General features: G+C 65.7%; 118 protein-coding genes, 1 tRNA gene and 4 pseudogenes (2 of these 123 cut by a window edge). 59 read left to right on the forward strand and 64 right to left on the reverse strand.

The window, feature by feature from the left end; genetic code table 11:
* The 10 genes from PKB_RS30040 to PKB_RS29390 form a co-directional block, all read right to left on the reverse strand.
* Positions 1-822 carry the 5' portion of a hypothetical protein gene (locus PKB_RS30040; RefSeq protein WP_197539239.1) on the reverse strand. It extends 99 nt beyond the left edge of the window, so 822 of the gene's 921 nt are visible here — the first part of the coding sequence; it begins with the start codon at positions 820-822; its stop codon lies off the left edge, out of view.
* Entirely contained in the window at positions 822-1064 is a 243-nt protein-coding gene (locus PKB_RS24825) for a hypothetical protein (protein ID WP_242411196.1), read from the reverse strand. The genes PKB_RS30040 and PKB_RS24825 overlap by 1 nt, the downstream gene beginning before the upstream one ends.
* Positions 1061-1525, reverse strand: coding sequence for a hypothetical protein (locus tag PKB_RS24830; protein ID WP_043255422.1), 465 nt, complete (start codon positions 1523-1525; stop codon positions 1061-1063). The genes PKB_RS24825 and PKB_RS24830 overlap by 4 nt, the downstream gene beginning before the upstream one ends.
* Position 1526: 1 nt before the next feature.
* Entirely contained in the window at positions 1527-1796 is a 270-nt protein-coding gene (locus PKB_RS29720) for a hypothetical protein (RefSeq protein ID WP_043255423.1), read from the reverse strand.
* Positions 1789-2097 carry a hypothetical protein gene (locus PKB_RS29380; RefSeq protein ID WP_084166722.1) on the reverse strand — a complete coding sequence of 103 codons (309 nt, stop codon included), beginning with the start codon at positions 2095-2097 and terminating at the stop codon, positions 1789-1791. Before PKB_RS29380 ends, PKB_RS29720 begins: the two co-directional genes overlap by 8 nt.
* 3 nt (positions 2098-2100) lie before the next feature.
* Positions 2101-2421 carry a hypothetical protein gene (locus tag PKB_RS29385; protein WP_043255425.1) on the reverse strand — a complete coding sequence of 107 codons (321 nt, stop codon included), beginning with the start codon at positions 2419-2421 and terminating at the stop codon, positions 2101-2103.
* Positions 2418-2711: a hypothetical protein gene (locus PKB_RS24845; protein WP_156958072.1), complete on the reverse strand. Its 294-nt coding sequence runs from the start codon at positions 2709-2711 to the stop codon at positions 2418-2420. Before PKB_RS24845 ends, PKB_RS29385 begins: the two co-directional genes overlap by 4 nt.
* Positions 2708-3079, reverse strand: coding sequence for a hypothetical protein (locus tag PKB_RS28840; protein WP_052355380.1), 372 nt, complete (start codon positions 3077-3079; stop codon positions 2708-2710). The genes PKB_RS24845 and PKB_RS28840 overlap by 4 nt, the downstream gene beginning before the upstream one ends.
* 98 nt (positions 3080-3177) lie before the next feature.
* On the reverse strand, positions 3178-3795 hold the full coding sequence (locus PKB_RS24855; RefSeq protein ID WP_043255429.1) for a hypothetical protein: 618 nt from the start codon (positions 3793-3795) through the stop codon (positions 3178-3180).
* Positions 3796-3955: 160 nt separating this feature from the next.
* The gene (locus PKB_RS29390) at positions 3956-4177 is read right to left on the reverse strand and encodes a transcriptional regulator (RefSeq protein WP_084166724.1); all 222 of its coding nucleotides are present in this window, start codon (positions 4175-4177) and stop codon (positions 3956-3958) included.
* 97 nt (positions 4178-4274) lie between these two features.
* Here PKB_RS29390 and PKB_RS30230 point away from each other — a divergent pair, with 97 nt between their 5' ends.
* The 17 genes from PKB_RS30230 to PKB_RS24930 all read left to right on the forward strand — a co-directional run bounded on the left by PKB_RS30230 (position 4275) and on the right by PKB_RS24930 (position 13637).
* Positions 4275-4715: a hypothetical protein gene (locus PKB_RS30230; protein ID WP_052355381.1), complete on the forward strand. Its 441-nt coding sequence runs from the start codon at positions 4275-4277 to the stop codon at positions 4713-4715.
* Positions 4712-5533: a hypothetical protein gene (locus PKB_RS29725; RefSeq protein ID WP_156958073.1), complete on the forward strand. Its 822-nt coding sequence runs from the start codon at positions 4712-4714 to the stop codon at positions 5531-5533. The genes PKB_RS30230 and PKB_RS29725 overlap by 4 nt, the downstream gene beginning before the upstream one ends.
* Entirely contained in the window at positions 5530-6375 is an 846-nt protein-coding gene (locus tag PKB_RS29730; protein ID WP_156958074.1) for a hypothetical protein, read from the forward strand. The genes PKB_RS29725 and PKB_RS29730 overlap by 4 nt, the downstream gene beginning before the upstream one ends.
* Positions 6376-6559: 184 nt before the next feature.
* On the forward strand, positions 6560-7075 hold the full coding sequence (locus PKB_RS24870; protein WP_043255433.1) for a Rha family transcriptional regulator: 516 nt from the start codon (positions 6560-6562) through the stop codon (positions 7073-7075).
* 78 nt (positions 7076-7153) lie between these two features.
* Positions 7154-7354 (forward strand): carbon storage regulator CsrA, encoded by a 201-nt coding sequence (csrA, locus tag PKB_RS24875; protein ID WP_043255435.1) that lies wholly within the window; start codon positions 7154-7156, stop codon positions 7352-7354.
* A 2-nt stretch (positions 7355-7356) separates the two neighbouring features.
* Positions 7357-8439 carry a Lar family restriction alleviation protein gene (locus tag PKB_RS24880; protein WP_043255437.1) on the forward strand — a complete coding sequence of 361 codons (1083 nt, stop codon included), beginning with the start codon at positions 7357-7359 and terminating at the stop codon, positions 8437-8439.
* Complete coding sequence (locus PKB_RS24885) at positions 8436-8660, forward strand: hypothetical protein (protein WP_043255439.1); 225 nt, start codon at positions 8436-8438, stop codon at positions 8658-8660. The genes PKB_RS24880 and PKB_RS24885 overlap by 4 nt, the downstream gene beginning before the upstream one ends.
* Entirely contained in the window at positions 8657-8875 is a 219-nt protein-coding gene (locus PKB_RS29735) for a hypothetical protein (protein WP_043255442.1), read from the forward strand. Before PKB_RS24885 ends, PKB_RS29735 begins: the two co-directional genes overlap by 4 nt.
* The gene (locus PKB_RS24895) at positions 8859-9545 is read left to right on the forward strand and encodes a hypothetical protein (protein WP_084166726.1); all 687 of its coding nucleotides are present in this window, start codon (positions 8859-8861) and stop codon (positions 9543-9545) included. Before PKB_RS29735 ends, PKB_RS24895 begins: the two co-directional genes overlap by 17 nt.
* Positions 9542-10258 carry an HNH endonuclease signature motif containing protein gene (locus PKB_RS28850; protein WP_052355383.1) on the forward strand — a complete coding sequence of 239 codons (717 nt, stop codon included), beginning with the start codon at positions 9542-9544 and terminating at the stop codon, positions 10256-10258. Before PKB_RS24895 ends, PKB_RS28850 begins: the two co-directional genes overlap by 4 nt.
* On the forward strand, positions 10221-10463 hold the full coding sequence (locus PKB_RS24905) for a hypothetical protein (protein ID WP_043255443.1): 243 nt from the start codon (positions 10221-10223) through the stop codon (positions 10461-10463). Before PKB_RS28850 ends, PKB_RS24905 begins: the two co-directional genes overlap by 38 nt.
* A gap of 232 nt (positions 10464-10695) precedes the next feature.
* Positions 10696-11874: an Arm DNA-binding domain-containing protein gene (locus tag PKB_RS24910; RefSeq protein WP_052355384.1), complete on the forward strand. Its 1179-nt coding sequence runs from the start codon at positions 10696-10698 to the stop codon at positions 11872-11874.
* Positions 11875-11940: 66 nt separating this feature from the next.
* Positions 11941-12384, forward strand: a complete 444-nt coding sequence (locus PKB_RS24915) for a Panacea domain-containing protein (RefSeq protein WP_043255445.1) — start codon at positions 11941-11943, stop codon at positions 12382-12384.
* An 11-nt stretch (positions 12385-12395) separates the two neighbouring features.
* On the forward strand, positions 12396-12809 hold the full coding sequence (locus PKB_RS24920) for a hypothetical protein (RefSeq protein WP_043255446.1): 414 nt from the start codon (positions 12396-12398) through the stop codon (positions 12807-12809).
* Positions 12810-13001: 192 nt separating this feature from the next.
* On the forward strand, positions 13002-13196 hold the full coding sequence (locus PKB_RS24925; RefSeq protein WP_043255448.1) for a hypothetical protein: 195 nt from the start codon (positions 13002-13004) through the stop codon (positions 13194-13196).
* The gene (locus PKB_RS29740) at positions 13197-13346 is read left to right on the forward strand and encodes a hypothetical protein (protein ID WP_156958075.1); all 150 of its coding nucleotides are present in this window, start codon (positions 13197-13199) and stop codon (positions 13344-13346) included. It abuts the gene before it with no gap.
* 99 nt (positions 13347-13445) lie between these two features.
* Complete coding sequence (locus PKB_RS24930) at positions 13446-13637, forward strand: hypothetical protein (RefSeq protein WP_043255450.1); 192 nt, start codon at positions 13446-13448, stop codon at positions 13635-13637.
* A 461-nt stretch (positions 13638-14098) separates the two neighbouring features.
* Here PKB_RS24930 and PKB_RS24935 read toward each other — a convergent pair whose 3' ends face one another.
* The 4 genes and pseudogenes from PKB_RS24935 to gntR all read right to left on the reverse strand — a co-directional run bounded on the left by PKB_RS24935 (position 14099) and on the right by gntR (position 21403).
* Positions 14099-15427 (reverse strand): OprD family porin, encoded by a 1329-nt coding sequence (locus PKB_RS24935; RefSeq protein ID WP_043255452.1) that lies wholly within the window; start codon positions 15425-15427, stop codon positions 14099-14101.
* 322 nt (positions 15428-15749) lie between these two features.
* Complete coding sequence (locus PKB_RS30235) at positions 15750-17339, reverse strand: mechanosensitive ion channel family protein (RefSeq protein WP_422613541.1); 1590 nt, start codon at positions 17337-17339, stop codon at positions 15750-15752.
* 204 nt (positions 17340-17543) lie between these two features.
* Positions 17544-20126: pseudogene (locus PKB_RS30240) on the reverse strand (bifunctional diguanylate cyclase/phosphodiesterase); the annotation flags it as partial.
* Between the two features lie 245 nt (positions 20127-20371).
* Complete coding sequence (gene gntR, locus PKB_RS24945) at positions 20372-21403, reverse strand: HTH-type transcriptional regulator GntR (RefSeq protein WP_043255454.1); 1032 nt, start codon at positions 21401-21403, stop codon at positions 20372-20374.
* A gap of 215 nt (positions 21404-21618) precedes the next feature.
* Between gntR and PKB_RS24950 the strand changes: the two genes are divergently transcribed.
* The 4 genes from PKB_RS24950 to PKB_RS24960 all read left to right on the forward strand — a co-directional run bounded on the left by PKB_RS24950 (position 21619) and on the right by PKB_RS24960 (position 25505).
* Entirely contained in the window at positions 21619-22140 is a 522-nt protein-coding gene (locus PKB_RS24950) for a gluconokinase (protein WP_043255456.1), read from the forward strand.
* 74 nt (positions 22141-22214) lie between these two features.
* Complete coding sequence (locus PKB_RS24955) at positions 22215-23567, forward strand: GntP family permease (RefSeq protein WP_043255458.1); 1353 nt, start codon at positions 22215-22217, stop codon at positions 23565-23567.
* 39 nt (positions 23568-23606) lie between these two features.
* Positions 23607-23756, forward strand: a complete 150-nt coding sequence (locus PKB_RS29920) for a hypothetical protein (RefSeq protein WP_167333377.1) — start codon at positions 23607-23609, stop codon at positions 23754-23756.
* A gap of 129 nt (positions 23757-23885) precedes the next feature.
* Positions 23886-25505, forward strand: coding sequence for an NADP-dependent glyceraldehyde-3-phosphate dehydrogenase (locus PKB_RS24960; RefSeq protein WP_043255460.1), 1620 nt, complete (start codon positions 23886-23888; stop codon positions 25503-25505).
* 90 nt (positions 25506-25595) lie between these two features.
* On the opposite strand, the pseudogene PKB_RS24965 reads toward PKB_RS24960, so the two are convergent.
* From PKB_RS24965 to PKB_RS24980, 4 genes and pseudogenes are all read right to left on the reverse strand, one after another.
* A pseudogene (locus tag PKB_RS24965) lies at positions 25596-25826 on the reverse strand (hypothetical protein); the annotation flags it as partial.
* 94 nt (positions 25827-25920) lie between these two features.
* Positions 25921-26598, reverse strand: a complete 678-nt coding sequence (locus PKB_RS24970; protein ID WP_043255465.1) for a YceH family protein — start codon at positions 26596-26598, stop codon at positions 25921-25923.
* A 59-nt stretch (positions 26599-26657) separates the two neighbouring features.
* Positions 26658-27416 (reverse strand): cache domain-containing protein, encoded by a 759-nt coding sequence (locus PKB_RS24975; protein WP_043255467.1) that lies wholly within the window; start codon positions 27414-27416, stop codon positions 26658-26660.
* A 108-nt stretch (positions 27417-27524) separates the two neighbouring features.
* Positions 27525-28271 (reverse strand): FadR/GntR family transcriptional regulator, encoded by a 747-nt coding sequence (locus PKB_RS24980; protein WP_043255469.1) that lies wholly within the window; start codon positions 28269-28271, stop codon positions 27525-27527.
* 299 nt (positions 28272-28570) lie between these two features.
* On the opposite strand from PKB_RS24980, the gene PKB_RS24985 reads away from it, so the two are divergent.
* On the forward strand, positions 28571-30064 hold the full coding sequence (locus PKB_RS24985; protein WP_043255472.1) for an aldehyde dehydrogenase: 1494 nt from the start codon (positions 28571-28573) through the stop codon (positions 30062-30064).
* A gap of 108 nt (positions 30065-30172) precedes the next feature.
* Positions 30173-31657, forward strand: a complete 1485-nt coding sequence (locus PKB_RS24990; protein ID WP_043255473.1) for an APC family permease — start codon at positions 30173-30175, stop codon at positions 31655-31657.
* 590 nt (positions 31658-32247) lie between these two features.
* Here PKB_RS24990 and PKB_RS24995 read toward each other — a convergent pair.
* From PKB_RS24995 to PKB_RS25025, 7 genes are all read right to left on the reverse strand, one after another.
* A complete protein-coding gene (locus PKB_RS24995; protein WP_043255475.1) occupies positions 32248-32919 on the reverse strand; it encodes a flavin reductase family protein in 672 nt (223 codons plus the stop codon).
* Positions 32920-32930: 11 nt separating this feature from the next.
* Positions 32931-34427, reverse strand: coding sequence for an amidohydrolase family protein (locus PKB_RS25000; RefSeq protein ID WP_043255477.1), 1497 nt, complete (start codon positions 34425-34427; stop codon positions 32931-32933).
* Positions 34424-35611: an amidohydrolase family protein gene (locus PKB_RS25005; RefSeq protein WP_043255479.1), complete on the reverse strand. Its 1188-nt coding sequence runs from the start codon at positions 35609-35611 to the stop codon at positions 34424-34426. Before PKB_RS25005 ends, PKB_RS25000 begins: the two co-directional genes overlap by 4 nt.
* 142 nt (positions 35612-35753) lie before the next feature.
* Positions 35754-36806, reverse strand: a complete 1053-nt coding sequence (locus PKB_RS25010) for an extracellular solute-binding protein (protein WP_043255481.1) — start codon at positions 36804-36806, stop codon at positions 35754-35756.
* Positions 36807-36833: 27 nt separating this feature from the next.
* Positions 36834-37625: an ABC transporter permease gene (locus PKB_RS25015; protein WP_043255482.1), complete on the reverse strand. Its 792-nt coding sequence runs from the start codon at positions 37623-37625 to the stop codon at positions 36834-36836.
* Positions 37622-38539, reverse strand: a complete 918-nt coding sequence (locus PKB_RS25020; protein WP_043255484.1) for an ABC transporter permease — start codon at positions 38537-38539, stop codon at positions 37622-37624. The genes PKB_RS25015 and PKB_RS25020 overlap by 4 nt, the downstream gene beginning before the upstream one ends.
* Before the next feature lies 1 nt (position 38540).
* Positions 38541-39623, reverse strand: a complete 1083-nt coding sequence (locus PKB_RS25025; RefSeq protein WP_043255486.1) for an ABC transporter ATP-binding protein — start codon at positions 39621-39623, stop codon at positions 38541-38543.
* Between the two features lie 142 nt (positions 39624-39765).
* On the opposite strand from PKB_RS25025, the gene PKB_RS25030 reads away from it, so the two are divergent.
* Positions 39766-40455: a GntR family transcriptional regulator gene (locus PKB_RS25030; RefSeq protein WP_043255488.1), complete on the forward strand. Its 690-nt coding sequence runs from the start codon at positions 39766-39768 to the stop codon at positions 40453-40455.
* A gap of 155 nt (positions 40456-40610) precedes the next feature.
* On the opposite strand, the gene yjiA is transcribed toward PKB_RS25030, so the two are convergent.
* The 3 genes from yjiA to PKB_RS25045 all read right to left on the reverse strand — a co-directional run bounded on the left by yjiA (position 40611) and on the right by PKB_RS25045 (position 43957).
* On the reverse strand, positions 40611-41594 hold the full coding sequence (gene yjiA, locus PKB_RS25035) for a GTPase (protein ID WP_043255489.1): 984 nt from the start codon (positions 41592-41594) through the stop codon (positions 40611-40613).
* A gap of 74 nt (positions 41595-41668) precedes the next feature.
* Positions 41669-41875: a YbdD/YjiX family protein gene (locus PKB_RS25040; RefSeq protein ID WP_043255491.1), complete on the reverse strand. Its 207-nt coding sequence runs from the start codon at positions 41873-41875 to the stop codon at positions 41669-41671.
* 15 nt (positions 41876-41890) lie between these two features.
* Positions 41891-43957 carry a carbon starvation CstA family protein gene (locus PKB_RS25045; RefSeq protein ID WP_043255492.1) on the reverse strand — a complete coding sequence of 689 codons (2067 nt, stop codon included), beginning with the start codon at positions 43955-43957 and terminating at the stop codon, positions 41891-41893.
* 253 nt (positions 43958-44210) lie between these two features.
* On the opposite strand from PKB_RS25045, the gene PKB_RS25050 reads away from it, so the two are divergent.
* Complete coding sequence (locus tag PKB_RS25050; protein WP_043255494.1) at positions 44211-44585, forward strand: PilZ domain-containing protein; 375 nt, start codon at positions 44211-44213, stop codon at positions 44583-44585.
* 74 nt (positions 44586-44659) lie between these two features.
* Here PKB_RS25050 and radA read toward each other — a convergent pair whose 3' ends face one another.
* From radA to PKB_RS25070, 4 genes are all read right to left on the reverse strand, one after another.
* Positions 44660-46033 (reverse strand): DNA repair protein RadA, encoded by a 1374-nt coding sequence (gene radA / locus PKB_RS25055; protein ID WP_043255496.1) that lies wholly within the window; start codon positions 46031-46033, stop codon positions 44660-44662.
* 179 nt (positions 46034-46212) lie between these two features.
* Entirely contained in the window at positions 46213-46626 is a 414-nt protein-coding gene (locus tag PKB_RS30045) for a hypothetical protein (protein WP_052355385.1), read from the reverse strand.
* Between the two features lie 662 nt (positions 46627-47288).
* A complete protein-coding gene (locus PKB_RS25065) occupies positions 47289-47537 on the reverse strand; it encodes a hypothetical protein (protein WP_043255497.1) in 249 nt (82 codons plus the stop codon).
* A gap of 76 nt (positions 47538-47613) precedes the next feature.
* Positions 47614-47856 carry an HP1242/YdcH family protein gene (locus PKB_RS25070; RefSeq protein WP_043255499.1) on the reverse strand — a complete coding sequence of 81 codons (243 nt, stop codon included), beginning with the start codon at positions 47854-47856 and terminating at the stop codon, positions 47614-47616.
* Positions 47857-48040: 184 nt separating this feature from the next.
* Between PKB_RS25070 and mscL the strand changes: the two genes are divergently transcribed.
* Entirely contained in the window at positions 48041-48442 is a 402-nt protein-coding gene (gene mscL, locus PKB_RS25075) for a large-conductance mechanosensitive channel protein MscL (RefSeq protein ID WP_043255500.1), read from the forward strand.
* A gap of 55 nt (positions 48443-48497) precedes the next feature.
* Here the strand turns inward: mscL and PKB_RS25080 are convergent, their stop codons facing one another.
* Positions 48498-49274: a ferredoxin--NADP reductase gene (locus tag PKB_RS25080; RefSeq protein WP_043255502.1), complete on the reverse strand. Its 777-nt coding sequence runs from the start codon at positions 49272-49274 to the stop codon at positions 48498-48500.
* 127 nt (positions 49275-49401) lie between these two features.
* Between PKB_RS25080 and PKB_RS25085 the strand changes: the two genes are divergently transcribed.
* Both PKB_RS25085 and PKB_RS25090 read left to right on the forward strand, forming a co-directional pair.
* Entirely contained in the window at positions 49402-50526 is a 1125-nt protein-coding gene (locus PKB_RS25085; protein WP_043257760.1) for a methyltransferase, read from the forward strand.
* Between the two features lie 67 nt (positions 50527-50593).
* Positions 50594-51469: an alpha/beta fold hydrolase gene (locus tag PKB_RS25090; RefSeq protein WP_052355386.1), complete on the forward strand. Its 876-nt coding sequence runs from the start codon at positions 50594-50596 to the stop codon at positions 51467-51469.
* On the opposite strand, the gene PKB_RS25095 is transcribed toward PKB_RS25090, so the two are convergent.
* Genes PKB_RS25095 through PKB_RS25115 form a run of 5 tightly spaced genes read right to left on the reverse strand, consistent with a single transcriptional unit; the run spans position 51466 to position 57599 of the window.
* Positions 51466-52029 (reverse strand): nucleotidyltransferase family protein, encoded by a 564-nt coding sequence (locus PKB_RS25095; protein ID WP_043255504.1) that lies wholly within the window; start codon positions 52027-52029, stop codon positions 51466-51468. The two genes, PKB_RS25090 and PKB_RS25095, sit on opposite strands and share 4 nt — an antisense overlap.
* Positions 52026-52994, reverse strand: a complete 969-nt coding sequence (locus PKB_RS25100) for an XdhC family protein (RefSeq protein ID WP_043255506.1) — start codon at positions 52992-52994, stop codon at positions 52026-52028. Before PKB_RS25100 ends, PKB_RS25095 begins: the two co-directional genes overlap by 4 nt.
* 3 nt (positions 52995-52997) lie before the next feature.
* The gene (locus PKB_RS25105) at positions 52998-54239 is read right to left on the reverse strand and encodes a cytochrome c (RefSeq protein WP_043255508.1); all 1242 of its coding nucleotides are present in this window, start codon (positions 54237-54239) and stop codon (positions 52998-53000) included.
* A gap of 2 nt (positions 54240-54241) precedes the next feature.
* On the reverse strand, positions 54242-54775 hold the full coding sequence (locus PKB_RS25110; RefSeq protein WP_043255510.1) for a (2Fe-2S)-binding protein: 534 nt from the start codon (positions 54773-54775) through the stop codon (positions 54242-54244).
* Positions 54768-57599 (reverse strand): xanthine dehydrogenase family protein molybdopterin-binding subunit, encoded by a 2832-nt coding sequence (locus tag PKB_RS25115; protein WP_043255513.1) that lies wholly within the window; start codon positions 57597-57599, stop codon positions 54768-54770. The genes PKB_RS25110 and PKB_RS25115 overlap by 8 nt, the downstream gene beginning before the upstream one ends.
* A 300-nt stretch (positions 57600-57899) precedes the next feature.
* On the opposite strand from PKB_RS25115, the gene PKB_RS25120 reads away from it, so the two are divergent.
* On the forward strand, positions 57900-59111 hold the full coding sequence (locus tag PKB_RS25120) for an MFS transporter (protein ID WP_043255515.1): 1212 nt from the start codon (positions 57900-57902) through the stop codon (positions 59109-59111).
* Between the two features lie 197 nt (positions 59112-59308).
* Here PKB_RS25120 and PKB_RS25125 read toward each other — a convergent pair whose 3' ends face one another.
* The 3 genes from PKB_RS25125 to PKB_RS25135 are packed head-to-tail and all read right to left on the reverse strand — an operon-like array spanning position 59309 to position 61915.
* Entirely contained in the window at positions 59309-59458 is a 150-nt protein-coding gene (locus PKB_RS25125) for a DUF2474 domain-containing protein (protein WP_043255517.1), read from the reverse strand.
* Between the two features lie 10 nt (positions 59459-59468).
* The gene (gene cydB / locus PKB_RS25130; RefSeq protein WP_043255519.1) at positions 59469-60476 is read right to left on the reverse strand and encodes a cytochrome d ubiquinol oxidase subunit II; all 1008 of its coding nucleotides are present in this window, start codon (positions 60474-60476) and stop codon (positions 59469-59471) included.
* A gap of 2 nt (positions 60477-60478) precedes the next feature.
* Positions 60479-61915, reverse strand: coding sequence for a cytochrome ubiquinol oxidase subunit I (locus PKB_RS25135; protein WP_043255520.1), 1437 nt, complete (start codon positions 61913-61915; stop codon positions 60479-60481).
* Positions 61916-62357: 442 nt separating this feature from the next.
* Between PKB_RS25135 and PKB_RS25140 the strand changes: the two genes are divergently transcribed.
* Positions 62358-63137 (forward strand): MetQ/NlpA family ABC transporter substrate-binding protein, encoded by a 780-nt coding sequence (locus PKB_RS25140; RefSeq protein ID WP_043255522.1) that lies wholly within the window; start codon positions 62358-62360, stop codon positions 63135-63137.
* 151 nt (positions 63138-63288) lie between these two features.
* Complete coding sequence (locus tag PKB_RS25145) at positions 63289-64206, forward strand: sigma 54-interacting transcriptional regulator (protein ID WP_043255525.1); 918 nt, start codon at positions 63289-63291, stop codon at positions 64204-64206.
* A gap of 580 nt (positions 64207-64786) precedes the next feature.
* On the opposite strand, the gene PKB_RS25150 is transcribed toward PKB_RS25145, so the two are convergent.
* The gene (locus PKB_RS25150) at positions 64787-66811 is read right to left on the reverse strand and encodes an OPT family oligopeptide transporter (protein ID WP_043255527.1); all 2025 of its coding nucleotides are present in this window, start codon (positions 66809-66811) and stop codon (positions 64787-64789) included.
* A 198-nt stretch (positions 66812-67009) separates the two neighbouring features.
* On the opposite strand from PKB_RS25150, the gene PKB_RS25155 reads away from it, so the two are divergent.
* On the forward strand, positions 67010-67261 hold the full coding sequence (locus tag PKB_RS25155; RefSeq protein ID WP_043255528.1) for a hypothetical protein: 252 nt from the start codon (positions 67010-67012) through the stop codon (positions 67259-67261).
* 9 nt (positions 67262-67270) lie between these two features.
* Here the strand turns inward: PKB_RS25155 and yedA are convergent, their stop codons facing one another.
* Positions 67271-68164: a drug/metabolite exporter YedA gene (gene yedA / locus PKB_RS25160; RefSeq protein WP_043257765.1), complete on the reverse strand. Its 894-nt coding sequence runs from the start codon at positions 68162-68164 to the stop codon at positions 67271-67273.
* Between the two features lie 159 nt (positions 68165-68323).
* On the opposite strand from yedA, the gene PKB_RS25165 reads away from it, so the two are divergent.
* Positions 68324-68770 carry an Lrp/AsnC family transcriptional regulator gene (locus tag PKB_RS25165; protein WP_043255530.1) on the forward strand — a complete coding sequence of 149 codons (447 nt, stop codon included), beginning with the start codon at positions 68324-68326 and terminating at the stop codon, positions 68768-68770.
* Positions 68771-69035: 265 nt separating this feature from the next.
* On the opposite strand, the gene PKB_RS25170 is transcribed toward PKB_RS25165, so the two are convergent.
* Entirely contained in the window at positions 69036-70316 is a 1281-nt protein-coding gene (locus tag PKB_RS25170) for an acetyl-CoA C-acetyltransferase (protein WP_043255532.1), read from the reverse strand.
* A gap of 167 nt (positions 70317-70483) precedes the next feature.
* On the opposite strand from PKB_RS25170, the gene PKB_RS25175 reads away from it, so the two are divergent.
* The gene (locus PKB_RS25175; protein ID WP_043255534.1) at positions 70484-71839 is read left to right on the forward strand and encodes a 3-oxoacyl-ACP reductase; all 1356 of its coding nucleotides are present in this window, start codon (positions 70484-70486) and stop codon (positions 71837-71839) included.
* Positions 71840-71902: 63 nt separating this feature from the next.
* Here PKB_RS25175 and PKB_RS25180 read toward each other — a convergent pair whose 3' ends face one another.
* Together PKB_RS25180 and PKB_RS25185 are read right to left on the reverse strand one after the other, a co-directional pair.
* The gene (locus PKB_RS25180; RefSeq protein WP_043255535.1) at positions 71903-72313 is read right to left on the reverse strand and encodes an EF-hand domain-containing protein; all 411 of its coding nucleotides are present in this window, start codon (positions 72311-72313) and stop codon (positions 71903-71905) included.
* 91 nt (positions 72314-72404) lie between these two features.
* Entirely contained in the window at positions 72405-73397 is a 993-nt protein-coding gene (locus PKB_RS25185; protein ID WP_043255536.1) for an AraC family transcriptional regulator, read from the reverse strand.
* 213 nt (positions 73398-73610) lie between these two features.
* Here PKB_RS25185 and PKB_RS25190 point away from each other — a divergent pair, with 213 nt between their 5' ends.
* The 10 genes from PKB_RS25190 to PKB_RS25235 all read left to right on the forward strand — a co-directional run bounded on the left by PKB_RS25190 (position 73611) and on the right by PKB_RS25235 (position 79275).
* A complete protein-coding gene (locus PKB_RS25190; RefSeq protein WP_043255538.1) occupies positions 73611-74468 on the forward strand; it encodes a MaoC family dehydratase in 858 nt (285 codons plus the stop codon).
* Between the two features lie 48 nt (positions 74469-74516).
* Positions 74517-74825, forward strand: a complete 309-nt coding sequence (locus PKB_RS25195; protein ID WP_043255540.1) for a MazG-like family protein — start codon at positions 74517-74519, stop codon at positions 74823-74825.
* A complete protein-coding gene (locus PKB_RS25200; protein ID WP_043255542.1) occupies positions 74818-75570 on the forward strand; it encodes a methyltransferase domain-containing protein in 753 nt (250 codons plus the stop codon). Before PKB_RS25195 ends, PKB_RS25200 begins: the two co-directional genes overlap by 8 nt.
* A 60-nt stretch (positions 75571-75630) precedes the next feature.
* Positions 75631-76218: a DUF4136 domain-containing protein gene (locus PKB_RS25205; RefSeq protein ID WP_043255544.1), complete on the forward strand. Its 588-nt coding sequence runs from the start codon at positions 75631-75633 to the stop codon at positions 76216-76218.
* Between the two features lie 123 nt (positions 76219-76341).
* Positions 76342-76902: a DUF4136 domain-containing protein gene (locus PKB_RS25210; RefSeq protein ID WP_043255547.1), complete on the forward strand. Its 561-nt coding sequence runs from the start codon at positions 76342-76344 to the stop codon at positions 76900-76902.
* A 14-nt stretch (positions 76903-76916) separates the two neighbouring features.
* Positions 76917-77396: a GNAT family N-acetyltransferase gene (locus tag PKB_RS25215; RefSeq protein ID WP_043255550.1), complete on the forward strand. Its 480-nt coding sequence runs from the start codon at positions 76917-76919 to the stop codon at positions 77394-77396.
* Positions 77383-77757 (forward strand): DsrE family protein, encoded by a 375-nt coding sequence (locus tag PKB_RS25220; RefSeq protein ID WP_043255552.1) that lies wholly within the window; start codon positions 77383-77385, stop codon positions 77755-77757. The genes PKB_RS25215 and PKB_RS25220 overlap by 14 nt, the downstream gene beginning before the upstream one ends.
* Positions 77754-78218, forward strand: coding sequence for a glycine cleavage system protein H (locus PKB_RS25225; RefSeq protein WP_043255555.1), 465 nt, complete (start codon positions 77754-77756; stop codon positions 78216-78218). The genes PKB_RS25220 and PKB_RS25225 overlap by 4 nt, the downstream gene beginning before the upstream one ends.
* A 75-nt stretch (positions 78219-78293) precedes the next feature.
* Positions 78294-78521, forward strand: a complete 228-nt coding sequence (locus PKB_RS25230; RefSeq protein WP_043255557.1) for a hypothetical protein — start codon at positions 78294-78296, stop codon at positions 78519-78521.
* Between the two features lie 70 nt (positions 78522-78591).
* Positions 78592-79275, forward strand: a complete 684-nt coding sequence (locus PKB_RS25235) for a M15 family metallopeptidase (RefSeq protein WP_084166730.1) — start codon at positions 78592-78594, stop codon at positions 79273-79275.
* Between the two features lie 141 nt (positions 79276-79416).
* On the opposite strand, the gene PKB_RS30400 is transcribed toward PKB_RS25235, so the two are convergent.
* Positions 79417-80037, reverse strand: a complete 621-nt coding sequence (locus tag PKB_RS30400; protein ID WP_052355387.1) for a hypothetical protein — start codon at positions 80035-80037, stop codon at positions 79417-79419.
* Between the two features lie 159 nt (positions 80038-80196).
* Between PKB_RS30400 and PKB_RS25245 the strand changes: the two genes are divergently transcribed.
* From PKB_RS25245 to PKB_RS25255, 3 genes are all read left to right on the forward strand, one after another.
* Positions 80197-80628 (forward strand): anti-virulence regulator CigR family protein, encoded by a 432-nt coding sequence (locus PKB_RS25245; RefSeq protein WP_043255559.1) that lies wholly within the window; start codon positions 80197-80199, stop codon positions 80626-80628.
* A 93-nt stretch (positions 80629-80721) separates the two neighbouring features.
* Entirely contained in the window at positions 80722-80958 is a 237-nt protein-coding gene (locus tag PKB_RS25250) for a type II toxin-antitoxin system ParD family antitoxin (protein ID WP_043255560.1), read from the forward strand.
* Positions 80955-81278 (forward strand): type II toxin-antitoxin system RelE/ParE family toxin, encoded by a 324-nt coding sequence (locus PKB_RS25255; protein WP_043255563.1) that lies wholly within the window; start codon positions 80955-80957, stop codon positions 81276-81278. Before PKB_RS25250 ends, PKB_RS25255 begins: the two co-directional genes overlap by 4 nt.
* Positions 81279-81357: 79 nt before the next feature.
* Here PKB_RS25255 and PKB_RS25260 read toward each other — a convergent pair whose 3' ends face one another.
* Positions 81358-81597 carry a hypothetical protein gene (locus PKB_RS25260; protein ID WP_043255564.1) on the reverse strand — a complete coding sequence of 80 codons (240 nt, stop codon included), beginning with the start codon at positions 81595-81597 and terminating at the stop codon, positions 81358-81360.
* Between the two features lie 54 nt (positions 81598-81651).
* Positions 81652-81843, reverse strand: a complete 192-nt coding sequence (locus tag PKB_RS25265; RefSeq protein ID WP_236658335.1) for a DNA-binding protein — start codon at positions 81841-81843, stop codon at positions 81652-81654.
* Positions 81844-82092: 249 nt separating this feature from the next.
* On the opposite strand from PKB_RS25265, the gene PKB_RS25270 reads away from it, so the two are divergent.
* Complete coding sequence (locus PKB_RS25270; protein ID WP_052355388.1) at positions 82093-82344, forward strand: hypothetical protein; 252 nt, start codon at positions 82093-82095, stop codon at positions 82342-82344.
* 18 nt (positions 82345-82362) lie between these two features.
* On the opposite strand, the gene PKB_RS25275 is transcribed toward PKB_RS25270, so the two are convergent.
* The 9 genes and pseudogenes from PKB_RS25275 to PKB_RS25320 form a co-directional block, all read right to left on the reverse strand.
* A tRNA-Sec gene (locus PKB_RS25275) sits at positions 82363-82458 on the reverse strand.
* 191 nt (positions 82459-82649) lie between these two features.
* A complete protein-coding gene (locus PKB_RS25280; RefSeq protein ID WP_043255569.1) occupies positions 82650-83348 on the reverse strand; it encodes an ion channel in 699 nt (232 codons plus the stop codon).
* 177 nt (positions 83349-83525) lie between these two features.
* Positions 83526-85425, reverse strand: a pseudogene (selB, locus tag PKB_RS25285) (selenocysteine-specific translation elongation factor).
* Positions 85422-86828 (reverse strand): L-seryl-tRNA(Sec) selenium transferase, encoded by a 1407-nt coding sequence (gene selA, locus PKB_RS25290; protein WP_043255571.1) that lies wholly within the window; start codon positions 86826-86828, stop codon positions 85422-85424. Before selA ends, selB begins: the two are co-directional and overlap by 4 nt.
* Positions 86829-86921: 93 nt before the next feature.
* Complete coding sequence (gene fdhE, locus PKB_RS25295) at positions 86922-87851, reverse strand: formate dehydrogenase accessory protein FdhE (RefSeq protein ID WP_043255573.1); 930 nt, start codon at positions 87849-87851, stop codon at positions 86922-86924.
* A 143-nt stretch (positions 87852-87994) separates the two neighbouring features.
* Complete coding sequence (locus PKB_RS25300; protein ID WP_043255575.1) at positions 87995-88621, reverse strand: formate dehydrogenase subunit gamma; 627 nt, start codon at positions 88619-88621, stop codon at positions 87995-87997.
* A gap of 15 nt (positions 88622-88636) precedes the next feature.
* On the reverse strand, positions 88637-89569 hold the full coding sequence (fdxH, locus tag PKB_RS25305) for a formate dehydrogenase subunit beta (protein ID WP_043255576.1): 933 nt from the start codon (positions 89567-89569) through the stop codon (positions 88637-88639).
* A complete protein-coding gene (fdnG, locus tag PKB_RS25310) occupies positions 89566-92655 on the reverse strand; it encodes a formate dehydrogenase-N subunit alpha (protein WP_156958077.1) in 3090 nt (1029 codons plus the stop codon). The genes fdxH and fdnG overlap by 4 nt, the downstream gene beginning before the upstream one ends.
* A 163-nt stretch (positions 92656-92818) precedes the next feature.
* A complete protein-coding gene (locus PKB_RS25320; protein ID WP_043255581.1) occupies positions 92819-93013 on the reverse strand; it encodes a hypothetical protein in 195 nt (64 codons plus the stop codon).
* Positions 93014-93213: 200 nt separating this feature from the next.
* On the opposite strand from PKB_RS25320, the gene PKB_RS25325 reads away from it, so the two are divergent.
* From PKB_RS25325 to PKB_RS25340, 4 genes are all read left to right on the forward strand, one after another.
* Positions 93214-95241, forward strand: coding sequence for an NADPH-dependent 2,4-dienoyl-CoA reductase (locus PKB_RS25325; RefSeq protein ID WP_043255582.1), 2028 nt, complete (start codon positions 93214-93216; stop codon positions 95239-95241).
* A 156-nt stretch (positions 95242-95397) separates the two neighbouring features.
* Positions 95398-95676 carry a type II toxin-antitoxin system RelE/ParE family toxin gene (locus PKB_RS25330; protein ID WP_043255584.1) on the forward strand — a complete coding sequence of 93 codons (279 nt, stop codon included), beginning with the start codon at positions 95398-95400 and terminating at the stop codon, positions 95674-95676.
* A gap of 15 nt (positions 95677-95691) precedes the next feature.
* Positions 95692-95979: a HigA family addiction module antitoxin gene (locus PKB_RS25335; protein WP_043255585.1), complete on the forward strand. Its 288-nt coding sequence runs from the start codon at positions 95692-95694 to the stop codon at positions 95977-95979.
* Between the two features lie 212 nt (positions 95980-96191).
* A complete protein-coding gene (locus tag PKB_RS25340; protein WP_043255586.1) occupies positions 96192-96641 on the forward strand; it encodes a DMT family transporter in 450 nt (149 codons plus the stop codon).
* A gap of 5 nt (positions 96642-96646) precedes the next feature.
* Here PKB_RS25340 and PKB_RS25345 read toward each other — a convergent pair whose 3' ends face one another.
* On the reverse strand, positions 96647-97573 hold the full coding sequence (locus PKB_RS25345) for a LysR family transcriptional regulator (protein ID WP_043255589.1): 927 nt from the start codon (positions 97571-97573) through the stop codon (positions 96647-96649).
* 96 nt (positions 97574-97669) lie between these two features.
* Between PKB_RS25345 and PKB_RS25350 the strand changes: the two genes are divergently transcribed.
* The 5 genes and pseudogenes from PKB_RS25350 (at position 97670) to PKB_RS25370 (ending at position 102149) form a co-directional block, all read left to right on the forward strand.
* Positions 97670-98671 (forward strand): zinc-dependent alcohol dehydrogenase family protein, encoded by a 1002-nt coding sequence (locus tag PKB_RS25350; protein ID WP_043255591.1) that lies wholly within the window; start codon positions 97670-97672, stop codon positions 98669-98671.
* 85 nt (positions 98672-98756) lie between these two features.
* A complete protein-coding gene (locus PKB_RS25355; RefSeq protein WP_043255593.1) occupies positions 98757-99158 on the forward strand; it encodes a YkgJ family cysteine cluster protein in 402 nt (133 codons plus the stop codon).
* 121 nt (positions 99159-99279) lie between these two features.
* A pseudogene (locus PKB_RS29410) lies at positions 99280-100618 on the forward strand (MATE family efflux transporter); the annotation flags it as partial.
* A 3-nt stretch (positions 100619-100621) separates the two neighbouring features.
* Positions 100622-101656 carry a sensor domain-containing diguanylate cyclase gene (locus PKB_RS25365; RefSeq protein ID WP_043257793.1) on the forward strand — a complete coding sequence of 345 codons (1035 nt, stop codon included), beginning with the start codon at positions 100622-100624 and terminating at the stop codon, positions 101654-101656.
* A 34-nt stretch (positions 101657-101690) separates the two neighbouring features.
* Entirely contained in the window at positions 101691-102149 is a 459-nt protein-coding gene (locus PKB_RS25370; RefSeq protein ID WP_043255596.1) for a DUF2214 family protein, read from the forward strand.
* Here PKB_RS25370 and PKB_RS25375 read toward each other — a convergent pair.
* From PKB_RS25375 to PKB_RS25385, 3 genes are read right to left on the reverse strand one after another with little or no spacing between them, the layout of a single operon-like run.
* The gene (locus PKB_RS25375; RefSeq protein ID WP_043255597.1) at positions 102146-102985 is read right to left on the reverse strand and encodes an arylamine N-acetyltransferase family protein; all 840 of its coding nucleotides are present in this window, start codon (positions 102983-102985) and stop codon (positions 102146-102148) included. The two genes, PKB_RS25370 and PKB_RS25375, sit on opposite strands and share 4 nt — an antisense overlap.
* A 14-nt stretch (positions 102986-102999) precedes the next feature.
* Positions 103000-103479, reverse strand: coding sequence for a cupin domain-containing protein (locus tag PKB_RS25380; protein WP_043255599.1), 480 nt, complete (start codon positions 103477-103479; stop codon positions 103000-103002).
* A 3-nt stretch (positions 103480-103482) separates the two neighbouring features.
* Positions 103483-104217, reverse strand: a complete 735-nt coding sequence (locus tag PKB_RS25385; protein ID WP_043255600.1) for an NAD-dependent epimerase/dehydratase family protein — start codon at positions 104215-104217, stop codon at positions 103483-103485.
* 185 nt (positions 104218-104402) lie between these two features.
* Here PKB_RS25385 and PKB_RS25390 point away from each other — a divergent pair, with 185 nt between their 5' ends.
* Positions 104403-104963 carry an NADPH-dependent FMN reductase gene (locus PKB_RS25390; RefSeq protein ID WP_043255602.1) on the forward strand — a complete coding sequence of 187 codons (561 nt, stop codon included), beginning with the start codon at positions 104403-104405 and terminating at the stop codon, positions 104961-104963.
* Between the two features lie 102 nt (positions 104964-105065).
* Here the strand turns inward: PKB_RS25390 and PKB_RS25395 are convergent, their stop codons facing one another.
* Positions 105066-105368 carry a chaperone modulator CbpM gene (locus PKB_RS25395; protein ID WP_043255604.1) on the reverse strand — a complete coding sequence of 101 codons (303 nt, stop codon included), beginning with the start codon at positions 105366-105368 and terminating at the stop codon, positions 105066-105068.
* Positions 105365-106318 carry a curved DNA-binding protein gene (cbpA, locus tag PKB_RS25400; protein WP_043255606.1) on the reverse strand — a complete coding sequence of 318 codons (954 nt, stop codon included), beginning with the start codon at positions 106316-106318 and terminating at the stop codon, positions 105365-105367. Before cbpA ends, PKB_RS25395 begins: the two co-directional genes overlap by 4 nt.
* A gap of 122 nt (positions 106319-106440) precedes the next feature.
* Here cbpA and pdxR point away from each other — a divergent pair, with 122 nt between their 5' ends.
* Positions 106441-107824 carry the 5' portion of a MocR-like pyridoxine biosynthesis transcription factor PdxR gene (pdxR, locus tag PKB_RS25405; protein ID WP_043255607.1) on the forward strand. 35 nt of this gene lie beyond the right edge of the window, so 1384 of the gene's 1419 nt are visible here — the first part of the coding sequence; the start codon lies at positions 106441-106443; its stop codon lies beyond the right edge, outside the window.

Here is a 107824-nt window from a genome sequence, read left to right on the forward strand (position 1 = left end):
TCCTGCACGTTGAACACCGATCGGGATACGCTGATTTCGTACCCAATTGCGCCAGGTCGCCTGCCAGTCCAGCTTGGTGGCGCCCTTTCCGGTAGCAGCACGCCAGTGGTCGCCGAAACTTTCACCGACCTTGCGCATGGCTGCCTCACCGAACTCCGGACGCTCGCTGAGCGCCCAAGCCAACCAGTCATCGGGCAATGTCCAATCCGCCGGAAGCCGAGTGCCTCGTTTGGCCTCGTTTGCCGGAGGCCCCTGCTCAGGCTCTGGTGCTGGGCGCTGCTCCTGCGGCGCCAGCTCTTGCTCTTCTTCAGGATTCGGTGAATCAGTGAATCGGAGAATCAGGGCGTTATCGGACTGTGGGGCAACGGTTGCCGAACCGTTATCTAACGTTGGATTAACGTTATTTCCCTTGATGGCAGGCACCCCGCTAACGTGAACAAGATGTTTCCCCCCCGTCACGCAGCCGCCCTTTCCACGTTCGTTCACGGTTAGGAAACCGTTAGCATCCGGAAGCAAGCTGTCCTTCTCCGTGCCATGCGGCTTCTGGTGCTTGAGGAAATTCGCCACCTCGACGACGGCAAAGCCCTCGACCTCGTACCGACTGACGAAGCCCTTATCCGCGAGCGCGGCAAGACCTTCATCAACGTCATAGTCATCCCCAGGGAAGAGTTTCATCTTGATGCGCTTCGGGCGGTCCTCCAGCCGACCTTCCCGATCGGCTAGAGTCCACAACCCTATGAAGAGCAGTCGATCGAACGGTCCAAGCTCGGCCAGTTCTTCGTTCTCAAAAAGACCCGGCTTGATGTTGCGAGCACGAGCCATCAGATGTTCAGCTCCTCTGTTACTCGCCGGATGAAGTCGTCGTAGCTCTCCGACATGGCGAGCCCCTGACCTTCCAGGGCTTCGCGATAAGCCTTGGCCGAGCCATAGAGCACCCAGCGATCGCGCTCCGGCAGGTCGCGGAATTGACGGTAGGTGGGCCACGGCCCAGCGATCGCCTGTCGCTCAATAGAGCCAGCTTGGGAGTGCCTAATTCCGATCTGGTCGTGGCGTTCAATACTCATTGGCACACCTCCGCTGGCGAGGAGGCATACAGGACCGGGATAAAGACCTCATCATCATCCGGTTCGTCTTCCACGATGTTCACGAGCGCAGTCACATGCTCAACTGCCATTCCTCGCGCCTCGTACCATTTGGCAAAAGCCAGCAAAAACGCCTTCCCAGCTGGGATGCCTTTGAGCTGCGCCACGCCCGCTACCAATTGGCGAGTCCGCCCCTGCATTTTCTCCAAGTTAGCAATGGTGGCTGGAAGGAGATCTGCCTCCACCTCGGCAATCTGCACGATGTAGCCCAGAAGGTCCTCCGACAGCATCTCGAACACCTGGCGCGCCAGTTCGTAATCAGTGAAGCTGAACCAGTAAATTGCCTTCCGCGAAAGCCCCTGGCCGATGGATACCTGGAACAACGTCCGGCTGGTGGAAATGATCGGAGCGACATGATCAATATGTACGGCAACGTTGTTCATTTCAGTGCCCTCCCAGAGCTTCGCGCCCAGGCGCATACGCTGCGCACTGCACAGGGTTATCTCGGCGAATTCTGCGCATTGCGATCATGCAGTCCGGGTTTTCATCAGCGAGCCGGTCCGCCATTTCGCGCATTGCCCATCCCCCAGTGATGTGATGCTCAGCCAGTACCTCGGCATGCGCACCAACGACCTGAACCACGAATGAAGCAGACGCCATGAATAAGGAAGCCTGTTCAGCGATATCGCCCTCACGCAGCATCGAATTAACCATGGCAACCTCCCAGCTCTGCTTTGACGTCATGCTCAATTCGTCTCCACTCAAGTTCACGCTCAAGGTCAGTTCGTTCAACATCCGCTTTCAGGCCTGGGACCAAGCCGAACAGCGCGCTATCGACTTGCTTGCGGCGGGTATGGATCTCGCTCATTTGCTGTGATGAACCGTCGATAGCGTCGACAGCCCAGCCGGGCAACTGATTGTGAAGCCGCATCTCGTTGAGAACGGTCCAGAGATGAGAGGTCAATTCGCGCTCAGCGCGAATCCCCTGGCGAAGCGCTGCAATTTGTTGAGTCATGGCTCATGCCCTCCGTTCAATACCAGCAAGCAAGCCAGCCAAATCGGCGCGTGCACGCTGGGCGCCGCGCATCAGGCGATCTGTGGTTGCATAGCGCGGCTCGTACTCGCCACGTCCTACCCAGCAGTTGTTGCCCGGATAGCGCTCGTTCAGCAGGCTGGCGCCGCGCTGAGCTTCAGCCTCAGTAGGAAATGGGGCGACCATCTGCGCCACTGCGAGGCCATTGACCTGAACCGCCGGCGTGGAGATGAACCAGAACAGGATCCCGTCGCCAGGAAGTGCGCGCTGAAAATTGGCCCCCACATCAAAGCCACGTGCATTCACAGGTCACGCTCCCGATAGGCTTGCCCTATCTGCTGGCTGTACTTGAACAAGAAATTGCCGGTGTGCAAGATGACGCGCTCGAACAGGTCATGGATCTCAGACACCACCGGGTGCCCACCACCGCCGAGGGCAGGAATAACTGCCTCCATCAGCAGAACGTGCAGGTCGTTGAAGTCCTGGCGGGCATGGTTGAACAGGTCGAACTCATGTCGAGTGAGCTCGACACGATCCATCAAATGACCTGCGGGAAGAGTTCCCGATGGAGTGGGCGGAGCAATGTGTGCGTTCATGCTGCCGCCCTCGAATGAGCGATCGCCTGGGCAGAGCGCGTAGGGAAAGCAGCGAGCTGTTCAAAGCGCTCATCCCAAGGCAGTTCGGCAACCTCGCCAAACCACGCGCCCTCATAGACGTTGAGAGCGAAGCCAGAGCGTCCCTGGGAAACCGCGGCGTTGCCAATCTGCTGGCAAGCATCTCTAGCATCGCCAGCAGACTTGAAAGGCCCCGCGATGCCATAAGGAAATCGCTCCCGTCCCTCCAGCTGTATGCAGTAGTACCGAGTGAACGGTTTACCGCCGCTGGTGAGTTCGCGCTCGACTGCATCGTCGTTCACGTCGAGTTGCGCAATGCCGCGTGCTTTGGTAGTTTCGCGACCAGACATTTTTCGTCCTCCTACAGACGATATGAGTCAGCCACTCGCGCCAACGAGTGGTGGTTGAGAACCCGCCCTAGAAGGCGGGTTTTTGCTGCGCAGCAGCATTAGACAACTGCTCGCAATTGCGGCTCAGAGTGAGCCGAAAGTTCCTTCTCCATCCCGCGGCGGATCTCCAACGCGCGAGATTCCACGAAGCGAAGGGTTTCGATAGCAGCCGGAAGTTCAGGCAGGTCTTGGGCGTCGATCTTTCCGTCAGCCAAAACCTGACCGCACTTGGTCACTGCATCGCCGATGCGGGACACCAACTGACCGAAGGCGCTCACAGGGCAACCATCAGCGCCAGCTTCACGAGCCGCCACCAGGCCATACCGAGCAGCCAGCTCTAGGGCACAGCGCTCGCGACGCTCAGAATCGAGTGCCTGCACCCAGGCCTCCTCGATCCAGGACGGCAGATCGACTTCCCCATCCAGCCAGCGCTCGACGCGCTTGCTCCAGGCCTTAAAGGCGCGGCCGTACGCGGGGACATCAGTAGTCACCGTCAGCGCCACCAGATCCGGATAACCACGATCAGCAGCACGCTCCGGCACCAACTGGAAGATCGTGGTGTTCAGCGACTCGGCAAAACCATCCTGGCTAATCGAAGTGCGCGCGATCATGTCGCGGGCGAAGGAGATCAGGACTCCTTCCCGGGTAACGCTGTGTCGAAAGTTCGACGTATTCATCTAGAACTCCTGGTCCTACTCTCTGCCTTGTCGAAAAGGAACCTTTGTTCTGTTCCTATAAGGAGATGCCTTCTATGCGTATTAGCCACAAGGCCGCTCAAAACGCGCACCAATCGCTTGCTCCCTGCGTGCAGGCGTGTGTTGGGAGAGTTCGAGGTGGCTAAGCGGCTTCGGCCCCCCAAGGGAACGATGGGCACAACTGATGGCGACTAATCTGACCGCCAGTTAGGGCTTCGATGTGAACAGCACGAGCCGCAGGTACGGGACGAATTCCCGAGCACCACTGATTGACGGTAGGGGTCCGGATGTTGAGCTGGCGCGCCAGTTCGGCCTGGCTGCCCATGATTCGAGCTGCCTCGCGCACCGCCTCTGCTGAAGTCATAACTACTCTCCGTTAGGCAACGGACAGGAGAATAAGGCATTACCTATCATTAGGCAAGCCATTGCCTAATGCGCGAAGGTAAAGGCCTACTTAGGCAATGCTTACTGGCGAAGAATTGGGCGCAGCAATCGAGTTGGCCCGACTCAAGAAAAAGGTCACCAAAAAGAAGCTTGCAGAGGACTTCAACGTGAAGCCGCCCTCTGTTCAGGGCTGGGTCAAGACTGGGCGTATCGATAAGTCCAAGCTGATGGATCTGATCGAGTACTTCCAAGACGTCGTTGGTCCTGAACATTGGGGATTGAGGCCCGGCACAACCTTTGGTGGAGGCTCGGAGACCTACTCACTTGACGAGGTGGTCGAAGCTACCTCCGAAGAGTTCGATGAACTCCTCGCCCAGCTCAATGAGGCGAAGAAGAAAGCGTCACCTAAATCTCAGCAGACAATCAGTCGTATGATCGGCATGGCCGAGCGTGGCGAGCTCGACGATTCGGCCTGGAAGCTGATCAACGATCTGCTTACGGAGCTTGCGAAGAAGTGAATGGAGTCCGTTACGCAGCCCTCCAAAGGGGTAGCAAACGATATGTCGACGAAGGTGATGACCATCTAGCGGTCCTTATTGGTGATATCAGACCAGAGGGTAAATCGAGCAGCCTCAGAGCTTTTGTCAAAATATGCCAAAATCGAGCCCAACTCCATGCAGAGTTAGTTGGATCAACTATTGGCCGAGCTCTCGGGGTAAAGATTCCAGAACCATATCTGGTAATAATAAAGGAAGAGGCTCGCCCGCCTATTGATGTTCCACTTCCGGTTCTAGGATTTGGCACTGCAGCTGTGGCAGGGCACACATTTGCTCGTCTTGGTAACTTCGCCCAACTGCATCTAGCGCTGAAAGACATTGATCTAGTTGCTGCATTTGACCAATTAATCGCAAACAGCGACAGGCATCTTGGGCAAATGATCTACGACGGAAAGGATCATTGGGCCATTGATCATGCTCAGAGTTTTGGAGGGTCAACCTGGCACGAGTTCGGCCTTCCTTCACCCGAGATCGACATCATAAACTGGCTATTGGAGCGCTCCGACTACGGGGCCAGCTTGGAAGAAAATGAGGTTGCCAGGTTTGCTTTGCGTAAGCGGACAAATAAAAGCTTCGCTCCGCTGGTCGGCAAAGTCGAAGATCTTTTCATAGCAGCTGGACTCGGCAGGATAATCGACGAAAATTCCTTGCGAGACCTATACAATTGGATTGAGTCCAGAATCACTCACGCGGTTGAGCAGATATGTCAGAAGATTGGCTTACCCGATATGGGTTACGCAGTGACGTCCTTGAGCGATTCCCAGAGCTCCCAGCCTTGACTGCTTTCTGGGCGCCCATTCGGGTTGAGCCAATTGCGATGTCTGGTGAAGCGATAACGGTGGCTGTAGCCATTATCGGCGAACCTGGGACTCGCCCACATATAATTTCAGCACTTTCTGAAGATGTCGTAACCTCAGTTTTTGGCCCTCACGCCCCCAGCCTGATAGGGATAGCGAGGACAGCATCGGACAGCCTTTTTCAACACCTCGAAAAAACAAATGACTTCAAGTCGTGGATTCCACCGATTTCCGGTGTTTCTCTTGGAGACATTGAGGAAGGACAAGGCAACTCTATTGAAGAGATTGCCCGCCAAGCACTACGCGCTTCAGCCTGCCTAAGTGCAATGACTGAAGAATTCAGATCACAAGAAAAGAAGAGCGAAAAAAATCGCCTTGTGAGCAGCGTGAAGCGAGCAATGAAAATTCTAGAGCCCGCCTTCGCTGACCGCTTCCACGTCCCAGTCCCGGTGGTCATACGCCAAACCAAGATGAGTATTTACTGCGACTATTACTCATCAAAGCTTGCAATCAACATGTGCAGCATGGGACCAGGCCGCAACCTCCCAGCACAATTCGACTCATTCTATTCGCGACTATGCAAACTTGACCAATTGCGAGGAAATGAGGCTTTAATTCAGCACAACCAAGCCCCATACATCCTTATTGAAGTACCTGACGAAGCAACTATTGAAGCCTCTCCCGACAAAAGCAACATACATAATTTAGAGCAAAAGATACTTATGGCTCAGGATTTAACTGAAAAGCGAAAGTTCAATTTAACAATAATATCTTCACCGAATAAAGGCGCCCAGCGAATCGTTGAACTGGAGCGTGCAGCCTAGACCGACGATCGGCTGGCCTGCCCCCTCCCCGAGAAACCCGCCTCTGAGCGGGTTTTTTCTGTCCTCAGGAAAAATATTAGGCATTGGCTATTTACACCAATTAGGCATTAGCTTACATTTGGACTCATGCCGAGCGGCACATCGCCAGCCAGGCCGTACGTACGCCTATGTGAGGAAGTCACGAATGCTCGAACTGCAGCTAACCAACGACGACTATCGCAAGATGATCCAATGCGAAGACGGGCGGCTCACCACCACCTCGCTGAAGGTGGCCGAGTGTTTCGGCAAGCCTCACGGCAAGGTCCTGCGAGACATCCGCAAGCTGGCGTGCAGCGAGGGTTTTCGACAAGCCAATTTTGGCTCGTCCTCTTACCTCAATGAGCAGGGGAAAAAGCAGCCCATGTTCACCATGTCCCGGGACGGCTGGATGTTCCTTGTCATGGGCTTCACCGGCGAAAAAGCAGGCGCTTGGAAAGAGGCATTCATCGCTGCTTTCAACTGGATTGCTTCCGAGTTGGCTCGCCGAAACTACTCGTACGAGCAGATGCGCAACGAGCTGCTGTTTGAGTTCAAGCAAGAGAAGGCTGTCGCAAGCCTGGCTGGCAAGACGCTGAAGCGCTGGCAGCTGAAGAAGCCCGAGATTGAAGGGCGAATCCTGGCCGTTGAGCTCGAAGGACAGCACCAGCTCCAGCTTCACTAACCCAGAAGTACCGATCGAATTTTGCGAAAGCCATCAATCGCGGCAGGCCGAAGGCTTGCCTGGAGAAAGGAGATTCACATGCTGATTTTGACGCGCCGAGTAGGCGAAACCATCCGCATAGGCGACGACATCGAGGTCACGGTGCTCGGCTATCAGGGCAACCAGGTCCGCCTCGGCGTGACCGCCCCGCGTGACATCGAGGTCCATCGCGAGGAGATCTACCAGCGCATTCATGGCGCAGAACTGCGCCATCAGCCCAAAGCCGTAGGGAGCAACTGACCATGAATGCCGTCACCATCGTTCTCCGCTCGGGCATGGGCATGCACCTCGACGCGGTGCGCCCGTACCTGAATCCGGGCATGCCGATCGCCATCGGTCGCGCCGGCGCAGTGATCGCCGAGGTTGCCGACGGCAACGCCATCGATGACAAGCGCCTGGCAATAAATTCCGCTGCCGGCTACATCGACTCGGCCGAGCGCTACATGGAGAGCGACGGCAACCTAGAGAGCATTGTCACTGGCCTGGAAAGCGCGCTGATTGGCATCGAGCACTGCGCCATGGCGGGCCAGAACGGCTCTGCCCTGCAGGCCATGGATGCCCTGCGCCGTATACGCGAAGTCGCGGCGGTATTCCTGGATAGCTCCGGAGTGCGTGCAGAGCGAGGCATCCCTGCCTCCGGCGCCGCTGCAGAACCGGCCTGCCATGTGGCCGCAGCCGCTCGCCGAGCGGTTAATCCTGACGAGCGATGCACGCTTTGCCAGGCGAACAACCATTCCGAGACGGAGTGCGCCTGGTTCGGCAACGAGAAGACCCTGGCCTTCGTGCAGCAGCTCGACAAGTTCATCATCGAGCGCGCTGCTGAGTTCAACGCGGCACCTGGCGAAGCGCTGAAGCCCTCCATCTTCGACGTGATCACCGGAACCGCGAACCTACCTCCAAAAGTCCCCCAAGAGCTGCCGTCGCGGGAGGAACACATAGCCCAGATCGAGCGAGTGGCTGCCGATCTCCACGAGCATGGCCCCGACCGTGTGCAACTCAAGCCGTGCGACTTCTGCGGCGGCCCGCCGGTGCCGTTCGTCCAGCTTGCCTCCCAGGGGTTCGGCGCCGCGCCGCGCCTGGACAGCTATGGTGACGACGGCCTATCGATCGAAGCCTTCGTGTCCTGCCACGAGTGCGGATCCCGCGGCCCGATCCATGAGGACGACATCTTCGACGCCAGTGACTATGACTCGGCGCTCGAGGCCGGCGTGGACCTCTGGCAGACCCGTGACAAGCGCCACGCGGAGCTGTACGCGGCCGGAGAGGCTGAAGGCCTGAACCTGTTCCCGCGCCCCGATCAGGTATCGGAAGGCGGTGAGCTGTGAATAGCCGCGCGCACTGGTTCTGGCACTGCCTACTCAGCGTCGCCGCCATCTCCTTCCTTGGGTTCTTCATGGCAGCGATCGAGCAGCGCGACGAAGCTCGACGCCTGGCCAGGCCCTCCATCGACATGCGCGGCACCACCCTGGTGGTTTCGTGCCCGAAGCCGATCACGCCGACGGCAGCCCCTGGCGCTCACCCGCAACAACCGAGGTTCATCCTATGACCCTGACCGCACATGTTCCGGCCGGCGCGTACTCCAGCCCACAGCCGGCGAACCCCAGCCCGTTCTACACCCTCGGCGCGCGTTTGGTGGACCTTGGCACTGCCCTGCAAAACGAACGCAGCACCATCGACGACCTCGTCCGCCTGGCCAGTGCCTGCGGCATGGATCTGCGCATCAAGATGGTGGAGGACTGCAGCCGTGCTGATGAAGCATGACCACTTCCTACACCTAACCCGTATCTGGAGCCGACCGGGTCTGACGCTTCGCACCCAGTTGCTTATCGCGCGCAGGGTGGCACGCCAGTTCGACCAGTTCGACAAGGTGGAGGGGGTCGTCTACTCCCGAGCAAGTCGCTCCCTCAAGAACGGCCTGCCGTTCACCAAGGGGAAGCTGGACAAGCTGGAGCACGATTACCGAACCCTTCGCAAAATGCGCAAGGCCGGCAGGCTGGCTATTGGGGAATGGCTGATGCCGGCCGGCGCCGAGATCGAGGCGGAGCTGGGCGTCGACGGAATCTGCGACGTGCTCGCCATCAACCCGGTACACCGGGCCGAGGCGGCCGAGGCGAAACCTAGCCAGGCCGTTGACTTCCTGGTCTTCGTGGCGGGACTGGAGGACAGCGCCACCCATTTCAGCGCCAGGCGTCCATCGCCCTGGAAAGAAGGCCCGCTGTTCCACTGCGTGCTCGAACTGATGATGAAGTTCACCAAGGAGAACCCGGGAGCCCTGGGCGATCCCTTTGCGCCGGATGGCCCGCTCTATGGCGCGTCGAAGACTCTGGTTCGCAACGACGGAACGATCGAGACGCAGCGCGCAGCGCTGACCTTGCACAGCCGCGACGGCACAGCACGGGTGATTGAACGGAAGCCGGAGGTAAGTCGGTGAAGAAGCGCTGGTTGCCGGCCGACGATGAGCGCCTTCGCGAGCTCTACGGCACCCAGAGCGCCGAGGAAGTCGCCGAGCTGCTTGGCAGAACACTGTCAGCAGTGGTGAGCAGGGCCAGCTCGCTTGGCCTTGGCAAGCGCCCATGGACCAAGGCAGACGAAGACCAGCTGCGCGAAATTTACCCGCGCAGTGACATGGCCGATATCTGCAGGATTACCGGGCGGACTACCACTGCGCTCCGGGCCCGCGCCGCGATCCTGGGTATCAAGCGAGTTGATAGCCCGAATCGTCGCTTAGCGAATCAGCGGCACAGCGAGTACCTGAGAAGGTGTCGTGAAGAAGGCTTCAGGAACAGCACGACCGCGCCAATCGGTGCGGAGGCAGTTCACGGTGGAAAGCTCTATCGGAAGGTCGCAGACACTGGCGACTCGCACCAGGACTGGAAGCTGATGCACAGGGTCATCTGGGAGGAAGTCAACGGTCCGATCCCTGAAGGCAACCTGGTGGTGTTTCGAGATGGGAACACGAAGAACCTGACCATAGAGAATCTGGAACTTATCACCAAAGCGGAAAGGATGCGAAGGCACTCGATCGCTCGCTATCCACGAGAGATTCACAGCGCAGCGGTTGCCCTCGGCTTCTTCAGGGCAAAGCTGAAGAGATTGGAGACAGAGAATGAAGAACCTGAACGAACTGCGGGAGATCTTGGGTAGGACCATGGAGGGAGTTCTGAACGGAAGCGTCACCGTCGACCAGGCAAAGGCAGTGGCAACGGTGGCCGCTGAAGTGAACACCACGGCAAGACTCGAGGTGGACATGGCCAGGGCAACTGATGGCGACTTCAAGGGCAGCGGGTTCCTGGATGTTGACCCTACACCAAAGCGGCCTCAGATCGGACAGGAAGGACGAGGCCGGTGACGGAGCCAGCACAAGTGGCCGCGCGCCACGAAATCGCCAAACGCCAAAACGTGGCGCTCCACGATTAGGGGTAACAGATGCGCTACATGACAGTCAGGAAGTTCGCCATGGAGTCTGGCTACACCGAGGATGCCATCAGGTCGAAGATCCGCGACGGCGTGTGGCTGCTCGGAGAAATCTGGATCAAGGCGCCGGACGGGCGAACCTTGATCGACGTTGAGGGGTACGAATCATGGGTAGAGATGGGCGGGGAGTCCGGGCGGTCTCGGACTCCAGTATTGAAATCACGTTCATGTACCGCGGCGTCCGTTGTCGGGAACGGATCGCGCTCAAGCCCACCGCCACTAATCTGAAACGGGCGGAACAGCACAAGGCCGCAATCGAGCACGCCATCGCCAACGGCACATTCGACTATTCAGTGACCTTCCCTGGCTCTCCGCGCGCGGCCAAGTTTGCGCCGGAGGCCTCACGGGAAACGGTTGCCGGCTTCCTCGGGCGGTGGCTCGAGTCGAAGCACAAGCACGTTTCCAGCAGCACGTTCGACGGTTACAGGAAAATCGTCGAGCTGCGCCTGGTACCAGCCTTGGGTCCCATCATGGTGGTCGACCTGAAGCGGAAGGCTGTGAAGGACTGGCTGGACACCCTGCAGGTCAGCAACAAGACGCTCAGCAACATACAGAGCTGCCTCCGCTCTGCGCTCAGCGACGCGATGGAAGAGGAATTGATCGACAGTAACCCACTCGCAGGTTGGACCTACGCACGGAAGGGAGAAGTGAAGGACGATGACGTCGACCCGTTCTCTCCGGAAGAGCAGCAGGCGATTTTGGGCGCCCTCGAGGGTCAAGGCCAGAACCTGGTGCAGTTCGCGCTATGGACTGGGATGCGGACCAGTGAGCTCGTAGGCCTCGAGTGGGGAGACATCGACTGGCTTCGCGGCGAGGTGCACGTCACCCGGGCAATCACCCAGGCAGCCAAGGGCAAAGCAGAGGTGACCAAGACGACCTCGGGCCGGCGGAGCATAAAGCTGCTTGGCCCTGCCATGGAGGCACTGAAGGCGCAGAAGGCGTACACCTACCTGGCCAACCAGGAAGTCTTCCAGAACCCGAGGACTGGAGAGCGCTGGGCAGGCGATGGCCCGATCCGCAAGACACTATGGGTGTACGCGCTGAAGAAAGCCGGCGTTCGCTACCGCCGCCCGTACCAGACACGGCACACATATGCCTCGATGATGCTGTCGGCCGGAGAGCATCCAATGTGGGTTGCTCAGCAGATGGGCCACAGCGACTGGACGATGATAGCCAGAGTATATGGGAGGTGGATGCCTGCTGCTGATGCATCAGCAGGATCAAAAGCCGAGCAGATGTGGCGTGCTGACGAACCTCAATTGACTTCCGCGAAAGCTGGCGGATAATCAGCCACCGTTTTGATGTCACATGCTATACACATGTTATCCACAGGAAATGACCAAGGAGGTCTAATGCCTAGCTCTGTCGATGTGGCGAAGTTCTTCCTCGCCCAGTCCAACGAAGAGGCTGGCGACCTTGTGTCCAACCTGAAGCTGCAAAAGCTCGTCTATTACGCCCAAGGGTTCCACCTGGCTGTCTACGACCAGCCTCTTTTCGATGATGTCATCGAAGCTTGGACACACGGCCCCGTCGTACCTACCGTCTATCACCACTACAAGGCATACGGCTCGGGTAGCATTCCCGCACCGGCGGACTTCAATCTGGAAGTGTTCCGCCCCGAACAGGTAGAGCTGCTCAACGAAGTGCAGCAGATATACGGACAGTACTCTGCATGGCGGCTTCGCGAGATGACTCACGAAGAAGCACCGTGGCGTGACCACTTTAAAGCTGGCGAGATGAGTCGGGAGATCCCAGCTGAAAGCATGCAGAGGTTCTTCAAGACCCTTGTGAACTAAGCAACGTCGAAATGAAGCGTCTCAAGGAAAGAGGCCCGAAAAGCAGTTCGCTCCTGAAAGAGAGAGCGGCCCCTGCTGAAAGCCCAGAGCAGAAGCCGCCGCTCTTCTCTTTCGAGTTTATGCAGCCGGCGTATTGCGTGTCGGAGTGTACTGCCGATGAGCGCGGACAGGTCCTCTCGAAGATGCGCACGCTGAGCCAAATGACTTGGCAGCAGATAAAGCAAGCTCCTCGGCACGGCCTAGGCTTCGAGATTATTGGTCGCGACTCCTTCAAGGCCGCTATACCAACCTTCCTAACTCCGGAGATTAACTTGATCTCGTTTCGCGCGATCGGGATGGCCCCTATGGTTGGTTACCGCGATGGCCGGATATTTCACATACTTTGGATCGATAGAGATTTCACCGTCTACGATCACGGCTCTTAACTGTAATGACAGCCTTATGCCAGCCTCTCCTCTGAAGGCCGCGTAGTTACTGGTTTCGCTGCGGGTTCAAATCCCCCCGGCTCCACCAAATGCAAGACGAGAAGCCCCCGACCTTCCAGGCGAAGTTCGGGGGCTTTTTCATTGGGGCTGGCGGGCGCTAGTCTCTTCGCAGGACGAATGCCTGGAGCTGCCATGGAACTGCTCTGGCTGCCGTTGATGCTGCTGACCAGCTACTGGTACTTCCAGAGCGCCTCGGCCGGTACATCCCTCCCCTTGCGACTCCTTGTCTCAGCCCATGGCCTGGTCGCGGCGCTATTGCTCATTGGCGCTTTGCTGGCCGGTTTTAGTGGCTGGCATAGGGATGCGCATGTCGCGGTCTTTCTCTGATTGCAGTTGCTGCCTTTGCTGCTGATCGTCCTTTCCCTGCTGCTGTTTCGTGGGCCGCGGGAGATCCACTGGCTGCAACTGCTGAACGTCACCGGAATGCTCTGGCCGGGTTTTCTGGGGGCGATGCTCGCAGGTGGAAGGTGGCTCTGAATGGCTCGCCTTTGGCTCCACAGATCATTTTCCGTCCTGCCCAGTTGTGGTACTTAAGAGCACCCCGAACCTCCACGAATAACAAGAAGAGGAATCTGGATGTTCAAACTCCTCCTGCTGGCCAACGTATTGCTGGCCAGCGTATTCGTTTGCGCCCTGAGTTGGACGGTGATCGTCTGGTCGCCGCCGCTGAGCAAACCGGTCCGCGTCGAGCACGCTTTCCGCGTGCCAGCCCCGGCGCCACTGCATCAACCGGCTCATCCGTTCTGGTTCGCCCAGGTCATGCTCTGATCGGCAATTTCCTCAAGCCTCCCGCCGGTAGCGCTCTCGCCTGCCCCTCCGAATCACGCCCCCGCCGTGTAGGCATCGCCGGACCGCGCCGCTTCCCGGGACGCCGGCGCGATCGGCGATGGGTTGAGTTTCCCCGCCGGGGCGCTGGTCGGTAATACGGCATTTTCCCGAGACGGAATCAGCCTGTTGCACGGGGGCTCAGGCGACAGCTGAGGAAAAAACAGGGCATAAAAAAAACCGCTCCCAGGGGAGCGGCTGAAAGGACGTTGATAGAGCAATCACGATTTTTCAACGTCAGGAGCCGGTTTCCGCCGCATCGACTGTGCGATACGGCGGAATGGATGAGACAGGTTAGAGACCGTTAGCCTGCGAATAAATTCCGCAGACAGCCATGAACTCTTCGGGAAAACGTAACAATCCTTGAACGCCCGCCGGCGCGATGCCGGCTGGCCTTGCGGCCGTCAGAGGATCGACAGCGGGTAGTCGATGATCAGGCGCATCTCGTTGTTGTCCGCCTCGGCCTGGTCGGTGTTGCCACGGTGGAACGCCTGGCGCAGGCGGAAGGACAGGTCCTTCGCCGGGCCGGACTGCACCACGTATTTGGCTTCCACGTCGGTCTCGTGGTGGCTGCCGTCGGCACCGTAGCCGTAGGCGCGGTACGGGCTGTCAGCGGCCATGTGCTCGCCGTCGATGTTGGTGCCGTTGATGTAGCGGGTCATGAAGCTCAGGCCCGGTACGCCGTAGGTGTCCATCGCCAGGTCGTAGCGAGCCTGCCAGGAGCGCTCGCCCGGACCGTTGAAGTCGGAGTACTGCACCGAGTTGGCGAGGAAGATCGAATCGCCGGCCGCGCCTGCACCGTTGTCGCCGAAGCCCACGTAGTCGAACGGGGTATCGCCCTGCACCTTCTGGAAAGCCAGGGTCAGGGTGTGCGCGTGGAGGAAGGAGTAGGCGGTGGCGAACGACCAGGTGGTGTTGTCGATGCGACCGGCCTTGGCCTGGCCATAGTCGGTGGTCTTGTAGATGTTGAAGTCGAAGTTCAGCGACTGATCGCCGCCCAGGCCCAGGGTGTAGTTGGCGTTGCCGTAGTACTGGCGCCAGATGTCTTCGAGTTCGGCACCATACAGCGAGACGCTCAGGTCCGGGGTGACGGCATAGCGGCCACCCAGGAAGCTGGCGCTGTCGGCCTCGACGTTGGCGTAGGTGGCGAAGATGCCGCCGGTGTGGCTGGTGGTCACCGGGCTGGTAGCGGCGGTGTAGTGGCCGGCTTCCAGGTCCAGGTCCTTCACTTCGCTGCTCTTCAGCGCGAAGCCGCTGGCGGTCTGCGGCATCAGACGCGTGCCGCCGGCAGCGAATACCGGAGCGGTCGGCTGCATGTCGCCGAATTTCAGCTCGGTCTTGGAAACACGAATTTTGAGCGCGCCGCCGGCCTTGCCGTAGCTGTCCTGCGGGTCGCCATGGCTGTCCACCGGCAGGTTGCCGGTGCCGGCGTTACCGCCGCCAGCGTCCAGCTTCAGGCCCAGGTAGCCGAAGGCGTCCACGCCGAAACCGACCGTGCCCTGGGTGTAGCCGGAGCTGTAGTTGGCGAAGAAGCCCTGGGTCCAGTCACGCTGGTCGCCGGCGCCGTTCTTGCCGTCGTGGTCGTAGTACATGTTGCGCAGCAGCAGGTCGAGGTGGCTGTCCTCGAGGAAGCCCTTGGCGTCGGCCTGGTCGCTGACGAAAGCGTCGGCGTGGGCCATCTGGCTGGCGGCGGATACAGCGAGCATCAGCAGGCTGAGTTTGACGTGCTTCATGGTGGTGCCCCTTGTGTCTTGGAATGCGAGCCGATGTAAGCGTGACGGCACGTTTTTTAAGGCAGAATGAGTGCGCGGCCAGGCTCGCGAGGAGCAGCCGAACGATCGAGAGGTAATACGCGGTCCCCGCTTGTTTTCCCCTGCGGAGTGGGGACACATGATGCCGATTGCGCGGGCGATTTGAACCCGCAATCAGGCAAAGGACTCTTAACAAAAATGTAATGAATCCCCGTGCCAGAGCCTTCTCCGAGGTATCAGCCGAGACCGGAAAGCAAGCGGCCGGCATAGCTGCCGGCCGCAAGGTCGCGGTGCGGTCAGGCGATCACTCCGGGTCCTTCGGCGGCTGTGCCGGGGCCTGATACCACTGCTCGCGCGGTACCCATTTCGGCTCGCGCGGATCGCCCAGGTAATGCGGCGACATGATCTGCACGCCGTATTCGTTGAACACGTCCTGGATGTTCGCGTGCAGCATGCTCAGCAACTCGGCGCGCGGTTGCGGTCCGCTGGGAACGGCCTGGGCGACCAGGCGGTACTCCGGGTAGAAGTCCGACAGCGCGGTCTGGAACACGTGCGGCTTTGGCCGCTGCAGGATGCCTTCGGTGCGCCGCGCCGCCTCCAGCAGCATCGCCTCGACCTGCCGCCAGGGCGTGTCGTAGCCGATGGTCACGGTGGTATCGACCACGTAGCCCGCGCCCTGCACGGTGCGCGAGTAGTTCTTGGTCACTGCGCCGGTGATGGTCGAGTTGGGGATGGTCAGCACCTCGCCCAGGCCGGTGACGATGGTGGTGGTGAACATGCCGACCACGCTGACCGTGCCCTCGTGCTCGCCGATGCGGACGAACTCGCCGGGCCGCAGCGTGCGCGTGTAGGTGAGGATCAGCCCCGACGCGGCCTGGCCGACCACGCTGGAGGCGCCCAGCGAGATCATCAGGCCGATCAGCACCGACAGGCCCTTGAAGGCATCGGTGCCGGAACCGGGGAAGTACGGGTAGGCCATGGCGATGGCAAACAACCAGATCGCCAGCGAGGTCAGGCGCTCCGTGGGGATCAGGGTTTCCTGGGTCAGCCAGGGGATGGCGCCCGGCCGCGACAGGCGCTGCAGCAGACGCCGGCTGAAGGCGCTGATGCCACGGGCGATGAAGAAGATCGCCATGACCACGGCCAGGCCGGGAATCGCGTTGACCATGCCGGTCAGCAGGTAGGTCGCCAGCTCCAGCAGGTAGCTGTTGAGGCTCTCGCCCCAGGGCCGGGTATAGGGGAAGCGCGCGAGCACGAAGCTCAGCCATTCGTAGCTGGCCAGCAGCACGAGGATCCAGTACAGCAGCGAGGCCACCCGGCGGATCAGCGGGAAGAGGAAGCCGGTGTCGATCAGCGGCGTGTGGCCGATCTTCAGGCTCTCGGCGTGGCGATTCATGACCCGTACCAGCACTGCGAGCAGCTTGCCGCGCATCCAGTGCAGCGCGCGCAGCAGCGCCAGGTAGATGAGCGTGGCGATGCTCGCGGCCGCCGCCGCGACCAGCAGGAAGCGCAGGCTGCGCGCCTCCTGGCTTTCGACGACTACCTGGCGCAGGCGCTCGGCCGCCTGCTGGGCTGCTTCATGCACGCTGCTGTCGTCCGGACCGAGGTCGTTGGGGGTGACGAAGAAGGCGCGGCGGTCGGCGAGCAGGACCATGTAGCTGTTCTGCACGCTATCCACGGTCACCGTCAGTTCCGCGTGACCTTCCAGCGCCTCGTCGATCGCAGCCTTGGCCCGGGCGACGCGGATTTCCGGGCTCTCGCCGAGCAGATTGCCGCGAAACACCATGATGCTGCGGTTTGCGACCTTCAGTTCCGCCGTCGCCGGCGCGGCGCTCGTCGCATCGGCCGTATCCGCCGCCTTCGCGGTGCAGACGCAGCACAGCAGCAAAACCATCAACGACCACAGATACGCCCTGATGCGCATAGATCCGACCACCCCATTGCTACGAATTCGTCCATAAAAATTCGAAACGTCGCTTCGCAGCGTAGCCCAGCCGCTACCGATGGACGGTGGGGCGGGGCAGCCGATGTCGAGCGCTTCCAACTGGCGTTGCAGGCGCCAGGTGGTGACCTGGTCCGCGCTCATCGGGCGGCTGAAGTAGTAACCCTGGGCGATGTCGCAGCCCAGGCGTTCGAGCGCCTCGGCGGTGGCGGCATCCTCCACGCCCTCGGCGACCACCTGCATGCCGAAGTTGTGCCCGAGGGCCACGGTGGACTGCACGATCATCGCGTCGGAGAAGTTGCTGGTCATGGCCGAGACGAAGGTGCGGTCGATCTTCAGCACCTGCACCGGCAGGCGCTTGAGATAGGCCAGCGAGGAGTAGCCGGTGCCGAAGTCGTCGATCGACAGCGTCACGCCCAGGTCGCGGATCGCCTGCAGGCTGCGCAGGGCCATTTCCGGATCCTCGAGCAGGGTGCCCTCGGTCACCTCCAGCTCGATCAGCTCGGCCGCCACCTGGTGCTCGTTCAGCAGCGACTGCAACTCGCTGACGAAGTGCGGGTTGCGCAGGTTGTTGGCGCTGATGTTGATCGCCATGCAGGTGCCCAGGCCGCGCTCGCTCCACTGGCGCAGTTGACGCAGGGCCTCGTTGAGCACCCAGTGGGTGAGCGGGTGGATGAGCTCGGTGGACTCGGCCAGGGGGATGAACTCGCTGGGCGGCACCATGCCGCGCTCGGGGTGGTCCCAGCGCAGCAGCGCCTCGAAGCCGACTACCTGACGGTCGCTCAGACGCACCTTGGGCTGGAAGTGCAGATGCAGGCCGCCCTCGCGGATCGCCCGGCCCAGCCCGGTGTGCATGGCCAGGCGTTCGGGGGTGTAGTTGTCGTCGCTGCGCTGGTAGAGCACGAAGTCGCGGCGGCTGTTCTTCGCCTGGTACATGGCGATGTCCGCGCAGCGCAGCAGGTCGCCCGGGTTGTCGCCGTGCTCCGGGTAGCTGGCCACGCCGATGCTGGCCGCCAGTTCGATCTGGATGCCGCCGGCCAGCAGCGGCTGGCCGAGCACCTGGCCGACCCCCTGGCAGAGCCCGGTGATCGCCACCTCGTCCAGCAGGTGGCTGGTCACGATGGCCATTTCGTCGCCCCCCAGGCGGGCGATGTCCGCGTCCTGGGTGCGCAGCCAGCCGCCCAGGCGCTTGCCGACTTCCTGCAGCACGGCGTCGCCGTGCTGGTGACCGAGGGTGTCGTTGACTTCCTTGAAGCGGTTCATGTCCAGCAGCAGCACGGCGAAACGCTGCTCCGGCCGGGTGGCGATGCGCTGCTCGATGTCGCGCACCAGCCAGTAGCGGTTCGGCAAGCCGGTCAGCGAGTCGTGGCTGGCCAGGTACTCCTGTTCTGCGAGATAGCGCTTGCGCTCGGTGATGTCGTGCAGCACCAGCATCAGCAGGGTGTTGTTCTGCCAGCGAAACAACGTGGCGTGGGCTTCGCAGTCAAGCGGCTGCTGGTTGTCGCGACGCAGGAACTGCCATTCGCAGTCCACCTGGCGCTGTGCGCCGCTGAGCAGGTTGCCCAGGTTGGCGCGACTGGCGATCAGCGACAGCCGGCCATCGGGCTGGAACTTGGGCGACAGCTCCGAGGGCAGCATGCCGATCAGCGCCTCCGGCGCCGCCACGCCGAACATCTGCCCGGCTCGCTGGTTGGCGGCCTGGACGCGGCCATCGACGCCGATAAGCAGGACGCCGTCGTTGATGTCGGTGAACAGCTGCCGGTAGAAGCGCCCGTTCTGGCTGATCTCGCCGATCAGCAGGCGCAGTTGCCAGGCCGCCAAGCCGATCGCCAGCGCACTGATGAGCAACAGGGCGGCGCTGAATGCGGTGCGCTTGAGCCAGGGAATCAGGAAGCTGGCGGTGGTCTGTCCGACCACGGCGTGGATCGGGAAGCTGGCCGAAGGCGCGTCAGCGAACAGGGTATTGCTGCCGTCGATACTCGGCCCCTCGACCACCGCGAAGCGCGGTATCTCCAGGCGCTTGCGCGGTGGCGAGCCCGCCGGCAACGGCAGGCCGACGTAGCCGCTCGGTTCAGGCATGCGGTAGAGGATCATGCCGTCGTTGTCGATCATGCCGGCGTTCATCTCGGCGGCGAGCCCCAGGCGGCGCAGCAGCTCGCCGATGCGGTCGGCATCGATCAGCGCGCCGACCCGCTGGATCCGGCCCTTGGCATCGCGCTGGCCGATCAGCATCGGCAGGTACAGGTTGTTGCTGCTGGGCAGACGCTGCACGCGCCCGAAGATCGGGCGCTCGCCGACTTCCAGAGGGAACTGCCCGGCCAGCGCCTTGAACTCTTCGCTGGCCGGATGCCCGCGGTTGTCCACGGCCAGGGCCCGGTCATCGCGCACCACGAAGAGGTAGGCCGAGATCGGGTCGTAGCGCATGGCCTTGGCCAGGACCTCCAGGGTGTCCTGGTCACTCGTCACGCCCGTTGCATTGAGGTCGTCGGCGACGACGTACATGCTCGCGTAGCTCTGCAGCAGGAGGGAGCTGATGTAGCCCTCCAGGGAGCGCGCGAGCGCGGAGATGTTCTGCCGCACCAGGGCGGAGCTGCTGCTGTAGTCGCGGTAGCTGCTCCAGCCGCTGATGCCGATGAGCAGAACCAGAACCAGCAAGACGCCAGAATAGAAGGTCACGCCGATGCGTTGGCGGCGGGTGGCTCCTCGGGCATGGGCGAAGAAATCGAGATTGCTGGTCATGGGTTCCGTCTACGACTGCAGCGAGAATGCCGCGACAAGGGTATGGCATAGAGCCATCAACCCGATACGACTATTACATTAGTCAGGCTTATCGGCCGGCAGACGGGAAAATCCAGGCGCCATCCGCCGAGCGGCGGGCTTCAGCGGTTCGTCTCATGGAGCTAGAGCGGTCGCGTCGTCGGGCATGACCATGTAGTCATGCACTTTGGCGGAAATAGCACAGACGTCCCAACCGCGCGAAAGCCTCAGCTGCTCTCGCGCACCATCAGCTCGAAGCCGAGGTCGACCACCGGCTCGGCTACAGCCCGTCCACCGATCAGCGCCAGCAACTGCTCGGCCGCCCGCTGACCGATGGCCTGGCGCGGCGTGCGGATGCTCGACAGGCGCGGGACCATGAACTCGGAGCTCGGCAGGTCGTTGAAGCCCACCACAGCGACCCGCTCGGGCACCGGGATGCCACTGCGCAGCGCTTCGAGCAAGGCCCCCTGGGCCAGGTCGTCGTTGCCGAAGAAGATGCCGTCGACATCCGGCTGGCTGGCCAGCAACTGGCGGAACAGCTCACCGCCAAGGCCGACCGAGGAAGGCCGCGGGGTGAGCAGCTCCAGCGCCGGGTCGTAGCAGCCGGCCTGCTGCAGGGCGCGGCGGAAACCCTCGCCGCGCAACAGGGTGCGCTGGTCGAGTTGCGCGCCGACATAGGCCAGCCGGCGGCGCCCGCGCGCCAGCAGGTGCTCGGCGGCGGCAGCACCGGCGCGCAACTGGGAGAAGCCGACGCAGTGCAGGCCCGGGCTGTTGTCCAGGTCCATCATGTAGACGCAGGGAATGCCGCTGGACTCGACCATCCGTCGGGCGCTTTCGGTGCGCTCGAATCCGGTCAGCAGCATGCCGCGCGGCTGGTAGGCCAGGTAGTTGCGGATCAGCGTCTCCTCTTCGTCGCGCGAGTAGTGGAAGTTGCCGATCAGCACTTCCAGGCCCTGCGGACGCAGCACGCCGTGGATGGCTTCGAGGGTATCGACGAACAGCTGGTTGGACAGCGACGGCACCAGCACCACCACGCTGTGGCTCTGCGCCGAGGCCAGCGCCCGTGCCGCCGGATTGGCCACATAGCCCAACTCGCGGGCCGCCTCCTGGACCTTGAGCACCAGCGCCTCGGCCACGCTGCTGACCCCGCGCAAGGCGCGCGAGGCGGTGATCGGGCTGACGCCGGCACGCTGGGCAACTTCGTTGAGGGTCGGGCGACCGCTGGCGCGGGAGTTCTTGTCGTTCTTCTGGACGGTCATCGGCTGGCTTGCCAAACAAAAATCGAGGCACTAAGGTAGCGCTGTCTCGCGAGCCGGGCAATTGCCTGCAACCGCCTCTGGCGGCCCCGCCCCTCGCAGCGGCCATACAGCCGCCGACAGATCGCAACCACCTAAAATGACAAGAAAGCGGAGGCAGCCCCATGCTTTTGGCTTCGACTTTTAAAGATAGCGCTGTCTCCGCACCGAGGTGCGACATGCTCCCCACCATCCAGGCCCTGCTGATCATGGGCGTCTCCGGCTGCGGCAAGTCCAGCGTCAGCCAGGCCATCTGCGGCCTCAGCGGCGCCCACGGCATCGAAGGCGACGCCTTCCACCCGGCTGCGAACATCGAGAAGATGCGCGCCGGCATGCCCCTCACCGACGACGACCGCGCCGGCTGGCTGGAAATCCTCGCCGAGCAGTTGCGCCAGTCCCTGGCCGCCGGCCAACGCCCGGTGCTGACCTGTTCGGCGCTCAAGCTCGCCTATCGCGAACGCCTGCGCCAGGCCGTACCCGGCCTGGGCGTGGTGTTCCTCGAATTGCCCCGAGGTGTCGCCGCCCAGCGCGTCGCCGAGCGCCCCGGCCACTTCATGCCGGCGACCCTGGTGGACAGCCAGTTCGCCACCCTCGAAGCCCCCCACGACGAGCCGCTGACCCTGGCGGTCGATGCGACCCTGCCGGTCGAACGCATCGCCGAACAGGCCCTGGCCTGGTGGCGAGCGCACGATTCGCTCTGAGCCGATTTGCCACACGCGCAAAAGATAGCGCTGTCTCATACTCCTGACACAACAAAGACAAGGGAGCCCCTGCCATGTTCGGTCTGTCACACGACACCTACCTGCTGCTCGACGCGGTAGTCACCATCATCGGTCTGATCCTGCTGATCACCCGCTTCAAGCTGCACCCCTTCCTCGCCCTGATCATCGCCTCCGGCTTCCTCGGCCTGACCTCGGGCATGCCGGTGGCGCAGATCGTCAAATCCTTCCAGGACGGTTTCGGCGGGGTGCTCGGCTTCGTCGGCGTGATCCTTGCCCTGGGCACCATGCTCGGCAAGCTGATGGCCGATTCCGGCGGCGCCGACCAGATCGCCCGTACCCTGATCGACGCCTTCGGCGAGCGCCGGGTGCACTGGGCGATGATGATTTCCGCCTTCCTGGTGGGCATCCCGCTGTTCTTCGAGATCGGCTTCATCCTGCTGATCCCGCTGGTGTTCATCGTCGCGCGGCGCAGCGGCGTATCGCTGATCAAGATCGGCATCCCGCTGCTCGCCGGCCTTTCCGCCGTGCACGGCCTGGTGCCGCCGCACCCGGGCCCGCTGCTGGCGATCGGCGTGTTCAACGCTGACATCGGCAAGACCATCCTCTACGGCCTGATCGTCGCCCTGCCCACCGCCGCCATCGCCGGCCCGCTGTTCGGCGCCTTCATCGCCAAGCGCATCCCGGGCAACCCTTCGCCGGAGCTGGTGGCGCAGATCGCCCGCGAGCCGGAGACCGATAACCTGCCGAGCTTCGGCGTAACCCTGCTCACCGTGCTGCTGCCGGTGTTCCTGATGCTGCTGAAGACTTTCGCCGACGTGCTGCTGCCCGACGGCCACATCTTCCGCGCCTGGATGGACATGATCGGCCACCCGATCAGCGCCCTGCTCCTCGCGCTGCTGCTGGCGCTCTATACCTTCGGCCACGCCCGCGGTTTCGACTCGAAGAAGATCCTCAAGCTGCTCGACCAGAGCCTCGCGCCCACCGCCGCCATCGTGGTGATCATCGGCGCCGGCGGCGGCTTCAAGCAGATGCTGGTGGCCAGCGGCGTGGGCGACGTGATCGGCCACATGGCCGTACAGGCGCAGATCTCGCCGATCCTGCTGGCCTGGCTGGTCGCCGCGCTTATCCGCATCGCCACCGGCTCGGCCACGGTCGCCACCATCACCGGCGCCGGCATCGTTGCGCCGGTGGTCGGGCTGATCCCCGGGGTCAACCGCGAGCTGCTGGTGCTCGCCACCGGCGCCGGTTCGCTGATCCTCTCGCACGTCAACGACGCCGGTTTCTGGCTGGTGAAGCAGTACTTCAACATGAGCGTCGTCGAGACCTTCAAGACCTGGACGGCCATGGAGACCATCCTCTCCGTCGTCGGCCTGGTGTTCATCCTGCTGCTTTCGCTGGTGGTCTGAGGACCACCGGCTCCACCCCTGAAGGAAGGAGTACCGCAGATGTCCGCCACCACCCCGCAAGCCCCCGCCCAGCCCGCCGATCCGCGCGATTGGCCGCGCGACTTCGATGTCCGCGCCCGCTACGCCGAGCAGCAGGAATTGCTCGGCGAGCGTCAGCCCAAGCCCGTCAACGACCGCAACGCCCGCTGAAAGCCCCCTCCGGGGCTTTCCGACGAACGAATGCTGAAACGATTCACCTAAAGCATTTTTCAGGCTAAAACATTCACCGGGCGCTGCCGCTTTCGCCATTACTGTCGCCCGGTCCCCGAGGGAGGAACCATGCACAACAAGCTCGAAAATCTGTTCCCCGACGTTGCCGACATTCCCGAAGCCTTCCGCCCGGACGCCCCGGTCGAACAGCGCGAATACCTGGTGAACGGCGAACTGCGCCGCTGGGACGGCCCGCTCGCCCCGGTGCGCAGCCCGATCTTCCTGAAGACCGCCGAGGGCGAGCAGCAGGTGGTACTGGGCAGCACGCCGCTGCTGGACGCCGACGCAGCCCTCACCGCCCTCGACGCCGCCGTGGCCGCCTACGACAACGGCCAGGGCCTGTGGCCGAACCTGCGGGTGGCCGAACGCATCCAGCACGTCGAGACCTTCCTGGCGCGCATGCGCGAACAGCGCGCGGCTGTGGTCAAGCTGCTGATGTGGGAGATCGGCAAGAACCTCAAGGATTCGGAGAAGGAGTTCGACCGCACCTGCGACTACATCGTCGACACCATCGAGGCGCTCAAGGAGCTCGACCGCCGCTCCAGCCGCTTCGAGCTGGAACAGGGCACCCTCGGCCAGATCCGCCGCGTGCCGCTGGGCGTGGCGTTGTGCATGGGCCCGTACAACTACCCGCTGAACGAGACCTTCACCACGCTGATTCCGGCGCTGATCATGGGCAACACCGTGGTCTTCAAGCCGGCCAAGTTCGGCGTGCTGCTGATCCGTCCGCTGCTGGAGGCGTTCCGCGACAGCTTCCCGCCGGGCGTCATCAACATCATCTACGGGCGCGGCCGCGAGACCGTCTCGGCACTGATGGCCAGCGGCAAGATCGACGTCTTCGCCTTCATCGGCACGCACAAGGGCGCCGCCGACCTCAAGCGCCTGCACCCGCGCCCGCACCGCCTGCGCGCCGCGCTCGGCCTGGACGCGAAGAACCCCGGCATCGTCCTGCCAAAGGTCGACCTGGACAACGCCGTCGAGGAGGCCATCACCGGCGCCCTCTCCTTCAACGGCCAGCGCTGCACCGCGCTGAAAATCCTGTTCGTCCACGACAGCGTGCTGCCGGCCTTCCTCGACAAGTTCGCCAGCCGCCTCGCCCAACTCAAGCCGGGCATGCCCTGGGAGCCGGGCGTGGCGCTGACGCCGCTGCCGGAGCCAGGCAAGGTGGACTACCTGAAAACGCTGCTGGAGGACGCCCTGAGCAAAGGCGCCAAGGTAATCAACGAGGGCGGTGGTGAGGCGCGCGAGAGCTTCTTCTACCCGGCGCTGCTCAGCCCGGTGAACGCCCAAATGCGCCTGTACCACGAAGAGCAGTTCGGCCCGCTGGTGCCGGTGGTGCCCTACCGCGAAGTGGAGGAAGTCATCGACTATGTGCTGCAGTCCGACTATGGCCAACAACTCAGCCTGTTCGGCAGCGACCCCGAGCAGGTCGGCCGGCTGGTCGACGCCTTTGCCAACCAGGTAGGCCGCATCAACGTCAACGCGCAGTGCCAGCGCGGCCCGGACAGCTATCCGTTCAACGGCCGCAAGAACTCGGCGGAAGGCACCCTGTCGGTGCACGACGCATTGCGCACCTTCTCCATCCGCACCCTGGTGGCGACGCGCTTCAATGCCGCCAACAAGGCGCTGATCAGCGAGATCATCCAGGGCCGCGAATCGAACTTCCTGACCACCGACTACATCTTCTGAGTCGGCGCGGGTGCCGCCTCAGACGCGGATAAGCCCCCACTCCGGGGCCGGCACCCGTTCGTTCAGCTCTTCCACCTGGCAGGCGTAGGAGCGGCGCAGGCGCAGGCGCTCGGCATGGCAGAGCAACGGGCCGGCGGCATCCTCGGCGCCCAACGGATCGTCACGCAGCACACCGCTGATGCGCCCCTGGCGGAACAGTTCGCGGATCGCCAGCAGGTTGTTCTCGCGCCGGCCGCTGAGTTCGTCGAGCGAACGCGGCTGGCTTTCGGATAGCTGGCACAACACCGACATCAGCAATGCCGGCGACAGTTTCGGGCTCATGCAGGCTCCCCTTGCGCAGCCAATGAGACGAGCCTGCCGACTATGCGGATGAAATCTTAAAGAATGCTTATCCGCCGTCCCTGGCGGGCGAGGCTCAGTCCAGGCCGTTGTCGCGATCCTGCTCCAGACGCGCCAGGCGCTCTTCGAGCGCAGCGACCTTGGCTTCCAGCTCGGCGATCCGCGATTCGTCCTGGGCGCTGTGTTCGCTGCGTCCACCCGAGGCCTGGCGACCGCTGCTGGCGATGGCCGCTTCGAGGTCGGCGGCGCTGCCCAGCAGGTGCATGTAGCGGTCTTCGCGCTGCCCTGGCTGGCGCTCCACCTGCATGACGAAGTGGCGCGCAGCGAGGCGTTCGAGCTGGTGACGGACTTCTTCGGTGTCGTCGAAGTCGTGCATGCGCTGGCTGCGCGTGAGCAGCTCGTTGAGCGTCTGCGGGCCGCGCAGGAACAGCAGGCCGAGCAGCACCCACTGCGGCTTGACCAGCTCCAGCGCCTTGTCCAGACGTTGTTCCCAGCGGTCGGCGCGGCTGCCCATCTGCAGGCGCACCATCTGCTCGCCCTCCAGGCGGCGCAGGGCCTGGCCGACCTGGCCGGGGGTGAGGTCCATCACCGGCTCGCGGCTGGTCTTCTGGTTGCAGGCGGTGACCAGAGAATTGAGGGTCAGCGGATAGGTTTCCGGGGTGGTCAGCTGCTTTTCGATCAGGCTGCCGAGGATGCGGACTTCCACCGCGGTGAGGGGCTCCCGCTCGGGAGCGCTCGAGGACTCGTCGTTCATGGCCGTTCCAGGTTTCGCGTAGAGCGCACTAGCCTAGCCGCGAACGCCGCGTTTGGCACTCAGTGGAAGCGCTGCAGGCGGCTGACCGGCCGCTCGATCACCGCCCAGTGCGACGACGAACCCAGCAGCTCCAGCACCCGCGCCTGGCCGTCGCCGCGCCCGAGCGCCTGGCGCGCCATGTCGCCGACGAACCAGTTGGCGGTGTTGGCCGCCACCACGCGACCCTCGCCGTTCACCACCAGCGCTTCGTTACCCAGGCGCATCAGGCTGCGCAGCAACACTGGCTCGAACTCCTGCAAGGCGATGTCGGCCGCGGCGACGCCGATGAAGCGGCCGTTGACCACGATGGGCACGGAGAAGGCGAGGATGTACAGGTCGGTGCCGTAGAGGTCCACGAACGGCCCTTCCACCGACGGCATCCCGGTGTCCCGCGGGCGCGAGAACCAGGGCATGTTCAGGTAGTTGTAGAAGCGCTCGCTGCGGCTGTTGAGGTTCAGCGAAAGCGGCACCACCTTGCCGCCGCGGCCGTGGTACCACCACTCCAGGTACATCTCCTGGTCCGCCAGCTCGCCCGGCTCCAGCACCACGCCGGTGCCGTGCATGCGGCAGGGTGCGCCCTCGCCCAGGTTGTCCTGGATGCACGGTTGCAGCGCGCGAAGATCCTTCGAGGTCGGCCGGGCGTCCGTCGCCTGCAGGCGCTCCCAGATCGCCACCACCTCGCCGGCCATCGCCTCGAGACACTGGAAAACGTTACGGATGGAAGCGTCGATGCGCGTGGCGCACTGCTGGAGCTCATCCGCGGGAAGGGAGTTGGACATTTCGTAGGCCTCTCTCGTGGCTCTTGTTTTCACTGCGCCCCCTGGGCGCCTTCGCAATCGACCGCGGCAGCCAACCAGCCCGCCGCAGATTCAGCAAGCGCTTGCCGTTCAGCCGTCGCCCGCCACCAGACTCAGGCGCAGGCCGATCAGGCGCTTGATGCCCTGGGTCACGTGGGCCTCGGCCAGCGCGCTGGCGAGGTTGGCGTCGCCGGCCGCGATGGCGCCGTGGATCGCACGATGCTCCTGGACCCGCACGTCGAGCTCGTCGCCCCCCGCCTGCGGCAGCCAGAGCAGCTCGCCCAGTTCCGCCTGCAGGCGCACTTCGGCCTGGGTCAGGCGCACCGACTGAGCCGCCACCGCCACTTCGATGTGGAAACGCGCATCCGCACGACGCCGCTCCTGGCGTGTGCCGGCGACCTGCAAGGCGTCGATGCACTGCGCCAGGCGTGCGTGCTGATCCGGCGCACCGCGCTGCGCAGCCAGGCGCGCGGCGGTGCCGGAAATGGCCAGGTGCTCGTCGCAGAGGTCGCGCAATTCGAGCGCGCTCTTCTTGCGCAATTGCCCGAGCAATGCCTCGTCCGGGCTGTGCGGCGGCGCGCAGACGAAGCTGCCGCCGTTGCGTCCGCGACGGGTCTCGATCACCCCGCGCTCGCGCAGTTCTGCCAGCGCCTCGCGCAGGGTCACGGTGGCCACGCCGAACTGCGTCGCCAGCTCGCTTTCGCTGGGCAGCTGCTCGCCCTCGGCGAACAGGCCGAGGTCAACCAGTTCCACCAGGCGACGCGCCACTGCCTCGGTGCGGCCTTCCTGGCGCAGGTGCATGAAGCTGGCCGGTCGGATGTTCCTGAAATCGTTCATAGGCAAGGTCAAGCAGTGCCGCGCGATACGCCGGCGGAAGCTCCTGGGCACGCCGTGGCGTGGGAATACGGAAGTCTACCCGGTGCCGCTGGGTTGGCGACCGGACGCAAACATATGAACACAGATTTCATCCCACGAAAAGTCACCCATGAAACCCATCAAAGCGGGTAAAGCTGTGTATTTATCGATCAAACGAATGGGGATATTGGCAAGCAAAAACTCTTAAGATATGGTTTTAAATGTTTTATTCGAACCGACGGCCCTGCCCGTCCCCTTTTGCCGATCCAGGAGCCCCACCCATGAGCCAACCGACCCGCCAAGACTGGGAAGCCCGCGCCAGCAAACTGCAGATCGAAGGCCGCGCCTTCATCGACGGCCAGTACGTCAACGCCAGCGCCGGCCAGACCTTCGACTGCATCAGCCCGGTGGACGGCCGCTTCCTGGCCAAGGTCGCCAGCTGCGATGCCGCCGATGCCGAACTGGCCGTGCGCAGCGCCCGCGCCGCCTTCGAGTCGGGCGTCTGGTCGCGCCAGGCACCGGCCGCGCGCAAGGCCGTGATGATTCGCTTCTCCGAACTGCTGGAGCAGCACGCCGAGGAACTGGCGCTGCTGGAAACCCTGGACATGGGCAAGCCGATCGGCGACTCGCTGAACGTCGACCTGCCCGGCTCGGTGGACAGCATCCGCTGGAGCGGCGAGGCCATCGACAAGGTCTATGACGAGGTCGCCGCCACCTCCCACGACCAGCTCGGCCTGGTCACCCGCGAAGCGGTGGGCGTGGTCGCCGCCATCGTGCCGTGGAACTTCCCGCTGATGATGGCGAGCTGGAAACTCGGCCCGGCCCTGGCCACCGGCAACTCGGTGATCCTCAAGCCCTCCGAGCGCTCGCCGCTGACCGCCATCCGCATCGCCCAGCTGGCCATCGAAGCCGGCCTGCCGAAAGGCGTGCTCAACGTGCTGCCGGGCTACGGCCACACCGTGGGTTCGGCCCTGGCGCTGCACATGGACGTGGACACCGTGGTGTTCACCGGCTCGACCAAGATCGCCAAGCAGCTGATGGTCTACGCGGGTGAATCGAACATGAAGCGCGTCTGGCTGGAAGCCGGCGGCAAGAGCCCGAACATCGTCTTCGCCGACGCCCCGGACCTGCAGGCCGCCGCCGAATCCGCCGCTGCCGCCATCGCCTTCAACCAGGGTGAAGTCTGCACTGCGGGCTCCCGCCTGCTGGTCGAGAAATCCATCAAGGCCGAGTTCCTGCCGCTGGTGGTCGAGGCCATGAAAGGCTGGAAAGCCGGCCATCCGCTGGACCCGGAAACCAACGTCGGTGCCCTGGTGGACAGCCGTCAGCTGGAACAGGTGCTGGGCTACATCGAGGCCGGCAAGGCCGAAGGCGCCAAGATCCTCACCGGCGGCCAGCGCGTGCTGGAGGAAACCGGCGGCACCTATGTCGAGCCGACCCTGTTCGACGGCGTGAGCAACGCCATGAAGATCGCCCGCGAGGAAATCTTCGGGCCGGTGCTCTCGGTGATCGAGTTCGAGGACGCCGAAGAAGCCGTGCGCATCGCCAACGACACCCCGTACGGCCTGGCCGCTGCGGTGTGGACCCGCGACATCTCCAAGGCCCACCTCACCGCCCGCGCCCTGCGTGCCGGCAGCGTGTGGGTGAACATGTACGACGGCGGCGACATGACCGCGCCCTTCGGCGGCTTCAAGCAGTCGGGCAACGGCCGCGACAAGTCGCTGCACGCCTTCGACAAGTACACCGAGCTGAAAGCCACCTGGATCAAGCTCTAAGCGCCGCGCACCCGAGGTTCAGCCGGGACGCCCCGCGTCCCGGCCATGACAACAACATTCGCAGCCCCCTTTAGCTGCCAACGCCAAAACCTCCACAGGACAATCACAATGAACAACCCCTTGCAGCCGGGAGCGCTCCTGGACAGCGACGCGGAACAGCTCCGCAAGCTGGGCTACACCTCCAACTTCAACCGCACCATGAGCCTCTGGGAAAACTTCGCCCTGGGCTTCACCTACCTCTCGCCCGTGGTGGGCGTGTACACCCTGTTCGCCCTGTGCCTGGCCGCCGGCGGGCCGCCGATGTTCTGGTCCTACCTGCTGGTGGGCATCGGCCAGATGCTGGTGTGCCTGATCTTCTGCGAAGTGGTCTCGCAGTTCCCGATTTCCGGGGGCGTGTACCCCTGGGCGCGGCGCCTGGTGGGCAAGCGCTGGGCGTGGATGGTCGGCTGGATCTACTCCATCTCGCTCTGCGTGACCATCGCCGCCGTGGCCCTCGGCGCCGGCCCGTACATCGCCACCCTGCTCGGTTTCGAGTCGACCCCCGTGACCAACACCCTGGTGGCCCTGGCGCTGACCCTGATCGCCACCGTGCTCAACCTCAGCGGCACCAAGCTGCTTGCCCGCGTGGCCATGTTCGGCTTCCTCTGCGAGCTGATCGGCGCCATCGTGATCGGCTGCTACCTGCTGATGTTCGAACGTCACCAGCCGTTCTCGGTACTGTTCAACACCTTCGACATCCGCATCGACGGCTCCTACTGGCCGGCGTTCCTGACCGCGTCCCTGGCCGGCATGTTCCTCTACTACGGCTTCGAGGCCTGCGGTGACGTCGCCGAGGAAACCCCGAACCCCAGCCGGCGCATTCCCAAGGCCATGCGCATGACCATCTGGATCGGCGGCGCCGCCTCGATGTTCGCCGCCCTGGCGCTGATCCTCGCGGTGCCGGACATGGCCGCCGTGATCAACGGCACCGACAAGGACCCGATGACCACCATCCTCGACAGCGCCTTCGGCGTAACCGGCGCGCGCATGGTGATGGCCGTGATCATCGTCTCCTTCGTCTCCTGCGTGCTCAGCCTGCAAGCGGCCGCCAGCCGCCTGCTGTACTCCTACGCCCGCGACGAGATGGTCATGGGCAGCGGCCTGCTCAAGCGCCTGTCGCCCAACACCCACGTGCCGGTGCCGGCCCTGATCACCTGCGGCGTCGTTCCCGCCGCCATCGTCTGCGCCGGCTTCTACCTGCAGAACGCCATCGCCCTGGTAGTGAGCTTCGCCGCCATCGGCATCTACCTGTCGTTCCAGATGATCGTCGCCGGCGCCCTCTTCGCCCGTGCGCGCGGCTGGCAGCCCAGCGGCGCCTTCAAGCTCGGCAAGTGGGGCTGGCCGGTGAACATCGCCGCGCAGGTCTATGGCGCGTTGGCGATCGTCAACATGTCCTGGCCGCGCACCCCGGATGCGCCCTGGTACGTCAACTACGGGATCGTCCTGGTTGGCGCCATCGTCATCGTCGTGGGCCTGGTCTACATGACCCTGTTCCGCCCGTACGACAAGGGCAATGCGCCGCATGGCGATGCCTGGAAGCTGCATCACCAGTGAGGTGAGCGGCGGTCATCCGCCCAATGAAAACGCCCGGCAGATGCCGGGCGTTTTTGTTTGCGTGGCACGCTTACACATACCTTCGTCATCCCCGCGAATGCGGGGACCCAGCTGACTTCATGTTGGGTGTTTCTGCGCCGCTTCGGCGTGTTCGGATAGTTCTTGTTTCGCCTTTCGGCGAGTCACTTCTTTCAAACGTCGGGAAGCCGAACCTCAAAGAAGTAACCAAGAACGCTTCGCCCCGTCATACGGGCCCGATGAAGCCGGGCTTCCCTCACGAATTCCCCCGCACCGGAGGCCCGCCCCGAAAGTACGTCCCTGTACAAGTCGGGGCTTGTGCGACATCCATGTCGCCCGACCTCCTCTACGGGGGTTTCGTTCGGCCTTCTGAAAGGGGCGTTCGGCGCGTGCGGACGTTTCGCTGGAAAACCTAAGAGCAAGAGCCGCCTGCGGTGCAGCTCTTGTAGGGCGAATAACCCCGAAGGGGTTATCCGCCGTTTTCGTACCGGATGGCGGCGCATAACCGCGAACGCGGTTATGCGCCCTACGGGTGGATCGGCGCGAGGTATTTCGCAGATGAGGGATGCAGGTCAGGCCAGCTCTTCCGTCCGCACCCAGCGCCGTTCGCCACCGCCGGGCGCTTCGGTCCATTGCTGCAATGAGCGGGTCGGCAGGTCGAAGTAGTCGCGGGTGCGGGCGTAGCCGTGGCCGCCCATGCGGCCTATGGCGTCGAGGCCGAGTTGGTCGATGTAGAGGGTCGCCGGGTCTATGAGGTCGTCGCGCACGTGGGCCATCAGGACCTCGCCGAGGATGATCTCGCGGGATTGGCCAATCGACAGCGCCATCATCCGCCGACACTCCAGGGCTACCGGCGCTTCGCCAATTCGCGGGCAGGCCACGCGGGTACCGGGGATCGCTGTAAGGCCCGCCGCCACCAGCTCGTCAAAGCCCGGCTCAAAGGGCACCGCGCAGACGTTCATCGCTTCCACCAGGGCGTCGGAGACGATGTTCACCGTGAACTCCTGGTTCTCGCGGATGTTCCGCGTGGTGTCCTTGGGGCTCAGGTCGCTGTAGTTCTCCACGCCCAGGGCGAGGATCGGCGGGTCCGCCGAGAGCGCGTTGAAGAAGCTGAAGGGCGCGGCATTGGCGCGGCCCTGCGGGTCGATGGTGGTGACCAGGGCGATGGGCCTGGGCACCACGCTGCCGATGAGGATCTTGTATTTCTCGCGGGCGGACAGCTGCTGGAAATCGAAGCTGAGCATGGGGCGGTCCTTCAGTGGCTGGTTGGGGCGCGGGCGTCCTGCAGGGGCGCTTCGGCGCTGTAGGCATCGGCGAACGGGATGGCGGAATGGAACAGCGTGCGCCACGGTGGATTGCCGAAGGCGCGGTCCGAGTGGTGCCACATCTGCTTCTCGAACAGCGCGTCAGCCTGGCGTTGCAGCGCGGCGTAGTCGACGCCGAGGACCTGGCCGCCCTGCATCACGCAACGGCCGTCGATGTAGCTGGCGATGCAGTCGTCGCCGCGCCCGGCGGTGACGAGGTTCTTCAGCGGGTCGAAGAACGGCCCCTGGTGGAAGGCGCCGAGGCGGAACACCGTGATATCGGCGCGCGCGCCGGCGGCGAGGCGGCCGAGATCGTCGCGGCCCAGCGCCTGCGCACCGCCAAGGGTCGCGGCGTTGTACAGGTCGAGAATGCGGGTGCGCTCGGCACTGCCCTCCTTCACCCGCGCGATGTTCAGGCCTTGGCGAAGTTGGTCGAGCATGTCCGCAGGGAAGGTGTCGGTGCCCATGGCGATGTTGATGCCGCGCGCGCGGTGGCTGCCGAAGGAATCCAGCGCGTCGCCGTCGCGGGCGAACACCACCGGGCAATGCACCAGGCTCGCGCCGCCGTCGCGCAGGCGCTGCAGATCGTCTTCGCCATTAGTGTGGATGCCGTGCGGCAGCACACTGCGCGGATTGAGCAGGCCGAGGCGATCCAGCCACTGCAGCGACGACAGGCCGTACAGCCGCTGCACGAGGTCGACTTCGTAGTGCGACTGGCAGCAATGCAGGCGCAGCGGAGCGTTCAGTTCACGCTGCATCGCCGCGCTGCGCTCGAGCAGGGCCGGCGTGCAAGTCTCGATGCGATCCGGCAGCAACGCGCCGCGTACCAGGCCGCCATGCGCGCCGTCGAAATCGGCGAAGAAGCGCACCGCCGCATCCAGCCCGGCAAGGCCGGCGGCTTCGTCCCAGTGTTGCGTCGGGCTGCCGTCTTCACGGGCGTAGGTCATGCCGCTCATGTAGCAGGGGCCGAGGTAGGTGCGCAGACCGAGCTCGCCAGACAACGCGGCGACCCCGGCGAATTCGTCGTAGTGCTCGGCCCAGCGCCGGTAGTACATGGAGGTGATCGGCATGGCCGTGGTGATGCCGTTGCGGATCAGCTGGGTGAAGGCGTAGCGGTACTTGAACAGCTCCTCCTCGGCGCTGTAGCACTCCTGCGGACCAGCACGCAGGTAGTCGGCCGACCAGGTGCGGCCCATCTTCCACTCGGCGCCGTTGTCCAGGGTGAGCACCGTGGAGTCGAGGTCGCCGAGCGCGTCGAGGTCGATGAAGCCGGGGCCGATCAGCGCGTGGCCGTAGTCGATCCACTGGCTCACCTCACCGGGAAAACCGCGCCCGACGAAGAGGATCTTGCCGTCCTCGAACACCACTTCGCCGTGGCGCCAGAGCACATGCTGGTGGCCGTCGAAACCGACCACGAAGCTGGCTTTGAGGCCGATGCGCGCTGTCATAAACGCGACTCGAGCAGGCGGCCGTTCTCGGCGATCAGCCGGCCAGCCTTGAACACCTGGCGCTGCACGGGACGGGCGACCACGGCCTCGCCGAGGGTCTGCGCCGGCAGCAGCAGGAAGTCCGCCGGCGCGCCCACTTCGATCCGCGCCGGGGCGGGGGAGCCATTGGCGGTCGCAGCGCCGAAGGCGGCGGCGAGCTCGTCGTCCTTGCACAGGTCGAAACGGAAGGCCAGGAGCATCGCGCGCTCCAGCATGTCGCCATTGCCCATCGGCGACCAGGCATCGCGGATGCCGTCCGAGCCCAGGCACAGGTTCACGCCGGCTTCGCGCAGGGCGAGGAACGGCGGCACCGGCGTATCGGCTGGCGCCGAGCTCATCAGCGAAATCTTCAGCGCGGCGAGGCGCGCTGCCAGTGGCTCCACCTGCGACCAGGGCGCCATGCCAAGGCAGTAGGCGTGGCTGATCATCACCCGGCCCTGCAAGCCGAAGCGCTCGGTGTAGTCAGCGATCCGGGCGATCTGCCAAAGGCCCAGCTCGCCCTTGTCGTGCAGGTGGATATCGACGCCACGGCCGAACTCGGCGGCCAGGCTGAACACCGCGTCGAGTTGCGCGATGGGGTCATCGTCGATGCCACATGGGTCGAGGCCGCCGACGGTTTCCACACCCAGGGCCATGGCTTCGCGCATCAGTTCAAGGGTGCCGGGACGGCTGATCAGTCCGGTCTGCGGAAAGACCACGAACTGCATGTCGATCAGATCGGCATAGGACTCGCGCAGCGCCATCATCGCCTCGACGTGGCGCAGGCCCAGCTCGGGGTCGATATCGACGTGGCAGCGGAAGGTCAGCGAACCACGGGCGATGCATTGCTCCAGCAACGCACCGGCGCGCGCGGCGATCGGCGCCTCGATCTCGCGCAGCACGCGGCGCTCGTTGGCGATGTAGTCCTTCAGCGTCGGGCCGGCGCTGTTCGGCCGCCAAGGTTGGCCCCAGAGGGTCTTGTCCAGGTGGCAGTGGCTTTCCACCAGCGGCGGCAGCAGCAGTTGGCCGGCGCCGTCGATATCGCCGCTTTGCAGCGCTTCGGCACTGGCCGGACGACGTTCCGCTATGCGGCCGTCGTGGATGAGGAAGTCTTCGGCTGCATTGCCGAACGGGTGGACGTTGCGCAGCCAGTAGCGGTGGCTCATGGGGACCTCGAACAAAAGAATTGGATCAGGGAGGCGCCTTGTAGGAGCGAGCTTGCTCGCGAACGGATTCCGGCATGTCGACGGTGCCGTGCGGTTCGCGAGCAAGCTCGCTCCTACGAAAATCGAAGAGCGAAATAGAGCCTCAGCCCTTGAGCTTGGACCAGATGCGGTCCTGCAGCTCGCGCGCCTTGTTGCTGCATTCCTTCTCCAGGCGCAGGCGCGAGGCGTACTCGGGCGGCATGTTGATCGCGTCCATCACCTTCCACTTGGCGTCGAGCAGCTTGTCGCTGTCGATTCCGTTGGAATAGGCGATGGCGTTGGTCACCGCGGCGGCGTTCTCCGGCTTCATCATCCAGTTGATGAAGATCTTGGCGTTCTCCGGGTGCGGCGCGCTTTTCGGCACAGCGAAGTTGTCCTGGAACGAGGCCACGCCTTCGCGCGGGTAGACGTACTTGATGGTGCTCTTCTGCGCCGTGGCGCGGGCGGTGGAGCCGTTCCAGTTCTGCATCATCACCACTTCGCCGGAGGCCATGCGGTCGACGGTGTTGTCCGAGCTGTACATCTTCAGGTGCGGCTTCTGCTTCTGCAGCAGGTCGAGGATCTTCTTGGCGTCCTGCGGGTTCTCGGTGCACTCGTCGACGTTCAGGTAGTGCGCGGCGGCGTTGATCAGGCTGCTCGGGGTATCGAGCGCGGCGACCTCGCCGTTGAGCTCCGGGCGTGGCTCGAAGAACTCCTTCCAGGAGTCGTCGAGCTTGCCGCCGGGCACCCGCGCGCTGTCGTAGGAGAAGCCGGTGGTGCCCCACAGGTAGGGCGCGGAGAACTTGCGGCCGGGGTCGAAGGCCGGGTCGCGGAAGGCCGGTTTGACGAACTGGAAGTTGGCCAGTTTCGGCGAGTCGATCTCCAGCAGCAGGTTCTGCTTGATCAGCGTCTGCATGATCGAGTGCGAGGGCACGATCACGTCGTAGGCGGCGCCGCCGGCCTGCAGCTTGGCGAGCAGCGTCTCGTTGCTGTCGTAGCCATCCATGGTGACCTTGATGCCGGTTTCCTTCTCGAACTTGCCGAGCAGCTCCACCGGGTAGTAGTCGGTCCAGTTGTAGAAGAACAGCTGCTTGGGCTCGTCGGCATGGGCAATGCCGACGGCCAGCACAGCGAGGGTGAAACCGGCGAGGCCGTGACGCAGGGCTTGCAACTTCATGGTCGTTCTCCGCGAAAGGTCAGCAGTTCAGGCCTCGGGTTTGCCGCGCTGGCCGAGCCAGTACGACAGCACCACGAGGACGATGGAAATCACCAGCATCAGGGTCGAGATCGCGTTGATCTCGGGGGTTACGCCGGCCTTGATGGCCGAGAAGATGTACACCGGCAGGGTCGTCGAGCCGGGCCCGGCGACGAAGAAGGTCATGATGAAATCGTCGAGGCTCACCACGAACGCCAGCACCGCGCCGGACAGCACCGCCGGCCACAGCAGCGGCAGGGTCACGCGGCGGAACACCTGGTAAGGGTTGGCGTAGAGATCGCCGGCGGCTTCCAGCAGGCTCTTGTCCAGGTCGTTCAGGCGCGCGCGGATCGGCAGGTAGGCGAAGGGGATGCAGAAGCCCACGTGGGCAACTATCACCGTCAGCAGGCCGAGCTTGATCCCCAGCGACATGAACAGCAGCAGCGTGGCCACGGCGATGACGATCTCCGGGAGGATCAGCGGCAGGTTGATGCCGCCTTCCACCAGGCGCCGGCCATAGAACGGCCGCGAGGTGGCCAGCGCCGCCAGCAGCGCGATGGCGGTGGACAGCACGGTGGCGAAGCCGGCCACCACCAGCGAGTTGAAGGCGGCGACCTGGATCGACGGGTTGGCGACGATGCGCCCGTACCAGGCGAAGGAGAACTCGGTCCAGACGGTTGCCGAGCGGTTGGCGTTGAAGCTGTAGGCGATCAGCACGAGGATCGGCAGGTACAGGTAGGCCAGTACCAGCAGGCTGGTCTCGCGGGTGCCGGGCAGTTTCTTCAGGTGCTGGGCAATCATGCGGCGCCTCCCATGTGCACGGAGCGAGCGGCCTTGCGGCTGTAGAGGGCGAAGAGGACCAGCGCGAGCAGCATGATCCCGAGCAGGAGGAACGACAGCGAGCCACCCAGCGGCCAGTTGCGCGCGGTGCCGAACTGCTGCTGGATCAGGTTGCCGATCATCAGCGTCTTGCCGCCGCCGAGGATCGCCGGGGTGATGAAGGCGCCCAGGCTCGGTACGAAGACCAACAAGGCACCGGCGATCACGCCAGGCATCGTCAGCGGCAGGATCACCCGGCGCAGTGCCTTCCAGCGCGTGGCGCCGAGGTCATAGGCGGCTTCCACCAGGCGCCAGTCGAGCTTCTCCAGGGTCGAGTAGATCGGCAGGATCATGAACGGCAGGAAGCTGTAGACGAGGCCGACGCTGACCGCGAAGTCGTTGTACAGCAGGGTGATGCCGCCGGCCTGCGGGAACAGCGCGTTGACCGCCTGGGCGATCCAGCCGTGCTCGCGGAGGATGATCAGCCAGGCGTAGTTGCGGATCAGCAGGTTGGTCCAGAACGGGATGGTGATCAGCAGCACCATCAGGTTGCGCGCGCGCTCGTTCAGGCTGCTCATCCACAGCGCCACCGGGAAGCCGACCAGGAAGCACAGCAGCGTGGTGCCGCCGGCCTGCAGCAGCGAGCGCAGCAGCGCCTGGGCATAGACCCAGTTGAGCTCCAGGTTGCCGTCGAAGTCTTCCTGGAAGAACAGCTGCACGTAGCTCTGGATCTGCCAGTCGGCGTGCCAGTCGACGCCGCCGTAGAGGTTGCGCGGCAGCAGGCTGATGTAGCCCATGATGCCCAGCGGGATGGCGATCAGCGCCAGCAGCGTCAGCGCCACGGGGCTGAGCAGCAGCAGGCGGCTGGTCGCCGGGGACCTAGCGGTGACGCTCATCTCAGGCCTCCATCAGCAGGCAGGCCTGCGGCGACAGGTGCACCGCCAGCGCCTCGCCGACATCGCGCGCGCGGCCGCCCTCGTTGCTCTCGCGCAGGGTGATATGCGAGGCGTCGGGCAGGCGGCAGCGGTACAGGGTGGCGGTGCCGACGTACATCACCGTCTCGATCACCGCGCGCAGGTGGTGCGGCTGCGAGGGCTCCACCAGCTTCGAGCGCTCCGGGCGGAAGGCCAGTTGCACGCGGTTGGGGTCGAGGCCGCCGGGGAGGTTGCAGGGGATATCCACAGGCATCGCGCTGGGGCGGAACAGCGGTTGCTCGCCGTCGCGGCGCAGCTGGCCGGGGAGGAAGTTGATGTCGCCGATGAACTGCGCGACGAACTGGTGCCGCGGGCGTTCGTAGATCTCGTTGGGCGTGCCGACCTGCATGATGTTGCCGGAGGACATCACGGCGATGCGGTCGGACAGGGTCAGCGCCTCTTCCTGGTCGTGGGTCACGAAGATGAAGGTGATGCCCGCCTCTTCCTGCACGCGCTTGAGCTCTACCTGCATCTCCTTGCGCAGCTTGAGGTCGAGCGCCGACAGCGGTTCATCGAGCAGCAGTACCGCCGGCTTGGGCGCCAACGCGCGGGCCAGGGCCACGCGCTGCTGCTGCCCGCCGGATAGCTCGGCCGGCTTGCGCCGTGCCAGGTGTTCCATCTGCACCAGCGCCAGCATCTCGCTCACCCGCGCCGGAATCGCCTTGCGCTCCAGGCCCTGCATCTCCAGGCCAAAGGCGATGTTCTCGGCCACGGTCATGTGCGGGAAGAGCGCGTAGCTCTGGAACACGGTGTTGATGCGCCGGCGGTAGGGCGGCAGGTCGTTGACCCGCTGGCCACCGATGTGGATGTCGCCGCTGGTGACGTTCTCGAAACCGGCGATGCTGCGCAGCAGCGTGGTCTTGCCGCAGCCGGAGGGGCCCAGGAGGGTGAAGAACTCGTTGTGGGCGATGTTCACCGACACGTTGTTCAGGGCTGGGGCGACCTTGGGATCGTCGGTGTAGCGCTTGCTGACGCTGCGCACCTCGACGGAGGAAGAGTGATCCATATTGGTGCATTCCTCTTGTTTTTGTATGCAATAACTGGATGCAAAATACAAATAGCCGGTTTATTTTTAATCCGCAAGGGGTTTTGTCGAGCCCCATTTGCGCGGCATGCTTGCGCGGGAGACAGCCATGACGGAGTCGGCAATGACGGAAAAACACCCCGAATCCACGGTGGAACGCGTCTACCAGGGGGTTTACGAAGCGATCATCAAGCGCAGCCTGCGCCCGGGCATGAAGCTCGGCGAGGCGTCGCTGGCGGAGCTGTTCAAGGTCAGCCGCACCTCGGTGCGCGCCGCGCTCAAGCAATTGGAGGCCGACGGCCTGGTGTCGAGCGCGCTCAATAAAGGGGCGTGGGTGTCGCTGCCCAGCGACGAGGAGATTCGTTCGCTGTTCGAAACCCGCCGTCTGCTGGAGATCGGTATCGTCAGCGAGCTCTGCCGACGCGCTGACAGCGCGGTGTTCCGCGACCTGCGCGACCACCTGGCGCTGGAAGAAGAAGCGGCCCATGGCGGCGACCACGCGCACTTCGTGCACCTGCTCGGCGAGTTCCACCTTAAGCTCGCCCAGGCGCTGAACAACCCGGTGCTGTTCGGCTGGTTCCGCAAGCTGGTGGAGCGCGCCTCGCTGTTCGCCGCGGCGCTGGACGACGACAGCCACGGCCCCTGCCGGGAGAACGAGCACCTGCGCCTGGTCGAGTACATCGAGGCGGGCAACCAGGCGGCGGCCATCGAAATGACCTGCCAGCACCTGAACGGCATCGAGCAGGCGATCCTCAAGGCAGCTGAGGGGTTCAAGGCGGACTATCACCCGCTGAAGCACCTGATTTCGTCGTAACCCGCAGGAGCGGACCTTGTCCGCGAAATCGCGCGCATGGCGCGCTCCTACAGGGTTACGCCGTGCACGGCTGTTCGCGAATGAGATCCGCTCCTACAGGTCCGGTGAAACAAAAACGCCCGGCAAATGCCGGGGTTTTCATTGCGGCAGCGGGCTTAGCCGAGGATGGCTTCGAAGCCCTGGCGAATCTGCTCTTCGGGCAGGTTGTCGCCGATGAAGACAATCACGCTCTCGCGCGGCTCGTCCTCGCCCCAGGGCGTATCCCAGTCGAATCCGTACAGCCGCAGCACGCCCTGAAACACCAGGCGACGGTCCTCGCCGGCGATGCTCAGCACGCCCTTGTAGCGCAGCAGCGAGTTGCCGTGCCATTGCAGCAGGTCGTCCATGAAGGTGCTCAGGCGCTCGATATCCAGCGGCTTGTCGCTGCGCAGCACCATGGTGGAAATGCGGTCGTTGGCTTTCGCCGCCGGGCGCAGCGGTTGCAGCGGACGCAGGCCGACGTCGGCATTCAGGTTGAAACCACGCACATCGAGCAGGCGTTCCAGGTCGATACGGCCATGGTCCACCGGATGAATCTCAGCGCGCCGATTGATCCGCTGCAGGCGCTCAACCAACGCCTCGTACTGTTCGGAGGACACCAGGTCGCGCTTGCTCACCAGCACGCGGTCGCCAAAGCCGACCTGGGCCTGGGCGATGGCTTCCTGCAGGTGGCGGTCGGCGTTGGCGGCGTCGACCAGGGTGAGGATGCCGTCGAGCAGGTAGCGCTCGCGCAGGGTCTCGTCGACGAAGAAGGTCTGCGCCACCGGCGCCGGGTCGGCCAGGCCGGTGCATTCGATCACCAGGCGGTCGAACTCGATTTCGCCGTTGTCGCGCTGCTCCAGCAGCACATAGAGCGCGCGCTCGAGGTCATTGTTGATGGTGCAGCAGACGCAGCCGTTGGACAGCGTCATCACCTGCGCCGGCGCATCGCCGAGCAGTTGGCCGTCGATCGGGGTGTCGCTGAACTCGTTCTCGATCACTGCGATCTTCAGGCCGTGCTCGGCCTCCAGGATGTGGCGCAGCAGGGTGGTCTTGCCGGCGCCGAGGAAACCGGTGAGCACGGTCACCGGAATCTGCGCGGGCTGTGTCGATTCACTCATGGGGCAACTTCCAGGCAGGAAAAAGGACGGGCCGCCCGCAGGCGGCCCGTCCCGTTATACACCCTTCCGCTTCATCAGCAGCAACGGATCGGACGACCCTTGCCGCCACCGCCGTAGCGCGCCTCCTGGCGTTCGCGGAAGAACTCCTTGTAGCTCATCACCGGCTTGTCCGGGTGCTTGCTTTTCATGTGCTCGACATAGGTGTCGTAGTCGGGCATGCCGACCAGCATCCTGGCGGCCTGCCCGAGGTACTTGCCCATGCGGCTGAGGTCATTGAACACGTGTCACCTCCTCCCTCAGGACTCGGGGATGGGCTGGAAGGGCGCTTCCTTGTCGGTGCGCTCCTTCTTGGTCCAGGCGCTGGAGCCGACCTTGATCGAGTACACCAGCACGCTGAGCACCACCAGCAGGAACAGCACGGTGAGGCCGGCGTTGATGTAGGCGTTGACCATCACGGCCTGCACCTGCGCCATGTCCTTGGCCGGGGCCAGAACCTGGCCGGCGTCGAGCGCGGCGCCGTATTTCTTCGCCAGGGAGACGAAGCCCACCGCCGGGTTGCTGTCGAAGATCTTGATCAGCCCCGCCGTGGTGGTGCAGATCAGCAGCCAGGCCGCCGGGAAGGCGGTGACCCAGACGTACTGCTGGCGCTTCATCTTGATCAGCACGACGGTGGCGAGCATCAGCGCGATACCGGCGAGCATCTGGTTGGAGATGCCGAACAGCGGCCACAGGGTGTTGATGCCGCCCAGCGGATCGACCACGCCCTGGTACAGCAGCCAGCCCCACAGCGCCACGCAGCCCAGGGTGCCGACGATGTTGGCACCCCAGGAGTCGGTCTTCTTCAGCGCCGGGACGAAGTTGCCCAGCAGGTCCTGCAGCATGAAGCGTCCGGCGCGAGTGCCGGCGTCCACCGCGGTGAGGATGAACAGCGCCTCGAAGAGGATCGCGAAGTGGTACCAGAACGCCATGGTGTTCTCGCCCGGCATCACGTTGTGCAGGATGTGCGCGATGCCCACCGCGAGGGTCGGCGCGCCACCGGCACGGGCGAGGATGGTGGTTTCACCGATGTCCTTGGCGGTCTGGGTAAGCACGTCCGGGGTGATCACGAAGCCCCAGCTGCTGACGGTCGCGGCGACAGCGTTGACGTCAGCGCCAACGACAGCCGGCGGGCTGTTCATGGCGAAGTACACGCCCGGCTCGATCACCGAGGCGGCGACCATGGCCATGATCGCCACGAAGGACTCCATCAGCATGCCGCCGTAGCCGATGTATCGGGCGTCGGGCTCGCGGTTGAGCAGCTTGGGCGTGGTGCCCGAGGAGATCAGCGCGTGGAAGCCGGAAACGGCGCCGCAGGCGATGGTGATGAACAGGAAGGGGAACAGGGCGCCCTTCCACACCGGGCCGGTGCCGTCGGTGAACTGGGTCAGGGCCGGCATCTTCAACTCCGGCATGACGATCAGGATGCCGATGGCCAGGGCGATGATGGTGCCGATCTTCAGGAAGGTCGACAGGTAGTCGCGCGGCGCCAGCAGCAGCCAGACCGGCAACACCGAGGCGACGGCGCCGTAGACGATCAGCATCCAGGTGATCTGCACGCCGTTGAAGGTGAACACCGGCGCCCATTCGGGGCTGGCGGCGACCTGCCCGCCCAGCCAGATCGAGCCCAGCAGCAGGGCCACGCCGATCACCGATATCTCACCCACCGCGCCTGGGCGTAGGTAGCGCATGTACAGGCCCATGAGGATGGCGATCGGGATGGTCGCCAGCACGGTGAAGGTCCCCCAGGGGCTGTTGGCCAGGGCCTTCACCACGATCAGGGCGAGCACCGCGAGGATGATGATCATGATCAGGAAGGTGCCGAACAGGGCGATGGTCCCCGCCACCTGGCCCATTTCCTCGCGCACCAGTTCACCCAGCGAACGGCCGTTACGCCGCGTGGAGATGAACAGGATCATGAAGTCCTGCACCGCGCCGGCCAGCACCACGCCGGCGATCAGCCAGAGCGTGCCGGGCAGGTAGCCCATCTGCGCGGCGAGTACCGGACCGACCAGGGGTCCGGCGCCGGCGATGGCGGCGAAGTGGTGACCGAAGAGGATGTGCTTGTTGGTCGGAACGTAGTCCAGACCATCGTTGTTGAGCACCGCCGGCGTTGCGCGGTTAGGGTCCAGCTGCATCACCTTGCTGGCGATGAACTGGCTGTAGTAGCGGTAGGCGACTAGATAGATGGCGACTGCTGCGACGACGATCCACAGAGCGTTGATGGCTTCGCCGCGGCGCAATGCCACGACTCCCAAGGCACAGGCACCAACTATCGCCACTATCGCCCAGGCGACGTGACGCAGGAGGCTGTTGTTATTGTTCATGGCGAGGCTTCCGACTGTTTGAAGGGCGAGAATTCGCAGGAAAATTCTAGTCCTTTCCTACAAACCATTTATACGACCTTAGTCTATAGGCCTTACAGCGATATTGCCGGTCTTCCTACAGCGATTGTAGGACGCCGCATCCGTCTATTCCGGGCATCCCGGCGCAGCGAAGTGCGCCGAAAGCCGCTCGCCACGGCGGTCTGCGGGCAGCTTGGCTATAGTGATGCAACCAGACCGGCCGGAGAGCCCGCAGATGAGCGATGACCATGCCGAACGGCGGCGTTTCAGCCGTATCGCCTTCGACGCCAGCACCGAAATCAGCCAGGGCGAGCACCGCTGGAAAGCCGAGTTGCTCGACCTGTCGTTACAGGGGGTGCTGGTGGAGCGCCCGGAGCACTTCGAGGGCAGCACCGGGCAAGCCTTCCAGGTGAGGATCTACCTGGGCTTCGACGCCAACGTCTACATGGACGCGGAGCTGGCCTGGGAACGCGAAGGCCTGCTCGGCTTCAACTGCCGGCACATCGACCTGGACTCCATCAGCCACCTGCGCCGCCTGGTGGAGCTCAACCTGGGGGATGAGTCGCTGCTCGAACGCGAGCTGACTTTGCTGGGTGAGCCGGAGGCGTAGGGCGTACAACCGCTCGCGGTTTTACGCCGATACACAGCCGTCGCCGACTGCGCCGAGATCAACCGCGAAGAACGCTACTCGAACAACGCATCCAGCGCCTGCTCCAGACGCGTCACCGGGATCACCTGCAGGCCGGCCGGCGCCTCCTTGGGCGCATTGCCTTGCGGCACGATGGCGCGCTTGAAGCCATGCTTGGCCGCCTCTTTCAGGCGTTCCTGGCCGCTGGGCACCGGGCGGACTTCGCCGGATAGCCCCACCTCGCCGAACACCAGCAACTGGTGATCCAGTGGACGGTTGCGCAGGCTCGACATCACTGCTGCCATCAGCGCGAGGTCGGAGGCCGTCTCCAGCACTTTCACCCCGCCCACCACGTTGAGGAACACGTCCTGGTCGTAGGTCGGGATGCCTCCGTGGCGGTGCAGCACCGCTAGCAGCATGGCCAGGCGGTTCTGGTCCAGGCCCAGGGTCACGCGGCGCGGGTTGGCCATGTGGCTGGTGTCGACCAGCGCCTGCACCTCCACCAGCATCGGCCGCGAGCCCTCCCAGGTAGCCATGACCACGCTGCCGGGCACCGACTCCTGGGCGCGAGTGAGGAAGATCGCCGAAGGGTTGGAGACTTCCTTCAGGCCGCGGTCGGTCATTGCGAACACGCCCAATTCATTGACCGCGCCGAAGCGGTTCTTCACCGCGCGCAGCAGGCGCAGGCGGCCGTCGGACTCGCCCTCGAAATACAGCACGGTGTCGACCATGTGTTCGAGCACGCGCGGGCCGGCCAGCGCGCCTTCCTTGGTGACGTGGCCGACCAGGAAGATCGCCGTGCCGCTCTGCTTGGCGAAACGCACCAGCAGCGCCGCGCTCTCGCGCACCTGGGCGACGCCGCCGGGGGCGGACTGCAGCTGCTCGGTGAAGATGGTCTGGATCGAGTCGATCACCATCACCTTCGGTTGCTCCTGGCGAGCCGTGGAGATGATGCTTTCGATGCAGGTCTCGGTCATGACCTTGAGCTTGTCTTCCGGCAGGCCCAGGCGGCGCGCGCGCATGGCGACCTGCTGCTGCGACTCTTCGCCGGTGACGTAGAGCGCCGGCAGACGCGTGGCGATGTTGCACAGGGTCTGTAGGAGGATGGTCGACTTGCCGATGCCCGGGTCGCCGCCGATCAGCACCACCGAGCCATCCACCAAGCCGCCGCCGAGCACGCGGTCGAGTTCGTTGGAGGCCGTGGAGAAGCGCGGCATCTCTTCGATGCTGACTTCGGCGAGGGTCTTGATGTTGGCCTGCTGCCCGGCCCAGCCGCCGCGCCCGGAACTCCCGGTGCCGCCGGTGGGCGTGTTGTCGATGACGGTTTCGACCAAGGTATTCCAGGCACCGCAGTCAGCACACTGGCCGGCCCATTTGGGGAAAGTGGCACCGCACTCGGTGCAGCCGTACATACGCTTGGCCTTGGCCATGGGGGCGGACTCCGTCGTAGTGCCGGCGAGAAGGAGCCGGCAATTGAAGCGGGCGATCTTAGCACCCCGGATCGCCAGCTCGCAGAGCAGGCATATCCCGGTCGCACACGCCGTCATGCACTCCCTCAAAAAACAAAAAGGAGGTCATCGACCTCCCTTTCAGGATCCGCAATACGCGATCAAGTCCGCCTGACCATCAACTGCATCAGATGGCCCTTGATTCGGAAGCAAAGTTCGCGAGTCTGGAACTCGGACTTCGGCATCAGGACGCTATTGATGTCTTCGCCAACGGCGTCTTTCACCCGCTGGTACTTCGCCTGAGCCGCATCCAACTTCTTGAGCTCAGCTTGGTACCTGTTATAGGACGCCTTGCTGTAAACCTGCATGGTTTCCAGTTGCTGACGGCATTCCTTGAGGCTTTTCGCTTGAGCGTCTTCGGCCTTAGGCTCAACGGCAGTCTGCTGGATAATGATCGGCGCTGGCGCGCGGACGGGTGCTGGCTCCGGCGCAGCTACGACAACAGTCTCCGGCGTCTTCTGCGCGCATCCGGCCAACAAGACAAAGCTCAATCCCGCGATAGAAAGTTTATGCATGCGTCTCTTCTCTATGACTCATCTGCGTCAGTCAATTCCGTGAGCTGGGCGCCTTGAGGCGGAAAGCGTTTCATTGCCCAAATCCCGCCCAATCGCCTGGCCATTTCGCCGTTGTGAATTCGATGAGTGACTTTATGGTGATGGGGCGTTCAGCTCGGACGCCATACATCGACAGGCCATCAACCTGATATAGAGCGAACATCTCGCAGCCCGACTTTGCCCAAACAGCCCGGCAAGCCAATTACCCCGAGACTCAATACGAGCCGCCTTATAAAGGCTTCCTGCAATTGCTCCATTGAAAGAGGCCGGGCGGCGGACAAACGCGTTAACAAGAGTGCCCGCCACCAGCCGATAGCTCTGCATTACCATTATGTATTTTTCGATATGGGCTGGCTTGTCAGAAAAGTCTGTAAAACAATGACTTTTCCGTCGAACTATTCACTCAAGCGGCAATACCGAGCACCAGTGCGCGCCACACTTGCGCCCCATGAATAGCGCCATCCAGCCAGACGCAATTCCATCTCCTGAAAATTCAACGCCGCTATAACGAACGCAGGCCCACCGGGCGCTAGTGCCCGGTGAGCCTGTCATTGAAACCCTTGCGTTCGTCGAGAAGCCTTTAGCCTCGTCGCCCAGCGAGAAAGCCGGGAGTGCGATGCGCCTCAGCAGGCAATGCCCAGGCGCCGATATTGGCTTTCCATGTCGTGACGCAGACCTTCGCGGCGCATCAGCAGCGCGGCCAGCGAGCCGTCGGGGCGCTCGATGCCCTCCTCGACACGGCTGATGCGCTGGTCCAGCAGCTCGTATTGCAGCTTCAGTCGCACCAGGCGCTCCTGCGCCGGGCGGGCGCCTGCGTCGGTGGTAGCGGATTTGCGGGTGAACTGGTTGAAGGGGCGAGATGCTTTGAGCATGACTAGACACCAGTTGGAAAATGGATAACCGGAGCCTACTCCCGCCCCTGGTGAGTACCCTTGACGCTCGTCAAGGTCAGGTCGATCGCTGCAGCAGTTCGGCAATCTCGTCCTTCAGGGTGACGCGTTGCAGTTTGAGGCTGTTGAGCGCGAGGTCATCCATCGCTTCGCGGCCGTCCTCGACGTCGTAGATCTTGCGGTCCAGCTCCTCGTAGGTGCCGGCCAGGCGGGTGAATTGGGCGTTTTCCTCGATCAGGCGGGCCATCTTGGCGCGTTGCTCGGGAAACTCGCGGGCCAGCGGGTGGTGCTCGAGTGGCATGGCAGACCTCCTCTGCGGGGTGGATTTCCCTACAGCCTAGTCCAGCGCCGAAATTCGCCCATAACCGCCGGTCTTGCCGCCAAGGCCTGGAAATCCTCCCCTGGCCCCGCGCCGGGGCTGCTCTGCCGCAGTCGGGCCGCTACACTGGCGCCTGTCCCCCTCTGTTTACGAAAGGAGTCTGTGCATGAGTCTGCTTAGCGAGTTCAAGGCCTTCGCGGTCAAGGGCAACGTGGTCGACATGGCCGTCGGTATCATCATCGGCGCCGCCTTCGGCAAGATCGTCTCGTCCTTCGTCGGCGACGTGATCATGCCGCCGATCGGCCTGTTGATCGGCGGGGTCGACTTCTCCAGCCTGGCCATCACCCTCAAGGCCGCCGAAGGCAACGCGCCGGCCGTGGTACTGGGTTACGGCAAGTTCATCCAGACCTGCCTGGACTTCCTGATCGTCGCTTTCGCCATCTTCATGGGCGTGAAGGCGATCAACCGCTTCAAACGCGAGGAAGAAGCCGCGCCGGCGGCGCCGACCAAGGACCAGGAACTGCTCACCGAGATCCGCGACCTGCTGAAGAACCAGAACCGCTCCTGACGCGCAGGCAGAAATGCAAAAGGGCCCCATCGGGGCCCTTTTCGATGGCGTTGCGCTACCAGTAGTTCTCCACCGCGATCTGCCCCGGCTTGCGCGTCAGCGCCAGGTTCATGCCGCGACCCTTCAGCACCGCGCGGGTGTCCTCGATCATCTGCGGGTTGCCGCAGATCATCACCCGCGAATGCTCCGGCGACAGTTCCAGGCAGGCCGCGCGCTCCAGCTCGCCGCTCTCGATCAGCGTGGTGATGCGCCCGTTCAGGCAGCCGGGCACCTGCTCGCGGGTCACCACCGGGATGAACTGCAGCTTGTGCGCGTACTCGGCCAGGTACTCGCGCTGCGCCAGCCCGGCGATCAGCTCGCGGTAGGCCAGTTCCTTTTCCTCGCGGGCGCTGTAGACCAGCTTGATGGTCTCGAAGCGCTCCCACACCTCGAAGTCCTGGAGGATTGACAGGAAGGGCGCAAGCCCCGTGCCGGTGGCCAGCAGCCAGAGGTCGCGGCCGTCGGGGAAGCGGTCGAGGGTGAGGAAGCCGAAGGCCTGGCGATCGACCAGCAGTTGGTCGCCCTCGCGCAAGCGGCTCAGCTCGCTGGTGAATTCGCCGCCGGGCACCACGATGGAGAAGAACTCCAGGTACTCGTCGAACGGCGAGGACACCATCGAATAGGCGCGCCAGACGATACTGCCGCTTTCCTTGCGCACACCCAGGCGGGCGAACTGCCCGGCGCGGAAACGGAAGCCCGCGTCGCGCGTGGTGCGCAGGGTGAACAGGCTGGGCGTCAGGGTCTGCACGTCTGTCAGCGTCTGACGGGTGAACTTCTCTTCGCTGGCGGTCATACTCCGCTCCCGATTCCATCTCTGCCTACAGTTTCTCCCATCGCAGGTGCGAGAAACACCGCCAGAAAACAGGGCCTTTGCCGCAATCGGCAGCCGCCCTGACCTGGCGCAACGAAAAGCGATGCCCATGCCGACCTTCCTCACGCCCTTCGCCGAACTCGACCTGATCCGCCAGCCGGAGCAACACAACGACCCGCTGCAGGCGTTCGACGCCGCCGACGAATACCTGCTGCGCCAGGTGGTCGCCGACGGCCTGGCCGAAGGCCGCCGCGTGCTGGTGCTCAACGACGCCTTCGGCGCGCTGGCCGCCGGCCTCGCCGGGCATGCGCGGGTGACCAGCAGCGGCGATTCCTTCCTCGCCGCCCTGGCCCTGCAGAAAAACCTCGCCCGCAACGGCCTGGCGGAAGACGCGGTGACCTTCGTGCCGGCCAGCGCGACCCCGACCGGCCCGTTCGACCTGGTGCTGCTGCGCGTGCCCAAGACCCTCGCCCTGCTGGAGGAACAGCTGATCCGCCTGCACGGCCAGCTCGCGCCCGGCGCGCGGGTGATCGCCGGGGCGATGATCAAGCACCTGCCGCGCGCCGCTGGTGACCTCATGGAGAAGTACATCGGCCCGGTGCAGGCCTCGCTGGCGGAGAAGAAAGCTCGCCTGCTATTCGCCACGCCTGTGGATAAAGCGGCGGTGGTATCGCCCTACCCCACTCGCTACAAGCTCGACAAACCCGCGCTGGAGTTCATCAACCACGCCAACGTGTTCTGCCGCGAAGGCCTGGACATCGGCACCCGCGCCTTCCTCCCGCACCTGCCGCAAGGCCTGGGCCGCGCGCGGGTCGCCGACCTCGGCTGCGGCAACGGCGTGCTCGCCATCGCCAGCGCCCTGGCCAACCCGGACGCGCACTACACGCTGGTCGACGAATCCTTCATGGCCGTGCAGTCGGCGCAGGAAAACTGGCGCGCGGCCCTTGGCGAGCGCGAAGCCGAATTCCGCGCCGCCGACGGCCTGGCCGGGCAACCGGAGAACTCGCTGGACCTGGTGCTGTGCAACCCGCCCTTCCACCAGCAACAGGTGGTCGGCGATTTCCTCGCCTGGCGCATGTTCCAGCAGGCGCGCCATGCGCTGGTTACCGGCGGCCAGCTGTGGATAGTCGGCAACCGCCACCTGGGCTACCACGCCAAGCTCAAGCGCCTGTTCCGCGGCGTGGAGCAGGTGGCGGCAAACCCGAAATTCGTGGTGCTCAAGGCCAGCAAGTGACCTGTTGCCTGGCGGCCGCGCCGGGAGCAGGATGCGCGAACCCCATCGCGAGCCAGGAAGCCCCGCCATGTCCGAGTCGATCAGCGCCTTCGCCAGCGCCGAGATCCCCGTCGAACGCATCCGCACCGGCGACGGCCTGCACCTGGCGCTGTACCGCATAGGCGCGGCCGACGGCCTGCCGGTGATCCTCACCCACGGCACCTTCTCCAACTACCGCAGCTGCCTGGGCCTGGCGAACTTCCTCGCCGCGCGCGGCTTCGCCTGCTGGATCTTCGACTGGCGCGGCCACGGCGCCAGCGACAACGGCGACTACCAGCACAGCTTCGACGAAGTCGCCGACCACGACGTACCGGCGGTGCTCGACGCCGTGCACCAGCGCAGCGGCCAGCCGGCGCAGTTCTGGATCGGCCATTCCGGCGGCGGCCTGATCGCCTCCATGTGGGCAGCGCGCAACCCGGCGCAGGCCCGCGAGCGCATGCGCGGCCTGGTGCTGCTGGGTTCGCAGGCGACAGCCGCGGCCGAGCGGCCGCTGCACCGCTGGGCGATCCACGCCTACGACTGGCTACTGCGCGGACGCCGGACCGCCCCGCAACAACGCAAGCGCATCGGCCCGGAAACCGAGAGCGCGCGGCTGATGCGCCAGTGGTGTCAGTGGAACCTGCGCGCACGCTTCCAGGGCGAGGATGGTTTCGACTATCTGCACGGATTGGCCGGCCTGCGCCTGCCGGTCCTGGGCCTGGCCGGCAGCGGCGACCGCTTCATCGCTCCGGCGAGCGGCTGCCAGACGCTGGTGCGGGCTTTCGATGCCGGCGATGCAAGCTTCCGGCTCTGCGGTAACGCGACAGGTTTCCGCGAGGACTACAGCCACAACCGCCTGGTGCTGTCGCGCAACGCGAGTCTGGAGCTGTGGCCGCTGATCGCCGACTGGATGGCACAGCGCTAGTCGAGCGCGGCCGGCGTATCCACGTCGCGCAGCACGCCCGAATCGTCCACCACCACGGGATGCCAGGCATCGCGGTGCGCCTGCAGTACAGCGCGGGCGCCCTCGTCGCCCTGCAACTGCAGCAGCTCCGGCCAGAAGGCGCGACCGAACAGCACCGGATGGCCGCGCTGGCCGTCGTGCTGGGGGAAGACAATGCGTTGAGCAGTGGCCTGCTGCAGCAACAACCGCAGGGTCGATTCGGCGAGCCAGGGCATGTCGCCCAGCAGGATGGCCACGCAGTCAGCCGCGCACTCTTCCAGGGAAGCGACGCCAGCCGCGAGGCTGTGGCCCAGGCCGGACTCTGCGTCGACGCAGCGCACCAGCGGGATATCCACAGGCAGGCCAAGCTCGATTGGATCGTCCTCGGCGCGCAACACCACGCGCACTTCGTCGAACACCGCGCGGGCGTTGGCCAGGCTCGCAGCCAACAGCGTGCGGCCGTCAGCCAGGCGCACTCGACGCTTGTCGGCACCGAAGCGCCGGCCGAAGCCGGCGGCGAGCAAAAGGGCGACTGTCGTCACAGGCTCTCGCGGGCAATGCCGCTGCGTACGCGAAGGATGTCGGCGAGCACCGCCAAAGCGATTTCCGCCGGCGTCTTGCTGCCCAGGTTGAGACCGATGGGCGCGTGGATACGCGCCAGCTCCGCCTCCCCCAAACCGCCAACGCGCTGGAGGCGTTCCATGCGTTTCGCCGAGGTGGTACGCGAGCCCATCACACCGATATAAAACGCCTCGGTGCGCACCGCTTCGAGCATCGCCAGGTCGTCGATCTTCGGATCGTGGGTCAGCGCCACCACCGCAGTGTCGGCATGGCAGCCGCCGTTGGCGATGAAGATCGACGGCAGTTCGCGGCGGATCTCGATGCCGTCCAACACCGCGCCGTCCAGCGCTTCCTCGCGGGGATCGCAGAGGATCACCTCGAAGCCCAGGCCCTTGCCGAACTCGGCGCAGAAGTGCGCGACGCTGGAGTAACCCGCCAGCAGCAGCCTTTGCGCGGCGCCCACGCGCAGTTGCACGTGCGCCTGGTCGCGCTCCACGCGCGGGCCATGGCTATGGTCGTCGCGCAAGTGGCGCGCGCCGGTTTCCAGGTTCACTTCGCGGAGCAGGCGACGCTGGCCGAGCAGCGCCGATTCCAGCTCGCGCAGGTGGGCCTGGACGTCGCAGTCCGCCGCCAGGTTTTCCACCAGCACGTCGAGGATGCCGCCGCAGGGCAGGCGGATGTTGCTGCGCTCGTCGCCTTCGCCGTAGCGCACGACTCGCACCGGATCGGCGAACTCGCCGGCGGCGACGCGTTCGAGGAAATCATCCTCGACGCAGCCGCCGGACAGCGAACCGACCCATTGCCCCTGCCCGTTCACCGCCAGCAGCGAGCCCGGCGCGCGGGGCGCCGAGCCGTAGGTGAAGAGCACGGTGCAGAGCCAGACGCGCTGGCCCTCGACGGACCACTTCAGCGCCTGGCGAACCACTTGCAGATCGAGATGTTGCACGTCTTACATCGCCTTGCCGGCATGGGCCGGCACGCCATCGGACTTCAGCTGCGACACCGCCTGGACGTCGAGATCGCCAGGCAGGCCGCCCCAGGATTGACGCAGGTAGTTGAGCAGATCGGTCAGTTGCGCGTCATCCAGTTTCTCGGCGAAGCCGGGCATCGGCTGCATGCGTTCGAAACCGCCGAACTGTTGTTCGCCGATGCCGTCGACCACCACCCGCAGCAGGTTGCGCGTGTCGCTCAGGCGCAGGGTGGTGTTGCCCTGCATGGCCACGGCGATGTGCGGCTTGCCCTCGCCTTCCATGCCGTGGCAACCGGCGCAGACGTTGAGGTACTGCTGGCGGCCGCGCTTGGAGCTCTCGGACAGCTGTGGATAAGGCACGTGCTGCACCGCCTTGGCCGTCGGCGGGGTATCTCCCAGCAGGTAGGTGGCCATGGCCGCGAGGTCCTGGCTCTCCAGGTGCTGGGTGCTGTGGTGATGCACCGGGAACATCTCGTTGAACATGCTGCCCTGGCCGCTCATGCCGTGTTCCAGGAAGGCCGCGAGGTCCGCCTGGTTCCAGCCCCGCGCGGCGAGGTCCTCGGGCAGCAGGCTGGGCGCCAGGTAGCCATTGAGCAGACCGCCGGACAGGCGCTTGTCCTGCTGCAGCGCACCGATGGCGTTGCGCGGCGTGTGGCACTCGCCGCAGTGGCCGAGCACTTCCACCAGGTACTGGCCGCGCTGCCAGGTCTCGCTCTTGCCTTCGGCGCTGGGCAGTTGCACACCCTTGCCGTAGAGCATGTTCCAGCCGGCGAGGCCGACGCGCACGTTGAACGGGAAGCTCAGCGCGGTCTGCGGCGCCGGGCGGTGCACCGGCTCGACGCTCATCAGGTAGGCGTAGATGGCATCGGCATCCTCGCGCTTGATGAGGTGGTACGAGGTGTAGGGCATCGCCGGATAGAGGTTGGCGCCGTCCTTGCGCTTGCCCTGGGTGAGGGCCGCGAAGAACTCGTCGGCGCTGTAGGCGCCGATGCCGTGGTCCTTGTCCGGGGTGATGTTGCTGCCGTAGATGGTGCCGAACGGCGAGGCGATCGGCAGGCCGCCCGCGTAGGGCGCGCCGCCCTCGGCGGTGTGGCAGGCCATGCAGTCGGCGGCACGCGCCAGGTATTCGCCGCGCTTGACCAGTTCGGCATCGGCCGCCTGGGCACTGGCGGCCAGGCCGAAGCCGGCGGCCAGCAGCAGGCCGGATAGCAGTCGCGCCATGCTCAGCCCTCCTTGACCAGGCCGAGGTCGCCGAGGACCTCGCGGGTGGCTTCGTAGTAACGCACGTAGCCGGTGCAGCGGCAGATGTGGTGACCGAGGCTAGCCTCGATCTCCGACTCCAGCTCGCTCTTCTTCAGCGGCTTGCGCTGGGCCTTTTCCACCAGCACGGTGGCGGCGTTCACGAAGCCCGGCGCGCAGTAGCTGCACTGGAAGGCGAAGCGCTCGACGAACTTCTGCTGGATCGGGTTCAGCTCGTTCACCTTGCCATCGGCATCGCGCTTGGCGTGGCCTTCGATGGTGCGCACCTTCTTGCCGTCGAACCAGTTGGCGCCGGTGATGCAGGTGCGGACTTCCTCGCTGGTGCCGTCGGGGTTGTCGACGATCACCACGCAGGCGTGGCAGATGCCCTGGCCGCAGCCCAGGCGCGAGCCGGTGAGGTTCTGGTATTCGTGCAGGTAGTCGATCATCGGCAGGTCCGCGGGGACCTCCACCGGGCCGACGGCTTGACCGTTGAGGGTCAGCTGGAGCTTAGCCATTGAGGGCCTCCTTGATACGGGCGGGGGTGGCGGGCAGGTCGCGGACGCGCTTGCCGATGGCATGGGCGACGGCGTTGCCGATGGCACCGGCGATGGGGATCATCACCACCTCGGCGATGCCCTTGGCCGGATCGCTGTCCGACAGCGGCGGGAGGATCTCCGAACTCTGCGTCCACACCGCGACGTCCTTGGCGCGCGGCAGGCGGTAGCGGTTGAAGTTCCAGTCGCCTTCGGCCGGGCCGCCCTCGTGCAGCGGCATCTCCTCCAGCAGCGCGTGGCCCAGGCCCATGGCCGTGCCACCCTCGATCTGGCCTTTCACCAGTTCCGGGACCAGCACCCGGCCGCACTCGATCCAGGAGTGGTGGCTGAGAACTTGCACCTCGTGGGAGCCCTTGTTGACCTTCAGTTCCACCAGCGTGGCCACCGGGCTGTAGTAGGTGACCATGGCGTTGTTCAGCTGCACCGGCGGGTAGTTCACGTTCTTGCGGTCGAGCAGGTGGAAGCCGGCGCTGGTCATCTGCGCCTTCTTCACCTGCGGTGCGCCGTCACCGTACTTCACCGCCAGGCCGTCCAGCGGCAGACGCTCGCTGACACCGTCCACGGTGAACTCGCTATCCGCCCAGCTCCAGCGGTTGAAGGCGTGCACGGTCGCACCGGTGACCAGGCCGCGCTCGTGGGCGTGCTTGGCCAGCAGGGCGAAAGGCAGCGGCTCCAGGCCGTTGGCGGTGAGCTTGCCGTCTACCCAGCGGGCGTCCTCACGGCGCACCACGTAGGGGTTGGCCTGGCCGCCGAACGGGCCTCGGCCCCAGATTTCCAGCGCCGCCGGCCACAGGCCGTGGTTGAACAGCACGCGCGCCGCCTCGCGGCTGGCGTGGCTGAAGTAGTAGGCCGAGTTGGTCGCCGAGGATGCCGACGCGTACTTGCCAACCCAGCGCGGGTTGCGCAGTTTTTCGTCCTGGGTGGCCTGGCTCATGATGTACGGGTCTTCGCCGCTGGCGAGCTGCAGCTCGGACCAGTCGGTCTCGGCGGTCTTCACCTCGTCGGCCGGGCGACCGAGGAAGTCGGCCACCACCAACGCCTGGGAAGTGGACATGCCGGTGCCGATCTCGATGCCGATGTGGCGCATGCGGATGTGGCCGTCGGCGTCGAATTCGAGGCTCGCCATGGGCGCCTCGGCACCGGTGCCGAAGTCCTTCTGGCAGATGGCGAAGCCGACGCCGTACCAGTTGTCCGGGTCCTGCGCGTCGAACTTCTTCTTGCGCTCGGCGCGGTTCTTCCAGACTTCGTGGGCGGAGGCCTTGTCGAGGATCTCGTGCAGGCGCAGCGCGCCGGCGGGCACCGCGCCCTGGGTGTTCTTCATCCCCGAGACCATGGCGTTGCGGCGGCGCAGTTCGATGGCATCGACGCCCAGGCGGTCGGCGACCTCGTCCACCATCATCTCGGTGGAGGCCATGCTCTGCAGGGTGCCGTAGCCGCGCATGGAGCCGGCCTCGACGCCGCGCGAATGGTAGGCGGTGGCCTGCAGGTCGCTCTGCGGCATGTAGTAGATCGACTGCGCGGCCGTGGCCCCCACAGCCGCAACCGAGGCGCTGTAGTTGGCGCGACCGCCGCCGTCGAGGCTCATCTCGGCGCGGAAGATCTTGAAGCTCAGGTCCTTCTTATCCACAGCCAGTTGGTAGTGGATGTCGAAAGCATGCCGCTTGATGCCGCTCTGGAACTGCTCGTAGCGGTCATTGGCCAGGCGCACCGGCACGCCTTCGCCGTACAGCGCAGCCAGGGCCGCGTAGAAGACGAAGATGTTGTGGTCCTTGGAGCCGTAGCCGACGGTGTAGCCGGGGTGCATGTTCAGCTTGGCCAGGCCGAAGCGCGAGGGCGCGATCATCTGCGCGGTTTCGGACGCCGCTTCGAACGGGCACTGGGTGGCGACCACGAAGTGCAGGGTCTTGCTGGCCGGGTCGTACCAGCCGTTGCCGTTGTCCGGCTCCATGGCCGCCGGCTCGATGGACGGCGTCTTGTAGCGTTCGTCGAAGACCAGCCAGTCGGCCGGCGGGCTGTCGATCTGCTGCTGGATCTTCTGCGCGTAGAACATGCCCTGCTCGGACAGGTTGCCATGCTCGCGCGGCTGCTGGTCCCACACCGGTTTGCGGTTGCGGATCAGCGGGAAGAGCATCGAATCCTTGAGGCTGGAGAACTCGTCCGGATCGGCCGAGGTGGCACCGCCCACGCGCACGAAGCGGAAGCTGCCGTAGGGATCGCCTTCGTACAGCGGCGCCTGCGCGCCGTAGCGGATCGCCTTGTCGTTGAACTTGAGCTTGAGCTTGGCCTGGCGGAAGCGCTCGAAGTCGTGCCAGATCAGGATGGCCACCGGCTGGCCGATGAACATCGGCACCTTGCCCGGCGGCAGCAGCGGGTCCGGCTTGTGGGCCTCGGGGAAGGCGATGCCGTCCTTGACCAGGTCGTCGGCGGTGACGATGCGGTCCGGCTGCAGCTCGGCGCCCAGCCAGGAGAGGTCGTAGCCTTCGTAGACGCGGTCGGCCTTGATGGTCTTCAGCAGCATGGCGTGGCCCTGCTGCTGCGGCCAGCCGGGCATGTCCTTGGCGCGGATGTCGCGGGCGAAGACCTTCTCGCCGCAAACCTTGGACAGCGCATCGTTGCGCATGCGCACGCGGCCGTCGTTGGCCAGCCAGCGCTCGGGCGGCGCGGCGACGGATTTTTCCATCAGGGCAGCGAAAGCCTGGCTGCCGAGCGGCGCCAGGGTGACGCTCACGCCGGCGATCAATCCGCCCTGGAGGAAGGCGCGCCGGGAGATATCACGGTTGGACATGGATCATCCTCTGGGCGGTGAACGAACCCGCCCATGTCGTAATGGGGTACTGGAAGCGGCAGAGGTGGGGCGTGGGACGCCGGGCAACGGCGGTTGCGAAGGAAGCGTCCTACGGAAAATCCTGACCGAATTGTCAACTTTACCCAAACAAAGCGCTTCAGGCAAAAGTTAAGCAGGGCGATCAGCGCACCGGATTGCGTGGAGCCGACCGTTCGTCTGTAGGAAATACCCGACAGTAATCCTCGGACGTGCTACGCTCGGCGGCCTTTCATTAGCGTCCTAACAAATAGCCTGACAGCCATGTCCGCCGACGCCACTTCCCTGCTCCGCCATCGTCCCTTCCTCGCCTTCTGGCTCGCCCGCGTGTGCACCGCCAGCGGCTTCCAGATGCTCACCGTGGCCATCGGCTGGCACATGTACGAGCTGACCCACAACGTGCTCGACCTTGGCTTCGTCGGCCTGGTGGAGTTCCTCCCGCGGGTGCTGTTCATGCTGCACACCGGGCACGTCGCCGACCGCTACGACCGACGCAAGGTCGCCGCGCTCTGCCAGAGCGCGCAGTGCCTGATCGCCGTTGCCCTGGTACTCGGCGCCAGCAGCGGCAACGTCACCCGCGAGATGATCTTCGTGCTCGCCTTCCTGCTCGGCAGCGCCCGCTCGTTCGAGATGCCGACTACCCAGGCCTTGCTACCGAACATAGTGCCCACCGCCCTCTTCCCCCGCGCGGTGGCGGCCTCTGCCTCGGCCATGCAAGCCGCGACCATCGCCGCGCCGGCACTTGGCGGCCTGCTCTACGCCTTCGGCGCCTTCTGGGTCTACGTACCCACGGCGGTGCTCTACGCCATTGCCTGCAGCCTGGTACTGACCCTGCCCTCGCGGCAGCAGCCTCTGACCCAGGGAAAGGCCACGCTGGAATCGCTGCTCGCCGGCATCCGCTTCATCCGCAGCCGCCCCGACATCTTCGGCGCCATCTCCCTCGACCTCTTCGCCGTGCTGCTCGGCGGCGCCACCGCGCTGCTGCCGGTGTTCGCCAAGGACATCCTGCTCACCGGCCCCTGGGGCCTGGGCCTGCTGCGCTCGGCGCCGGCGGTGGGTGCGTTGCTGATGTCGTTCTGGCTGGCGCGCTTCCCGATCGAGCGCAACGTCGGCCGCATCATGTTCCTGTCGGTCGGCATCTTCGGCGTCACCACCATCGCCTTCGGCCTGTCGACGTCATTCTGGTTCTCCCTCGGCGTGCTGGTGGTGCTCGGCGCGGCGGACATGGTCAGCATGGTGATCCGCGGCGCCTTCGTGCAGCTGGAAACCCCGGACGAGATGCGTGGCCGAGTCAGCGCGGTGAACGGCCTGTTCATCGGCGCCAGCAACCAGCTCGGCGAGTTCGAGTCGGGCCTGACCGCGCACTGGTTCGGCACGGTGCCGGCAGTGGTGCTCGGCGGCGTCGGCACGCTGATCGTCACCGGCGCCTGGATGAAGCTGTTCCCGTCGCTGGCCCAGCGCGACAAGTTGCATTGACAGGGTCGCCCGGCGTCACCCCGTAGGGGCGGATCTCATCCGGGAAAATCCCTGCACCGATGCACCCGGTAGGAGCGCGCCATGAGCGCGAATCGCGGCCATGGGCCGCTCCTACAGGTCTTTATCCCCTTCCCATAAAAAAGCCCCCGCAAATGCGGGGGCCTGGAAGCGGGCGCACGGGGCGCCCGGATAGGAGCTCAGTGCGGCGTCTGCAGCCCTGCCGCGCTCATCAGCAGGCGCAGCAGCCAGGCCGCCACGCCCAGGGCCAGCACACTGGCCACCCAGATCAGCACCAGCCAGCCGAGGCGCTTGCGCAGCGGTGCCTTGTCGGCGTTCGTCTCTTTCATGACCGTGCCCTCAGTGGTAGCCATCGCCGTGCTTCACCTTGCCGCGGAACACGTAGTAGCTCCAGGCGGTGTAGCCGAGGATGAACGGCAGGATGAACAGCGCGCCAACCAGCGCGAAGCCCTGGCTCTGCGGCGGCGCCGAGGCGGCCTGGATGCTCACCGACGGCGGGATGATGTTCGGCCACAGGCTGATACCCAGGCCGCTGTAGCCCAGGAAGATCAGCACCAGGGTAAGCACGAACGGCTTCACGTGGTCGTAGTTGGCGACCGAGCGCAGCAACGCCCAGAAGGTCACCAGCACCAGCAACGGCACCGGGGCGAACAGGAACAGGTTCGGCAGGCTGAACCAGCGCTGGGCGATTTCCGTGTGCGCCAGCGGGGTCCACAGGCTGACGATACCGATCACCGCCAGCAGCACCAGCGCCAGCGGCCGCGCCAGGTCGTGCATGCGCTCCTGCAGAGTGCCTTCGGTCTTCATGATCAGCCACGTGCAGCCGAGCAGGCTGTAGGCGACGATCAGGCCCAGGCCGCAGAACAGCGGGAATGGCGCCAGCCAGTCGAGCGAGCCGCCGGCGAACTGCCCGTTGGCCACCGGGATGCCCTCGATGTAGGCGCCCAGCGCCACGCCCTGGAAGAAGGTCGCCGCCAGCGAACCGCCGATGAACGCCTTGTCCCATATGTGCCGCTTGTGCGCCTTGGCCTTGAAGCGGAACTCGAAGGCCACGCCACGGAAGATCAGCCCCACCAGCATCAGCACCAGCGGCAGGTAGAGCGCCTCCAGCACCACCGAGTAGGCCAGCGGGAAGGCGCCGAACAGCGCCGCGCCGCCGAGCACCAGCCAGGTCTCGTTGCCATCCCAGACCGGCGCCACGGTGTTCATCATCACGTCGCGGTCGCCGTCGTCCTTGAAGAACGGGTAGAGCATGCCGATGCCCAGGTCGAAGCCGTCCATCACGACGTACATCATCACGCCGAAGACGATGATGATCGCCCAGATCAGCGGAAGGTCGATGCCCATGTTCAGTTCCTCCCTTCCGGTGCGTTGTCATCGTCGTCGAGACCCTCGACGGTGGCCGACAGCGGCCGTGCCGGGGTGCGCTGGCGACCGGCACCGCCCTCGCTGGTTTCGCGGCCTTCGTGGGTGACAGGGCCCTTGCGCACCAGGCGCATCATGTAGCCGAGGCCAACGCCGAACAGCGAGAAGTACACGACCACGAACATCAGCAGGGTGATGCTCATCTGCAAGGTGCTGTGGTTGGACACGGCATCGCTCGTGCGCATCAGCCCATAGACCACCCACGGCTGGCGACCGACCTCGGTGGTGAACCAGCCAGCGAGGATCGCCAGCAGCCCCGAGGGCCCCATCCAGAGGGCCAGGCGCAGGAATGCGCGCTGCCGGAACAGCCCGCCACGCCAGCGCAGCCAGAGGCTCCAGAGGCCGATGAAGATCATCAGCATGCCCAGCCCGGCCATGATGCGGAACGACCAGAAGACAATGGTGGAGTTGGGCCGGTCCTCGCGCGGGAAGTCCTTCAGTGCGGGGATCGGTTCGGTCAGGCTATGCCGCAGGATCAGGCTGCCGAGCACCGGGATCTCGACCTTGAAACGGGTTTCCTCGCGCTGCATGTCCGGCAGGCCGAAGAGAATCAGCGGCGTCGGGCCGCCCTCGCTATTGTCCCAGTGGCCCTCGATGGCGGCGATCTTCGCCGGCTGGTGCTCCAGGGTGTTGAGGCCGTGGGCGTCGCCGACCATGGCCTGGATCGGCGCCACGATCAGGGCCATCCACATGGCCATCGAGAACATCTTGCGGATCGCCGGGTTATCGCGCCCGCGCAGCAGGTGCCAGGCCGCCGAGGCGCCGACGAAGAAGGCTGTGGCGAGGAAGGAAGCGATCGCCATGTGCATCAGGCGGTAGGGGAAGGACGGGTTGAAGATCACCGCGAACCAGTCGGTGGGGATCACCCGACCGTCGATGATCTCGAAGCCCTGCGGGGTCTGCATCCAGCTGTTGGAAGCGAGGATCCAGAAGGTCGAGATCAGCGTGCCGATCGCCACCATCACCGTGGCGAAGAAGTGCAGCCCGCGCCCCACGCGGTGCCAGCCGAAGAGCATGACACCGAGGAAGCCGGCCTCGAGGAAGAAGGCGGTCAGCACCTCGTAGGTCAGCAGCGGGCCGGTGACGCTCCCCGCATAGGCGGAGAAGTGGCTCCAGTTGGTGCCGAACTGGTAGGCCATGACCAGGCCGGAGACCACGCCCATGCCGAAATTGACGGCGAATATCTTCGACCAGAAGTGATAGAGGTCGCGGTAGACCTCTTCGCCGGTCTTCAGCCACAAGCCTTCGAGCACGGCCAGGTAACTGGCCAGGCCGATGGTGATGGCGGGGAAGATGATGTGGAAGGAGACGGTAAAGGCGAACTGGATACGCGCCAGTTCCAACGCCTCTAGACCCAACATGACGTTACCTCATCGGGTTGACGCCCGTCGTCGCACGCAGCGGGCAGCTCGCCGGCAACGGTGCCGGCCCTCGGGTTCTTCGCGGAAAGGTTGTTGTTGTGGGAAGGCGGCCTCGAGGCCGCTCTGCGCTAAGCACCAATGCCCGTCGATTGCATTGATACAAGGCAATGTAGTGCCTGGAATGGTACGCCGCACGCCGGGTGCTGCCGCCGTGGCTGGTTGCCGCGCGGCAGCTTGTCGCGCGTCGTGATGTCTCAGCCCACATATTTCCAAAAGGAATATTTGAATAAATAAATAATATTTTTATGGAATAAAAAGTCCGGCTAGCTTGTGCACCAACGGCCCCGATGAGAGCCGGAACCCCACACTGCCGCCGGGAGCGATAGACGACCACGAGTCGCACCAGGCTCCCCGGAATGCCGCCCCACAAGGACCTCGAAAGATGAAAAAGCTTCTGCTCCTGACTGCCATCGCCGCCGCCTTCAGCGCCTCCGCTTTCGCCAACGAGAAACTGGTCGTGGCCGCCACGCCGATCCCGCACGCCGAGATCCTCGAGCTGATCAAACCGACCCTGGCCAAGGAGGGTGTGGACCTCGAAGTGAAGGTCTTCACCGACTACGTACAACCCAACGTGCAGGTCGCCGAGAAACACCTGGACGCCAACTACTTCCAGACCAAGCCGTACCTGGACAACTTCAACAAGGGCAAGGGCACCCACCTGGTCACCGTGACCGGCGTGCACGTCGAGCCCTTCGGCGGCTACTCGAAGAAGTACAAGTCGCTGAGCGAGCTGCCTGACGGCGCCACCGTCGCCCTGCCCAACGAGGGCAGCAACAGCGGCCGTGCCCTGCTCCTGCTGCAGAAGGCCGGCGTGATCAAGCTGAAGGACCCGAGCAACGCCCTGGCCACCCCGAAAGACATCGCCGAGAACCCCAAGCACCTGAAGTTCAAGGAGCTCGAATCGGCCCTGCTGCCGCGCGTGCTGGACCAGGTCGACCTGGACCTGATCAACACCAACTACGCGCTGGAAGCCAAGCTCAACCCGGTGAAGGACGCCCTGGTCTTGGAGGACCGCAACTCGCCCTACGTGAACTACCTCGTGGCGCGCCCGGACAACAAGGACAGCGACGCGCTGAAGAAGCTCGCCGCGGCCCTGAACAGTCCGGAAGTCAAAACCTTCATCGAGAAGAAATACGACGGCGCGGTAGTCCCGGCCTTCTGACCCAATACTGGCGCGCCGCCCGCCCTGGCCGCGCCGACCGACTCCCACGCAGGGCGCGGCCATAAGGTCGCCTTTCACGCCGGTGAGAACAGTTCACCGGCGTTTCTTTTTCGACCTCCGCATGACGGAGACGGACGACGAGGTATCCGCCATGAAGGCTCCCCAGCCGCTGCTCACCTTCCCCGACGCCGACAAGAGTCCGCTGAGCATCCGCGCCAAGGCGCTGGTGTTCTTCGACCCGCGTTCGCACGCGGTGCGCGATGCCGTCGAGCAGCTGGCGCCGGGCGTGCAGCCGGTCCTGATCCGGGGCGAGACAGGCACCGGCAAGGAGCTGCTGGCGCGCCACATCCACCGCGCCAGCGAGCGCTCCGGGCTGTTCGTCGCGGTCAGCTGCAGCGCGCTCAGCCGCAACTTCGCCGAAGCCGAGCTGTTCGGCTACGCCCCGGGCGCCCACAACGGCCCGGTGGGCAGCCGCGCCGGCTGGTTCGGCTCGGCCCAGGGCGGCACTCTTTATCTGGACGAAATCGCCGACCTGCAGCTGGCCCTGCAGGAAAAACTGCTGCGCGTGCTGCAGGAACACGAAGTGCTGCGCTTCGGCGCCCGCGAGCCGATCCCGGTGGACGTTCGCCTGGTGGCCGCCACCAGCATCGACCTCGGCCAGGCGGTGGCCGCCGGCAAGTTCCTCGAAGGCCTGCAGCAGTACCTGGAAGGGGGCAACCTCGAACTGCCGCCACTGCGCGAGCGCCCCGGTGACATCTTGCCGTTGGCCCAGTACTTCCTCGGCGTGCACGCCCAGCGCCTGGACCTGGACGTACCGGAGATCGACGTCTCCGCCCAGCAGGCGCTGGAGAGCTACCCCTGGCCTGGCAACATCCGCGAGCTGGAGAACGTCATCCACTTCGCCCTGCTGGTCAGCCCCGGCACGAGTATCGGTGTGCAGCACCTGAACTTCTCCGACGGCGCACCGCTGGCATCGCTCGACGACCTGCGCCGCCTGCTGCGGCTGCCAGGCGCCGTCGAGCAAGTGCGCGCATTGCTCGCAGAGGTAGAGAAGGAAGCACGCTCGTAGGATGGGTTGAGCCTGTGTTCTGCCGGGACAGATAGGTAACGCCTGTCGGGGCACATGCGGTCGTGGCCCGAGCTGCTGCGCTGCGGGATGAACAGCATGGGTTTCGCTCCCGCTCAACCCATCCTACGCAGCCTCAAAGTGTTACCTCACGCCACACACAAAGCGCGCGCCGCGAAAAAAGTGCGACAAACGGTAGCAGTGAAAGCCTTCGCGGGCCCCAATTCCGACGGCAGAGATTCCTGAGCAAACTAACTATTTCAGGAATTTATCTGGCAAAACTCGAATTATTCAGCCCCATCGACCACTTCAATACTAACCATCAAGAGCATTAGCTTCTTTTTGTCATAAACATCAGGGAAAATGGCTTCCAGGCAGTCGGGACCCATTTCCCCGACGCCATTTGGAGATCATCGTGTCTAGCTTCGCCGCCCTTGCCAGCTTCTTCGCCGCTACTGCCTTCCTGAACGTGCCGCAACAGGCCGATCCGGATCGTCATGCAGATCGCCGCGTCAAGAAAGCCCGCCGCAAGTAAGCCGTCGCCCCCCCCCCCCCCGGGGGGGGGCCCGAGCAGGCTCCCCTCTTAGCGCTTGCCGAGCACCTTTCGGTAGAACAGCGCACAGATCACCAGAAACACCAGCAGTCCCAGCCACTGCGCCGTCTCCTCGAATCCCCCACCGACCAACGCCAAAGGCGCGTCCTTGCCACTGGTGCCGATCAGCGCAGCCAGCAGGATGCCCATCAGGCTCTCGCCGACGATCAACCCTGACGCCAGCAGCACGCCACGCCGGCGCGACACATCGGCGAACTTCTCCTCGTCTACTCCGGCCGCCTGTGCGCGACGCTTGAGCGCGCTTTCCAGTAGCCAGGCGAGCACCGCGCCGACCACCAGCGTCATGCCGATAGTGGGCGGCAAGTAGATGCCCAGCCCCACCGCGAGCACTGGCAGGCTGGCCTTGCCAGTCCGGCGCAGCAGCACGTCGACGAGGATCAACGCGATGCCCAGGGCCACGCCGATCAGGATCATGTTCCAGTTCAGCGCGTTGTGGAAAATCCCGCTGGCGATCGCCGTCATCAGGGTCGCCTGCGGAGCCGCCAGGGCCTGCGCCGGGTCCATGCCTTCACGCGGCAGGGCACCGGTGAAGCCATAAGCCTTGAACAACAACTCCAGCACCGGCGGGATCACCAGCGCGCCGACCAGGCAGCCGACGATCAACGCCACCTGCTGCCGCCAGGGCGTGGCGCCGACCAGGTAGCCGGCCTTGAGGTCCTGCAGGTTGTCGTTGGAGATGGCGGCGATGGCCAGCACCACCGAAGTGGTGAACAGCGCCAGGGCGATCGCCAGCTTCCCGCCGTCACGCGAGAGGAAATCGCCGTCCAGCGAGCCGGCGCCAAGGATCAGCAGCGACACCAGGATCACCGCGATGATGCCGATGCCGGAGATCGGGCTGCTGGAGGAGCCGACCAGGCCAGCCATGTAGCCGCAGGCCGCGGCGATCAGGAAGCCGAAGAAAAAGGCGAACACCACACAGACGCCCACCAGACCCCAGAAGCCGGCGCCGCGCAGGTCCGGCGCAGCCTGGCCGAGGAAGTAGGCGAAGACCACGAACAGCGCGACCAACAGGAACAAGGCAATGGCCAGGATCCAGCCCGCCGGCATGTCGCGCTCGGTGCGCAGGTCGCTGCTTTCGGCGCGCCCGGTCACCGCGCCGAGGGACGCCCAGACGCCCTGCACCATGGGCTTGAACAGGGTTGCCAGGGTCCAGAGCGCGGCCCCCCCGATGGTGCCGGCGCCAAGGAAGCGCACCTGGCTGCTCCACAGCTTGCTGGCCAGCTCCGGCAAGCTCTGCCCCGCGGCCAGGGTGGCGTTCACCGTCAGCAGCGGCACCGCCACGCCCCAGGAAATCAGCACGCCGATAAGGATGGCGATACCAGCCGTGATGCCCATCAGGTAGCCGGCGCCGACCAGCGCCAGCGAGAAACCGGTGGACAGGCGGAAAGCCGCCTGCCCGGCCGTCAGCCAGAAACTGAAGCCCTCGGCGAGCAGCTTGAAGCCGCTGCTGAACAGGCTGAACAGCGCCGCGACTAGGCCGCCGGCGAGGATGTCGCGCAGGCCCGGCTTGCCGGCGTCATCCGCCGTCGGATGCTCCTCTTCCTGGCTGCCGACGCGGAGAATCTCCGCCGCCGCCACGCCTTCCGGATACGGCAGGCTGCTCTGCACCACCATCACCCGGCGCAGCGGGATGGTGTAGAGCACCCCGAGGATGCCGCCGATGGCGCAGATCGCGGCGGTTTGCCAGAACGGGAAGCCGGCCCAGTAGCCGATCATCAGCAGCCCCGGGAGGATGAAGATGATCGAGGACAGGGTGCCGGCGGCCGAAGCCTGGGTCTGCACCATGTTGTTCTCGAGGATGTTAGAGCCGGGGAAGTAACGCAGCACCGCCATGGAGATCACCGCGGCGGGGATCGAAGAGGCGAACGTCAGCCCGACCTTCAACCCCAGGTAGACGTTGGAGGCGGTGAACACCACGGTGATCAGGGCGCCGAGGATGAGCCCGCGCAGGGTCAGTTCGGCCAGGTTCGATTCATCCGGAATCCGTTCGAGCATGGAAGCAGTCTCGCGCAAATGACCCGGCAAGCTTAGGCCTGAGCGGCTGGAGCGCACACGACGGGGAAATGTCGCAGCGACGCAGCGCACTCGCGACGAACGACTGGCGAGAAAATGACCATACGTCGCTTTCTTGACGATTCCAGGGGACCTTTGCTCTTTTACGTTGTCATAGCTGGGCTAGGCGGAGGTACGACCATGAACGCCACGCATCGCTACGCCATCCACTATCGACTTCGCGAACAGCCAAGACGGCTGATCCATGAGGCGCATGAAGCGCCCAACGAGTTCCTGGCGCTGCTGCAGGTTCTGCTGCACCTCGCCCAGGAAACCGGCGAGGACCCCACCGGCCTGACCGACGCTTCCTGGGAACCCAACCTGATCCCCAGCCTGAAGAGCAGCGCCGATCGCGCCGGCGTCAGCCGCGTGCGTATCGTGCCGATCGACTGAGCGCCCCGCTCAGCCCTCGGCTCTGCCGCGCCACTGCGGCAGGCCGATCAGCACCACCGCGCCAATGATCACCGCCATCGCCAGGGCCTCCGGCCAGCCGATGCTTTCGCCGGCGAACAGCACCCCGAGCAGCACCGCCACCGCCGGATTGACGAAGGCATAGCTGGTGGCCGCCGCCGGGCGCACGTTGTTCAGCAGGTAGATATAGGCGCTGAAGGCGATGATCGAACCGAACACCACCAGGTAGCCGAGCGCCAGCCAGCCGCGCACATCCGGCATCTGCTGCAGGTGTTCGCCGGAAATCTGGCTGCCGATCAACAGGGCGACGCCGCCCACCAGCATTTCCACGGCGCTCGCCATGGGCCCGGCGGGCAACGGCAGGCGCTTGCTCCACACCGAGCCGAAGGCCCAGGAAGCCGCTGCGAAAACGATCAGCGCGGCGCCGGCCGGGCTGCCCTGCAGGTTCGACCCCAGGTTGAGCAGGACGATGCCGCACAGCCCCAGGCCGATCCCGGACCACTCCAGCAGGCTGTTGCGATGGCCGAAAATGCGGCCGAAGACCAACGTGAACAGTGGCACCGTGGCCACCGCCAGCGCGGCCACGCCCGAAGCCACGCCCCAGTGCTCGGCCACCGTCACCCCGCCGTTGCCGCCGCTCAGCAGGAGGATGCCGATGGCCCCCGCGCTCAGCCATTGCTTGGCGCTGGGCAGCGGCGCGCCGCGCCACAGCGACCAGGCGAACAGCAGCCCGCCGGCGATGACGAAGCGGCAGCCGGCCATCAGCATCGGCGGCCAGGATTCGACGCCGATGCGGATCACCAGGTAGGTCGAGCCCCAGATGAAATAGAGGGCGAAGAACGCAGCCACCAGCGTCAGCGAGACGCGCGGCTTGGGCAGGGGCATGACGGACATGGCGGGGGCTCGACAAGTGGGAGGGAGCGACTCATTTTATGAAGCGGAAATTTCCGAGATAAGGCACAGAGAACGCTTTATCGGGCGTAACACTTTTCTTTCGATGGAAATTCGTCGCCACCGCCATCGAATCCACTGCGAGGCATTTCCATGGACAAATACGATCGCGCCCTGCTTGCCGCCCTGCTGGAAAACGGCCGCCTGCCGTTCGCCGAACTGGCCCGCCGCATCAACCTCTCGCCCCCGGCAGTCGCCGACCGCGTGGCACGCCTGGAGGCCGACGGGGTGATCACCGGCTACCACGCCAGCGTCGACCTGGCGAAGCTCGGCCGCCCCATCCAGTGCCTGATCGAACTGCGCCTGAACGACCACCGCGGTGCCAGCCTGCTTGGGCGCCTGGCGGAGATCCCACAGATCATCGATTGCCACCGCATCACCGGCGAATCCTGCGTGATGCTCAAGGTGGCGGTGACCTGCACAGCCGAGTTGGAAGAGCTGATCGACCAGTTGGCGCAGTACGGCGCCAGCAAGACCTCGCTGATGCTCTCGACCACGCTCGATGGGCGCGTTCACCCGGCGATGCTGCAGGGCGGTTGAAGCCAGGCACCATTCCCTTCTCTGGGTCCCCGCGTTCGCGGGGATGACGTTGGGAGAAACTCGGCACGCCCTTTAGGAGCGGACCTTGTCCGCGAATCGCGCGCATGGCGCGCTCCTGCAAGGTGCCGTCGGTGTATGGAATTTCGCGGATACGCGGGATGGCGCAGGCGAAAAAAAGGCGGCGCCGCTTGCGCGGCACCGCCTGAAGTCACGGAGTTGCTGTTACATCGTGGGCCGGCAAGGGGTGCCGTCCCGTTGTATTGGATTACCTTTCGACGATCGCGGTCACACCTTGGCCGCCCGCCGCGCAAATCGAGATCAGCCCGCGCCCCTTTCCGGCGGCGTCGAGCAGCTTGGCCAGGTTGGCGACTATGCGCCCGCCAGTCGCCGCGAAGGGGTGGCCGGCGGCCAGGGAGCTGCCCTTGATGTTGAGCTTGCTGCGGTCGATGGAGCCCAGCGGCGCGTCCAGGCCGAGGCGGGTCTTGCAGTACTCGGCGTCTTCCCAGGCCTTGAGCGTGCACAGCACCTGCGCGGCAAAGGCCTCGTGGATTTCGTAGAAATCGAAGTCCTGCAGCGTCAGGCCGTTGCGCGCCAGCAGGCGCGGCACGGCGTAGACCGGCGCCATCAGCAGCCCCTCGGCGCCCTCGCCGACGAAGTTCACCGCCGCCGCCTCGCCATCCTTGAAGTACGCCAGGATCGGCAGGCCGCGCGCCTTCGCCCACTCCTCGCTGGCCAGCAGCACCACCGAGGCGCCATCGGTCAGCGGCGTCGAGTTGGCCGCCGTCAGGGTGCCGCGCGGACCGCGCTCGAACACCGGTTTCAGGGTGCCGAGCTTCTCCAGGTTGATGTCCGCGCGCAGATTCTGGTCGCGCACCAGGCCGCGGAACGGAGTCATCAGGTCGTTCTGCCAGCCTTCGTCGTAGGCGGCGGCCAGCTTGATGTGGCTTTCGTAGGCCAGCTTGTCCTGTTCATCGCGGGGGATCTGCCAGGTCTGCGCCATCAGCTCGCAGTGCTCGCCCATCGACAGCCCGGTGCGCGGCTCGCCGTTCTTCGGGATGTGCGGCATCAGGTGGCGCGGGCGGATCTTCAGCAGGCTCTTGAGCTTATCGCCGTTGGACTTGCCGCGATTGGCCTCCAGGAGGATCTCGCGCAGGCCCTCGTTGACGCCGATGGGCGCGTCGGACGTGGTGTCCACGCCGCCGGCGATGCCGCAGTCGATCTGCCCGAGGGCGATCTTGTTGGCCACCAGGATCGCCGCCTCCAGGCCGGTGCCGCAGGCCTGCTGGATGTCGTAGGCCGGGGTTTCCGGCGCCAGGCGGGTGCTCAGCACGCACTCGCGGGTCAGGTTGAAGTCGCGCGAGTGCTTGAGCACCGCGCCCGCGACCACTTCGCCGAGGCGTTCGCCGTGCAGCTTGTAGCGCTCGACCAGGCCGTCGAGGGCGCTGGTCAGCATCTCCTGGTTGCTCGCCGTCGAGTAGACGGTGTTGGAGCGGGCGAAGGGGATTCGGTTGCCGCCGACGATGGCGACCCGACGCAGTTGGGTCATGCAAGGCTCCTTGCGGGCTGAGCGGGGGTTGTCGCACAGGCTAACCTTAGCCGCTGGCGTCGCATTGGCCGCCTCGCCACCGCGCAGGTCAGCGCGGTCAATTGCGTGGCGGCCGTGCCTGCGTACAGTGGTCAGCACTTCGAGAATCCGTGCAGGAGCCCGCTTCCATGTCCGATCGCTACATCGCCTTCGCCAACTCCAATGTCGGCCGCCGCCTGGTCGGCGCCCTCGGCCTGCCCGCGCCGGTACGCCTGGAGCGCTGGAGCGCCGGGCGCACCCGGCCGGTGGATGGCGCCCTGCTGCTGGGCGGTACGGGTGGGCTTGGCGAGATCGTGCTGGGCTTTTCCAAGCGCCTGACCGACAGCGTATTCGCCGCCGTGGACCACCAGTACGGCCTGCCGCGCTGGACCGCCGAGCATGGCCCGAAGCTCAAGGCCATCGTCTTCGACGCCAGCGGCCTGACCGGCTTCGAGCAACTGATCGAGCTGCGCACCTTCTTCCAGGCGACCATCAAGGGCCTGGGCCTGTGCCCGCACGTGGTCATCCTCGGGCACGCCCCGGAGTCGCTGAAAGACCCCATCGCCGCCAGCGTGCAGCGCAGCCTGGAGGGTTTCAGCCGCTCCCTCGGCAAGGAAATCCGCCGTGGCGGCAACGTACAGCTGCTCTACGTCGGCAAGGGTGCGGAAGACCAGCTCGAAGGCGCGCTGCGCTTCTTCCTCTCGCCGAAAAGCGCCTACGTCTCCGGCCAGGTGATTCGCCTCTCCGCCTACGCCGGGCAGGTGCAGGACTGGAGCCGCCCGCTGGTGGGCAAGCGCGCCCTCGTGACGGGCGCCGCGCGCGGCATCGGCGCGGCCATCGCGGAAACCCTCGCGCGTGACGGCGCCGAAGTGGTGCTGCTCGACGTACCGCCGGCCAAGGACGCCCTCGATGCCCTCGCCGCGCGCCTGGGCGGACGCGGCCTGGCCCTGGACATCTGCGCGCCGGAAGCCGGCGCGCAGCTGGTGGAAGCCCTGCCCGACGGCATCGACATCGTGGTGCACAACGCTGGCATCACCCGCGACAAGACCGTGGCGAAGATGAGCGAGGCGTTCTGGAGCTCGGTGATCGACGTCAACCTCAAGGCCCCGCAGGTGCTGACCCAGGCCCTGCTAGACGCCGGCAAACTGCACGACCACGGCCGCGTGGTGCTGCTCGCCTCGATCAGCGGCATCGCCGGCAACCTCGGGCAGACCAACTACGCGGTGAGCAAGGCCGGCCTGATCGGCCTGGCGCAAGCATGGGCGCCGGCGCTGGGCAAGAAAGGCATCAGCATCAACGCGGTGGCGCCAGGTTTCATCGAAACCCAGATGACCGCCGCCATCCCGCTGACCATCCGCGAAGCCGGCCGGCGCATGAACTCCATGGGCCAGGGCGGCTTGCCGCAGGACGTCGCCGAAGCCGTGGCCTGGTTCGCCCAGCCCGGTTCCGGCGCGGTGAGCGGCCAGGTGCTGCGGGTCTGCGGGCAGAGCCTGCTGGGCGCCTGAGGCCATCGGCGGATAACCGCTACACGGTTATTCGCCCTACCCCACTGCCCGATACGGAGTTTCTCAGGACTTGCTGACGCGGCGGTTGATCAGTTGGTCGAACTCCGCACGACTCAGGCGCTTGTCGCCGTCGCTGTCGCCGCGGACGATCAGCGCCGGTTCCTCTTCCATCAGCTCGGCACGGCTGATGCGCCCGTCGCCATCCAGGTCGCGCCAGGGCAAGGCGTTCGGCGAACGCTGCGTCCCCTGCTGGGGCGCAGCCGTCTCCTCGCCACTCAGGTAGCCATCGCCGTCACGGTCCAGGCGCTTGAACATGCGCTCGCGCATCGGGGTCATGTCCTGGCTGTCGATGAAGCCATCGCGGTCGCGGTCCAGGTGGGCGAAGGCGCGATCGCCATAGTTCTCGGCGAAGCTCGGCGCGGCGGCGGCGAGCAGGATGGCGCTGAGCGCCAGGACGCGGAGTCGGCAAGACATGGTGGGGCACTCTCTCTGTGGTCGAACCCGCGCAGGCTAACCGCGGCGCCACTCGAATTCGTACGATCCCCGAGGGGTGCCACGCGCGGGATCAGGCCTTCCCGCGCTTGCGGAACTCCACCGGCGTCTCGCCGACCCAGCGCTTGAAGGCGCGATAGAAGGTGCTCGGTTCGGAGAAGCCGGTGCGCTCGACGATCACCTCGATGCGCTCGTCGGTCTTGAGCAGCAGCTCCTTGGCCAGGCGGCAGCGGTAGTCGGTGACCAGGTCGTTGAAACGCACCCCGGCCATGGCCAGGCGCTCACGCAGCCGGCGGGCCGGCATATCGAGACGCGCGGCGACTTGTTCCAGGGTTGCGCCGCCATCCACCAGCAGTTCGCCGATCAGTTCGCGGACTTTGCGCACCAGGTCCAGCCGCTCGACCTCGGCCAGTTGCCGGCGCGCCAGGGATTCGTGCATGCGCAGCAGCTCCGGCGCCGCATGGCGCGAAGGCTTTTCCAGCACGGCGGCGTCGAACTCCAGCGCGTAGCGCTCGGCGCCCAAGCGCACCGGGCCGCCGCCCCCCTGCCGATAGCGCTCGGCCGGCGCGCCCTGCTCGTGCATCAATTGCACTTCGCTGGGCTTGAAGTCGCCCTCGGTGAGCGCGTGGAACAGGCGGATCACCGCACCGGCGAGCATTTCCGGGAAGTGCCGGTTGGTCCCGGCGTTGTGCCCGAGCAGCAGCACGGCGCGCGAGCCATCGACTTCGAGGCGGGCGTTCAGGGTGTCGGAGAGCAGGCGCACGTAGCGCAGGGCGTGGCGCAGCCCTTCGCCGAAGGTGGCGCTGGAGAGGAACAGGTATTCCAGAAGCAGGCCGTGGAAGGCCGGCAGGTGCCCGGCCAGGTACAGGCCGACGTGCTCCTCGCCGCACTCTTCGGCTGCCGCCTTCCAGAACAGGTTCTGTGCACTGTGGGGGAAGCGTCCGGTCGGCAGGCCACCCGGCGGCAGGCCAACCCGTGCGAGCACCCGGTCGGGATCGCTGCCGCTGGCGCGCAGGGCGTCGATCACCGGGCGCATCAGCGCCACATCGTCGGTCAGATCACGCATGGTGTTTTTTTCTAGTTATCCATGGGGCGGGCCCATCTTAGGCAGCTTTCCTACCGCCTCTCAAGAGACAGCCTACGTGCTTCATGGAATTATCCACAGAGCCCGCCGCAGAGCGTCCGATTGACCGCCCTGCCGCGCACCACGGCCGGGCGGCCAATGCCCGGCTTGCCCCGGCCGCTAAGCTGGAGCGCATTCCCGCTCAGGAGGTTTGCAATGCCCAAAGACTGGCTGGACCTGTCCGCCCCACCCGCCCTGCCCGGCCTGTTCCTGCGCGCCGCCGTGCGCCGTGGCCTGCGTGGACGCACGCTGCCAACCCGCGGCCTGCGCGCGCCGGTGATGGTCGACGCCAAGCATCTGGAGCGCTATCGCCAGGTCTGCGGCTTCCGCAACGACCACCTGCTGCCGCCGACCTACCCGCACATCCTCGCCTTCGGCCTGCAGATGGGCCTGCTCACCGAGGCCAGCTTCCCCTTCCCGCTGCTCGGCCTGGTGCACCTGGAGAACCGCATCAGCGTGCTGCGCCCGCTCGGCGGCCTCGGCCCGTTCCAGGCCAGCGTGCGGGTCGCCGACCTGCAGCCGCACGACAAGGGGGTGACCTTCAGCCTCATCACCCAGCTGCATGACCAGCTCGGCCTGCTCTGGGAAGGCGACAGCCGCATCCTGTTCCGCGGCATGCGCCTGGACGGCACGCCGCCCGTGCGCGAGGAGCAGCCCGAGCTGCCGCTGCAACGCATCGACCAGTGGCAATGCCCGGCGGACATCGGCCGGCGCTACGCCCGCGTGGCCGGCGACTACAACCCCATCCACCTGTCCGCCGCCAGCGCGAAACTCTTCGGCTTCCCCCGCGCCATCGCCCACGGCCTGTGGAACAAGGCACGCAGCCTGGCGGCCCTCGGCGAACGCCTGCCCAATGCCGGCTATCAGGTCGAGGTGCGCTTCCAGAAGCCGGTGCTGCTGCCCTCGGAAGTCACCCTGCTGGCCAGCGAAGCCGCGCCATCCGGGCAGTTCAGCCTGCGCGGCAAGGACGGCCTGCCGCACATGGCCGGCGCCTGGAAACCGCTCGACGCTTGAAGCGGCGGGCACTAAGCCGGAAGCTATGGGGCTCCCAAGGAGCCCCTGATGAACCTCGAAGAACTGACCGCGCGCCTGCACGCGATTCGCGACCGCAACGACTGGAAGCGTTTCCACGCGCCGAAGAACCTGGCCATGGCCGCCAGCGTGGAAATGGCCGAGCTGGTGGAAATCTTCCAGTGGCTGACAGAAGACGAATCGCGCCAGCTGCCGGCCGACAAGCTTGCCCACGCCGGGCAGGAAGTCGGCGACATCGTCCTCTACCTCCTGCTGCTGTGCGCCGAACTGGGCCTGGACATGGACCAGGTGGTGCGCGCCAAGCTGGCCGACAGCGAGAGGCGCTTCGCCAATGGCTGACCGGCATTTCGACGAACTGGCCGCGCGCTTCGCCGAGAAAATCTATGGCGGCGCCAAGGGCGCCATCCGCCTCGCCGTGCTGCAGGCGGACCTTGCCGAAGCCCTGCCCGACCGCCCGCTGCGCGTGCTCGACATAGGCGCGGGGCTGGGCCACATGTCGCTCTGGCTGGCAGAACGCGGCCACAACGTCACCCTCGCCGAACCGGCCGCGCCCATGCTCGAAAGCGCGCGCCAGCGCTTCGCCGAAGCCGGTCGCGCAGCCACCTTCATCGAAGCGCCCTGGCAGGACCTGCTCGGCCAGCTCGACGAGCCCTACGACCTGGTGATCTGCCACGCGGTGCTCGAATGGCTGGCCGAGCCGCACAGCATCCTCCCCGTGCTGCACCAGCTGACCCGCCAGGACGGCTGGCTGTCGCTGGCCTTCTACAACCGCGACGCGCTCATCTACCGCAACCTGCTCAAGGGCCACTTCCGCAAGCTGCGCAAGCAACGCTTCGCCGGCGAAGGCCAGAGCCTGACGCCGCAGCAGCCGCTCGACCCGCGCGAGCTGGAAGCGGCCATGGCCGAGCACTGGCGGATCGAGGCGCGCAGCGGCGTGCGGGTGTTCCACGACTACATGCCGCAGGAATTCCAGCAGAAGGCCGAAGCCCTCGACCTGGTCGAGATGGAACTGGCCTACCGCCGCCACCCGGCCTTCGCCGGCCTCGGCCGCTACCTGCACTGGCTGTGCCGCCCGCAGGAATAGGTGCAGAATCCCCGAATTCCCTTCGATCGCGCGCGCCCAGCCGGCGCGCGGGAGCCTTGCATGTCGTCGCGTTCGCTGTTGATACCCGCGTTGCTCGCCCTGGCCGCCTGCCAGTCGCCCAACCCTTACAAGTCGCAGTCGCTGCCGCCGCCCCCGGTGCCGGCTGCGGCGACGCATCCCGCGTTCGACCCCAGCGCCTACCCGGCGGCACCACCGGACTACGGGCGCTACCGCTCGTGGAACTGGACCGGCACGCCCGGCACCGGCGCCCCCGCCGGCCCGCTGGAAGAAGCGGTCAGCGAAGGGCTCGACCAGGTCGGCCTGCGCCCGGCACGCCCCGGCGCAGCGCCCGATCTGCGCGTCACCGCTCACCTCTCCAGCGAACAACGCACCCGCCAGGTGACCGACTACTACGGTGGCGGCTACTACGGCGGCTGGAACGATCCGTGGTACGGCGCCTCCATCCCGGTGGTGCGGACCTACGTGGTGCAGGTAAACGTGGTTCGCGTCGAACTGGCCGACGCCCGCGACCAGCAGACGGTCTGGGCCGGCTCCGCCGAGTACGAGCCCAGCGGCAACCAGAGCGAGCAGGCCAAGTCCCTGCGCGCGGCGGTGCGCCAGGCGCTCTCGGGTTATCCGCCGCACTGAGGCGAGCGACTGTCCGCTTTTCCTGCCGGCGCGCCTCGCGCCAGGGCCTGCGCAGACCCTCGGCGCGCTTGCCTTCGCCGGCACTCTGCGCTTGGATGAGAACTCTGTCTGGAGCGCTGCATCATGGTCCGCCGCCTGCTCTTGCTGGGCCTGCTTTTCAGCCTGGCCGCCTGTGAAACCGTCAAGCTCAACCGCGACTACGACACCAGCCGCGACTTCTCCCGCTACACCAGCTGGAGCTGGGCGCAGCCGTCGTTCGAGTACCGCCCGGACGATCCGCGGATCAAGAGCGACCTCACCCAGCAACGCATCCTCGAAGCGGTCGCCGACCAGCTCGACCAGCGCGGCCTGCGCCCGGCGCCTGCGGGCGGCCACGGCGACCTGCTGGTGCGCGCCTACCTGATCGTCGACGCCCACCAGGACCAGGTCACCACCTACACCGGCGGATTCTGGGGCGGTTACTGGGGTAACGGCTGGGGCGGGCCGATGGTCGCCGAGTCGCGCACCTACGACTACAAGACCGCCACCATCCAGGTCGACCTGCTCGACGGCAAGGACGGCAAGCTGGTCTGGCGCGGCAGTGGCGAGCAGACGATGAACAGCAGCGCGCAGACGCCGGCCGAGCGCTCCGCCACCATCAACGACGTGGTGCACAAGCTCATGTCGCAATACCCGCCGCACTGACCCAGGGAAGCCATATGCAGCACCGCCCCGCCCGCCTCGACGACTTGCCCGCCGTGATCGGTTTTGTGCAGGACCGCGACGAACTCTTCTACGCCTACCCGAAAGCACGCTGGCCGTTCGACGTAGAACAGTTGGCCGCCGCCTTCGCCGAACGCCGCGCCAGCACCGTGGTGCTGCTCGAAGAGCGCCCCGCGGCCTTCGCCAACTTCTACCAGTGCGAGCCGGGCCGCTACTGCGCGCTGGGTAACATGATGGTCGCGCCCTGGGCGCGCGGCCGCGGCGTGGCGCGCTACCTGATCGGTGTGATGGAAGAGCTTGCACGCGACGACTACGCTGCCCGGGTCATGAAGATTTCCTGCTTCAACGGCAACGCCGGCGGCCTGCTGCTCTACAGCGGCCTGGGCTATCGCCCGACCGCCATCGTCGAACGACAAGCCCCGGACGACCAGCGCGTGGCCCTGGTGCAAATGGAGAAGGTCCTTGAGCCAAGCTGACATCCAGCGCGTGCTGATAATCGTCCACAGCGGCCCGAGCACCCCGGCGCGCTGCGCGGCGCCCTTCTATACCGCAACGCTGCTGGCCTGCATGGACGCAGAGGTGACCCTCTTCCTCAGCGGCGAGGGTGTGCAACTGGCGCGCCAGGACGTGGTCGACAACCTCTACGCCGCGCCGGGCGGCGAGCCGGTCAGCCATTTCATCCAGCAGGCCAAGGAAGCCGGCGCACGCCTGCTGATGTGCCGCGCACCGGGCGTGCCGATCGACGAAAGCGCGCTGATCGCCGAGATCGACGAAATCGCCAGCGGCGGCGAACTGGCTCGGATGATCCTCGAGTACGACCGGGTGCTGACCCTGTGAGGCTGCACGGCCTGGAGTTTCCCGACGACCGCCTCTACGCGCCGGAGCACAACCTCTGGCTGCGCGAAGAAGCCGACGGCGCGGTGACCCTGGGCCTGACCGCCTACGGCTGCGCGCTCTACGGCGAGATCTTCGCCTTCACCCCCAAGCGCGACGGCTGGCACATCGAGGAAGAACGCAGTTTCGGCGTGGTGGAGTTCGCCAAGGCGGCCTCCTCGGCGCGCAGCCCGCTGGCCGGCACCCTGCTGGTCAGCAACGACGCGGTGGTGCGGCAACCCGGCCTGATCAATCGCGACTGCTACGGCGCAGGCTGGATGGTGCGCCTGCGCCCGGACGACTGGGCCGCCGCACGCGGTCGCTTCGTCAGTGGCCAGGCCGCGCTGGACGCCTTCGCCGAGCGCATGCGCCTCGACGCCTTCGACCCCGACGGCGAGCAGGTCCAGGCGCTACGCCGCGACTGAGCTTAATGCAGCGCTAATGTTCCGCTGCCAGTCTGCTGCAATCGCCAAACTCCCCACGAAGAAGGAGTTCCTCTGATGCTCAAGCCCGTCGCGTTCGCCCTCTCCCTCGCCGCCCTGTCCGCCCTCGGCGGCTGCGCTGCGCAATCGAGCTACAACCTCGGCTCCAGCTTCAACGGCATCGAGTCGCCGGTGAAGGAATCCTTCGGCATCGACAACCTCGAACGCCAGCCGAGCCATAGCTCGCAGTTCCAGGGCCAGAGCGATTTCTCCGCCCAGCAACAACAGATGCTGATGCAACCGTGACCCAGCACGCCGCCGCACGCGCGGGCTGCTAGGGTTAGAACACCCCCGGCCCAACCGATGCGGAGGCGCGATGCGCCACTGGATTTCCCTGCTGCTGAGCGGCCTGCTGTTCTTGCAGGCCGCTTCGCTGCGCGCGGACCAACCCGCGCAACCCGGCTTCGTCTATCTCGACCAGGTGCTCAAGGGCGCGCAGTACGACGCGCGCTACTACAGCGGCGACAACTTCGTCGGCACCCGCATCGACGGCTACGAAAGCGGCCGGATCATCCTCACCCAGCCCGCCGCCAAGGCCCTCGCCGAAGTGGAAAGCGACCTGTCGCTGAGCGGCCAGGAACTGAAGATCTTCGACGGCTACCGCCCGCAACGCGCGGTTGAACACTTCAAACGCTGGGCGGCCGACCTCAACGACACCCGCACCCAGGCCAGCTACTACCCGCAGATGAAGAAGACCGAGCTGTTCAAGGACGGCTACATCGCCCAGCACTCGGGGCACTCGCGCGGCAGCACGGTGGATTTGACGCTGATCGACAGCAAGACCGGCAAGGAGCTGGACATGGGCAGCCGCTTCGACTTCTTCGGCCCCATCTCCCACCACGGCAGCAGCCTGATAACCGTGCAACAGACCCGCAACCGCGAAACCCTGCGCAGCGCCATGCAACGCCACGGCTTCGAGCCCTACGCCAACGAGTGGTGGCACTACACGCTGAAGCAGGAACCGTATCCGCAGACGTACTTCGATTTTCCGCTGAAGTGAAAGGCTCTTCGTAGGAGCGAGCTTGCTCGCGAACCTGAGCAGGAGGGAGGGATTCGTTGCATGCAACGCCATCCTGCGATGCCGCTGCGAAGAGAGGTTCCGGCAGCCGCGCCATCAAGCACGGCTGCTGGAAAGGGGGTATCAGTCGTCGGCGCCGTCGTCGCCGCTACTGCTGTCGCTATCGCTGTCGTGCTTGCTCGACGAAGTGGCCGCGTTGCCCAGGCCCTTGTCATTGTGGGTGCCCGGCGTGGTGCCGGAGATGGCGGAGGCCTTGCCCAACCCGGTGGTGTCCTTGGAGTGAGCCACTGCGGAAGTGGTGCTGCCATGGCCCTGGCTGTCGTTCTTGGCCTGCCCGGAGTGCTTGCCGTTGATACCGTGGTCGCGGGTCGCCTTGCCTTTGGACGCATGGCCGTCGGTCGATTTGCTGGAGTCCCGGCCATAATGATTGCCGCTTTCGCCGCGGTCGCGGGTCGCCTTGCCCTCATGGTCGCTGCTCAGGCCAGCACCCTTGCCGTTGGACGAGTGGCCACCGCCGCTGTCGCCGTGGCTGCTACCGTGCCCGCCACCGTTACCACCGCCATTGCCGCCGCCGTGACCACCACCGCCCCCGTTACCGCCGCCACCACCGCCACCGCCGCCGCCATTGCCGCGGGCATAGGCAGAACCCATGGGGGACAGGTCACTGGGGAGCAGGACCGCCGAGCCGAGCATGAACGCGCACGTGGCTATGGCGGCGATGAAAGTCTTCTTTTGTTTGAACATGGGGCCTCCGAAAGGCACTTGCGGATATGCCCTAGTGACCGCCCCACAGCCCGCGCGGTTCGTGGACTCCCGATGAATTGCAGAGGCTCCGACCAGCAGTAGCGGCAACCCCGGGGCTATGCTCGGGACGATCGGAACAGCGCATGGAGAGCCACGAAGATGAAAGCCACCCGCACGGCAATAGCCCTGCTCACCAGCCTCACCCTGCTGACCGGCTCCGCCGCCGCGCTCGCCGGCAACGGCAATGGGAACGGCAATGGCAAAGGCAACCCGCACAAAGACCACGGCAAGCAGAACGAACAGGGTTATCAAGGCGGCGGCCCGAGCATCGACATCGGCGGCGTGCGCGTGATCCTCAACGACAACCGCGACTACTGGAGCCCCGCCAGCAACCTGCCGCCCGGCATCCAGAAGAACCTCGCCCGCGGCAAACCGCTCCCGCCCGGCATCGCCAAGAAACTCGACGGCCGCCTGGTCGGCCAGCTGCCGCACTACGACGGCTACGAATGGCAGCAGGTCGGCACCGACCTGGTCCTGGTGACCATTGCGACGGGGATCATCTACCAGGTGCTGCAGGGCGTGATGCACTGACGCCAGCTTCGCACCTGTCGGAATCCAACGACATCGCTGCTGCTTCGGCGTACTATCCGATGGCAAATTTTGCCATTCGGGAGTTCGCCGCCCATGAGCACCATGAACATTTCCCTGCCGGAGACCTTGAAGGTTTTTGTCGACGAACAGGTCAACCAACGGGGTTTCGGCACCAGCAGCGAGTACGTCCGCGAGTTGATCCGCAAGGACCAGGACCGCCAGCGCCTGCGCAACCTGTTGCTGGCCGGCGCCGAATCCGCGCCGACACAGCCTGCCGATGAGGGCTACTTCGAATCACTGCGCAAACGGGTAACGGATAACCGCCGGTGAAGGGCCGCCCCGTCATCCCCCGGGCCGTTGCCCGGCAAGACATCGAGTCGGCGGTCGAGCACTACCTGAACGAGGACGCCGAGAAAGCGGCGCTCGGCCTGATCGATGAACTGGAAAAAGTCTTCGGCCTACTCGCCAGGCACCCGGAGAGCGGCTCAAGCCGCTACGCCCACGAACTCGACCTGCCCGGCCTGCGCAGCTGGCCGCTGAAGCGCTACCCGTACCTGATCTTCTACGTCGTGCGCGCAGACCACATCGACGTCTGGCGGGTGCTCCACGCCATGCAGGACATCCCGGCCTGGATGACAGAAGGCGACTAAACCAAGCCCGTAGGATGGGTTGAGCCCAGGCGAAACCCATGCTGCCAACGAGATGGGTTTCGCTTCGCTCAACGCCATCCTACGTCTCTTCGTCGAGGCTCTTCTGATCAGCAGAAGGCAAGCCTTCCCCCGTCAGCAGCCACCAACGGTACTGGGGATAAAGCTCCGCAAGCCGCTCCAGCTCCTCTACCCCCATGCGGGCGCGTCCGCGCTTGATGCTCTGCCAGCGGACGTAATCCTTGCTGTTTACCTCGGCCAGGTCCTTCAGGCTGGTTTGCTCCAGCAGGTGGAGGGCTCTGGCTACCATGCTACGAGACATCGAAAACTCCCTTGGGTAAGCAAATCCGAGCATGCTCAGCCCAAGGACCTGGGCCTACTTTGAACCCTCTCCATTAGCAGCATCGAACTCGGGGCTCGTCTGCCCACTCTCCGGGATGGTCTGCCCACTGGCTATCCACAACGCATATTGAGGAAAGACGCTGACCAGCACGTCGATCTCCTCGGAACTGACCCGCACCGCCCCCTTGCTTACGTTCAGCCAGCGGCTGTGGTCCGTGTTGCTCATTTGGCTGAGCTTCTTGGGGCCGACCTTCTTGATTAAGAACCTGGCTCGATCTGCTGAGCTTTCCATCAGTGTTGAGCAATCCATTCAAGGTAACTATTGACGCGAGCAGAGAAGGCGTGAATAATCGCCAGAAGGTAATAATTACCTTGGCAGGCGCTCGCGCGCGTTCCACACAGAACGCTACATAGTGCAGCAATGGTCATACGCATAAAAGCAACGCGACTCTTCTAACCCACGGACGGAACCACCATGCCCTCATTCGACACAGCGAACGCTCTATCCCTTCTCGGCAAAAACGTGCAGGTAGAACTGCATTGGTCCGAAGACCCTCGCCCCCTCATCTACCGCGTCCGCATCGTCGGCGTAGCACTCACGCTGGAGGACGAGCAACCGTACTTCCTGACCCGCGATCCCGCCGAGCCGCAGCGATTCCCCGACGAGTTGTTCTGGAATGACATCCAATCGCTCAGCGTCTTGGAGGATGCGGCCGGTAACGGATAGGAGTGAACGGAAGAGAAGTGGCGGAAGGCAGTGAGAGTCGAACTCACCCAGGAACGGCTGCCGTCCCCCACCGGGTTTGAAGCCCGGCCACGCCACCGGGCGTGATTGCCTTCCATATTGACCTGCAGGGCTTTTTCGCCAGCTTTCAGCACCGCCCCTGGCGGAATGTCGAAGAGTGTCGACTGTTCGAACGTCAGTTGCAGCGACGGGATGTTGCCACCGTCCGCCATCACGAGACTAGCGAAGCTATGTCGCAGCAAGCGAGAGGCCGGACACGCAGACAAGCCTAGGCGCTTATTCACGAGTCACCGGGCCGCAGTCGGCGGATAGACGCCGGCGAGACGCGCAATCAGGACACCGACGTAAAAGACCCCTGAGAACTCTTCGATCATTACCAGTGAACGGGCGTGGTTGGTCAATGGCAGAACATCGCCAAAACCGGTGGTGGTAAGCGTCGTGAAGCTGAAGTAGATCAGTTTGAAAAAGGTGCCGGGCTGTGCGAAGTCAAGGCGACCGGGGCCGTATGAGCCTGCGCTGGATATCTCGATCAGCGCATAGAGGAAAGCCCAGGCGAAGGCCAGCAGGATGTAGCCGGCAAGAGCACCATGCAGCTTGTCGGCAGTGATGGGCCCTCGCTCGAGGACATAGCGAAGGACCCCGCTGATCGAGACGAGAAGCGACAACGTGAAGATGCTCCCGGCAAGCTCCAGCATCGCGACGCTCTCCACCCACAATGCCACCCATTGAACGCCCACCCCAAGCAATGCCAGGCCCAGCTTGAGGATGAACCCCGGGCGGGACTGTCGGGTGGCGAAGGCGCCCACCAGCAGCACGCTTGAAAACAGGATGCCGAGCAGCGTACGCGCATGTATCCCCTCTTCAAGGAAAGGAAACAGAAGGATCAGGCCAAGCAGGAGCAGCAACAGATAGGTGCAGGGCCCATGACCTATGACCAGATGGGCCAAGTCATCGTCGGAATCGGTTCTAGTGTGCGGATCTGGCATTGCCGTCTTCCTGATGTCCGAAGGACGCCGACCGGGTTTCAACAGCGTCGGCCCTTGGAAACTCTAGTCGCGAACCCACGCAGGTGGATTCAACCAGGGTGAGCTTTCGCCCACGACAGCCATCGTGTCGAAAGTGGCAGGCTTTCTGCCGCTCGTACCCTCCTCTTCCGGTGGCAATCAGGCCAGTGCCTGTAACGCCAACGCCGAATCCTCGCGAATACCCCCGCGAACCCGCCGCTCGTTGCCGAAGCGGCGGGTGAAGCCTATGCGGTCGAAGTACTCCAGCAATTGGATGCTGCGTTTGCGGCCGATGGCGATGCGGTCGCGGAACGCCGCCGCGCGGATCAGGCCTTGTTCGTCTCTTAGTTGCAGGGCGATTTGCGCCAGTCGGTGGATCGTCTCGTCGGGGTAGAACAGGTCTTTCACCACCTGGTGGAGTTGGCCCAATCTCGCGAGTTTGCGCAGGAGCAGGCGCATGGCGGCTTCGTCGACTTGCAGTTCGCGGGCGAGGTCGCGGGTCCAGGGTGGGTCGAAGACGCCGGCGAGCAGCAGGGGCCAGATTCGCTCGCGCAGGGCTTCGTCTGCTTCGCCCAGTTGCACGCGGTGGTCCGGCAGGTGCAGCCAGGGGCCGCTGGTTTCCACGGTCCTGCTGGCGAGGGCCTGTTCCAGCAACGCGATGAAGATCGGGCGCTCCAGTTGCGGCATGGCGTAGCGGCGCAGGCGGTCGCGGTCGGGGCCGAGTTCGTCGGGTTGTTCTGCGTGGAAGCGGGCCAGGCCCTGGCGCAGGGACTCGTCCAGGTCGGCCCAGCGCTTTGCGGTGAACAGGCGCGGGCCGCCACGCGTGGCGATTTCCAGCATCGCTTCGTCGAGCTGCCAGCTAGCGCGCGGGCGGTTGAACTGGCGCGCCAGCAGCACCGGATCGAGGCCGTTGTCAGCGTGTTGCAGCAGCACCGGCAGGGCCTGTTCCAGGCTGTCGCCGCGCAGGGCTTGCAGCTGTGCGAGGCGTGCTTCGGAACGACGGTTGCGAGCCGGGGCGAAGGGATCGAGGACCCGACCGCCACCAATAGTCCGCTGGGCGGATTGGTCGCGCAGCACCAAGCGGTCGCCGTGTACGGCTTGCACGGGGGCGTTCAGCACGAGCTGGGCGAAAGCACGCTCGCCGGGGGCCAGGCGTTCGTCCTCGAGCAGCGCCACGCGGCCGGTGACGTCCTGCGCGCCGAGGTGGATGTGCAGCGGCGTCCAGTGTGCGAGGGCGCGGGTTTCGCTGGGCAGCAGCTGCAGGTCGATGTCTATGCGCGTGGTTGGCGCGTGCAGCTCAGGTGCGAGCAGCCAGTCGCCGCGCTTCACCTGCTCCGCCGTGAGGCGATCTCCGACGATGTTCAGTGCCACGCGCTGGCCGGCGTGGGCCTGTTCGGCGGCGCGGTTCTGCGCATGCAGGCCGCGTACGCGCACCTTGCGGCCGGCGCTGCCGAGCAGCAGTTCGTCGCCCACCTGCACGCTGCCGGAGAAGGCCGTTCCGGTGACCACCAGCCCGGCGCCGCTGACGCTGAAGGCGCGGTCCACGGCGAGGCGGAAGCCGCCCTGTGTCGAACGTGCATGGACTTCTCGCGCAGCTTCGGCGAGTGCTCCACGCAATGCGTCCACACCCTCCCCCGTCAGGCTGGCGACGGGATAGATGGGCGCTTTCGCATAAGGTCCGGACGCCAGCAGCGTCTCGATCTCGGCGCGGGCCTCAGCGACGCGTTGGGGGCTGGCGCGGTCAATCTTGGTCAGCGCCACCAGCGCGCGGGGAATGCCGAGCAACTGGACGATGGCGAGGTGCTCCGGCGCCTCCCGCCAGCAGCACCAGGTCGATGCCGCTGGCGCCGGCCAGCATGTTGTGGACGAAGCGCTCGTGGCCGGGCACGTCGATGAAGCCAGTGAGTTCGCCGTCGCCAAGGTCGGCGTAGACGTAGCCGAGGTCGATGGTGATACCGCGTTCGCGCTCGGCCGGGCGGCGGTCGCCTTCCGCGCCGGTGAGGGCGCGCAGCAGGGCGGTCTTGCCGTGGTCGATGTGGCCGGCGGTTCCAACGATCACGCGACGCCCTCGGCGAGGTGCGGCAGCTGCGCGAGGAACGCCGGCTCGTCGTCGAGCTGGCGGAGATCGAGCCATAGGGCGTCATCGTCGATGCGGCCGAGCACCGGGATCGGCAGGCTGCGAAGGCGCTCTTCCAGCTCACGCAGGACGCGACCGCGAAGGCGCTTGTTGCTTTGTGGTCGCAGGCACAGCGCAGCGCTGGGCAATCGAGCTACCGGCTGGGCGCCGCTGCCGATCATGCCGAGGGCCGCTTCGGCGCTGACGGTCCAGCCTTCGCCTAAATGCGCGGCGAGCAGAGGCGCGAGGCGCTCGGCCTGGGACTGGATATCGGTCTGCGGGCGGCTCAGCAGGCGCAGCGTGGTCAGGCGTTCGGCGAGGCGATCTGGGTCGCGGTAGAGGTTGAGCACCGCTTCCAGCGCCGCGAGGGTCAGCTTGTCGACGCGCAGGGCGCGCTTGAGCGGGTTCTTCTTGATCCGCCCGATCAGCTCCTTGCTGCCGAGGATCAGCCCGGCCTGCGGTCCGCCGAGCAGCTTGTCGCCGCTGAAGGTAACGATGTCGGCGCCGTCTTTCAGCGCCTCCTGCACCGTTGGCTCCTTGGGCAGGCCCCAGCGCGTGAGGTCGACCAGCGTGCCGCTGCCGAGGTCTTCCAGCAGCGGCAGGCCGTGGGCGTGGGCGATGTCGGCGAGGTCGCGGGTGGCGACGCTGGCGGTGAAGCCCTGCACGCTGTAGTTGCTGGTGTGCACGCGCATCAGCAGGCCCGAGCGCGGGCCGATGGCAGCTTCGTAGTCCTTCGCATGGGTGCGGTTGGTGGTGCCGACCTCGACCAGCTTCACGCCGGCGCGAGCCATGATGTCGGGGATGCGGAAGGCGCCGCCGATCTCGATCAGCTCGCCGCGCGAGATGATGCCTTCCTTGCGCGCGCCCAGGCTGTTGAGCGCCAGCAGCACGGCGGCGGCGTTGTTGTTGACCACTGTGACCGCCTCGGCGCCGGTCAGCTCGCGGATCAGCCCGGTGATGAGGTCGTCGCGGTCGCCGCGCTTGCCGGTGGCCAGGTCGAATTCGAGGTTGAGCGGATAGCGCGCGGCCGTGGTGATCGCCTCGATGGCTTCTTCCGGCAGCAGCGCGCGGCCGAGGTTGGTGTGCAGCACGGTGCCGGTCAGGTTGAAGACCCGGCGCACGCGGCTGGCGTGGTGCGCGGCGAGGCGTTCTCCGGCGCGGCCGGCGAGCACGGCTTCGCTGAGCTCCACGGCGGCGAGCTGGCCGTGGCGGGCCGGTTCGCGCAGTTCGTCGAGCAGGTCGCGCAGGGTGGCGAGCAAAGCTTCACGACCGTAGCGCTGCTGCAGCGGCGCGCAGGCCGGGCTGCGCAGCAGGCGGTCGATGGAGGGCAGGCGGGCGGAGGTCATCGGCGGTCCTTTGCAGGGTTCGGAAGACGGGTGCCACGGGCGCACCAGCGCGCCGGTTGAACGCGCGGTTCGAGGGTCCGGATGGAGTTTAGGTCAGTCCGATTCGCCCGGCGCCAGCAGCAGGTTCGGCGCGCGGCGCAGGTAGCCTTCCTCGGCCAGGCGAATGTCCAGGGCCAGGCTGGCGAGGTCGTCGGCCTGCGGTTCGGCGGCTTCGTCGCGCTCCATGTAGAACTGTTTCAGATAGCCCTGGCAGCCGGGGCAGACTTCGGCGCGGATGGGCGCGCGGGCGGCCTCGTGGGCGTCGCTGTGCAGCGACAGGTAGGTCAGCCCCTTGCTCTCGCGGCAGTGGCTGCATTTGACCCGCACGTAGTGCCATTCGCAGGAGCACAGCGAGCAGGCGAGGTAACGCAGGGTGCTGTATTTGCCGCGATGGTGGATGACGCCGGCCACCGGCGGTGAGCCGCAGGCCGGGCACAACGTCTGCTCCTCGCTCTCCTGCAGCAGGCCCTCGGGCAGACGCAGCAGCCAGTGACTGAAGGCGACCTGCAGGGTCGCGCCGAGGAAGGGCACCAGCGCCGCCGGCAGTAGCTCGTACTGGCCGTTGAGCAGCCCCAGCGCCCAGGCCTTGCGCTGGCCGGCATCGGCTGTGCGCAACCGCTGCAGAGCATCGGCTATGGGGCTTGGGGCGACTTCGAAGGCATCGAGCAACGGTTCGAGCAGCGCCAGCCAGGCGCCTTCGCGCACCAGCGTCTCGAAGGCCAGCGGCGGCATGCCGTGCTCGATGCTGCGACGCAGGGCGGCTTCGTCGGGCATGGGCAGCGCGGGCTGGGTGTCGAGAAGGCGTTGCTGGGTATCGCAGAGTTCGGCCACAAGGTTGAGGTAGCCGCCCAACGGGTTGCCTTCGGCGAGCTGGCGCAAGCGTGCGGCGCGACGGGTGAAGAGGTCGTGCGACGGCAGCTTGAGGAAGGGCGGGATGTTGGCGGCGGCTTCGATCTGGCCGGGTTCGAGGATTTGGCCTGGCACGCAGGACTCCTTGTGTCGAGGATTCGATTCGGAGCATGGCCCCGGCGAAGAATGGCTTTTCGTAGGAGCGAGCTTGCTCGCGAAGGACCCCGCCGCGGGGTTGGTTCGCGAGCAAGCTCGCTCCTACAGGTTCAGCTCCGCTTTCAGTGCCCCTTCCCCTTGTCCACGCTCTTCAGCCAGGCGCCGTGGTGCTTGCGCGCCCAGGCGCGGCTGACCCAGCCGTAGAGCATGGCGCCCATGGAGCCCTTGACCCAGATGCCGGCGTAGATGTGCACGAGGATGCTGCAGATCAGCACGAAGGCGGCGAAGGCGTGCAGCAGCACCGAGAGGCGGATCACGCCGATGCCGAACCAGGCGCTGAAGTATTGCCGCCAGATCACGATGCCGGTCACCAGCAGCGCCAGCATGCACAGCAGCAGGGTCCAGAACAGCAGCTTCTGGCCAGCGTTGTAGCGCCCGACTTCGGGCAGCTTCTCCTCGCGGTTGGCGACCACGTCGCGCCATTGCTTCAGCCACTGCACGTCGCTTTTCTCGAGCAGGTTGTGGCTGGCGAAGCGGATGACCAGACCGAGGAAGAACACGAACATCGCCAACCCCAGGAAGGGGTGCAGGATCCGCGTCCAGGGGCCGCCGCCGAACAGGTAGCTGAGCCAGAACAGCGCCGGGTGGAACAGCGCCAGCCCCGACAGCCCGGCGAGGATGAAGAACAGCGCCACCATCCAGTGGTTGCTGCGTTCGTTGGCGGTATAGCGTTGGATGTCTCTTTTCATCTCGCTCTCCCGGCGTCATTTCCGCTCGCGCGGGTCATAGCCGTGGACCGACGGGTCGACCTTGTGCACCGGCGATTCCGGGCCCGGTCCGGGCTCTTCGTCCTCTTCGGTGCGGTTCGGCCCGGTGCGCGTGTAGTGGAAGAACCCGGCCAGCACCACCGCGCCCATGGCCAGCAGGCCGAACGGTTTGGTGAGGCCCTTCCACAGGCTGACCAGCGGGCTGATGGCCGGCGCATCGGGCAGGCCGGCGTACAGCGAGGGCTTGTCGTTGTGGTGCAGCACGTACATTACGTGGGTGCCGCCGACGCCTTCGGGGTCATACAGCCCGGCGTGCTCGAAACCGCGCGACTTGAGGTCCTCGATGCGCTCGGCGGCGTGTTCCTTCATCGCCTCCTTGGTGCCGAAGACGATGGCGCCGGTCGGGCAGGTCTTCACGCAGGCGGGCTCCATCCCGGCGCTGACGCGGTCGGAGCACAGGGTGCACTTGTAGGCCTTGTGGTCCTTCTGCGAGATGCGCGGGATGTTGAACGGGCAGCCGGTGATGCAGTAGCCGCAGCCGATGCAGTGGTCCTGGTTGAAGTCGACGATGCCGTTGGCGTACTTCACGATCGCCCCCGGGCTCGGGCAGGCCTTCAGGCAACCCGGCTCGTCGCAGTGCATGCAGCCGTCCTTGCGGATCAGCCATTCGAGGTTGCCGGCGGCGTTCTCGTGTTCGGTGAATCGCATCACCGTCCAGGATTCGGCCGTCAGGTCGATGGGGTTGTCGTACACGCCATGGTTGTGGCCGACCTCGTCGCGCAGCTCATTCCATTCCGAGCACGCCACCTGGCAGGCCTTGCAACCGATGCACTTGGAGACGTCGATGAGCTTGGCCACTTCCTCCTGCTGCCGCACCGAAGGCATCGGCGTGGTGGTGGCCGAACGGGCATGGATATCCTGGCTGCTCATGCCTCACCTCCCGCGATTTTCTCGACGTTGACCAGGAACGACTTGAACTCCGGCGTCTGCGTATTCCCGTCGCCGACGAAGGGCGTCAGCGTGTTGGTCAGGTAGCCGTTGCGCGCGACGCCGGAGAAGCCCCAGTGCAGCGGGATGCCGACGTGGTGCACGGTCTGGCCGTTCACCTGCAGCGGGCGGATGCGCTTGGTCACCACCGCCACCGCCTTGATGTAGCCGCGGTTGGAGGAGACCTTCACGCGGTCGCCGGCAACGATGCCCAGTTCCTTGGCCAGCACCTCGCCGATCTCGACGAACTGTTCCGGCTGGGTGATCGCGTTGAGGCGGCAATGCTTGGTCCAGAAGTGGAAGTGCTCGGTGAGCCGGTAGGTGGTGGCCGCGTAGGGGAACTCCTTGGCCGTGCCGAACAGTTCCATGTCGTTCTTGAACACCCGCGCCGCCGGGTTGCTGGTGGCCTTGGGGTTGTCCTTGTGCAGCGGGTTGATGCCGATGGGCGTCTCGAACGGCTCGTAGTGCTCGGGGAACGGGCCCTCGGCCATCTTGTCGACGGCGAAGAAACGCGCCACGCCCTCGGGGTTCATGATGAACGGGTTCATCCCCGCTTCCGGCGGCACGTCGGGCTTGTAGTCGGGCACGTCGGTGCCGCCCCAGGCCTTGCCGTTCCACCACACCAGGCGTTTCTTCTCCGGGTCCCACGGCTTGCCGCTGACATCGGCCGAAGCGCGGTTGTAGAGGATCCGCCGGTTGGCCGGCCAGGCCCAGGCCCAGCCAAGGGTCTGGCCCATGGCGTAGGGGTCGCTGTTGTCGCGACGGGCCATCTGGTTGCCGAGCTGGGTCCAGGAGCCGGAGAAGATCCAGCAACCGCTGGCGGTGCTGCCGTCGTCGCGCAGCAGGGCGAAGCCCGGCAACTGCTCGCCAGCCTTGGCCAGCAGCAGGTTGGTCTTCGGATCGACCAGGTCGGCCAGCGCCTTGCCGTTGTACTCCATGGCCAGCTCCTCGGGGCTGGGCTCGTCGGGCACCTTGTAGCTCCAGTCCAGGCCGAGGATCGGGTCGGGGAACTTGCCGCCGTCCTTCGCGTACATCGCCCGCAGGCGGTGGTACAGCCCGGACATGATGGCGATGTCGGTGCGCGCCTCGCCCGGCGGCTGCGCGCCCTTCCAGTGCCACTGCAGCCAGCGCCCGGAGTTGACGATGGAGCCGTCTTCCTCGGCGAAGCAGGTCACCGGCAGGCGGAACACCGTGGTCTGGATGGCCTTGGTGTCGACGTTGTTGAAGTCGCCGGCGTTGCGCCAGAACTCCGAGGTCTCGGTGGCCAGCGGGTCCATCACCACCAGCCACTTGAGCTTGGCCAGCGCGCCGCCAACCTTGGCCTTGTTGGGGAAGGAGGCGATGGGGTTGAAGCCCTGGCAGAAGTAGCCGTTGACCTTGCCCTGGTACATCAGGTCGAAGTAGCGCAGTACGTCATAGCCGGGCACGTCGAGCTTGGGCAGCCAGTCGTAGCACCAATTGTTCTCCGCCGTGGCCGCCTTGCCGAACCAGGCCTTCATCAGGCTGACGTGGAACTTGCCGTAGTTCTGCCAGTACGACAGCTGCCCCGGGCGCAGCGGCTTGCTGGCGCGCTTGGCGATGTAGGCGGGGTAGTCCTGCTCGGCGTCCATGGCCAGGGTCAGGTAGCCGGGCAGCGAGTTGGACAGCAACCCGAGGTCGGTCAGGCCCTGGATGTTGGAGTGGCCGCGCAGGGCGTTCATGCCGCCGCCGGGCATGCCGATGTTGCCCAGCAGCAGCTGCACCATGGCGCCGGTGCGGATCATCTGCGCGCCCACCGAGTGCTGGGTCCAGCCCAGGGCGTACATGATGGTCATGACCTTGCCGGGCGCCGAGGTCTCGGCGATCTCGGCCCATACCTTGAGCATCATGTCCTTGGGCGTGCCGCAGATGTTGCTCACCACGTCCGGCGTGTAGCGGCTGTAGTGCTGCTTCATCAGGTTGAACACGCAGCGCGGGTGCTGCAGCGTCGGGTCGACCTTGGCGAAGCCGTCCTCGCCCAGTTCGTAGCCCCAGGAGGACTTGTCCGGGTAGGTGCGTTTCTCGGCGTCGTAGCCATTGAACAGGCCGTCCTCGAAGCCAAAGCCTTCCTTCACGATGAAGGCCGCGTCGGTGTAGTGCTCGACGTATTCCTTCTGGTACTTGCCGTTCTCGATCAGATAGCTGATCAGCCCGCCGAGGAAGGCGATGTCGGTCCCGGTGCGGATCGGCGCGTAGTAGTCGGCCACGGAAGCCGAACGGGTGAAGCGCGGGTCCACCACCAGCAAACGCGCCTTGTTGTGCGCTTTCGCCTCGGTGACCCACTTGAAGCCGCACGGGTGCGCTTCGGCGGCGTTGCCGCCCATGATCAGGACCAGATCGGCATTCTTGATGTCGGTCCAGTGGTTGGTCATGGCTCCACGGCCAAACGTCGGGGCAAGACTTGCCACCGTCGGGCCGTGTCAGACACGCGCTTGGTTATCGAATCCCAGGATGCCGAGGGAGCGCACCACCTTGTGGGTGATGTAGCCCGCTTCGTTGGAGGACGCCGAGGCAGCGAGGAAACCGGTGGTCAGCCAGCGGTTCACCGTCTGCCCCTGGGCGTTCTTCTCGATGAAGTTGGCGTCGCGGTCTTCCTTCATCAGCTTGGCGATGCGGTCGAGCGCGTCATCCCACTCGATGCGCTTCCACTCGCTGGAACCGGCCTCGCGGATCTCGGGGTACTTGAGGCGGTTCGGGCTGTGCACGAAGTCCAGCAGGCCGGCGCCTTTCGGGCAGAGCGTGCCGCGGTTCACCGGGTGGTCCGGGTCGCCTTCGATGTGGATGACGTTCTGCGCGACGTTCTTCGCGCCGTCGCCCTGGCTGTACATGAGGATGCCGCAACCCACCGAGCAATACGGGCAGGTGTTGCGGGTCTCGGTCGTGCGTTCCAGCTTGAAGTGGCGGATCTGCTCGGCGAAGGCTTCCGGTGGCGCCATGCCGAGAGCCGCCAGGCTCGATCCTCCAAGGCCGACGGCGCAGACCTTGAAGAATTGCCGACGGTTCATGTCCATCGTGCGTCTCCTGATCAGGCAAAGGACGACCGGGACGTGGCCGGACGTCTCTGTATGAAAGATAGCCAACTTGCCATCACGTGCCAGGCACATCCCGTTCATCGGACGGAATGTGCCCTGAATGCAGGAGAAGATTCCCTGACCTCGGTCAGTTCACGGGAAATCAGCGGAAGGTCGGCAGCACACTCAGGTTGGCGGTGTCCGGGAAGAAGCAGGCGGGGTCGCCATCGTCGCCCAGGCAGGTGGGCGAGAGGTCCTGGGTGATTGTCTCGTGCAGGCCGAGCAGCAACAGCCCGATGACTAGAGCCAGAAGATAGTGGCGGTAATGGTGCAGATGCTTTCTTCGCCTGATGTTCATGACTCCCTCCAGCGGAAAGCGCGTCAACGAACCGGGACGGCGAAAGCAGCCGCCCCTTGTTTTTTAGTGTGTGCCCGCCACACCCGCTGTCAAGCACCGCGCGGCTTGGCCCAAATGCCCGCAGGGCGCGTCAGCCGGGCCGTTCACCGGCTTCCTGCGAATGCCTATGGTGCAGCCATCGCCCTACCGATGAAGCGACCATGCGCAGCCCAGACACCACCCCCTACCCCCACCTGCTGGCCCCGCTCGACCTGGGGCCGATCCGCCTGCGCAACCGGGTGGTCATGGGCTCCATGCACACCGGCCTGGAAGACCGCCTGTGGGACTTCGGCAAGCTCGCCGCCTACTACCGCGAACGCGCGCGCGGCGGCGTCGGCCTGATCATCACCGGCGGCTTCGCACCCAACCGCGAGGGCTGGCTGCTGCCGCTGGGCAGCGACCTGACCAGCGCCCTGCAGGTGCCGGCGCACCGCCGCCTGACCCAGGCGGTGCAGCGCGAGGGCGGGCGCATCCTGCTGCAGATCCTCCACGCCGGGCGCTACGGCTATCACCCGCTGGTGGTCTCGGCCTCGCCGCTGAAATCGCCGATCAGCTGGTTCGCCCCGCGCGAGCTGTCCGAGCGCGGCATCGCCCGCACCATCGCCGCCTTCAGCCGCTGCGCGCGCCTGGCCAAGGCCGCCGGCTACGACGGCGTGGAGATCATGGGCAGCGAGGGCTACCTGCTGAACCAGTTCCTCTGCCCACGCACCAACCAGCGACGCGACCGCTGGGGCGGCAACCTGGAAAACCGCATGCGCCTGCCGCTGGAGATCGTCCACCGCGTACGGCGCACGGTGGGAGAGCCGTTCGTCATCAGCTACCGCCTGTCGCTGCTCGACCTGGTGGAAGGCGGCAACACCTGGGACGAGGTACGCCAGGTGGCGCTGGCCCTGCAGGACGCCGGCATCGACCTGCTCGACAGCGGCATCGGCTGGCACGAGTCGAGGGTGCCGACCATCGTCACCTCGGTGCCACGGGCGGCCTTCGCCGAAGTCTGCGCGCGCCTGCGCCGCGAGCTGCGCATTCCGCTGATCGCCAGCAACCGCATCAACACGCCGGAAGTCGCCGAACGCCTGCTCGCCGAGGGCCAGGCCGACCTGGTGTCCATGGCCCGCCCGCTGCTGGCCGACCCGCAGTTCGTGCAGAAGGCCGCGGCCGGCCAGCCCGAGCGCATCAACACCTGCATCGCCTGCAACCAGGCCTGCCTCGACCACGCCTTCGCCAACCGCCGCGCCAGCTGCCTGGTCAACCCGCGCGCCGCCTACGAAACCGAACTGCGCTACCGCAAGACCCGCCAGCCCAAGCGCATCGCCGTGATAGGTGCGGGCCCGGCCGGGCTTTCGGCTGCCTGCGTGGCAGCGGAGCGCGGCCACCGGGTCAGCCTGTTCGAGGCCAGCGACGAGATCGGCGGGCAGTTCAACCTGGCCAAGCGCGTCCCCGGCAAGGAGGAATTCCATGAAACGCTGCGCTACTTCGCCGTGCGCCTTGCCGAGCTGGGCGTCGACCTGCAGCTGAACCGGCGCATCGAACGCGGCGAGCTGCTGGGGCAGTTCGACGAGGTGATAGTCGCCACCGGCATCCGCCCGCGCCGCCTGCAATTGCCGGGCATCGAGCATCCCAAGGTGCTCAGCTATCTCGACGTGCTGCGCGGTGCTCCGGTGGGCGAGAAGGTGGCGCTGATCGGCGCCGGCGGCATCGGCTTCGACGTCGCCAGCTTCCTGCTCGCCGAGCGCGACGGCGCGCAAGCGCTGGGCGACTGGCTTGGCGAATGGGGCATCGACCTCGACAACGCCACGCCCGGCGGCCTGCGCGAAGCCCGACCGGTCACTCCCCGACGCCAGCTCTGGCTGCTGCAGCGCAAGAACGGCACGCCCGGCGCCAGCCTGGGCAAGACCAGCGGCTGGGTGCACCGCGCGCACCTGAAACGTCACCAGGTCCGCATGCACGGCGGCGTGGAATACCTGCGCATCGACGACGCCGGCCTGCACATCCGCCTGGACAGCCATGAACTGTGCCTGGCGGTGGACAACGTGGTGATCTGCGTCGGCCAGGAGCCGCTGCTGGAGCTGCAACCGACGCAGGCGGCGGAGAACCTGCGCCACCACGTGATCGGCGGCGCCCGCCTGGCCCGCGAGCTGGATGCCAAGCGCGCGATCCGCGAGGGCGCGGAGCTCGCTGCACGCCTGTGAATCCGCATTTCCCGTAGGAGCGAGCTTGCTCGCGAAAGCTCTTGCGCCAGGGCTGTTCGCAAGCAAGCGCGCTCCTGCGAAAAGCAGCATCGTCCCAGCCATTTCCTACTCGCATCTCGGCCGCATCACTGTAATCTGTTAGATTACAGTCCAGCGATGATCAAGAGCATCCGCCACAAGGGCCTGCGAGCCCTCTACCAACATGGGGATCATCGCGGCGTGCGAGCCGATCACGTGCCCAGGTTGCAACGTATCCTCGCCGCCCTGGACACCGCCCGAAACCCGAAGGAGATGGACCTGCCCGGCTACCGCCTGCATGCGCTGAAAGGTTCGCTGCAGGGATTTTGGGCGGTCAGTGTCTCGGGCAACTGGCGGGTGATCTTCCGCTTCGAAGGCATCGACGCCGAGCTGCTGGACTACCTCGACTACCACTGACCGGAGAGCCGCACCATGGCCATGCATAACCCGCCCCATCCAGGCGACATCCTGCGCGAGGACGTGCTGCCGGAGCTGCGCCTGTCGGTGACCGCCCTGGCCAATCACCTGGGCTTCAGCCGCCCCCACTTGTCCAAGGTGCTCAATGGCCGCGCGCCCGTCAGCGCCGACCTGGCCTGGCGCCTCGAACAGGCCGGGCTGTCCAGTGCCCGCCATTGGCTGGCCATGCAGGCGGCCTACGACCTCTGGCAGGTCAGCCAGCAACCGCACCCGCCGATCCCACGGCTGCAGGCGGTGGCGTAGGGACTGCAGAAGGCCCTCGGTTCGAATCCGCGGTCGGCGGATGCCTCGGTCGAACGGCGTACAACCGCGCACGGGCTCGACTTCGGCGTTGCCGGCAAGCCCGGTTCGACGGCAAGCGGTTGTAAGCCGCACCCCAGTGTCGGCCTGCACGCTCCGACTTGGTGCATACTTGCCGGCTGCTTTTTCCCGCTTCGCTTGCCAAGGAGTTCCCCATGCCCACGCCCCCCTGGTGGCTGTTCGTCCTGCCGCTGATCGCCGGCGCCTGCCTGCCGTTGCAGGCGGGCATCAACGGTCAGTTGGCCAAGCAAGTGTCCAGCGTGCTGGCCGCCGCACTGATTTCCTTCTGCGTCGGCATGCTCGGCCTGCTCGCGCTGACCCTGGCCAACCGCGAGATGCCGACCCTGCAAGCCCTGCGCGGGCTGCAATGGTGGCAGTGGTGCGGCGGCTTCCTCGGTATGTTCTTCATCTTCATCGCGGCCTTCGCTGCACCGCGCGTCGGCGCACTGATGTTCATGGTGCTGGTGCTGGCCGGCCAGCTGGGCATGGCCATGGCGCTGGACCACTTCGGCTGGGCCGGCTTCAAGGAGAACCCGGTCAGCGCCATGAAGCTGGTCGGCCTGGCCGCCATCGCCTTCGGCATCTGGATGATCCGCAAGGGCTGAGCCTTTCAGCCGCCCAGCGCTTCCGGCTCCCAATAGGGCACGCCAGCGAAGCGCTCGGCGAAGAAGTCGCTGAAGGCGCGCACCTTGGGTGCGAGGAAGCGCCCGCTCGGATAGAGCATCCAGATGTGCATCGGCGGCAGTTGCCACTCCGGCAGCACCTGCACCAGTTCCCCCCGGCGCAAGGCTGGTCCGGCGATGAAGGTCGCCGTCAGGGTGATACCCAGGCCGGCCAGCGCAGCCTCCACTAAAGCGCCGCCGTAGTTGGCGCGGATACGGCCGTGCACCGGTACTTCGCAGCGCTCGTCGCCGCGCAGCAGGTGCCAGACATCCCCCTCGCGGAACAGCGAGAAATGCAGGCAACTGTGCTGCGTCAGCTCGTTGGGGTGCTGCGGCATTCCGGCCCGCTCCAAGTATTCCGGACTGGCCACCAGCACCCGCCGGTTCTCCGCCAGGCGCCGCGCCACCAGGCTGGAATCGACCAGTTGGCCGATGCGCATGGCGCAGTCGAAGCCGTCGGCCACCAGGTCGTGCTGGCGGTCGCTCAGGTCCAGGTCGAGGTCCAGTTGCGGATGCCGCGCCAACAGTTCCGGCAGCGCCGGCACCACGTGCAGGCGGCCGAAATGCATCGGCAAGCTGACCCGCAGGCGGCCGCGCACGTTGCCGGCCAGATCCGCCAGGGCCTGGTCGGCATCCTCGAGATCCTCCAGCCAGCGACGGCCACGCTCCAGATAGAGCGCGCCGGCCTCGGTCAGGCTGCCCCGCCGTGTGGTGCGCTGAAGCAGGCGCACACCGACGCGCTGCTCCAGCGCCTGCAGCTTGCGCGACAGCGCCGAGGCGGTCATGCCGAGGTCCTCGGCGGCCTGGATGAAGCTGCCGCGCCGGGCTACGGCAACGAAGGCGAGGATTTCGCTGTAGCGGTCATGGCTTCGCATTGATGTCCTAAACGCAGCAATCAAATGATTAGCGCGTAATTTATCCCGATTCCGTGCACTTCCATACTGGCCGCTCCCACGATCCAGGAGCCAGCCATGCGCGCCTTCCAGCTCACCGGCGACGACCTCGCCAGCCTGCAACCCGTCGAACTCGCGATGCCCGAACCGGGCCCCGGCCAGGTGCTCGTGCACCTGGGCGCCAGCAGCCTGAACTACCGCGACCTGGCCATCGCCCGCCGCCAGTACCTGCCGCAACTGCCGCGCCCGTTGGTACCGCTGTCCGATGCCGCCGGCGAAGTGGTGGCGCTCGGCGCGGGCGTTGACCAGTGGCGTGTCGGCGACCGCGTCACCAGCCACTACACCCCCGCCTGGCAGTCCGGGCGCTTCCTCGCCCACTACGTCGACAGCCGTCCGGGCGGCCCGCGCGACGGCTTGTTGCGCGAGTACGCGGTGTTCGACCAGCACGCCGTCGTAGCCACCCCAGCGCACCTTACCGACGCCGAGGCGGCGACTCTGCCCATCGCCGCGCTGACCGCCTGGAACGTGCTGGAGACCTTCGCCCCGCGCCCCGGCGAGATCGTGCTTCTGCAAGGCAGCGGCGGCGTTGCCCTGTTCGCCCTGCAGTTCGCCCGCCTGCGCGGCGCCGAGGTGTGGATGACCACCGGTTCGCCGGAGAAGACCGATCGCCTGCGCGAGCTGGGCGCCAGCCGCGTGTTCGACGGCCGCGCCGACTGGGGCGCGCAGGTGTTCCAGGCCAGCGGCGGCGGAGTCGACATGGTGCTTGAGCTGGGCGGTTCGAGCAGCCTGCTGCAGTCGCTCCAGGCAATCCGCCCGCAAGGCGGCGTAGCGGTGATCGGCTTCCTCGGCGGCTTCGGCGCCAGCACCGAACTGGTACTGCCGATGCTGGCCAAGCACGCGCGGGTGCAGGCGCTTTCGGTCGGCCACCGGGAAAGCTTCCTGGCGATGAACCGGGCCATCGTCCAGCACCATCTGAAACCGCTGATCGACAGCCGCCATGCCTTCGACCAGGCGCCGGCGGCCTACGAGCGCATGGCCACGGGCCGGCCGTTCGGCAAGCTGGTGATCGAGCACGCCTGAAGCGCTCAGTTCGTCGAAAGGGCGCGCAATCCGCCGGCAAGGTCACTATGATTGCGCGCCTTTCCACCTACCGTGCCGAACCACCATGAGAAAACCGCCGCTGGTCGCCGATGCCGAGCTCGACCGCCTGGAAACCTGGGCCAAGTACACCTCGGGCCTGTGCAGCGACTGCAACGCCACCTGCTGCACCATGCCGGCGGAAGTGCGCATCGGCGACCTGATCCGCCTGGGCGTGGTGGACGAATTCGAACGCGACGAGCCGGCCAAGAACATCGCCAAGCGCCTGACCAAGGAAGGCCTCATCGACCGCTTCAACCAGAAGAGCGGCATCTTCACCCTCGCGCGCTCCAGCCGCGGTGACTGCGTATACCTGGACCCGAAAACGCGCCTGTGCACCGTCTACGCCAAGCGCCCGGACACCTGCCGCAACCACCCGCAGGTCGGCCCGCGTCCGGGCTACTGCGCGTACCGCAAGAAGCGCCCCTGACGCCCACCGACGGCCCGCCAACGCGGGCCTTCGCGTTTCTGCATGGTGCATTTGCCGTGCGACTGTTCCGGCACCGGCACATCCCGCCTCGCTATACTGCGGCGCTGTCCAGGAGCCCCGCATGAACCCACTGAGCGACGCCTGGCGCGACCGACCGACCCACAGCCGGGTCTGGGCCCTGGCCGCGCCGATGATCCTCTCCAACGTCTCGGTCCCGCTGGTCACGCTGGTCGACAGCGCGGTCATCGGCCACCTGCCGCATGCGCATCAACTGGGCGCGGTGGCGGTGGGCGGCAGCCTCTACACGCTGCTGGTGGGCATCCTCGGTTTCCTGCGCATGGGCACCACCGGCTTCGCCGCCCAGGCCGCCGGCCGTAACGACGGCGGCGCGCTGCGCCTGATCCTCGGCCAGGGCCTGCTGCTGGCGATGGGCCTGGCGTTGCTGCTGGGCCTGCTGGCGATTCCGCTGACGCCACTGGCGATGGACCTGATGAACACCTCGCCGGAGCTCGACAGCCTTGCCCGGCAGTTCTTCCACATCCGCCTGTTCGGCCTGCCCGCGGCGCTGGCCAGCTACGCGCTGATCGGCTGGCTGCTGGGTACGCAGAACGCCCGCGGGCCGCTGGCCATCCTGCTGACCACCAACCTGGTGAACGTCGCCCTCGAGCTGCTCTTCGTCCTCGGCCTCGGCTGGGGCGTGGCGGGTGCCGCCAAGGCCTCGGTGATCGCCGAATGGAGCGGCGCGCTGCTCGGCCTGTGGCTGGCTCGCGATGCGCTGCGGCACTTCCCCGGCGTGCCGCAATGGAGCCGCCTGCGCCAGTGGCTGAGCTGGGCGCCGCTGCTGATGGTCAACCGCGACATCTTCATCCGCAGCCTGGCGCTGCAGGGCGTGTTCTTCCTGGTGACCGTGCAGGGTGCGCGCCTGGGCGACGCCACGGTGGCGGCCAACGCGCTGCTGCTCAACGGCTTGATGATCACCTCCTACGCCCTCGACGGCCTGGCCCATGCAGTGGATGGGGGGGGGCCCCCGCCAGTCCCTGCGCCGCTCGCTGATTGTCGCCTGTGGCTGGTCGCTGCTCGCGAGCCTCGGCTTCGTGGCTTTCTTCGGCGCCGCCGGGCATCTGTTCATCGCCTTGCAGAGCGATATTGCGGAAGTCCGCGCGGTGGCCGACCAGTACCTGCCCTACCTCGCCGTGCTGCCGCTGATCGGCATGTGGAGCTACCTGCTCGACGGCCTGTTCATCGGCGCGACCCGCGCCCGCGAAATGCGCAATGCCATGCTCCTGGCCTGCGTCGTCAGCCTGCCGCTGGGCTGGCTGCTGCAGGGACTGGGCAACCACGGTCTCTGGCTGGCTTTTCTATGCTTCATGTTGCTGCGCGGTCTGATCCTCGCCGGCTACGCCTGGCGCCTGACGCGCCGGGATGCCTGGATCGGCCTGCCATCCACCTGCCCCGGAGGAACGATGCTCGCTTGCCCCATGCCCGCCGATGAAAGCTGCCGCCTGCAGGCGCTGGAAGAGATGGCCGTGCTCGATACGCCGGCCGAGCACTACCTGGATACCCTGGTGCAGCTGACCCAGGACCTGTCCCGCGTACAGACCGTGCTGATCAGCCTGATCGACCAGGATCGCCAGTGGTTCAAGGCCCGCGTCGGCCTGGACGCCAGCGAGACGCGCCGCGACATCTCCTTTTGCGGCCACGCCATCCTCAGCACGGACCCGCTGGTGGTGCCCGACGCCCGCCAGGACGAGCGCTTCGCCGACAACCCGCTGGTGCTCGGCCCGCCTTTCATCCGCTTCTATGCCGGCCAGCCGCTGCACGCCGCCAACGGCCAGCCCATCGGTACCCTGTGCATGCTCGACCCACAGCCGCGCACGTTGCGCGAGAGCGAGATGGCCCACTTCCAGCAGCTCGCCACTCTCGCCGAAGGCTACCTGCAGCTGCGCGCACTGCTGCAGCGCAACCAGGCCCTGCGCCAGGCGGTGGATCGCGAACAGCGCCGCGCCCTGCTCGACTCGCTGACCCAGCTGTGGAACCGCAGCGCCCTGGCCCTGCTGCACCCGCGCGAGTCCGCCATGGCGCAGGAGCGGCAACAGCAGCTGGGTGTCATCTATGCCGACCTCGACCACTTCAAGTCGATCAACGACCGCTTCGGCCACGACACCGGCGATGCCGTGCTCTGCGAATCCGCGCGTCGGCTGCGTGCCGCGCTGCGCCCGGACGACCTGCTGGTGCGCCAGGGCGGCGAGGAATTCGTCGCCCTGCTGCGCGTGCAGGACGCCGCCGAGCTGCAGCGCATTGCCGAGCGCATGCGCGTGGCCATCGGCGGCAAGCCTTTCGCACTGGACAGCGGCCCGTTGCCGGTGACCCTCAGCCTGGGTTGTACGCTGGCCCGCCCGCAGGAGACGCTCGATGCCGGCCTCAAGCGTGCCGACGGCGCGCTCTACCGGGCCAAGCACGGCGGCCGCGACCGCGTGGAATTCACCGCCATCGACTAACCTGCGTCATCCCCCACGACAAGGAACGCCCAACATGGCCGCAGCCCTGGTTGCCTACCTGCACTTTCTCTCGCTGTTCGTGATGTTCGCCCTGCTGGTGCTGGAGCACCGTCTGTTCAAGCTGCCGCTGGATACCCAGCGCGCGCGCAGCCTGGTGATCATCGACCTGGCCTACGGCGCCAGCGCCGGCGTCGTACTGCTCAGCGGCATCGCCCGCGCGGTGTGGTTCGCCAAGGGCCTGGACTACTACCTGCACAACGCCGCCTTCCATGCCCTGGTCGGGCTCTTCGTGGTGGTGGCGCTGCTGTCGATCTACCCGACCCTGACCTTCCTCAACTGGCGCCACGCGCTGCAGGCCGGCCAGGTGCCGGAAGTCAGCGCCGCGCAGGGCAAGCGCGTGACCATGGTGATCCGCGTGGAACTGCTGGCCATGCTGGTCCTCGCCCTGCTGGCCAGCCTGATGGCCCACGGCATCGGCGTCATCGCCAACTAGCCCCGCAGCAACGGCAGCAGGCGCTCGCGCAGCAGTTCGGCATCGGCCGGCGGCAGGCCGAGGCGGAAGCGCGAGCGCAACAATTCGATCAGTTCGTCGACATCGGTAATCACCCGCTGCGTCGTGCGACCGTCGGCGCTGCGCACCCCGAATACGCCGTCGAGCAGCGTCAGACGGCGGTCCTCCTCGCTGATCGCGACCTTCAGCGAACGGCGAAATACGCTCTGCGGATGGGTCGAGGTGAACCAGTTGCGCGGCTGGTAATCGAGCCAGTGCTGTTCCTGCAGGGTGAAGCGGTAGAGCCCCGCCCAGCCGCTGGACGTGCGCAGGGCCAACTCCAGCTCGTCGCCCTCGTGCACGGCAACGCGCCAGCCACCGGGCTGCTCCTCGCCGATGCGCAGCGGCAGGGCCCGCGGCGGGTTGGCCCCGCCAAAGCCGACATCCACCAGGCAAGGCCCCTCCTCCAGTTCGACACGCAGCAACAGGTGGCTCTGCTGGGTACGTTCGGCATCCGCCGGCAGCCCCCAGCGCACCCGCGCGACCAGCAGGCGCACGTCGAAGCCGAGGCTGACCAGCAGGCGCGCAAACAGGCTGTTCAGCTCGAAGCAGTATCCGCCACGCCAACCCTCGATGACCTTGGCGAACACCGCGTCGGGGTCGATCTGCACCGGCCGCTCCAGCAGCACGCTGAGGTTCTCGAACGGCAATTGGTGCAGCGATGCGTCTATCAGGCGGTCGAGACTTTCGCGCGTTGCGGGAAACGCCTGGAGTGGCAAACCGAGGCGCAGAAGGCAGGCCTGCAATTGCTCGGGCGTGAAAGGATCGAAGGGGGTCATGGGGCTCTCCCTGCTCATGGGGAATGGGGGTGGTCTTCGGGAATCGTCAGCGGGCCACAGCCTTCGTCGGTGACGAAGGTCGCCAATAGCTGCGCCGGCTCATCGCGGCTCGCATTTTCGGCGAACAGGTGCAGCGCACCGCGCGGCTCGAACCAGGTCTGGCCGACACCATAGGTGTGCGGCGGCTCGCCCTCCATGCGCGAGCGCACCTGGCCGCGCAGCACGTAGGCGGTCAGCGCGCCGGGATGACGATGCGCTGGGGTGTAGGCGCCGGGCGGGAAGTCGACGAGCACGCTGGTCATCACCTTGCCGGGAACTTCTGCCAGCGGCTCGCAGGACAGCACGGTCACCTTCGTCTGCGGCCGCGCTCCGGCTTCCTCCGCCGAACTCTCGGCCTGCTGCAGCGGCGGCAGCAAGGCCGTACCCAGCGCCAGCACAGCGAGCAGCGCCAGCGGCCAGAGGCTCGCCGAGCGCTGCAAAGCGGCAGTGTTCATGGCTCAGGCCTCCTGCAGACGGAAGCCCGGCTGCCAGCCGAGCCGGTAGCGGGCCAGCGCGGCGCTGGCGTCGAGGTCCTGCTCGACCAGGTTGTAGGCCCCCGGCGTGCCCCATTCCAGGGCCAGCAGGGCCGCGCGCGCGGCATCATCGACGTGCAGTGCCGGGCGCGGATCGGGGATATCGAAGCCTGTGCCCGGGCCATAAAGCCGGCCATAACGCAGCACCACGCCTTGCACAGGGTCGGCGCGGAGCACGGTGTTCTCAAGCGCGGCGACGCCCCCCACGGTGATGGCACGGGCGCCCTCGGCAGAGAGGTCGAGCGGCTGCTCTTCGCGGTGCGGCAACTCACCCGGCGCGTAGGCCCAGGCGATGCTCTGCGCCACCAGGCGCTGCGCGCCCGCAGCGCGCGCAGCGGCGACCAGATTGGCGGTGCCTTCGCGGCGTATCCGAGCATTGCGCACCGTGGCCTCGGCCATTTCTGTCGGGTCCAGGCCGGGCGGCAGGTCGGTGAGCTGGTGCATCACCCACTGCGGCTGGAAATCGAGCATGGCGCGGGTCAGCGCTTCACCGTCGAAGACGTCCAGCACCTGCGCCTCGGCGCCGGCTGCGCGCAGCGCGGCGGCCCGTTGCTCGTCACGACTGATCGCCAGTACCCGATAGCCGCGCGCCAGCAACAGCGGCAGCAGACGCCGGCCAACGGCGCCACTGGCACCGGCAAAGAAGACTTTCGCGCACATGTTCGACCTCGACTGGAAAGTGGTGGATGGTCGCCACTCTAGGTCAGCCATGACTCAGTCCACAGAGCCAAGAATCGTACGGATGACTAGGACATAGGGCACTCACCGACATGCAGCCGCTCTAGGCCGAACTTTGTCGTCTATAACCAAAAGTTCCGATTCGTCCCGCAACGAGGAAACGCCCCATGAGCAAAGTCTTCGACGTCGCCGTAGTGGTCGGCAGCCTGCGCAAGCAATCCCTCAATCGCAAGGTGGCGCTGGCCCTGGCCGCCCTCGCGCCGCCGAGCCTGAAGCTGGAGATCGTCGAGATCGGCGACCTGCCGCTGTACAGCGAAGATATCGACGGCGACAACCCGCCGGCGGCCTACACCGCGTTCCGCGAGCGCATCCGCCGCGCCGACGCGCTGCTCTTCGTCACCCCGGAATACAACCGCTCGGTGCCGGCACCGATGAAGAACGCCATCGACGTCGGCTCGCGGCCCTACGGAAAGAGCGCCTGGGGCGGCAAGCCGGGTGCGGTGGTCAGCGCCTCGCCGGGGGCCATCGGCGGCTTTGGCGCCAACCACCACCTGCGCCAGTCGCTGGTGTTCCTCGACGTGCCCTGCATGCAGCAGCCGGAAACCTACCTGGGCGGCGCCGGCAGCTTCTTCGATGACGCCGGGCAGCCGAACGACCAGGTCAAGCCGTTCCTGCAGACCATCATCAACAGCTACGCCGCCTGGGTGGAGAAGATCGCCGGGGCGTAAGGCGTTGCTCTTCGTAGGAGCGAGGGGGACGCCCAGTCATTGCTCGTGAACAGCCCCGCAGCGGAGTCGGTTCGCGAGCAAGCTCGCTCCTACACAAGCCCCTCACTCTTGCTCGTACCGCGACAGCCGCCGGCGCAGCCGTTCGTTCTCCGCGCGCAGCGCCTCCACCTCGTCGAGCAGACGCAGGGCCAGGGCAATGGCCGGCCAGTCCAGCTCGAGTTCGCGCTGCAGGCGTGCCGCACGACGCAAAACGAGCACCGACTCGGCGGCGAACAACCAGGTTTCGCCGCGTCTTTCCTGCGGCTCGACGATGCCGACCTCGATGATTTCCAGCAGCGTCTCGCGCGGCAGCCTGGCGCATTCGCAGAGCTCATCGAACTCCAGGGTGAACAGGACTTCGGTCATGGCCGTTTACTCCATTCGCGACGCGGGTCGAAGGCCGCCTTGGCGGCCAGTTCCTCCCACAGTTTGCGTGTATCGCCTTCAGCGGCACCCTTGGGCATGACGATCTTCAGCACCGCGTAGAGATCGCCCGCGGCATCGCCGCCCTTACCCGCCAAGCCCTTGCCGCGGATGCGCAAGCGCTGCCCGGCCTGGCTGCCCGGCGGCACGCTGAGGGCGATGCGGCCGGCCAGGGTCGGCACTTCGACCTTTGCCCCCAGCGCCGCTTCCCAGGGCGCCAGCGGCACGCTGACCAACAGGTCGCGGCCGTCGACGTCGAACAGCGGGTGTGGCGCCAGGCGAATGATCAGGTAGAGGTCGCCCGCCGGACCGCCGTTTGCGCCTGCGCCGCCCTGCCCCTTCAGGCGGATGCGCTCGCCATCCACCGCACCCGGCGGGATGCGCACCTTCAGGTGCTTCTCCACGTCCGGCTGGCGCCGGCCGTATTCGTGGGGGGCGGGAAAGCCGAAGCTGACCGGGTGCGGCTCGCCGGACTGCAGTTCCTCGAGGAACAGTGGCACCTCCAGCTCGATGTCGCGGCCGCGCCGCTCGCGGGGGCGCTGTTGCCCCTGGGCGCCGGCCCGCGCGCCGAAGATCGACTCGAAGAAATCGGAGAAGTCGCGCTCCTGGAAATGCTCGGCGCCCTCGAACCCGCCGGACGGCTGCCAGCCTGGCGGTGCCTCGAACTTCTCGCGGTTGCCGTATTGGCGCAGCTGGTCGTATTCGGCGCGCTTCTCCGGGCTCTTCAGGACTTCATAGGCCTCGGCGACTTCCTTAAAGCGCTCTTCCGCGTTGGCTTCCTTGCTGACGTCCGGGTGATATTTGCGCGCCAGCTTGCGGTAGGCGCTCTTGATCGTCTTTTCATCAGCGTCCGGGGCCACGCCCAGCGCCGCATAGTAGTCCTTGAACTCCATCGCCTTCGCTCCCGGGTCTGGAATGGCAAGCCTAGTCGCTAGGAGTTCAGCTGTGCAGCCGGGACGACTGACGCAGGTCATGGCATAGTCGATCCCCCACATTCCAGACATCGAGCAAGGCCATGTCAGAGCCCCTCGCCCTGCGCCTCGACCCGAGCCTGGCGCAGCCGATCTACCGGCAGATCTACGAGCGCTTCAAGGAAGCCATTGCCCGCGGCACCCTGCGCCCTGGCGAGCGCGTGCCGCCGGTGCGCGGCCTGGCCGGCGAGCTGGGCGTGGCGCGCGGCACCGTGGAACTGGCCTACCAGCTGCTGACCAGCGAGGGCTACCTGCTGGCGCGCGGGCCGGCCGGCACGGTGGTCTCCCCGCAACTGAGCGGGCGCGATACCACGCCCTCGCCACACAAGGCACCGCCGACTGCACCGGCGTTGCCCGGCCTGATCGCCCATGGCCCCGGCATCCGCCCCTTCCAGCTCGGCCTGCCGGCACTGGATGCCTTCCCCCGCGCCCTCTGGTCGCGCCTCGCCGGCCGGCGCTTGCGCCACACCCTGCCGGGCGAGCTGGCGTATCCCGACCCATGCGGCTTCGGCCCGCTGCGCGAGGCGCTGGCCGGCTATCTCAGCGTCTCCCGCGGGATCGCCTGCGAACCGGCGCAGGTGCTGATCTGCGCCGGCTACCAGGGCGCGCTGGACCTGATCACTCGCACCCTTCTGCAACCGGGCGACGCCGTCTGGCACGAAGACCCCGGCTATCCACGAGGCCGCCAATTGATGGCGGCGGCGGGCGCAACGCTGGTGCCGGTGCCGGTGGATAACGATGGGCTGTGCGTATCGGAAGGCGAACGTCGCGCCCCGCAGGCGCGCTTCGCGCTGGTCACGCCGTCACAGCAGAGCCCCACCGGTGTAGCGCTGAGCCTGCCACGCCGCCTGGCACTGCTGGACTGGGCCGAGCGCAGCGGCGCCTGGATCGTCGAGGACGACTACGACAGCGAGTACCGCTATGCCAGCTTCCCCCTGCCAGCCCTGAAGAGCCTCGACCGCCAGGGCCGCGTGCTCTACACCGGCACCTTCAGCAAGGTGCTGTTTCCGGCCCTGCGCCTGGGCTACCTGGTGGTGCCGAAGGACCTGCTGCCAGACTTCGTGCGCAGCCAGCAGGTGTTCGCCTCGGGCTGCTCGGAGCTGCTGCAGGCGACACTCTGCGACTTCTTCGTCGAAGGCCATTTCTCCCGCCACCTGAAACGCACCCGGACGCTCTACGCCGAACGCCGGCAGATGCTGCGCAGCGCCCTGGAACAGCGCCTGGGCGAAGCCATGCACTTCGACGATCTCCCAGGCGGCCTGCACCTGATCGGCCGAATCGGAGGCGACGACCGCGCCATCGCCCAACGCGCCCACGCCGCCGGCCTCGGCCTGCAGGCGCTGAACAGCTGGTGCGTGGAGGCCCGCCGCGAGCCGGCGCTGGTGATGAGCTTCACGAACGTGAAAAGCGCGCCGGAAGCGGCCGAAC

It is taken from the genome of Pseudomonas knackmussii B13 (assembly GCF_000689415.1).
GTDB classification, from domain to species: Bacteria; Pseudomonadota; Gammaproteobacteria; order Pseudomonadales; family Pseudomonadaceae; genus Pseudomonas; species Pseudomonas knackmussii.

Excerpts from the sequence above, each read along its gene's own strand:
- PKB_RS24825 (WP_242411196.1), bottom strand. The coding sequence starts at position 1,064 with ATGAGTATTGAACGCCACGACCAGATCGGAATTAGGCACTCCCAAGCT.
- PKB_RS24830 (WP_043255422.1), bottom strand. The coding sequence starts at position 1,525 with ATGAACAACGTTGCCGTACATATTGATCATGTCGCTCCGATCATTTCC.
- PKB_RS29720 (WP_043255423.1), bottom strand. The coding sequence starts at position 1,796 with ATGGTTAATTCGATGCTGCGTGAGGGCGATATCGCTGAACAGGCTTCC.
- PKB_RS29380 (WP_084166722.1), bottom strand. The coding sequence starts at position 2,097 with ATGACTCAACAAATTGCAGCGCTTCGCCAGGGGATTCGCGCTGAGCGC.
- PKB_RS24845 (WP_156958072.1), bottom strand. The coding sequence starts at position 2,711 with ATGAACGCACACATTGCTCCGCCCACTCCATCGGGAACTCTTCCCGCA.
- PKB_RS28840 (WP_052355380.1), bottom strand. The coding sequence starts at position 3,079 with ATGTCTGGTCGCGAAACTACCAAAGCACGCGGCATTGCGCAACTCGAC.
- PKB_RS24855 (WP_043255429.1), bottom strand. The coding sequence starts at position 3,795 with ATGAATACGTCGAACTTTCGACACAGCGTTACCCGGGAAGGAGTCCTG.
- PKB_RS29390 (WP_084166724.1), bottom strand. The coding sequence starts at position 4,177 with ATGACTTCAGCAGAGGCGGTGCGCGAGGCAGCTCGAATCATGGGCAGC.
- PKB_RS30230 (WP_052355381.1), top strand. The coding sequence starts at position 4,275 with ATGCTTACTGGCGAAGAATTGGGCGCAGCAATCGAGTTGGCCCGACTC.
- PKB_RS24870 (WP_043255433.1), top strand. The coding sequence starts at position 6,560 with ATGCTCGAACTGCAGCTAACCAACGACGACTATCGCAAGATGATCCAA.
- csrA (WP_043255435.1), top strand. The coding sequence starts at position 7,154 with ATGCTGATTTTGACGCGCCGAGTAGGCGAAACCATCCGCATAGGCGAC.
- PKB_RS24880 (WP_043255437.1), top strand. The coding sequence starts at position 7,357 with ATGAATGCCGTCACCATCGTTCTCCGCTCGGGCATGGGCATGCACCTC.
- PKB_RS29735 (WP_043255442.1), top strand. The coding sequence starts at position 8,657 with ATGACCCTGACCGCACATGTTCCGGCCGGCGCGTACTCCAGCCCACAG.
- PKB_RS24905 (WP_043255443.1), top strand. The coding sequence starts at position 10,221 with ATGAAGAACCTGAACGAACTGCGGGAGATCTTGGGTAGGACCATGGAG.
- PKB_RS24910 (WP_052355384.1), top strand. The coding sequence starts at position 10,696 with ATGGGTAGAGATGGGCGGGGAGTCCGGGCGGTCTCGGACTCCAGTATT.
- PKB_RS24915 (WP_043255445.1), top strand. The coding sequence starts at position 11,941 with ATGCCTAGCTCTGTCGATGTGGCGAAGTTCTTCCTCGCCCAGTCCAAC.
- PKB_RS24920 (WP_043255446.1), top strand. The coding sequence starts at position 12,396 with ATGAAGCGTCTCAAGGAAAGAGGCCCGAAAAGCAGTTCGCTCCTGAAA.
- PKB_RS24925 (WP_043255448.1), top strand. The coding sequence starts at position 13,002 with ATGGAACTGCTCTGGCTGCCGTTGATGCTGCTGACCAGCTACTGGTAC.
- PKB_RS24930 (WP_043255450.1), top strand. The coding sequence starts at position 13,446 with ATGTTCAAACTCCTCCTGCTGGCCAACGTATTGCTGGCCAGCGTATTC.
- PKB_RS24935 (WP_043255452.1), bottom strand. The coding sequence starts at position 15,427 with ATGAAGCACGTCAAACTCAGCCTGCTGATGCTCGCTGTATCCGCCGCC.
- PKB_RS30235 (WP_422613541.1), bottom strand. The coding sequence starts at position 17,339 with ATGGTTTTGCTGCTGTGCTGCGTCTGCACCGCGAAGGCGGCGGATACG.
- gntR (WP_043255454.1), bottom strand. The coding sequence starts at position 21,403 with ATGACCGTCCAGAAGAACGACAAGAACTCCCGCGCCAGCGGTCGCCCG.
- PKB_RS24950 (WP_043255456.1), top strand. The coding sequence starts at position 21,619 with ATGCTCCCCACCATCCAGGCCCTGCTGATCATGGGCGTCTCCGGCTGC.
- PKB_RS24955 (WP_043255458.1), top strand. The coding sequence starts at position 22,215 with ATGTTCGGTCTGTCACACGACACCTACCTGCTGCTCGACGCGGTAGTC.
- PKB_RS29920 (WP_167333377.1), top strand. The coding sequence starts at position 23,607 with ATGTCCGCCACCACCCCGCAAGCCCCCGCCCAGCCCGCCGATCCGCGC.
- PKB_RS24960 (WP_043255460.1), top strand. The coding sequence starts at position 23,886 with ATGCACAACAAGCTCGAAAATCTGTTCCCCGACGTTGCCGACATTCCC.
- PKB_RS24970 (WP_043255465.1), bottom strand. The coding sequence starts at position 26,598 with ATGAACGACGAGTCCTCGAGCGCTCCCGAGCGGGAGCCCCTCACCGCG.
- PKB_RS24975 (WP_043255467.1), bottom strand. The coding sequence starts at position 27,416 with ATGTCCAACTCCCTTCCCGCGGATGAGCTCCAGCAGTGCGCCACGCGC.
- PKB_RS24980 (WP_043255469.1), bottom strand. The coding sequence starts at position 28,271 with ATGAACGATTTCAGGAACATCCGACCGGCCAGCTTCATGCACCTGCGC.
- PKB_RS24985 (WP_043255472.1), top strand. The coding sequence starts at position 28,571 with ATGAGCCAACCGACCCGCCAAGACTGGGAAGCCCGCGCCAGCAAACTG.
- PKB_RS24990 (WP_043255473.1), top strand. The coding sequence starts at position 30,173 with ATGAACAACCCCTTGCAGCCGGGAGCGCTCCTGGACAGCGACGCGGAA.
- PKB_RS24995 (WP_043255475.1), bottom strand. The coding sequence starts at position 32,919 with ATGCTCAGCTTCGATTTCCAGCAGCTGTCCGCCCGCGAGAAATACAAG.
- PKB_RS25000 (WP_043255477.1), bottom strand. The coding sequence starts at position 34,427 with ATGACAGCGCGCATCGGCCTCAAAGCCAGCTTCGTGGTCGGTTTCGAC.
- PKB_RS25005 (WP_043255479.1), bottom strand. The coding sequence starts at position 35,611 with ATGAGCCACCGCTACTGGCTGCGCAACGTCCACCCGTTCGGCAATGCA.
- PKB_RS25010 (WP_043255481.1), bottom strand. The coding sequence starts at position 36,806 with ATGAAGTTGCAAGCCCTGCGTCACGGCCTCGCCGGTTTCACCCTCGCT.
- PKB_RS25015 (WP_043255482.1), bottom strand. The coding sequence starts at position 37,625 with ATGATTGCCCAGCACCTGAAGAAACTGCCCGGCACCCGCGAGACCAGC.
- PKB_RS25020 (WP_043255484.1), bottom strand. The coding sequence starts at position 38,539 with ATGAGCGTCACCGCTAGGTCCCCGGCGACCAGCCGCCTGCTGCTGCTC.
- PKB_RS25025 (WP_043255486.1), bottom strand. The coding sequence starts at position 39,623 with ATGGATCACTCTTCCTCCGTCGAGGTGCGCAGCGTCAGCAAGCGCTAC.
- PKB_RS25030 (WP_043255488.1), top strand. The coding sequence starts at position 39,766 with ATGACGGAAAAACACCCCGAATCCACGGTGGAACGCGTCTACCAGGGG.
- yjiA (WP_043255489.1), bottom strand. The coding sequence starts at position 41,594 with ATGAGTGAATCGACACAGCCCGCGCAGATTCCGGTGACCGTGCTCACC.
- PKB_RS25045 (WP_043255492.1), bottom strand. The coding sequence starts at position 43,957 with ATGAACAATAACAACAGCCTCCTGCGTCACGTCGCCTGGGCGATAGTG.
- PKB_RS25050 (WP_043255494.1), top strand. The coding sequence starts at position 44,211 with ATGAGCGATGACCATGCCGAACGGCGGCGTTTCAGCCGTATCGCCTTC.
- radA (WP_043255496.1), bottom strand. The coding sequence starts at position 46,033 with ATGGCCAAGGCCAAGCGTATGTACGGCTGCACCGAGTGCGGTGCCACT.
- PKB_RS30045 (WP_052355385.1), bottom strand. The coding sequence starts at position 46,626 with ATGCATAAACTTTCTATCGCGGGATTGAGCTTTGTCTTGTTGGCCGGA.
- PKB_RS25065 (WP_043255497.1), bottom strand. The coding sequence starts at position 47,537 with ATGCTCAAAGCATCTCGCCCCTTCAACCAGTTCACCCGCAAATCCGCT.
- PKB_RS25070 (WP_043255499.1), bottom strand. The coding sequence starts at position 47,856 with ATGCCACTCGAGCACCACCCGCTGGCCCGCGAGTTTCCCGAGCAACGC.
- mscL (WP_043255500.1), top strand. The coding sequence starts at position 48,041 with ATGAGTCTGCTTAGCGAGTTCAAGGCCTTCGCGGTCAAGGGCAACGTG.
- PKB_RS25080 (WP_043255502.1), bottom strand. The coding sequence starts at position 49,274 with ATGACCGCCAGCGAAGAGAAGTTCACCCGTCAGACGCTGACAGACGTG.
- PKB_RS25085 (WP_043257760.1), top strand. The coding sequence starts at position 49,402 with ATGCCGACCTTCCTCACGCCCTTCGCCGAACTCGACCTGATCCGCCAG.
- PKB_RS25090 (WP_052355386.1), top strand. The coding sequence starts at position 50,594 with ATGTCCGAGTCGATCAGCGCCTTCGCCAGCGCCGAGATCCCCGTCGAA.
- PKB_RS25105 (WP_043255508.1), bottom strand. The coding sequence starts at position 54,239 with ATGGCGCGACTGCTATCCGGCCTGCTGCTGGCCGCCGGCTTCGGCCTG.
- PKB_RS25110 (WP_043255510.1), bottom strand. The coding sequence starts at position 54,775 with ATGGCTAAGCTCCAGCTGACCCTCAACGGTCAAGCCGTCGGCCCGGTG.
- PKB_RS25115 (WP_043255513.1), bottom strand. The coding sequence starts at position 57,599 with ATGTCCAACCGTGATATCTCCCGGCGCGCCTTCCTCCAGGGCGGATTG.
- PKB_RS25120 (WP_043255515.1), top strand. The coding sequence starts at position 57,900 with ATGTCCGCCGACGCCACTTCCCTGCTCCGCCATCGTCCCTTCCTCGCC.
- PKB_RS25125 (WP_043255517.1), bottom strand. The coding sequence starts at position 59,458 with ATGAAAGAGACGAACGCCGACAAGGCACCGCTGCGCAAGCGCCTCGGC.
- cydB (WP_043255519.1), bottom strand. The coding sequence starts at position 60,476 with ATGGGCATCGACCTTCCGCTGATCTGGGCGATCATCATCGTCTTCGGC.
- PKB_RS25135 (WP_043255520.1), bottom strand. The coding sequence starts at position 61,915 with ATGTTGGGTCTAGAGGCGTTGGAACTGGCGCGTATCCAGTTCGCCTTT.
- PKB_RS25140 (WP_043255522.1), top strand. The coding sequence starts at position 62,358 with ATGAAAAAGCTTCTGCTCCTGACTGCCATCGCCGCCGCCTTCAGCGCC.
- PKB_RS25145 (WP_043255525.1), top strand. The coding sequence starts at position 63,289 with ATGAAGGCTCCCCAGCCGCTGCTCACCTTCCCCGACGCCGACAAGAGT.
- PKB_RS25150 (WP_043255527.1), bottom strand. The coding sequence starts at position 66,811 with ATGCTCGAACGGATTCCGGATGAATCGAACCTGGCCGAACTGACCCTG.
- PKB_RS25155 (WP_043255528.1), top strand. The coding sequence starts at position 67,010 with ATGAACGCCACGCATCGCTACGCCATCCACTATCGACTTCGCGAACAG.
- yedA (WP_043257765.1), bottom strand. The coding sequence starts at position 68,164 with ATGCCCCTGCCCAAGCCGCGCGTCTCGCTGACGCTGGTGGCTGCGTTC.
- PKB_RS25165 (WP_043255530.1), top strand. The coding sequence starts at position 68,324 with ATGGACAAATACGATCGCGCCCTGCTTGCCGCCCTGCTGGAAAACGGC.
- PKB_RS25170 (WP_043255532.1), bottom strand. The coding sequence starts at position 70,316 with ATGACCCAACTGCGTCGGGTCGCCATCGTCGGCGGCAACCGAATCCCC.
- PKB_RS25175 (WP_043255534.1), top strand. The coding sequence starts at position 70,484 with ATGTCCGATCGCTACATCGCCTTCGCCAACTCCAATGTCGGCCGCCGC.
- PKB_RS25180 (WP_043255535.1), bottom strand. The coding sequence starts at position 72,313 with ATGTCTTGCCGACTCCGCGTCCTGGCGCTCAGCGCCATCCTGCTCGCC.
- PKB_RS25185 (WP_043255536.1), bottom strand. The coding sequence starts at position 73,397 with ATGCGTGATCTGACCGACGATGTGGCGCTGATGCGCCCGGTGATCGAC.
- PKB_RS25190 (WP_043255538.1), top strand. The coding sequence starts at position 73,611 with ATGCCCAAAGACTGGCTGGACCTGTCCGCCCCACCCGCCCTGCCCGGC.
- PKB_RS25195 (WP_043255540.1), top strand. The coding sequence starts at position 74,517 with ATGAACCTCGAAGAACTGACCGCGCGCCTGCACGCGATTCGCGACCGC.
- PKB_RS25200 (WP_043255542.1), top strand. The coding sequence starts at position 74,818 with ATGGCTGACCGGCATTTCGACGAACTGGCCGCGCGCTTCGCCGAGAAA.
- PKB_RS25205 (WP_043255544.1), top strand. The coding sequence starts at position 75,631 with ATGTCGTCGCGTTCGCTGTTGATACCCGCGTTGCTCGCCCTGGCCGCC.
- PKB_RS25210 (WP_043255547.1), top strand. The coding sequence starts at position 76,342 with ATGGTCCGCCGCCTGCTCTTGCTGGGCCTGCTTTTCAGCCTGGCCGCC.
- PKB_RS25215 (WP_043255550.1), top strand. The coding sequence starts at position 76,917 with ATGCAGCACCGCCCCGCCCGCCTCGACGACTTGCCCGCCGTGATCGGT.
- PKB_RS25230 (WP_043255557.1), top strand. The coding sequence starts at position 78,294 with ATGCTCAAGCCCGTCGCGTTCGCCCTCTCCCTCGCCGCCCTGTCCGCC.
- PKB_RS25235 (WP_084166730.1), top strand. The coding sequence starts at position 78,592 with ATGCGCCACTGGATTTCCCTGCTGCTGAGCGGCCTGCTGTTCTTGCAG.
- PKB_RS30400 (WP_052355387.1), bottom strand. The coding sequence starts at position 80,037 with ATGTTCAAACAAAAGAAGACTTTCATCGCCGCCATAGCCACGTGCGCG.
- PKB_RS25245 (WP_043255559.1), top strand. The coding sequence starts at position 80,197 with ATGAAAGCCACCCGCACGGCAATAGCCCTGCTCACCAGCCTCACCCTG.
- PKB_RS25250 (WP_043255560.1), top strand. The coding sequence starts at position 80,722 with ATGAGCACCATGAACATTTCCCTGCCGGAGACCTTGAAGGTTTTTGTC.
- PKB_RS25260 (WP_043255564.1), bottom strand. The coding sequence starts at position 81,597 with ATGTCTCGTAGCATGGTAGCCAGAGCCCTCCACCTGCTGGAGCAAACC.
- PKB_RS25265 (WP_236658335.1), bottom strand. The coding sequence starts at position 81,843 with ATGAGCAACACGGACCACAGCCGCTGGCTGAACGTAAGCAAGGGGGCG.
- PKB_RS25270 (WP_052355388.1), top strand. The coding sequence starts at position 82,093 with ATGCCCTCATTCGACACAGCGAACGCTCTATCCCTTCTCGGCAAAAAC.
- PKB_RS25280 (WP_043255569.1), bottom strand. The coding sequence starts at position 83,348 with ATGCCAGATCCGCACACTAGAACCGATTCCGACGATGACTTGGCCCAT.
- selA (WP_043255571.1), bottom strand. The coding sequence starts at position 86,828 with ATGACCTCCGCCCGCCTGCCCTCCATCGACCGCCTGCTGCGCAGCCCG.
- PKB_RS25300 (WP_043255575.1), bottom strand. The coding sequence starts at position 88,621 with ATGAAAAGAGACATCCAACGCTATACCGCCAACGAACGCAGCAACCAC.
- fdxH (WP_043255576.1), bottom strand. The coding sequence starts at position 89,569 with ATGAGCAGCCAGGATATCCATGCCCGTTCGGCCACCACCACGCCGATG.
- PKB_RS25320 (WP_043255581.1), bottom strand. The coding sequence starts at position 93,013 with ATGAACATCAGGCGAAGAAAGCATCTGCACCATTACCGCCACTATCTT.
- PKB_RS25325 (WP_043255582.1), top strand. The coding sequence starts at position 93,214 with ATGCGCAGCCCAGACACCACCCCCTACCCCCACCTGCTGGCCCCGCTC.
- PKB_RS25330 (WP_043255584.1), top strand. The coding sequence starts at position 95,398 with ATGATCAAGAGCATCCGCCACAAGGGCCTGCGAGCCCTCTACCAACAT.
- PKB_RS25335 (WP_043255585.1), top strand. The coding sequence starts at position 95,692 with ATGGCCATGCATAACCCGCCCCATCCAGGCGACATCCTGCGCGAGGAC.
- PKB_RS25340 (WP_043255586.1), top strand. The coding sequence starts at position 96,192 with ATGCCCACGCCCCCCTGGTGGCTGTTCGTCCTGCCGCTGATCGCCGGC.
- PKB_RS25345 (WP_043255589.1), bottom strand. The coding sequence starts at position 97,573 with ATGCGAAGCCATGACCGCTACAGCGAAATCCTCGCCTTCGTTGCCGTA.
- PKB_RS25350 (WP_043255591.1), top strand. The coding sequence starts at position 97,670 with ATGCGCGCCTTCCAGCTCACCGGCGACGACCTCGCCAGCCTGCAACCC.
- PKB_RS25355 (WP_043255593.1), top strand. The coding sequence starts at position 98,757 with ATGAGAAAACCGCCGCTGGTCGCCGATGCCGAGCTCGACCGCCTGGAA.
- PKB_RS25365 (WP_043257793.1), top strand. The coding sequence starts at position 100,622 with ATGCTCGCTTGCCCCATGCCCGCCGATGAAAGCTGCCGCCTGCAGGCG.
- PKB_RS25370 (WP_043255596.1), top strand. The coding sequence starts at position 101,691 with ATGGCCGCAGCCCTGGTTGCCTACCTGCACTTTCTCTCGCTGTTCGTG.
- PKB_RS25375 (WP_043255597.1), bottom strand. The coding sequence starts at position 102,985 with ATGACCCCCTTCGATCCTTTCACGCCCGAGCAATTGCAGGCCTGCCTT.
- PKB_RS25380 (WP_043255599.1), bottom strand. The coding sequence starts at position 103,479 with ATGAACACTGCCGCTTTGCAGCGCTCGGCGAGCCTCTGGCCGCTGGCG.
- PKB_RS25385 (WP_043255600.1), bottom strand. The coding sequence starts at position 104,217 with ATGTGCGCGAAAGTCTTCTTTGCCGGTGCCAGTGGCGCCGTTGGCCGG.
- PKB_RS25390 (WP_043255602.1), top strand. The coding sequence starts at position 104,403 with ATGAGCAAAGTCTTCGACGTCGCCGTAGTGGTCGGCAGCCTGCGCAAG.
- PKB_RS25395 (WP_043255604.1), bottom strand. The coding sequence starts at position 105,368 with ATGACCGAAGTCCTGTTCACCCTGGAGTTCGATGAGCTCTGCGAATGC.
- cbpA (WP_043255606.1), bottom strand. The coding sequence starts at position 106,318 with ATGGAGTTCAAGGACTACTATGCGGCGCTGGGCGTGGCCCCGGACGCT.